The 113,574-nt window shown below is 57.3% G+C and carries 107 protein-coding genes, 2 tRNA genes, 3 rRNA genes and 1 other RNA gene (1 of these 113 only partly in view); 52 read left to right on the forward strand and 61 right to left on the reverse strand.

All coding sequences use genetic code 11. The features are described from left to right. A protein-coding gene (locus tag FE795_RS13195; protein WP_003803115.1) for an EI24 domain-containing protein crosses the window boundary here: on the reverse strand, positions 1–183 show its beginning. 636 nt of this gene lie to the left of the window's left edge; only the first 183 of its 819 coding nucleotides appear in the window; the start codon lies at positions 181–183; its stop codon lies beyond the left edge, outside the window. Positions 184–256: 73 nt separating this feature from the next. Between FE795_RS13195 and FE795_RS13200 the strand changes: the two genes are divergently transcribed. Continuing rightward, positions 257–646: a thioredoxin family protein gene (locus tag FE795_RS13200; protein ID WP_003803113.1), complete on the forward strand. Its 390-nt coding sequence runs from the start codon at positions 257–259 to the stop codon at positions 644–646. Here FE795_RS13200 and FE795_RS13205 read toward each other — a convergent pair. The 3 genes from FE795_RS13205 to FE795_RS13215 all read right to left on the reverse strand — a co-directional run bounded on the left by FE795_RS13205 (position 626) and on the right by FE795_RS13215 (position 3,138). Further along, the gene (locus tag FE795_RS13205; RefSeq protein ID WP_080584990.1) at positions 626–2,002 is read right to left on the reverse strand and encodes a DEAD/DEAH box helicase; all 1,377 of its coding nucleotides are present in this window, start codon (positions 2,000–2,002) and stop codon (positions 626–628) included. The two genes, FE795_RS13200 and FE795_RS13205, sit on opposite strands and share 21 nt — an antisense overlap. Before the next feature lie 114 nt (positions 2,003–2,116). Then, entirely contained in the window at positions 2,117–2,452 is a 336-nt protein-coding gene (locus FE795_RS13210) for an AzlD domain-containing protein (RefSeq protein WP_003803109.1), read from the reverse strand. Further along, positions 2,452–3,138, reverse strand: coding sequence for an AzlC family ABC transporter permease (locus tag FE795_RS13215; protein ID WP_003803107.1), 687 nt, complete (start codon positions 3,136–3,138; stop codon positions 2,452–2,454). Before FE795_RS13215 ends, FE795_RS13210 begins: the two co-directional genes overlap by 1 nt. A 286-nt stretch (positions 3,139–3,424) precedes the next feature. Between FE795_RS13215 and FE795_RS13220 the strand changes: the two genes are divergently transcribed. Then, on the forward strand, positions 3,425–3,637 hold the full coding sequence (locus tag FE795_RS13220; RefSeq protein ID WP_003803104.1) for a zinc-finger domain-containing protein: 213 nt from the start codon (positions 3,425–3,427) through the stop codon (positions 3,635–3,637). 51 nt (positions 3,638–3,688) lie between these two features. Continuing rightward, a complete protein-coding gene (locus FE795_RS13225; protein ID WP_131071848.1) occupies positions 3,689–4,834 on the forward strand; it encodes a YheT family hydrolase in 1,146 nt (381 codons plus the stop codon). A 34-nt stretch (positions 4,835–4,868) separates the two neighbouring features. Here the strand turns inward: FE795_RS13225 and FE795_RS13230 are convergent, their stop codons facing one another. The 4 genes from FE795_RS13230 to FE795_RS13245 form a co-directional block, all read right to left on the reverse strand. Next, the gene (locus FE795_RS13230; protein WP_230406193.1) at positions 4,869–6,362 is read right to left on the reverse strand and encodes a M48 family metalloprotease; all 1,494 of its coding nucleotides are present in this window, start codon (positions 6,360–6,362) and stop codon (positions 4,869–4,871) included. A 17-nt stretch (positions 6,363–6,379) separates the two neighbouring features. Beyond that, the gene (locus FE795_RS13235; protein ID WP_131070836.1) at positions 6,380–7,234 is read right to left on the reverse strand and encodes a cytochrome c oxidase assembly protein; all 855 of its coding nucleotides are present in this window, start codon (positions 7,232–7,234) and stop codon (positions 6,380–6,382) included. Between the two features lie 30 nt (positions 7,235–7,264). Continuing rightward, on the reverse strand, positions 7,265–7,600 hold the full coding sequence (locus FE795_RS13240) for a hypothetical protein (RefSeq protein ID WP_003803097.1): 336 nt from the start codon (positions 7,598–7,600) through the stop codon (positions 7,265–7,267). Positions 7,601–7,941: 341 nt separating this feature from the next. Further along, a complete protein-coding gene (locus FE795_RS13245) occupies positions 7,942–8,427 on the reverse strand; it encodes a hypothetical protein (protein ID WP_003803095.1) in 486 nt (161 codons plus the stop codon). A gap of 89 nt (positions 8,428–8,516) precedes the next feature. Here FE795_RS13245 and FE795_RS13250 point away from each other — a divergent pair, with 89 nt between their 5' ends. The 6 genes from FE795_RS13250 (at position 8,517) to ruvA (ending at position 13,831) form a co-directional block, all read left to right on the forward strand. Continuing rightward, complete coding sequence (locus tag FE795_RS13250) at positions 8,517–9,677, forward strand: FAD-dependent monooxygenase (protein ID WP_003803094.1); 1,161 nt, start codon at positions 8,517–8,519, stop codon at positions 9,675–9,677. A 97-nt stretch (positions 9,678–9,774) separates the two neighbouring features. Further along, positions 9,775–10,770 (forward strand): tRNA dihydrouridine synthase DusB, encoded by a 996-nt coding sequence (gene dusB / locus FE795_RS13255; protein WP_131070837.1) that lies wholly within the window; start codon positions 9,775–9,777, stop codon positions 10,768–10,770. A 55-nt stretch (positions 10,771–10,825) separates the two neighbouring features. Further along, a complete protein-coding gene (locus FE795_RS13260) occupies positions 10,826–11,065 on the forward strand; it encodes a helix-turn-helix domain-containing protein (protein WP_003803089.1) in 240 nt (79 codons plus the stop codon). Between the two features lie 26 nt (positions 11,066–11,091). Further along, complete coding sequence (gene purH, locus FE795_RS13265) at positions 11,092–12,684, forward strand: bifunctional phosphoribosylaminoimidazolecarboxamide formyltransferase/IMP cyclohydrolase (protein ID WP_003803087.1); 1,593 nt, start codon at positions 11,092–11,094, stop codon at positions 12,682–12,684. A 1-nt stretch (position 12,685) separates the two neighbouring features. Beyond that, entirely contained in the window at positions 12,686–13,231 is a 546-nt protein-coding gene (gene ruvC / locus FE795_RS13270) for a crossover junction endodeoxyribonuclease RuvC (protein WP_003803085.1), read from the forward strand. A gap of 18 nt (positions 13,232–13,249) precedes the next feature. Next, positions 13,250–13,831, forward strand: coding sequence for a Holliday junction branch migration protein RuvA (gene ruvA / locus FE795_RS13275; RefSeq protein ID WP_003803083.1), 582 nt, complete (start codon positions 13,250–13,252; stop codon positions 13,829–13,831). Between the two features lie 272 nt (positions 13,832–14,103). Here the strand turns inward: ruvA and FE795_RS13280 are convergent, their stop codons facing one another. Beyond that, entirely contained in the window at positions 14,104–15,063 is a 960-nt protein-coding gene (locus FE795_RS13280; RefSeq protein ID WP_131070838.1) for a threo-3-hydroxy-L-aspartate ammonia-lyase, read from the reverse strand. Between the two features lie 201 nt (positions 15,064–15,264). Between FE795_RS13280 and ruvB the strand changes: the two genes are divergently transcribed. Further along, positions 15,265–16,335: a Holliday junction branch migration DNA helicase RuvB gene (ruvB, locus tag FE795_RS13285; protein ID WP_003803078.1), complete on the forward strand. Its 1,071-nt coding sequence runs from the start codon at positions 15,265–15,267 to the stop codon at positions 16,333–16,335. 4 nt (positions 16,336–16,339) lie between these two features. Here the strand turns inward: ruvB and FE795_RS13290 are convergent, their stop codons facing one another. Next, the gene (locus tag FE795_RS13290; protein ID WP_131070839.1) at positions 16,340–17,092 is read right to left on the reverse strand and encodes a hypothetical protein; all 753 of its coding nucleotides are present in this window, start codon (positions 17,090–17,092) and stop codon (positions 16,340–16,342) included. Between the two features lie 135 nt (positions 17,093–17,227). Beyond that, positions 17,228–18,286, reverse strand: a complete 1,059-nt coding sequence (pyrC, locus tag FE795_RS13295; protein ID WP_003803075.1) for a dihydroorotase — start codon at positions 18,284–18,286, stop codon at positions 17,228–17,230. Positions 18,287–18,605: 319 nt separating this feature from the next. On the opposite strand from pyrC, the gene FE795_RS13300 reads away from it, so the two are divergent. From FE795_RS13300 to FE795_RS13310, 3 genes are all read left to right on the forward strand, one after another. Next, positions 18,606–18,884, forward strand: a complete 279-nt coding sequence (locus FE795_RS13300; protein WP_003803072.1) for an SWIB/MDM2 domain-containing protein — start codon at positions 18,606–18,608, stop codon at positions 18,882–18,884. 106 nt (positions 18,885–18,990) lie between these two features. After that, positions 18,991–20,436, forward strand: a complete 1,446-nt coding sequence (locus tag FE795_RS13305) for a cryptochrome/photolyase family protein (RefSeq protein ID WP_051010453.1) — start codon at positions 18,991–18,993, stop codon at positions 20,434–20,436. An 18-nt stretch (positions 20,437–20,454) separates the two neighbouring features. Further along, positions 20,455–21,033: a hypothetical protein gene (locus FE795_RS13310; protein WP_051010451.1), complete on the forward strand. Its 579-nt coding sequence runs from the start codon at positions 20,455–20,457 to the stop codon at positions 21,031–21,033. A 158-nt stretch (positions 21,034–21,191) separates the two neighbouring features. Here the strand turns inward: FE795_RS13310 and FE795_RS13315 are convergent, their stop codons facing one another. The 6 genes from FE795_RS13315 to FE795_RS13340 all read right to left on the reverse strand — a co-directional run bounded on the left by FE795_RS13315 (position 21,192) and on the right by FE795_RS13340 (position 27,659). Continuing rightward, a complete protein-coding gene (locus FE795_RS13315; protein WP_003803067.1) occupies positions 21,192–21,557 on the reverse strand; it encodes a DUF4870 family protein in 366 nt (121 codons plus the stop codon). Between the two features lie 753 nt (positions 21,558–22,310). Further along, positions 22,311–22,423, reverse strand: a 5S ribosomal RNA gene (gene rrf / locus FE795_RS13320). A 179-nt stretch (positions 22,424–22,602) separates the two neighbouring features. Then, positions 22,603–25,487, reverse strand: a 23S ribosomal RNA gene (locus FE795_RS13325). Positions 25,488–25,865: 378 nt separating this feature from the next. Further along, positions 25,866–25,941 (reverse strand) — tRNA-Ala (locus FE795_RS13330). 11 nt (positions 25,942–25,952) lie between these two features. Beyond that, positions 25,953–26,029 (reverse strand) — tRNA-Ile (locus FE795_RS13335). A 93-nt stretch (positions 26,030–26,122) separates the two neighbouring features. Further along, positions 26,123–27,659, reverse strand: a 16S ribosomal RNA gene (locus FE795_RS13340). Together the 16S, 23S and 5S rRNA genes with 2 tRNA genes alongside form the textbook arrangement of a ribosomal RNA operon. 1,973 nt (positions 27,660–29,632) lie before the next feature. Between FE795_RS13340 and FE795_RS13345 the strand changes: the two genes are divergently transcribed. From FE795_RS13345 to FE795_RS13360, 4 genes are all read left to right on the forward strand, one after another. Further along, a complete protein-coding gene (locus FE795_RS13345) occupies positions 29,633–30,598 on the forward strand; it encodes a sulfurtransferase (RefSeq protein ID WP_059318324.1) in 966 nt (321 codons plus the stop codon). A 17-nt stretch (positions 30,599–30,615) separates the two neighbouring features. Beyond that, positions 30,616–31,722, forward strand: a complete 1,107-nt coding sequence (locus tag FE795_RS13350; protein ID WP_003805567.1) for a YeeE/YedE family protein — start codon at positions 30,616–30,618, stop codon at positions 31,720–31,722. Between the two features lie 11 nt (positions 31,723–31,733). Continuing rightward, positions 31,734–31,898 (forward strand): hypothetical protein, encoded by a 165-nt coding sequence (locus FE795_RS13355; RefSeq protein ID WP_162829370.1) that lies wholly within the window; start codon positions 31,734–31,736, stop codon positions 31,896–31,898. A 251-nt stretch (positions 31,899–32,149) separates the two neighbouring features. Continuing rightward, on the forward strand, positions 32,150–33,130 hold the full coding sequence (locus tag FE795_RS13360; RefSeq protein WP_059318323.1) for a hypothetical protein: 981 nt from the start codon (positions 32,150–32,152) through the stop codon (positions 33,128–33,130). Here FE795_RS13360 and msrA read toward each other — a convergent pair. Further along, positions 33,127–33,657 (reverse strand): peptide-methionine (S)-S-oxide reductase MsrA, encoded by a 531-nt coding sequence (gene msrA / locus FE795_RS13365; protein WP_059318322.1) that lies wholly within the window; start codon positions 33,655–33,657, stop codon positions 33,127–33,129. The genes FE795_RS13360 and msrA overlap by 4 nt on opposite strands. After that, positions 33,654–34,022 carry a c-type cytochrome gene (locus tag FE795_RS13370; protein WP_230406194.1) on the reverse strand — a complete coding sequence of 123 codons (369 nt, stop codon included), beginning with the start codon at positions 34,020–34,022 and terminating at the stop codon, positions 33,654–33,656. The genes msrA and FE795_RS13370 overlap by 4 nt, the downstream gene beginning before the upstream one ends. A gap of 84 nt (positions 34,023–34,106) precedes the next feature. Between FE795_RS13370 and lgt the strand changes: the two genes are divergently transcribed. Beyond that, positions 34,107–34,895, forward strand: a complete 789-nt coding sequence (gene lgt / locus FE795_RS13375) for a prolipoprotein diacylglyceryl transferase (protein WP_039944118.1) — start codon at positions 34,107–34,109, stop codon at positions 34,893–34,895. Positions 34,896–34,962: 67 nt separating this feature from the next. Here lgt and ssrS read toward each other — a convergent pair. The 3 genes from ssrS to FE795_RS13390 all read right to left on the reverse strand — a co-directional run bounded on the left by ssrS (position 34,963) and on the right by FE795_RS13390 (position 35,919). Further along, positions 34,963–35,146, reverse strand: a non-coding RNA gene (gene ssrS / locus FE795_RS13380) — 6S RNA. A gap of 53 nt (positions 35,147–35,199) precedes the next feature. After that, positions 35,200–35,511 carry a cell division protein ZapA gene (locus tag FE795_RS13385; protein WP_059318320.1) on the reverse strand — a complete coding sequence of 104 codons (312 nt, stop codon included), beginning with the start codon at positions 35,509–35,511 and terminating at the stop codon, positions 35,200–35,202. Between the two features lie 3 nt (positions 35,512–35,514). After that, on the reverse strand, positions 35,515–35,919 hold the full coding sequence (locus FE795_RS13390) for a hypothetical protein (RefSeq protein ID WP_003805579.1): 405 nt from the start codon (positions 35,917–35,919) through the stop codon (positions 35,515–35,517). A 342-nt stretch (positions 35,920–36,261) separates the two neighbouring features. Between FE795_RS13390 and FE795_RS13395 the strand changes: the two genes are divergently transcribed. After that, the gene (locus FE795_RS13395; protein WP_003805581.1) at positions 36,262–36,720 is read left to right on the forward strand and encodes a tripartite tricarboxylate transporter TctB family protein; all 459 of its coding nucleotides are present in this window, start codon (positions 36,262–36,264) and stop codon (positions 36,718–36,720) included. Between the two features lie 16 nt (positions 36,721–36,736). Beyond that, on the forward strand, positions 36,737–38,242 hold the full coding sequence (locus FE795_RS13400; RefSeq protein ID WP_219235055.1) for a tripartite tricarboxylate transporter permease: 1,506 nt from the start codon (positions 36,737–36,739) through the stop codon (positions 38,240–38,242). Between the two features lie 553 nt (positions 38,243–38,795). Here the strand turns inward: FE795_RS13400 and FE795_RS13405 are convergent. From FE795_RS13405 to FE795_RS13415, 3 genes are all read right to left on the reverse strand, one after another. Next, positions 38,796–40,481: an ABC transporter permease gene (locus tag FE795_RS13405; RefSeq protein WP_039944120.1), complete on the reverse strand. Its 1,686-nt coding sequence runs from the start codon at positions 40,479–40,481 to the stop codon at positions 38,796–38,798. Positions 40,482–40,493: 12 nt separating this feature from the next. Then, a complete protein-coding gene (locus tag FE795_RS13410; RefSeq protein WP_003805585.1) occupies positions 40,494–41,579 on the reverse strand; it encodes an ABC transporter ATP-binding protein in 1,086 nt (361 codons plus the stop codon). 86 nt (positions 41,580–41,665) lie between these two features. Continuing rightward, positions 41,666–42,703 (reverse strand): ABC transporter substrate-binding protein, encoded by a 1,038-nt coding sequence (locus FE795_RS13415; RefSeq protein ID WP_003805586.1) that lies wholly within the window; start codon positions 42,701–42,703, stop codon positions 41,666–41,668. Between the two features lie 200 nt (positions 42,704–42,903). Between FE795_RS13415 and FE795_RS13420 the strand changes: the two genes are divergently transcribed. Beyond that, positions 42,904–43,851 carry an NAD(P)-dependent oxidoreductase gene (locus tag FE795_RS13420; RefSeq protein WP_407927704.1) on the forward strand — a complete coding sequence of 316 codons (948 nt, stop codon included), beginning with the start codon at positions 42,904–42,906 and terminating at the stop codon, positions 43,849–43,851. Between the two features lie 18 nt (positions 43,852–43,869). Here FE795_RS13420 and FE795_RS13425 read toward each other — a convergent pair whose 3' ends face one another. Genes FE795_RS13425 through FE795_RS13435 form a run of 3 tightly spaced genes read right to left on the reverse strand, consistent with a single transcriptional unit; the run spans position 43,870 to position 46,626 of the window. Continuing rightward, positions 43,870–45,396 (reverse strand): sensor histidine kinase, encoded by a 1,527-nt coding sequence (locus FE795_RS13425; protein WP_059318318.1) that lies wholly within the window; start codon positions 45,394–45,396, stop codon positions 43,870–43,872. Continuing rightward, positions 45,393–46,079, reverse strand: a complete 687-nt coding sequence (locus tag FE795_RS13430) for a response regulator (protein ID WP_003805589.1) — start codon at positions 46,077–46,079, stop codon at positions 45,393–45,395. The genes FE795_RS13425 and FE795_RS13430 overlap by 4 nt, the downstream gene beginning before the upstream one ends. Continuing rightward, complete coding sequence (locus tag FE795_RS13435) at positions 46,060–46,626, reverse strand: RNA pyrophosphohydrolase (RefSeq protein WP_003805590.1); 567 nt, start codon at positions 46,624–46,626, stop codon at positions 46,060–46,062. Before FE795_RS13435 ends, FE795_RS13430 begins: the two co-directional genes overlap by 20 nt. A 64-nt stretch (positions 46,627–46,690) precedes the next feature. Here FE795_RS13435 and FE795_RS13440 point away from each other — a divergent pair, with 64 nt between their 5' ends. From FE795_RS13440 to FE795_RS13480, 9 genes are all read left to right on the forward strand, one after another. Continuing rightward, on the forward strand, positions 46,691–48,427 hold the full coding sequence (locus FE795_RS13440; RefSeq protein WP_059318317.1) for a proline--tRNA ligase: 1,737 nt from the start codon (positions 46,691–46,693) through the stop codon (positions 48,425–48,427). A gap of 65 nt (positions 48,428–48,492) precedes the next feature. After that, positions 48,493–48,918, forward strand: a complete 426-nt coding sequence (gene ybgC, locus FE795_RS13445) for a tol-pal system-associated acyl-CoA thioesterase (protein ID WP_003805592.1) — start codon at positions 48,493–48,495, stop codon at positions 48,916–48,918. Positions 48,919–48,920: 2 nt separating this feature from the next. Next, on the forward strand, positions 48,921–49,595 hold the full coding sequence (tolQ, locus tag FE795_RS13450) for a protein TolQ (protein ID WP_003805594.1): 675 nt from the start codon (positions 48,921–48,923) through the stop codon (positions 49,593–49,595). After that, entirely contained in the window at positions 49,595–50,041 is a 447-nt protein-coding gene (gene tolR / locus FE795_RS13455; RefSeq protein WP_003805597.1) for a protein TolR, read from the forward strand. The genes tolQ and tolR overlap by 1 nt, the downstream gene beginning before the upstream one ends. Before the next feature lie 50 nt (positions 50,042–50,091). Next, positions 50,092–51,216, forward strand: a complete 1,125-nt coding sequence (tolA, locus tag FE795_RS13460) for a cell envelope integrity protein TolA (protein ID WP_219235059.1) — start codon at positions 50,092–50,094, stop codon at positions 51,214–51,216. Positions 51,217–51,231: 15 nt separating this feature from the next. Then, on the forward strand, positions 51,232–52,542 hold the full coding sequence (gene tolB / locus FE795_RS13465) for a Tol-Pal system beta propeller repeat protein TolB (protein ID WP_003802282.1): 1,311 nt from the start codon (positions 51,232–51,234) through the stop codon (positions 52,540–52,542). Between the two features lie 34 nt (positions 52,543–52,576). After that, positions 52,577–53,080, forward strand: coding sequence for a peptidoglycan-associated lipoprotein Pal (gene pal / locus FE795_RS13470; RefSeq protein WP_003802285.1), 504 nt, complete (start codon positions 52,577–52,579; stop codon positions 53,078–53,080). 216 nt (positions 53,081–53,296) lie between these two features. Next, the gene (gene ybgF / locus FE795_RS13475) at positions 53,297–53,986 is read left to right on the forward strand and encodes a tol-pal system protein YbgF (protein WP_003802286.1); all 690 of its coding nucleotides are present in this window, start codon (positions 53,297–53,299) and stop codon (positions 53,984–53,986) included. A gap of 89 nt (positions 53,987–54,075) precedes the next feature. Further along, positions 54,076–54,882: an alpha/beta fold hydrolase gene (locus FE795_RS13480; RefSeq protein ID WP_003802288.1), complete on the forward strand. Its 807-nt coding sequence runs from the start codon at positions 54,076–54,078 to the stop codon at positions 54,880–54,882. 66 nt (positions 54,883–54,948) lie between these two features. Here FE795_RS13480 and FE795_RS13485 read toward each other — a convergent pair whose 3' ends face one another. Beyond that, positions 54,949–55,440, reverse strand: coding sequence for a copper chaperone PCu(A)C (locus tag FE795_RS13485; protein WP_003802290.1), 492 nt, complete (start codon positions 55,438–55,440; stop codon positions 54,949–54,951). Between the two features lie 145 nt (positions 55,441–55,585). Here FE795_RS13485 and FE795_RS13490 point away from each other — a divergent pair, with 145 nt between their 5' ends. Next, on the forward strand, positions 55,586–56,023 hold the full coding sequence (locus tag FE795_RS13490) for a PaaI family thioesterase (RefSeq protein WP_230406195.1): 438 nt from the start codon (positions 55,586–55,588) through the stop codon (positions 56,021–56,023). A 3-nt stretch (positions 56,024–56,026) separates the two neighbouring features. Beyond that, the gene (locus tag FE795_RS13495; protein ID WP_219235061.1) at positions 56,027–57,433 is read left to right on the forward strand and encodes an MATE family efflux transporter; all 1,407 of its coding nucleotides are present in this window, start codon (positions 56,027–56,029) and stop codon (positions 57,431–57,433) included. A 187-nt stretch (positions 57,434–57,620) separates the two neighbouring features. On the opposite strand, the gene FE795_RS13500 is transcribed toward FE795_RS13495, so the two are convergent. The 8 genes from FE795_RS13500 to FE795_RS13535 form a co-directional block, all read right to left on the reverse strand. After that, positions 57,621–58,700: a BMP family ABC transporter substrate-binding protein gene (locus FE795_RS13500; protein WP_003802296.1), complete on the reverse strand. Its 1,080-nt coding sequence runs from the start codon at positions 58,698–58,700 to the stop codon at positions 57,621–57,623. A gap of 24 nt (positions 58,701–58,724) precedes the next feature. Continuing rightward, positions 58,725–59,642, reverse strand: a complete 918-nt coding sequence (locus FE795_RS13505; RefSeq protein ID WP_003802298.1) for an ABC transporter permease — start codon at positions 59,640–59,642, stop codon at positions 58,725–58,727. After that, positions 59,642–60,703 carry an ABC transporter permease gene (locus FE795_RS13510; protein WP_059318314.1) on the reverse strand — a complete coding sequence of 354 codons (1,062 nt, stop codon included), beginning with the start codon at positions 60,701–60,703 and terminating at the stop codon, positions 59,642–59,644. The genes FE795_RS13505 and FE795_RS13510 overlap by 1 nt, the downstream gene beginning before the upstream one ends. After that, positions 60,690–62,228 (reverse strand): ABC transporter ATP-binding protein, encoded by a 1,539-nt coding sequence (locus tag FE795_RS13515; protein ID WP_219236121.1) that lies wholly within the window; start codon positions 62,226–62,228, stop codon positions 60,690–60,692. The genes FE795_RS13510 and FE795_RS13515 overlap by 14 nt, the downstream gene beginning before the upstream one ends. Positions 62,229–62,363: 135 nt before the next feature. Beyond that, complete coding sequence (locus FE795_RS13520; protein WP_003802304.1) at positions 62,364–62,555, reverse strand: YqaE/Pmp3 family membrane protein; 192 nt, start codon at positions 62,553–62,555, stop codon at positions 62,364–62,366. Positions 62,556–62,690: 135 nt separating this feature from the next. Next, complete coding sequence (locus FE795_RS13525) at positions 62,691–63,677, reverse strand: diaminopimelate dehydrogenase (RefSeq protein ID WP_131070847.1); 987 nt, start codon at positions 63,675–63,677, stop codon at positions 62,691–62,693. Between the two features lie 63 nt (positions 63,678–63,740). Next, positions 63,741–64,376, reverse strand: coding sequence for a leucine efflux protein LeuE (gene leuE / locus FE795_RS13530; RefSeq protein WP_003802307.1), 636 nt, complete (start codon positions 64,374–64,376; stop codon positions 63,741–63,743). Between the two features lie 146 nt (positions 64,377–64,522). Then, positions 64,523–66,046: an acetyl-CoA hydrolase/transferase family protein gene (locus tag FE795_RS13535; protein WP_003802309.1), complete on the reverse strand. Its 1,524-nt coding sequence runs from the start codon at positions 66,044–66,046 to the stop codon at positions 64,523–64,525. Positions 66,047–66,308: 262 nt separating this feature from the next. On the opposite strand from FE795_RS13535, the gene FE795_RS13540 reads away from it, so the two are divergent. Further along, a complete protein-coding gene (locus FE795_RS13540) occupies positions 66,309–67,214 on the forward strand; it encodes a LysR family transcriptional regulator (RefSeq protein WP_131070848.1) in 906 nt (301 codons plus the stop codon). Between the two features lie 254 nt (positions 67,215–67,468). Here the strand turns inward: FE795_RS13540 and FE795_RS13545 are convergent, their stop codons facing one another. The 4 genes from FE795_RS13545 to FE795_RS13560 form a co-directional block, all read right to left on the reverse strand. Next, positions 67,469–67,705, reverse strand: coding sequence for a hypothetical protein (locus FE795_RS13545; RefSeq protein ID WP_003802313.1), 237 nt, complete (start codon positions 67,703–67,705; stop codon positions 67,469–67,471). Positions 67,706–68,259: 554 nt separating this feature from the next. Next, complete coding sequence (gene ahpF, locus FE795_RS13550) at positions 68,260–69,852, reverse strand: alkyl hydroperoxide reductase subunit F (protein ID WP_003802315.1); 1,593 nt, start codon at positions 69,850–69,852, stop codon at positions 68,260–68,262. Between the two features lie 116 nt (positions 69,853–69,968). After that, the gene (gene ahpC / locus FE795_RS13555) at positions 69,969–70,532 is read right to left on the reverse strand and encodes an alkyl hydroperoxide reductase subunit C (protein ID WP_003802317.1); all 564 of its coding nucleotides are present in this window, start codon (positions 70,530–70,532) and stop codon (positions 69,969–69,971) included. A 191-nt stretch (positions 70,533–70,723) separates the two neighbouring features. After that, the gene (locus FE795_RS13560) at positions 70,724–72,160 is read right to left on the reverse strand and encodes an aminotransferase-like domain-containing protein (RefSeq protein WP_230406196.1); all 1,437 of its coding nucleotides are present in this window, start codon (positions 72,158–72,160) and stop codon (positions 70,724–70,726) included. A 150-nt stretch (positions 72,161–72,310) separates the two neighbouring features. Here FE795_RS13560 and FE795_RS13565 point away from each other — a divergent pair, with 150 nt between their 5' ends. The 4 genes from FE795_RS13565 (at position 72,311) to FE795_RS13580 (ending at position 76,347) form a co-directional block, all read left to right on the forward strand. Further along, positions 72,311–73,201, forward strand: coding sequence for a DMT family transporter (locus FE795_RS13565; RefSeq protein WP_003802320.1), 891 nt, complete (start codon positions 72,311–72,313; stop codon positions 73,199–73,201). Positions 73,202–73,387: 186 nt separating this feature from the next. Beyond that, entirely contained in the window at positions 73,388–74,125 is a 738-nt protein-coding gene (locus FE795_RS13570; RefSeq protein WP_131070849.1) for a phosphoadenylyl-sulfate reductase, read from the forward strand. Between the two features lie 9 nt (positions 74,126–74,134). Continuing rightward, positions 74,135–75,046, forward strand: coding sequence for a sulfate adenylyltransferase subunit CysD (gene cysD, locus FE795_RS13575; RefSeq protein WP_059318309.1), 912 nt, complete (start codon positions 74,135–74,137; stop codon positions 75,044–75,046). Then, on the forward strand, positions 75,046–76,347 hold the full coding sequence (locus tag FE795_RS13580) for a sulfate adenylyltransferase subunit 1 (protein ID WP_131070850.1): 1,302 nt from the start codon (positions 75,046–75,048) through the stop codon (positions 76,345–76,347). Before cysD ends, FE795_RS13580 begins: the two co-directional genes overlap by 1 nt. A 48-nt stretch (positions 76,348–76,395) precedes the next feature. On the opposite strand, the gene FE795_RS13585 is transcribed toward FE795_RS13580, so the two are convergent. From FE795_RS13585 to hglS, 4 genes are all read right to left on the reverse strand, one after another. Next, positions 76,396–77,799 carry an amino acid permease gene (locus FE795_RS13585; protein ID WP_131070851.1) on the reverse strand — a complete coding sequence of 468 codons (1,404 nt, stop codon included), beginning with the start codon at positions 77,797–77,799 and terminating at the stop codon, positions 76,396–76,398. A 173-nt stretch (positions 77,800–77,972) separates the two neighbouring features. Further along, a complete protein-coding gene (gene amaB / locus FE795_RS13590; RefSeq protein ID WP_131070852.1) occupies positions 77,973–79,502 on the reverse strand; it encodes an L-piperidine-6-carboxylate dehydrogenase in 1,530 nt (509 codons plus the stop codon). A gap of 156 nt (positions 79,503–79,658) precedes the next feature. Beyond that, positions 79,659–80,963: an NAD(P)/FAD-dependent oxidoreductase gene (locus tag FE795_RS13595; protein ID WP_131070853.1), complete on the reverse strand. Its 1,305-nt coding sequence runs from the start codon at positions 80,961–80,963 to the stop codon at positions 79,659–79,661. Then, the gene (hglS, locus tag FE795_RS13600) at positions 80,960–82,348 is read right to left on the reverse strand and encodes a 2-oxoadipate dioxygenase/decarboxylase HglS (RefSeq protein ID WP_131070854.1); all 1,389 of its coding nucleotides are present in this window, start codon (positions 82,346–82,348) and stop codon (positions 80,960–80,962) included. The genes FE795_RS13595 and hglS overlap by 4 nt, the downstream gene beginning before the upstream one ends. Positions 82,349–82,592: 244 nt before the next feature. Between hglS and FE795_RS13605 the strand changes: the two genes are divergently transcribed. Beyond that, the gene (locus FE795_RS13605) at positions 82,593–83,498 is read left to right on the forward strand and encodes a LysR substrate-binding domain-containing protein (RefSeq protein WP_003802334.1); all 906 of its coding nucleotides are present in this window, start codon (positions 82,593–82,595) and stop codon (positions 83,496–83,498) included. Positions 83,499–83,527: 29 nt separating this feature from the next. Here FE795_RS13605 and FE795_RS13610 read toward each other — a convergent pair whose 3' ends face one another. The 4 genes from FE795_RS13610 to FE795_RS13625 all read right to left on the reverse strand — a co-directional run bounded on the left by FE795_RS13610 (position 83,528) and on the right by FE795_RS13625 (position 87,400). Continuing rightward, a complete protein-coding gene (locus FE795_RS13610; protein WP_131070855.1) occupies positions 83,528–84,715 on the reverse strand; it encodes an acetate/propionate family kinase in 1,188 nt (395 codons plus the stop codon). Further along, positions 84,712–85,707 carry a phosphate acetyltransferase gene (locus FE795_RS13615; protein WP_131070856.1) on the reverse strand — a complete coding sequence of 332 codons (996 nt, stop codon included), beginning with the start codon at positions 85,705–85,707 and terminating at the stop codon, positions 84,712–84,714. The genes FE795_RS13610 and FE795_RS13615 overlap by 4 nt, the downstream gene beginning before the upstream one ends. A 246-nt stretch (positions 85,708–85,953) precedes the next feature. Next, on the reverse strand, positions 85,954–86,421 hold the full coding sequence (locus FE795_RS13620; protein ID WP_003802342.1) for a nuclear transport factor 2 family protein: 468 nt from the start codon (positions 86,419–86,421) through the stop codon (positions 85,954–85,956). Between the two features lie 61 nt (positions 86,422–86,482). After that, positions 86,483–87,400, reverse strand: coding sequence for a LysR family transcriptional regulator (locus FE795_RS13625; protein WP_219235063.1), 918 nt, complete (start codon positions 87,398–87,400; stop codon positions 86,483–86,485). Positions 87,401–87,497: 97 nt separating this feature from the next. Here FE795_RS13625 and FE795_RS13630 point away from each other — a divergent pair, with 97 nt between their 5' ends. The 7 genes from FE795_RS13630 (at position 87,498) to pyrF (ending at position 94,866) form a co-directional block, all read left to right on the forward strand. Beyond that, positions 87,498–88,199, forward strand: coding sequence for a pirin family protein (locus tag FE795_RS13630; protein WP_219235065.1), 702 nt, complete (start codon positions 87,498–87,500; stop codon positions 88,197–88,199). A gap of 312 nt (positions 88,200–88,511) precedes the next feature. Beyond that, positions 88,512–89,657 carry a GGDEF domain-containing protein gene (locus FE795_RS13635; RefSeq protein WP_219235067.1) on the forward strand — a complete coding sequence of 382 codons (1,146 nt, stop codon included), beginning with the start codon at positions 88,512–88,514 and terminating at the stop codon, positions 89,655–89,657. 120 nt (positions 89,658–89,777) lie between these two features. After that, on the forward strand, positions 89,778–91,205 hold the full coding sequence (gene iaaH / locus FE795_RS13640; RefSeq protein WP_219235068.1) for an indoleacetamide hydrolase: 1,428 nt from the start codon (positions 89,778–89,780) through the stop codon (positions 91,203–91,205). Between the two features lie 321 nt (positions 91,206–91,526). Beyond that, entirely contained in the window at positions 91,527–91,814 is a 288-nt protein-coding gene (locus FE795_RS13645) for a co-chaperone GroES (RefSeq protein WP_003802352.1), read from the forward strand. A 34-nt stretch (positions 91,815–91,848) separates the two neighbouring features. Continuing rightward, the gene (gene groL, locus FE795_RS13650) at positions 91,849–93,495 is read left to right on the forward strand and encodes a chaperonin GroEL (RefSeq protein WP_003802354.1); all 1,647 of its coding nucleotides are present in this window, start codon (positions 91,849–91,851) and stop codon (positions 93,493–93,495) included. A 154-nt stretch (positions 93,496–93,649) separates the two neighbouring features. Next, positions 93,650–94,033, forward strand: a complete 384-nt coding sequence (locus FE795_RS13655; protein WP_003802355.1) for a diacylglycerol kinase — start codon at positions 93,650–93,652, stop codon at positions 94,031–94,033. A 5-nt stretch (positions 94,034–94,038) separates the two neighbouring features. Continuing rightward, complete coding sequence (pyrF, locus tag FE795_RS13660) at positions 94,039–94,866, forward strand: orotidine-5'-phosphate decarboxylase (protein WP_003802357.1); 828 nt, start codon at positions 94,039–94,041, stop codon at positions 94,864–94,866. 219 nt (positions 94,867–95,085) lie between these two features. On the opposite strand, the gene FE795_RS13665 is transcribed toward pyrF, so the two are convergent. Both FE795_RS13665 and FE795_RS13670 read right to left on the reverse strand, forming a co-directional pair. Further along, entirely contained in the window at positions 95,086–96,348 is a 1,263-nt protein-coding gene (locus tag FE795_RS13665; RefSeq protein ID WP_230406197.1) for a CaiB/BaiF CoA transferase family protein, read from the reverse strand. Between the two features lie 25 nt (positions 96,349–96,373). Then, complete coding sequence (locus FE795_RS13670; RefSeq protein WP_131070861.1) at positions 96,374–97,360, reverse strand: Bug family tripartite tricarboxylate transporter substrate binding protein; 987 nt, start codon at positions 97,358–97,360, stop codon at positions 96,374–96,376. Positions 97,361–97,509: 149 nt separating this feature from the next. On the opposite strand from FE795_RS13670, the gene FE795_RS13675 reads away from it, so the two are divergent. Further along, positions 97,510–98,310: an IclR family transcriptional regulator domain-containing protein gene (locus tag FE795_RS13675; protein ID WP_003802362.1), complete on the forward strand. Its 801-nt coding sequence runs from the start codon at positions 97,510–97,512 to the stop codon at positions 98,308–98,310. An 8-nt stretch (positions 98,311–98,318) separates the two neighbouring features. Here FE795_RS13675 and FE795_RS13680 read toward each other — a convergent pair whose 3' ends face one another. Genes FE795_RS13680 through ribBA form a run of 6 tightly spaced genes read right to left on the reverse strand, consistent with a single transcriptional unit; the run spans position 98,319 to position 102,497 of the window. Then, complete coding sequence (locus tag FE795_RS13680) at positions 98,319–98,825, reverse strand: CinA family protein (RefSeq protein ID WP_003802364.1); 507 nt, start codon at positions 98,823–98,825, stop codon at positions 98,319–98,321. Next, positions 98,822–99,343, reverse strand: a complete 522-nt coding sequence (locus FE795_RS13685; protein ID WP_003802366.1) for a phosphatidylglycerophosphatase A family protein — start codon at positions 99,341–99,343, stop codon at positions 98,822–98,824. The genes FE795_RS13680 and FE795_RS13685 overlap by 4 nt, the downstream gene beginning before the upstream one ends. A gap of 9 nt (positions 99,344–99,352) precedes the next feature. After that, positions 99,353–100,315, reverse strand: a complete 963-nt coding sequence (gene thiL, locus FE795_RS13690; protein WP_131070862.1) for a thiamine-phosphate kinase — start codon at positions 100,313–100,315, stop codon at positions 99,353–99,355. A gap of 13 nt (positions 100,316–100,328) precedes the next feature. Continuing rightward, positions 100,329–100,844 (reverse strand): transcription antitermination factor NusB, encoded by a 516-nt coding sequence (gene nusB, locus FE795_RS13695; RefSeq protein ID WP_051010438.1) that lies wholly within the window; start codon positions 100,842–100,844, stop codon positions 100,329–100,331. After that, positions 100,798–101,316, reverse strand: coding sequence for a 6,7-dimethyl-8-ribityllumazine synthase (gene ribH, locus FE795_RS13700; RefSeq protein WP_003802371.1), 519 nt, complete (start codon positions 101,314–101,316; stop codon positions 100,798–100,800). Before ribH ends, nusB begins: the two co-directional genes overlap by 47 nt. 14 nt (positions 101,317–101,330) lie before the next feature. After that, positions 101,331–102,497, reverse strand: a complete 1,167-nt coding sequence (ribBA, locus tag FE795_RS13705) for a bifunctional 3,4-dihydroxy-2-butanone-4-phosphate synthase/GTP cyclohydrolase II (RefSeq protein WP_003802373.1) — start codon at positions 102,495–102,497, stop codon at positions 101,331–101,333. 115 nt (positions 102,498–102,612) lie between these two features. Between ribBA and FE795_RS13710 the strand changes: the two genes are divergently transcribed. Together FE795_RS13710 and FE795_RS13715 are read left to right on the forward strand one after the other, a co-directional pair. Further along, a complete protein-coding gene (locus FE795_RS13710; RefSeq protein WP_003802374.1) occupies positions 102,613–103,440 on the forward strand; it encodes an IclR family transcriptional regulator in 828 nt (275 codons plus the stop codon). Between the two features lie 120 nt (positions 103,441–103,560). Continuing rightward, on the forward strand, positions 103,561–105,090 hold the full coding sequence (locus FE795_RS13715) for a CYTH and CHAD domain-containing protein (protein WP_059318300.1): 1,530 nt from the start codon (positions 103,561–103,563) through the stop codon (positions 105,088–105,090). A 136-nt stretch (positions 105,091–105,226) separates the two neighbouring features. Here the strand turns inward: FE795_RS13715 and ftsY are convergent, their stop codons facing one another. Continuing rightward, a complete protein-coding gene (gene ftsY / locus FE795_RS13720; RefSeq protein WP_039943507.1) occupies positions 105,227–106,276 on the reverse strand; it encodes a signal recognition particle-docking protein FtsY in 1,050 nt (349 codons plus the stop codon). 448 nt (positions 106,277–106,724) lie between these two features. Between ftsY and rsmD the strand changes: the two genes are divergently transcribed. The 3 genes from rsmD (at position 106,725) to FE795_RS13735 (ending at position 108,224) form a co-directional block, all read left to right on the forward strand. Next, a complete protein-coding gene (gene rsmD / locus FE795_RS13725; protein ID WP_003802377.1) occupies positions 106,725–107,354 on the forward strand; it encodes a 16S rRNA (guanine(966)-N(2))-methyltransferase RsmD in 630 nt (209 codons plus the stop codon). 20 nt (positions 107,355–107,374) lie between these two features. Beyond that, positions 107,375–107,881 carry a pantetheine-phosphate adenylyltransferase gene (coaD, locus tag FE795_RS13730; RefSeq protein ID WP_003802378.1) on the forward strand — a complete coding sequence of 169 codons (507 nt, stop codon included), beginning with the start codon at positions 107,375–107,377 and terminating at the stop codon, positions 107,879–107,881. A gap of 85 nt (positions 107,882–107,966) precedes the next feature. Beyond that, positions 107,967–108,224: a YfhL family 4Fe-4S dicluster ferredoxin gene (locus tag FE795_RS13735; RefSeq protein ID WP_003802379.1), complete on the forward strand. Its 258-nt coding sequence runs from the start codon at positions 107,967–107,969 to the stop codon at positions 108,222–108,224. A 68-nt stretch (positions 108,225–108,292) separates the two neighbouring features. Here FE795_RS13735 and FE795_RS13740 read toward each other — a convergent pair whose 3' ends face one another. Both FE795_RS13740 and FE795_RS13745 read right to left on the reverse strand, forming a co-directional pair. Further along, complete coding sequence (locus tag FE795_RS13740; RefSeq protein ID WP_059318299.1) at positions 108,293–108,691, reverse strand: MOSC N-terminal beta barrel domain-containing protein; 399 nt, start codon at positions 108,689–108,691, stop codon at positions 108,293–108,295. Beyond that, complete coding sequence (locus FE795_RS13745) at positions 108,688–111,384, reverse strand: AsmA family protein (RefSeq protein ID WP_219235071.1); 2,697 nt, start codon at positions 111,382–111,384, stop codon at positions 108,688–108,690. The genes FE795_RS13740 and FE795_RS13745 overlap by 4 nt, the downstream gene beginning before the upstream one ends. Positions 111,385–111,657: 273 nt before the next feature. Here FE795_RS13745 and FE795_RS13750 point away from each other — a divergent pair, with 273 nt between their 5' ends. Then, positions 111,658–112,938 carry a bifunctional O-acetylhomoserine aminocarboxypropyltransferase/cysteine synthase gene (locus FE795_RS13750; RefSeq protein WP_003802382.1) on the forward strand — a complete coding sequence of 427 codons (1,281 nt, stop codon included), beginning with the start codon at positions 111,658–111,660 and terminating at the stop codon, positions 112,936–112,938. A 148-nt stretch (positions 112,939–113,086) separates the two neighbouring features. On the opposite strand, the gene FE795_RS13755 is transcribed toward FE795_RS13750, so the two are convergent. Next, positions 113,087–113,503, reverse strand: coding sequence for a YidB family protein (locus FE795_RS13755; protein ID WP_003802383.1), 417 nt, complete (start codon positions 113,501–113,503; stop codon positions 113,087–113,089). Positions 113,504–113,574 lie beyond the last annotated feature (71 nt).

Below are 113,574 nucleotides of genomic sequence, written 5' to 3' on the forward strand. Positions count from 1 at the left end.
AGGAGTCCATAACAGCCAGCTCAGTAAAATCAGCCCCACGAACATGATCAGAAAGGGCATAAGCAGGGCCATCAGCATGCGTGGCTGAAATTGCGACACCAACGATCGCTTGAAGGCGGTGGAAATGCTGGCCCATCCGCCAGCAGGGCCCGAGCGCGAGGGGGCGGACGATGAAAAGGACATATGGCTCCTGCTAAGCAAATTCAATTACCCGAGTATCATAGACACAGTCACTTCTTTTTGTCTGTATGAAATTATGGCCTTGTTCAACGCCCAACATGATCTGCCCGCCCTGGCGGCCCACCTGCACGCCCAACCCGATGCCCTGTTGATTGCCTGTTTCTGTGCCCAATGGTGTAAGACCTGTCAACAGTATCAGCCCGCCTTTGAAGCCTTGGCTGCGCAGTTTCCCCAGGCCTGTCTGGTCTGGATCGATATCGAAGAGCAACCCGATCTGTTGGGCGATGAAGATATCGAGGACTTCCCCACCATACAGATCCAAAATAAAAATGGGACCGTTTTTTACGGTCCCATGTTGCCTCATATTGAGCATCTGGAGCGTCTGGTGCAAAGCATTTCAGAACGCAGCCCGGTCCTGAATGCCGGGCCTGGAGATTTGCGCGCCTTAGTAGCGGCCGCCGCCTAGCAAAACCCCCACCGAACGCTTGCGCGTGGTGTTGGAGGGCGTTGTCACCGCAGGCTTGGGGGCCGCCGCGCTGGAAGGCTCGTAGGGTTTCAGGAAAAAATCGTCTATGGGTGGCGTGTTCGACTGGTACGAACGACGTTCGCCACGCTCGTGACGGCTGGAACCCGAACGAGACGAGGACGGCGCCGAGGGCAAATCCAGCTTCAGGCGGGGAACCGGGTTCCCGATGAGTTTTTCAATTTCTTGCAGCAAATGCTCTTCGTCCGGCGCCATCAAGGCAATGGCCTCCCCGGACGCCCCCGCACGACCGGTACGGCCAATACGGTGCACATAATCTTCGGCGTTGTATGGCAGATCCACGTTGATCACGCAAGGCATGCCAGCCACATCCAGACCTCGTGCCGCCACATCGGTGGCTACCAGCACGTCCACAGTCCCGCTCTTGAACGCATCGAGTACTTTCATGCGTTCCAGCTGACTCTTGTTGCCGTGAATGGACTCGGCCTTGATACCTTCACGCTCCAGATAGCGGGCCAATTGCCCAGCGCCAATCTTGGTATTGGAGAAAACAATCGTCTGAGTCAGCTTCTTGGTCTTGACCAGATGCACCACGGCACGACGCTTGTCCTCAGCCGACATGGGGTACACCACCTGCGTGACCGTAGAGGCGGTTGCATTGCGTGCGGCCACTTCAATTTCGACAGGATCGTTCAGGAAAGTGCGTGCCAGCTTGCGGATTTCCTTGCTGAAAGTGGCCGAAAACAGCAGGCCCTGACGATTTTTGGGCAGCAAGGAAACAATACGGTCCAGATCAGGCAAAAAGCCCATATCCAGCATGCGGTCTGCCTCGTCCAGCACCAGAATGCTGACCTGGCTTAAATTGATGGTGCGCTGATCAATGTGATCGAGCAAACGGCCCGGGGTGGCAATAACAATTTCCACACCCCGCCGCAGCGCTTCTTTTTGCGGTCCGATATCCACGCCGCCAAACACCACCGTCGAGCGCAGCGGAACCGATTTGCTGTAGAGCGCGATGCTCTCAGCCACCTGATCGGCCAGCTCGCGAGTGGGCGTCAATACCAAGGCCCGCACCGGGTGACGGGCAGGCGACGCGCTGGTCGTGGCATGTGCCATCAGACGATTCAGGATAGGCAAGGAAAAAGCGGCCGTCTTACCTGTACCCGTCTGGGCTGCCCCCATGACATCACGGCCGGCCAGCACCACGGGAATGGCCTCAGCCTGAATAGGCGTAGGCTTGGAATACCCCGCTCCGGTAACGGCGCTTAATATTCCTGGGTGCAGACCGAAATCAGCAAACGTAAGGTCATTGGAGGTCGAAGGAGTTTTATCTGTCATGTACGCAAAAAGTCGGCTTGCCACGAGTGGCAAGCATTTGTAACAATCCTATTTTAACTTATGCCCGCCTGCCTCAACAGCAGTGACGAACAGGTAAGTACTCGCGTCAGGATTTTAGGGCATCAAGGCACGTATCAGCCAGAACGCCACCATCCCGGCCACGATTACCCAAACAGCGTTACGGGTACGGATAAATACCAGCACAGCTACCAGGCTGGCCAGAGCTTTAATATCCAATCGGGGGGTGTCGCCGTAAGCCCAAGGCAAAAGTTCCGGGATGATGATTGCTGCCAGAGCAGCCACCGGAGCAAAGCGCAAGGCGCGCCGCATACGTTCGGTCAGGGGCAGCAGATCACCAAACATGAAATAGCCTGAGCGGGTGAGCAAGCTGCACAACACCAACAGGGCGATTGCACCCAAAACGTACCAATCATACTGCCAATCGCTCATCACCGTGCATCCCTATGCCGTTGCAGTTGTTCTGCCGCCACGCCCGCCAGCACGCCACCCAGCACCGCAGCGACCAGTCCTAAACGCAAGGGCAGCACCTGTCCGACCCACGCAATCACGCTGGCGGTTATCAGACAGGCCCACATGGCGCGGTTGTTGACCAGCGGAATCAACAGCGCCAGCAAAGCCAGAATGGCCGCAAACTCCAGCGACCAGGAAGGCGGCACATAGGCACTGAGCACAATGCCAGACAAGGAGGCAATCTGCCAACTTAACCAGCCAGGCAAAATAATGCCCAGGTAATACCAGAGATGCTCACGCGAGCCGCGTTCTTTGGCATCTCCATACTTGGACATGAACAACACAAACACCATATCGCTGGTGATATAGCCCAGGCCCAGGCGTTTTTTCCAGCTCAGATGACGAAAAAAGGGCTGCAGGGCCGCGCCAAAAATAATGAAGCGAATATTGACGATGAAACCGGCGGTAAAAATCAGCCACAAGGGCGCGTGAGACTCAATCAGGGGCAAGGCAGTGAGCTGGGCCGAGCCGGCATACACAAACAGCGTCATCAAGGTGGCTTCAACACCACTTAACCCCGACTTGACCATGGCCACGCCCGTTACAAACCCCCACACCACCGTGGCAATCAGGGCAGGAATAAAGTCGATAAAACCGGCGCGCATATGCACACGATCCTGTGCACGGGGCAACAAGGCCGATAATCTTGTGATGGCTGACACGCCGTCTCCTGAGATGTGCTGCCCGCAAGCGCTGAACAGCGGTGACAGCTTTACTTATGATTGGCCTTATTCTAGAAGCAAAACTCGGGCACGAACATCTTGCGCAGTCGATAAGGTCAAGAAAAAACAGGCCGTGTCTTGCTACAATCGCAACTCTAGGCACGTAATGTTCGGCACCGCCGCTACGTGTACGGTATGTTTACCCTTGTCATTGTTTATCAGGAACCCTATGAGCGCCGCTATCGAACCTAAAAAAGCAGATCACGAACTGATTATGGTCGGAGCCGACGATCTGCCCGTGCACTGCCCCCGTCCTGGCAGCCCACTGTGGAACATGCACCCTCGCGTGTATATCGATATCAGCAAAACCGGTGAGGCCGCCTGCCCTTACTGTGGTGCCCGCTACCGCCTGAAAGAAGGCGAGAAAGTTCACGGTCATTAATTTCTGAAACTGGCTTCGTTGGACCCTACTGCTTCCCCCTCTGGCAATGCGATGGAACCGGGCTTGGCGCCCGGAGTAGACGCGCAACCCTGGCGTCACGCCGATCCGGTCGCCCGCCTGGATTCCAGCGCCTGTCCCCTGCCGGCCTGGCTGCCTGGCGGACACCTGCAAACCATCCATGGGGCTTTTTTCGCCCGCCATCACCACATCGCCTTTGTTCGTCAAAGAATCGACACACCGGATGGTGACTTCCTGGATCTGGACTGGACCGGGCCCGGTCTGTTTGCCGACAAATTGGCTAGCGGCGCCACAGCTCAACCTGACGCCCACTTGTCGCGCACTGCCGCCCGACGCTGGATGCAAGACCAGGACTGGAACAGCTTGCCGGCGACGGCCGACACGCATGCCCTGGTCCTGTTTCACGGACTGGAAGGCAGCAGTCGCAGCCATTACATTCAGGCGATTGCGCAATATTTCCGCGCTCGCGGCTGGATTGTCGTGGTGGCCCATTTCCGGGGTTGCTCCGGCTTTCCCAATCGCATGGCACGCGCCTACTATTCGGGTGACTCAGAAGAGGTCAGCTTTATTCTGAATACGGTGCGCACGCATCTACCCCATGTGCGCTGGCATGCGGCCGGCACCTCACTGGGTGGCAATGCCATGCTCAAATACCTGGGCGAAGCGGGCGACGAGGTTTCCTGGCTGCAGGCCTGTGCGTCCATTTCGGTTCCGCTGGATCTGGTCGCCTGCGGTCGCTATCTGTCCGAGTCCCGCATGGGGCGCTGGTTCTACTCGCCCTATTTCCTCAAAAGCATGCGCAGCAAACTGCAGGACAAAGCCCATCGATTCCCCGGCATGGTCGATACCGCACGTCTGAATCAAGCGCGTACCTTGCGGGACTTTGACGATATTTATACGGCGCCGATGCATGGTTTCAGCCACGCCCTGGATTATTGGACACGCGCCTCCAGCAAACCCTTGCTGCGCCACATCAAAGTGCCCACACTGGTCCTGAATGCCCTGAACGACCCATTCGTGCCACAAGTCAGCCTGCCCACCATTCAGGATTGCTCGGACGCCATCTTGCTGCACCAGCCCGCACAAGGCGGGCATGTGGGTTTCATCACAGGGAGTATTCCCGGCAATATGGGGTGGTTGCCCGCACGCCTGGCCCGCTTCTTTGAAACCAATAGCTGATACCGACTGAGCTCACCGGCAAGCGGCGCATTGCTCAAGAGCGGAACCGCTCCAGCAAGACGCGCTCGCTTTCCACCCGTTCGCGTAATTGACGAATCTGGGTATCCAGCTCGGACTGCTGATAAAAATCCTGCGTCAAATTACGCGCCTGCTGCAGTTGTTCCACCGCGGTAGGCAAGGCCCCGACCAGTTGATAATACTCAGCCATGGCGCGCCGGGCTTTTACGCCATCCCCGAGGCGATCGTAAGTCTGGGCCAGCAACTGGTGCAGTTGCGGCTCATCGGGCCATTGCTTGATGCGCTCCAGCAAAAATGCCTGGGCCTGATCATTTTGACCCAACTGCTGCAGAACCTGCACATAGGCCAACGCCACTCCTTGGCTCTTGGGCCAACGCTGCCATGCCTGCTTGGCCAGATTCAGCGCGCCTTGTATGTCCCGATCGGCAATCGCAATGCGAATATCCAGGGTATCCAACTCGGGAGCCTGATACTTGCCCTGCGCTCGGGCCTGTGCCAAATGCGCACGCGCCCGCTCATAGTCCTGACGTCCTTGCGCAATATAGGCCAGACCGTACTGGGCTGCCGAACGCTCCACCTCGCTTTGTGACTGATTCGTACTTTGCAGCGCCTGCTCCAATGCTCTCAGGGACTGCCCTCCTCCAGCCTGCAGCACCATCAGCTTGGCCCGGATATACCAGAATGAGGGCGTGTCCTGATACTGTTTGGCCGGCAAGCCCCGCACGCGGTTGCTGATATCCGACTCGCGTTGCTGAGACATGGGGTGCGTACTGGCGTATTCATTGGCAGTGGCCCGCTCGTTCAGGCGCGAGGCGGCAGCCAGGCGCTGAAACATCTGCACCATGCCTTGGGGCTCGTAGCCGGCCTTGAGCAGCATTTCAAAACCCAGCCGGTCGGCCTCCTGCTCAGCCTGACGCGAAAAACCCAGCTGACGATCCACCGCCGCCGCCTGACCAAACGCGGCTGCCCCCATCGCCAGATCGCCACTACCGGCCAAGGCGCCCAGCAAGGCGCCGGCCAGAGCGGCAATCAGCAAATGGTTGCTCTGTGCGCTTTGCGTAATGCCACGCGCCACGTGTCGCTGCGCTACGTGGGCGATTTCGTGAGCCAGCACCGAGGCCAGCTCGGACTCGGACTTCGACGCCGTAAACAACCCGCTATGAATGCCGATGTATCCCCCCGGCAATGCGAAAGCATTAATACTGCTATCGCGCAGGGCAAACACCGTGACGGGTTGTGCCATGGCGGGGCCATACTGGGCCAGCTTGCGACCCATGTCAGTCAGATACTGGTTGATGTCCGGGTCCGACACGTATTCAGGCGAACGCCTGCCCTGCTCCATGATGGCATTGCCCAAGGTACGCTCCAAAGCCGGCGACAGCTCGGCCCCCGAAGCCGCTCCCATGGAGGGAATCCCCACAGGCTGAGCCTGTACCGGCAGCACCGGACCGAAAGCCAGCGACAGGGCCAGACACAAAGACAAGGTGGAACGAGCAGGTCTAAACGACATGGATACTCCCGACAAAATCAATTGGCCCTGACCATCATAGCGCTGCCCGGCTTGCGCGATTCTGGCAAACGGTGACGCGTCGACAAACGCATCAACGTGCCTAAGGCATACAACAGGCCAAATACTTCCACCAAACCAGCCAGCACCCACATAATCAGGCCACCCATAACCTGATCCGCCAGGGCGTCCATACCTGGAATGGCACGACCACAGAGATCAAAAATCGGATAAAGGTCGTATTCGGTGAACGTGATGACGGCGCCCACGATCATTTGCGGCACCATCGTAATGACCGGCGAAAGTATACGCCCGCCCACCGACAAGCGGGCTGGAGGCGAAGGGCGACGATCCAGAATGAGGTTCCAGTACAGGATCCCGCTGATAACCACAGACCAGTTCATCAGACGGTACAGACGCCAGTCCAACATGGAGTAAAACTGCACCGTGGGCAGCATCCAGATCAGAACCAGAAAAACGAACAGGAAGGCAACCAGAATCGGGTTGGTCAAGATAGCCTGAACGCCTCGCCCAACAGGACGGCGCAGCCATTGCGCCAAGGCTCGACGCCCGCTCAGGGGCAGACCGGCACGCAAGGTTTGGCCGGGATAAGCCCCCATCAGGAACAAGGGACCCAGATGATGAAGAATCAAATGTTGGGCCCGATGGATGAAGAACATGCGCTCAGCGTAATAATCCAGGCGCGTGTGCAAGGAAAGGTAGAGAAGAATCAGGCCAATCCAAAAGAAGGACTGGCGCAAAAGATTGGGGCGGTGCACTTGCCGCCCCCGGACGTACAGAATAATGACCAGCAGAAAGGTCAATAGCAGAACAGGAGAGAACTCCCAGGGTGTCAGCCAGTCGAGCAAGGACATAGCAGCGCCATCCGCAAATCCAGTTGCGGTTTAGTTTATAGCAATACGCTCGCGCCCTGCCCACTTCACATTCAACACACCGGGATAATCCCGAATCAGCCGTGCGCGCTGCATCAGCTCGGCACGCAACTCGGGTGGGCAGGTCAACGTCACGCAGGCCGTATCATGCGTGTCGGAATGGTCAACCTGCACATTGGCCACACGGATACCCGCCGTATTCAGGTCTGAATAGATACGACGCCGAATCTGAGCCAGATCGCCACGTGGGCAGACAACCGTCAGGCGAGAGACGGACAAAGGAGCACGGGCACGCAGGGCAGAAGCCTGGATGCCGGCACGGCGCAAAAAGAGATCAAAAATACGCATACATTCCCCCTATTGCACATGAGCGTTGCAACACATCAGGATTCGAAAAAGCCAAGGGCTTTCTAGAGAATGAAATGGCGGGGAATTGAGGGCAGCAGAACAGCTGCCTGAGATACCACGCCCTGAAATTACCAGGACGCGGCAAGCTGTGAAGGAATCAGCGGGCCTGAACGCGCCTGGACATGGTTAGGTCGAACATAGATCGACTAGCACTGTCGCCGGGGTCGGGATTCACCACACAGCTCCTATAAAACGAAAGAACTTGCATTGTAACGTGCCCCTGCTTCCTTCACAAGGGAAGACCTGTGAAAAACCTTTACTTTACAAGGCACTTGATGTGTTTAATACACAGACAGATCCAGCCAGCCCAGGTGGCGGTACACCGCCATGATGATGTGTACCAGCCAGTACAGGCTAATGTTCACAAACGCGACGCTTGCGATAACGGCGGTCAAGACAGAAGGCCAGCCATGTTGATTATGCCGCTCGCTTTGCGGGTTGTAGAGAGCATCAAATTTTTTCGGATTGCGCAGGGCCAAGACCACCGCTTCGATTATCCCGGCGCTGACCGGCAAAATCAGCATGTTCGGGAACACATCGTCCAGCCCCTGCTTCCATGCCACCGTGCCCCCTATGGCCAATGCCGTCACCATCAAAGGGATATACCAGTAGCGACGACCCAGATACCAGCCATGCGCGCCGATCGCCCCCAACAGCAAGGACAGGCAGGCGGCGGTAAGCTGATGACGAAATGGTTTGGTCTGTTCCAATGACAAAGTCGGGTGGGGCATGCGGGGCATCCAGTCCGGGCTTGTGTTGTCAGCCATTGCTCACAGCTGTCACGGGCCTGACGGCAAATTGACAGCCACCTTCCCGTACAATACCCGAATTACTTCCTTGCCGTCATGAGGTTCCCATGAATGCCACTGACTACGACATCGCCATTTGTGGCGCCGGTCCCGTAGGCGCAGCTTTGGCGCTAATGCTGGCTGCCCAGCACCCAAATCCGTCACGTATCGCCGTTCTGGGGAAAAACTTCGACCTGGCCAGCACCGAACATGCACAGGGCGACCCGCGCACCCTGGCTCTCAATCACGGCAGCCGCCGCCTGATTGTGAACCAGCTCCAGGCCTGGCCGGAGCGCGCGGCCCTGATGCGCACCGTGCATGTTTCCCAGAAAGGACGACTGGGCCGCTGCCTGATTCAGGCTGACGAGCTGGGGGTGCCTGATCTGGGCGCCGTCGTCCATTACGACGATTTGCTCTGGGCCTTGCACGCTCGACTGCGAGACAGCGGCGTGACCCTGTTGCCCGCGCAGCAGGCGCAGACCCACAGCGCCCCCGGACAGATTCTGGTCGATCACGATAGCGGGCAGGCCACTGCCTTACTGGCCGTGCAATGCGATGGCGTCCGCCCCAAAGGGGTGCGCCGCGACTATGGTCAGCACGCCTTGCTGACCACCGTGCGCGCCAGTCAGCCTCAAAGCGGCTGGGCTTATGAACGCTTTACGGAAAATGGTCCCTTTGCAGCCCTGCCCCATCCTGATGCGCCGGATCTGTACGCAATCGTCTGGTGCAACAGCCCTGAGCGCAGCCAGTCCCTGGCCGAACTACCTGTTGAGCAGTTCCAGACCGCCATGCTGCACGCCTTTGGCGAGCGTTTGGGACAGCTGGAGCTGGTATCGAAACGCCACATTTTCCCCCTCGCCTTTCATGCCGGCCCCAGCCGCCTGTCCGAACGTCTGCTGGCCGTAGGCAATGCGGCCCAGACCCTTCATCCGGTGGCCGGCCAAGGCCTGAACCTGGGCTTGCGCGATGTCGCGCAATTGTCACAGTGCCTGGCGGCCTGGCAAGCAGATTGTCGGCAAAACCCAGACCCATTTCTGGCTCGTTACGCGCGCCTGCGTCGCCCTGATCGCTGGCTGACGGCGGCCATCACGGACACGCTGCCACGCTTGTTTGCGACCAGAAACCCATTGATCCAGCATGCCTGTGGTCTGGGGCTATTGGCCATGGACACCCTGCCTTTTGCCCGTCAGCCATTTGCCCGGCAACTTCTGCAAGGGATGCGCGCGTAAGCACACTGGCTGCCAAGGCCCCGAATCGGGGCTAACCCTTTTTTCTTCTTGCAAGTCCTTGCGCACGAACCGGTGTCGCAGGGTTAAAATCTTTCCCATGCGTATCGGCCCCTGGACCCTTCCCAACCCTATTTTCATTGCACCCATGGCGGGAGTCACAGATAGACCTTATCGTCGTCTGTGCAAGAGCTTGGGCGCAGGCTATGCCGTCTCGGAAATGGCTGCCAGCAACAAGCGTTTGTGGGACAGCGTGAAAACATCACGGCGCCTCAATCACGAGGGCGAGACCGATCCGGTGGCAGTACAGATTGCCGGTTCCGACCCCGAGATGATGGCCGAGGCAGCGGTGTTCAATATCCGCAAAGGCGCCCGCATCATTGATATCAATATGGGGTGTCCGGCCAAAAAAGTGTGCAATGTCGCCTCCGGTTCCGCCCTGCTGCGCGATGAGCCGCGCATCATCCAGATCCTTGAGCATGTTGTCAAGGCATGTACTCCCTACCAGGTTCCGGTTACACTCAAGACCCGCACCGGCTGGGATGCGCAATCGCGCAATGCTGTTCGTATTGCCCGCTTGGCCGAGGATATCGGCATCGCTGCTTTGACCTTGCATGGCCGCACCCGCTGCGACTTCTACCAGGGCCATGCCGAATACGACACCATACGCGAAGTCAAAAACAGTCTCTCTATTCCGGTCATCGCCAATGGGGATATCGATAGTCCCGAAAAGGCAAAATTCGTACTAGAGTACACCGGAGCGGATGCCGTCATGATAGGCCGAGCCGCGCAAGGACGCCCCTGGATTTTCCGGGAAATCCTGCATTATCTCGAGCATGGCGAACATCGCGCTGCCCCCACCTTTGGCGAGCTGCGCGATTGCATGATCGAACACCTGCAAGACCATTACGCTTTCTACGGGCAGCACACTGGAGTACGTACTGCCCGCAAGCACATAGGCTGGTATCTGTCGGACATGCCTGACGCCCGACACTGGCTGGATCAGATTAATCGTATCGAAAACTGTGCAGATCAATTAGAAGCCATTACTCAATGGTTTCAAGAATGCGACCTGGACCAGCCCTACCTGCAATAAAAGTCAGCCATGTGGCTCTTTTGTATTTAAGTACTTCGTATACCTTCAGAAAAAAATGTCAACGACCAACCCACTAGAACAGTCCGTACGTGAACGCCTCGAGCGCTATTTCGCCGATCTGGGCGAATCCGAGCCACGCGATCTGTTGTCGATGGTCATCTCGTGCGTGGAACGGCCTGTGCTGCAAGTTGCCCTGGAAAAATCCGCAGGCAATCAGTCCAAGGCCGCAGAAATGCTGGGCATCACGCGCAGTACCTTGCGCAAGAAGCTCAGTGCCCACAACCTGCAACCCTGATTCCTAACTCTCACGTCTCACCTTCCATGAAAATCCAGACAGCTCTTCTTTCTGTCTCCGACAAAACCGGTATTGTCGAGTTCGCCCAAGCACTTGCCCAACGTGGCGTGCGTCTCCTTTCCACAGGCGGCACGGCCAAGTTGCTGGCCCAGGCTGGCTTGACCGTCACCGAAGTGGCCCAGCACACTGGTTCGCCAGAAATTCTGGATGGCCGTGTCAAAACACTGCATCCAAAAATTCACGGTGGTCTGCTGGCTCGTCGCGACAGCGCCGAACACTTGAAGACGCTGGAAGAACACGACATTGACCGTATCGATCTGCTGGTCGTCAATCTTTACCCGTTCCGTGAAACCATCGCCAAGCCCGGCTGCACCTTCGCCGATGCGGTGGAAAACATTGATATTGGCGGCCCTGCCATGCTGCGTGCAGCAGCCAAAAATCACGGCACCCCCGAAGGCGGCGCCTGTGTCGTGATTGACCCTGTTGATTACGAACGCGTGCTGGCGGATATGGACGGCCCTGCCGGTCACCCTTCTTACGGCCTGCGTCTGGAACTGGCGGCCAAAGTGTATGCTCACACGGCCGCTTACGACGGCGCGATTGCCGCTTACCTGAGCAGCCTGGCTCAAGCCGAGCCCGCCCAGGACAGCGCCCCCGAAGTGAACACATGGCCCAATGTGCTGACTATTCAGCTCAAACAGGAACAGACCCTGCGTTACGGCGAAAACCCGCACCAAAGCGCTGCCTTTTACACAGACGGCACCATTGGCGACGGTCTGCTGGGCCGCTACAAGCAATTGCAGGGTAAAGAGCTGTCTTACAACAATATTGCAGACGCCGATGCAGCTTGGGAGTGTGTGCGCAGCTTTGATGCCGGCGCTTGCGTCATCGTCAAGCACGCCAACCCTTGCGGCGTGGCGCTGGGCGAAACTGCCCAAGAGTCTTACCGCAAAGCCTTCCAAACCGACCCAACTTCGGCCTTTGGCGGCATTATTGCCTTTAACCGCGAAGTGGACGAAGCCGCTGCCCAAGCGATCAGCAGCCAGTTTGTAGAAGTGCTGCTGGCACCTTCCTACACACAAGGCGCCTTGGACGTATTTGCTGCCAAAAAGAACGTACGCGTACTCAGCATTCAGCCTGGTCAGGCGCACAACGCCTTTGACGTGAAGCGTGTCGGCGGCGGCTGGTTGGTGCAAACACCTGACACGTTCCGCGACAACACCGAAGGCTTCAAGGTTGTGACGCAAGTTCAACCTACGGCTCAGCAAATGCAAGACATGCTGTTTGCCTGGAACGTGGCCAAGTACGTGAAATCGAACGCTATCGTGTTCTGCGGTCAGGGCATGACGCTGGGCGTGGGCGCAGGCCAGATGAGCCGTGTGGACTCCGCCCGCATCGCGTCCATCAAGGCTGAAAACGCTGGTTTGACCCTGCAGGGTTCAGCCGTCGCATCCGACGCCTTCTTCCCCTTCCGCGATGGTCTGGATGTGGTTGCCGAAGCGGGCGCCACCTGCGTGATTCAACCCGGCGGCAGCGTGCGTGATGACGAAGTCATCGCCGCCGCCAACGAGCGTGGTATTGCCATGGTCCTGACCGGCACACGCCACTTCCGTCACTAATATGCGAATCCTGGGCATAGACCCTGGCTTGCGTCGCACTGGTTTCGGAGTGATCGACGCCCAGGGGCCCAGCTTGCGCTATGTGGCCAGCGGGACCATTGTGGTCCCGCCTGATCTGCCTCTGGCAGAGCGGCTAAAGCTGATTCTGACTCACATCACGGAAGTGATTGAGCAAAGCAAGCCCGATACCTCTGCGATCGAAAAAGTCTTTGTCAACAGCAACCCGGCCTCTACCCTTTTGCTGGGGCAAGCTCGGGGTGCCGCCTTGTGTGCGCTGGCTGTAGGTGGACTGGATGTGCATGAGTACACCGCTTTGCAGATCAAGAAAACCGTCACCGGCAGCGGTCATGCTGCCAAAGAACAAATTCAGCTGATGGTACAGCGGCTCCTGCAGCTGAACGGCCTGCCTGCGCCGGACTCGGCCGATGCCCTGGCCTGCGCCATCAGCCATGCTCATCACAGCAGTGTGGTGGGCGGCCTGCAAAAAAGCGGAGCCATCACCACCGGGCCGCGCCGCCGCATTCGTGCTGGCCGGATCTTGGGTTAACTGTCCATAAGGAATGTCATGATAGGTCGCATCCGGGGTACCTTGATCGAAAAACAACCGCCCACCATCTGTGTGGATGTGGGTGGGGTTGGTTATGAAATCGATGTGCCCATGAGTACGCTCTACCAAATGCCGGAACTGGGCGCACAGGTCAATCTGTTCACCCATCTGGCCATTCGTGAAGATGCTCACGTGCTGTTTGGCTTTTCCAGCCTGAACGAGCGCAGCACGTTCAAGGCACTGATCAAAGTCACCGGCATCGGTGCCCGCACGGCCCTGTCCTTGCTCTCGGGCATGAGTGCTGAAGAGCTGGCCGATGCTATTACACGCCAGGAGACTTCCCGTCTGGTGAAGATCCCCGGTATAGGTAAAAAAACTGCCGAGCGTCTGTTACTGGAGTTGCGCGGCAAGCTGGGTGCGGACCTGGGTTCCAGCGGTACAGTCAGCGCAGTGCCCAACAGCCGGGATGACGTATTGCATGCTCTGGAAGCTTTGGGTTATTCCAGCAAGGAGGCCAGTATTGCTGTCAAAGCCTTGCCGGATGATATTGATGTGTCGGAAGGGATCAAGCAGGCACTGAAGTCGCTGTCACGCGCTTGATACCACACTGCCATGTATAAAAAAACCGGGCTGTTCATAGGAACGGCCCGGTTTCTTTGTCTATACAGGGGGCAACTTATCCATCATGACGCTTATTGATGAGATGAGGTACGGGCTAACTGCCCTATTGGCTTACTGTGGTCTGCTCGTTTGCTCGTTTGCTCGTTTGCTCGTTTGCTCGTTTGCTCGTTTGCTCGTTTGCAACTCCAGTTTGACCCGCTTTTTGAAACATGGGCAAGATCAATGCCTGCGTCTGCAACCCATTTAACGCATCAAGCAAGCAGACGCCCCAGGGCGGACACATCCACATTACCGCCACTGATCAGTACGCCCACCTTGCGACCTTGCAAATCTCCCTGCCGCATTACCGCCGCGGCCCCCAAACAGCCTGTAGGCTCCACCACCATCTTCATGCGTTCCGCAAAAAAACGCATGGCCTGAACCAGCTCGGTATCAGGCACCGTCAAAATATCCGTCACCATGCTGCGAATCAACTCAAATGTCATCGGTGCCAACGCTTGGGTCAGTGCCCCATCCGCAATCGATGCAGGCGGCGCAATCTTGACGATCTCCCCACTGCGCAGGGACTGCTGTGCATCATTTCCTGCCTGCGGCTCCACCCCAAAGACTTCACAAGCCGGAGCCATGGCCTTGACCGCCAGCAAGCAGCCCGACAGCAAGCCGCCGCCTCCTAAGGGCGCGTAGAACTGTTGCAAGTCCGGCACGTCCTGCAACAGCTCCAATGCGGCCGTCCCCTGCCCCGCGATGACATCGGGATGTGCAAAGGGGGGAATCAGGGTCAACCCCTCACGATCCACCAACTCTTGTGCAATCTGGGCACGATCCTGGGTCAGGCGGTCATACTCGATCACTTTGGCACCATAGCCACGCGTCGCAGCCAGTTTGGCAGCCGGAGCATCCGAATTCATGATGATGGTGGCCGGTATGCCCAAAAGCTTGGCCGACAAGGCGACCGCCTGCGCATGATTGCCAGAGGAAAAAGCCACGACACCTGCTTTTTTCTGCTGCTCGTTCAACTGCGCCAGCGCATTGAAGCCACCGCGAAACTTGAAAGCACCAATACGCTGAAAGTTCTCGCACTTGAAGTAGACTTCGCCATTCAGGCGCTCGTTCAAGGTGGCAGAAGTCAAGACTGGTGTACGGTGTGCCACAGGCGCCAAGCGTTCAGCGGCGGCTACAACATCAGCAAAAACAGGTAATTCCAGGGACATGGCTAAAATCTCGTTTGAAAACTCCAGTCCACATTATGGAGGATGCCTCGCAACGTGGCCTAGCCCTGAGTGCTTAAAACCGGGTTCCGGCACAAGGTGTGAAGCATGAGAGGTCTACGGCCGCTCATCCCACGCCGGTGACGGTACTCAAGCGGCTTGCGCTTGGTGTACCATACTGTATATTCAATCAGCGTAGTCATCATGGCCATTCATTCCGATTCGCTCTCCAGCCTGCCTTCTGAACAGCGCATCATCACGCCCAAGCCCCTGTCGCCCAACGAAGAGTCCATCGAACGCGCCTTGCGACCCAAGATGCTGGAGGACTATGTCGGGCAAGCCCGGGCCCGCGAACAGCTGGAAATCTTTATCGCGGCTGCTCGCCAGCGCCAGGAAGCGCTAGACCACGTCTTGCTGTTTGGCCCTCCCGGTTTAGGTAAAACCACCCTGGCTCACATCATTGCCCATGAAATGGGGGTGAACCTGCGCCAGACTTCCGGTCCCGTGCTGGAGCGTCCAGGTGATCTGGCCGCCTTGCTGACAAATCTGGAACCCAACGACGTTCTCTTTATTGACGAGATCCATCGCTTGTCCCCCGTCGTGGAGGAAATTCTGTATCCAGCGCTGGAAGACTTTCAAATTGATATCCTGATTGGCGAAGGCCCGGCCGCCCGCAGCGTCAAACTGGATTTGCAGCCCTTTACCCTGGTCGGCGCGACCACTCGCGCCGGCATGTTGACCAATCCCTTGCGCGACCGCTTTGGCATTGTGTCTCGCCTGGAGTTCTATGACGTCAAAGACCTGACGCATATCGTGGCGCGCAGTGCGGGGCTGCTTAATGTCAGCACAACCGATGAAGGCACTTACGAAATTGCCCGCCGTTCACGCGGCACACCACGTATCGCCAACCGGCTCTTGCGCCGGGTGCGCGACTACGCCGAAGTCAAAACCGGCGGCATCATCCATACCGAGTGTGCACAAGCCGCCCTGTCCATGCTGGAAGTGGACCCGCAAGGTCTGGATTTGATGGACAGAAAACTGCTGGAAGCCATCGTGCATAAATTCGACGGTGGCCCAGTGGGCGTAGACAGTCTGGCCGCTGCCATTGGTGAAGAGCGCGACACCATCGAAGATGTGATCGAACCGTATCTGATCCAGCACGGTTTTTTGCAACGCACCCCCAGGGGCCGTATTGCTACCCTGAACACCTGGCGTCACTTGGGGCTAACGCCTCCACGCAACACGCAGGGTCAGGATCTGTTCGACGCAGAATAAGTACTTAATCCCGGCGAGCCCAGGGGCGAAACACCAATAGCAAGGTAATCGCAATCGACACGGCGGCAGCCAGCAACAAGGCTGTCAGCCAGTGCAGATGCGTGAAAGTCAGCGCCAGCGTGGTGCAAAACCCCGCCAGGCTACCTGTCCCCCACAACGCTGAACGCAAGGTCGCTACCAGGCTTGCCGCACCCAAGGTTTGATGAATGGTCACCGCCACCACGGTGTAGCCAATGGGGAAGGCCATAATCAGCCCTGACAAGCTCGGTCCCAGCAGGGAGCTGCTGGTGGTCACGATAGCGACCAAAAGTCCAGCCAAAGCCCCTCTGAATATCAGCAAGCCCCAGCCCGCCTTCGCTTTGCTGCTTCCTTTCATGCCGGCCAGACGGCGCGAAACGCGCAAGCTGAACGCAGTCACAGCAATAAACAAAGCCAGGCCCAGCAAGGGCTGCACAGGCATAAAGGACAGGAGCAAGGCTGCCACCGCCCAACCTGCCACTGCACACAATAAGGTGCGCCAGGGCGACAGGGTGGGAGCACAAAGAATGATGAGCAGCAAGAACAGCTGAGTCGCGCTTAGCGAATACACGGCATAGGTTGCCGCCTGCTGCACATAATCGGCAGGAAACTGCTGGGACAGAAAATAAAAGCCGGGGCCCAATACCATGGGCAAGCCCGCCAGCGCACCACCAATCAAGGGCCCAAATACCCCGACTGACCACGAAACCAGAACAACAACCAAAGCAGTGGCGGCCATGCGAACAGCCAAGGCAGACCACGCTGTATCAAGAAAAGCAGTTTCCACGGAGCTATCTTGCAGTGAAAGCAGATATCAGGAGCTGCCCGACTCAGCGCTATCAAAGACACTGAAATCGGACGGCTTCTTTCACCCTTAGCTCACCACACTCCAGTCCAGAGCCTGGCCGGCAGCCAGAGGAATCAACGGCTCACCCGCCATTTCCACGGACTCGGGTATGGTGAACTGGCTACGTTGCAACGTCATGGTTCCTTCATTGACCGGCAAACCGTAAAAAGCAGGGCCATTCAAGCTGGCAAAGGCTTCCAGGCGGTCCAGACGACCGGCCTTATCAAAAGCCGAAGCGTACAGCTCCATAGCGTGCAGAGCGGTATAACAGCCCGCACAGCCACAGCTTTGTTCTTTGCGGCTACGCGAATGCGGCGCACTGTCTGTGCCCAGGAAGAAACGATTGCTATCGCTGGTGGCGGCATCTACCAAAGCCTGACGGTGCTTCTCGCGCTTCAAGACGGGCAGACAATACCAATGCGGCTGCAGGCCACCCTGGAACAGGGCATTACGGTTATAGAGCAAGTGGTGGGCGGTGATGGTTGCGGCAACCGGGCCTTCGGCCTGGCTCACGTAAGCGGCGCCCTCTGCCGTGGTCAAGTGCTCAAACACCACTTTCAGCTCGGGGAAAGCCTTGCGCATGGGAATCATCACACGCTCGATGAACACGGCCTCGCGGTCGAACAAGTCGATGCTGGGGTCCGTGACCTCACCGTGCATCAGCAACGGCATGCCCGATTCCTGCATCTGGGCCAGCACCTTGGAACAGTTCTTCAGCAAATCTGTCACGCCTGCATCGGAGTTTGTGGTGGCGCCGGCTGGATACAGCTTCACGCCATGCACAAACCCACTTTCCTTGGCGCGAACGATTTCCTCAGGCTGAGTATTGTCCGTCAGGTACAAAGTCATCAAAGGTTCAAACTTGCCGACATACTCGGTTTTGGCCAATGCGCTCAGAATACGCTCGCGATAGGCCAGTGCCTGTGCAGTGGCTGTAACGGGCGGGGTCAGGTTGGGCATGACGATGGCCCGGTCAAATTGTGCCGCCGTATGGCCCAAGACCGATTCCAGCACAGCGCCATCACGCAGGTGCAAATGCCAATCATCAGGACGACGAATGACCAGGGTATCCACAGTAGGGCTCATATCTTTACTCAATCTCAAACAAAGAACCCGCGCTTTGACGCGTTATGCAAGCGACGGGCATCACCATTGCCTTCCAGCAGGCCTAATCCATCATTATGCTACAGCTACCCGTGCCGCGCATGACAGACACGGCAATCCTGAGCCTGGCCGCAGCCTGTCCTGCCCTTGCCCGTAAACACGGGAAAATCTGCTTACAGACCTGCAAAGCGCAGGCTCACAAAGGGCTTGGACGTACAGGGAGTATCACGGTATGCTGACAGACAAGTCGTGCCCTAGCGCATAACCCGCCCCTTCAACTCGTTTCTCAGGAGTTCCGTTCATGGCCAGCACTGAAAAAAAGCCTGCTACCCGCAAACCCAATGCAGCCTTCATGAAACCACTCACTCCTAGCCCAACACTGGCTGCGGTGATTGGCTCCGACGCGCTGCCGCGTACTGAAGTTACGAAGAAAATCTGGGAATACATCAAGAAGCACGATCTCCAAGACCCCAAGAACCGTCGCAACATCAATGCCGACGCCAAACTGCGTCCCTTGTTCGGCAAGGATCAGGTCTCCATGTTTGAACTGACCAAGCTGGTTAGCGCTCACCTGAAATAAGCAAGGGGTGCCCAGGCACCTCTGGCACTATCGGGCCGCGCCGCTGAGCTTTCAGCCGCGGCCCTTTTTCATCCTGCGGCATCCGGCCTTCTGTTTTACCGTCTTCATGTCGATTTCACTGCCTACCCCAACCATCCAAACGCCCCATGTACTGTGCTGGCTGCGTCGTGATTTGCGCCTGCAGGATCACGCTGCCTTGCACCACGCCTTACAAAGCGGACTGCCCGTTGCCTGTGTCTTTGTCTTTGACAGCACCATCCTGGACTCCTTGCCGGCCGATGACGTGCGCGTCGCGTTCATTCTCGACAGTCTGCAATCCCTCCAGGAGCAACTGCGCCAACATGGCAGCGAGCTGATTACCGTTCACGGCGACCCGGTACAGCAAATTCCCTTGCTGGCAAACCATCTGAATGCACAGACTGTTTATGCCAATGAGGACTACGAGCCGGCCGCCTTGACACGGGATCACGCAGTCAGCCAGTCCCTTGCCGCTCAAGGCCGAGTGCTAAAGCTGTTCAAAGACCAGGTAATCTTTGCACGCGATGAGATTCTGACACAGCAAAAGCAGCCTTATACCGTATTCACTCCCTACAAGCGCAACTGGCTGGCGCGTATTCAGCCAAGCGATATACAGGCGTATGACTGCTCACAGGGGCAATGGGCACCACTTCCCGCTCAGGCACTTCCGTGCTTGAAGGAGCTGGGTTTTCACGAGGAAGCTCGCACCAAACTACTCAGCCCTGCGGGCTGGCAAGGTGCACAGACCCTGCTGCAGCAGTTCGAACCAAGAATTCACGCCTATCACGAACGCCGAGACTTCCCAGCCAAACGGGGTGTCTCTTACCTGGCTCCGCACCTGCGCTTCGGCACACTGTCCATCCGTCAGGCAGTAGCACTGGCTTGGCCCAGCGACTCCGAAGGCGCAGCTACCTGGCTGAGCGAGTTGATCTGGCGCGAGTTCTACCAACAATTCCTGTGGCATCACCCCGAAACCGCACAAGAAAGTTTCAAGCCAGCTTATAAGAACCTTCCTTTTCCTAACCGCGACGACTGGTTCCAGGCTTGGAAGGACGGACAAACCGGCTACCCGATTGTTGATGCCGCCATGCGCCAATTGAATCAGTCAGGCTATATGCATAACCGCCTGCGCATGATCAGTGCGTCCTTTCTGGTGAAAGACCTGTTGATAGACTGGCGCTGGGGAGAACAGTATTTTGCCCAAAAACTGCTTGATTACGATATGGCTTCCAACGTGGGGGGCTGGCAATGGGCCGCTTCTACCGGCTGTGATGCCCAACCGTACTTCCGCATCTTTAATCCCATCACCCAATCGCGTAAATTTGACCCAGAGGGACAGTTCATACGACGCTATGTTCCTGAATTGGCGTCCTTGGATAAACAGGCGATTCACGCACCTTGGCAAGCCAAACAACTTCCCTTGGCATTTCGCCTGGGCCAACATTACCCGGCCCCGATTGTGGATCACGATACCCAACGGCATCTTGCTTTGGCGCTATTCAAGCAGGCAGGAGAGCAAGAAGCAGCGGATTAAATACGTTTAAGGATAAGTATGTCAAACAGCTCCAGACCATCACCGCCAGCCAGCACCGCTGTAGTGCTGCAAAATTTGCAAGCCGCCCACCCTCAGGCCCAAGTGGCCGTCCTGGATTTCGCAAGCGACCATGCGGAAATAAGCCTGGCTCATAAAGGCGTGCCTGTTCACACCGAGCATTTTCCAGAACTGAGTGGCACCCAGTTGCTATCCCACTGTTTTACCAACTCTCACTCCCGTGAGGCTCAGTTGGAACATGGTATTGAGCTTGTGGAAGACGCGATCATGCCAGCCAGTCTGGACCTGCGCCAATTCATGGTGTTTGCGACGGGAGAGTACGCCGAAGATCTGGGCGTCTGGCTTAATGAAGCTCAAGGCAGCGAACAGCACATCTTGAGTCGCGACATGATTGATGATCTGTTCACGCTGTATGCCGCCGCCAGCCAAGGAGCCATTAGCCTGAAGATGGTGAATGCAGGCTCCTTGGAAAATATCCATGAGCTGATCAATAATCAGAATCTTGGAATCTATCTTCTGCTACTGCGCGAGTGCATGCACCATATGCATATCGAGCAGGTTCACCTGTTGGCACCCTGATACCGGCTCAGCAGACAAAAGCCTGTCGGACCTGCCTCTGCACACGGGTCAAGCACGCACCAACACCCGCCTACACGTACAAAAAAAGGTGCTCATCAGAGCACCTTTTTTACTTTTCACCCGATCAGGGGCAAATCCTTGGAAAGGATGGTGTCACTTTAATAGTCGTGACCTAAAGCCTGCCCACCCGCCAAGGCTAACCAGCCTTTGATCAGACGGTGAATAATCCAGACCAGAGCCACCAAGGCGGTAACCCAACCGATAAAGATGGATGTCAGCAAGGCGCTCAAAACCATCCACAACAGGCCCCACCAGAACGTCTTGATAAGCCAGTCCAGATGACTGGCATAGATCGTGCCCGATGCGTCACCACGCTTGACGTAGGCCAGAATTACAGCTGCCACAGCCGCTGCACCGAAGATACCTGCACTAATCATAGCCAGAGAAAACAAGCCATAGCAGATGTGCGTGATCTTGCGCAGCGACAAGCCTGGTTCGAGCTCGGGGCTAATGGGCTGAGTCATTCGGTTCTCCTGAAACAAGCATTATCGATAACTATACCGAACTATTTTACCCATACTTTGGCGATTAACCGTATGACAGTGGCTGAGCTACCACCATGACCTTTGCAGAAGCAAACAATCGGCAGTAAACCTGACCGTACCTATATGCTCAAGCAGCATGCCCAAGCGGTGTATATCAGCTTGTTGATGTCCCAAGCTCCAACTTCCAACTGCATCAGGATGTCACTTGTACGATTGTTGATGTGGGTGGGGTGAGCGCAGGGAGGAGTGTACTCAGGGCGGTGGGCCTGGTTAGGGGCGGTCAGCGCGAGCAAGAGGCAGACCCAGGGGAGACGCCTTCGCCCTTGAGGCTTAAGGACACCCGTCGCCTCTGAGGAGTGCCGCGATCACCCGGCAGATAGACAACGGCTTGATGCGAGAGGCTGAGGTTCAGCAAGCCGCTAAGGCTGAACCCGCCCCTCGTAGGGCTGCCATCGTGCAGGTAGCACCCGCAGAGGACTCAACATCAACTCTCAAGCCCAGGAAGCATACGCAATAACTGACCCCATCGGCTTGGGCCAAAAGGCGTAGTCTGCAACAAGCAGGGATAAGCGGTGCCCAGAACGGGCTTGGGGAGGGGGTGGGGTACGCCTGAAGTCGTAGCCCAGGGGCCAGACGATCAGCATCGTTCCGGTGCACCCGTCGCCGATGCGGTGGCGACCCATAAAACAAAACCCCCGCAAGGGATGCTTGCGGGGGTTTTGAGCAATAAGAGCTTGACGATGACCTACTTTCACAGACGTCCGTCCACTATCATCGGCGCAAAGGCGTTTCACAGTCCTGTTCGGGATGGGAAGGTGTGGGACCACCTTGCTATGGTCGTCAAGCGTAACTGGTTGCCAGGCCGTCTTTAGGGGACGTCCCAGCCAATTGGAAGAAGCACACTGCCAGCGATCAGTACGGATCAGCTAGCAGCGGTTACGAAGGTGTCAAGCGCGGGTTGCGCTGCACTTCAATATTACGTTCTGTGGTCAACAACTTAACTCACTACAACCTCAAGGGTTATAGGATCAAGCCACACGGGCAATTAGTACTGGTTAGCTACATGCATTACTGCACTTCCACACCCAGCCTATCAACGTCCTGGTCTCGGACGACCCTACAGGGGGGTCAAGCCCCCGGGATACCTAATCTTCAGACGAGTTTCCCGCTTAGATGCCTTCAGCGGTTATCTCTTCCGTACGTAGCTACTCGGCAATGCCATTGGCATGACAACCGATACACCAGTGGTACGTCCACTCCGGTCCTCTCGTACTAGGAGCAGGCTCCGTCAAGTATCCAACGCCCACGGCAGATAGGGACCAAACTGTCTCACGACGTTTTAAACCCAGCTCACGTACCTCTTTAAATGGCGAACAGCCATACCCTTGGGACCGGCTACAGCCCCAGGATGAGATGAGCCGACATCGAGGTGCCAAACACCGCCGTCGATATGAACTCTTGGGCGGTATCAGCCTGTTATCCCCAGAGTACCTTTTATCCGTTGAGCGATGGCCCTTCCATACAGAACCACCGGATCACTATGTCCTACTTTCGTACCTGTTCGACTTGTCAGTCTCACAGTCAAGCACGCTTATGCCATTGCACTATCAAGACGATTTCCGACCGTCTCTAGCGTACCTTCGAACTCCTCCGTTACACTTTAGGAGGAGACCGCCCCAGTCAAACTGCCCACCATGCACGGTCCCCGATCCCGATAAGGGACCTAGGTTAGAACCGCAAACAGACCAGGGTGGTATTTCAAGGATGACTCCACGCGATCTGGCGACCACGCTTCAACGTCTCCCACCTATCCTACACAGGCCGGTTCACAATCCAATGCAAAGCTACAGTAAAGGTTCATGGGGTCTTTCCGTCTAGCCGCGGGGAGATTGCATCATCACAACCATGTCAACTTCGCTGAGTCTCAGGAGGAGACAGTGTGGCCATCGTTACGCCATTCGTGCAGGTCGGAACTTACCCGACAAGGAATTTCGCTACCTTAGGACCGTTATAGTTACGGCCGCCGTTTACCGGGGCTTCGATCAAGAGCTTGCACCCCATCACTTAACCTTCCGGCACCGGGCAGGCGTCACACCCTATACGTCCACTTTCGTGTTTGCAGAGTGCTGTGTTTTTAGTAAACAGTCGCAGCCACCGATTCACTGCGGCCTCTTCATGCTTTGTGCGCAGGCACATCACACTAATGAGGCATACCTTCTCCCGAAGTTACGGTATTAATTTGCCGAGTTCCTTCTCCTGAGTTCTCTCAAGCGCCTTGGAATATTCATCCCGTCCACCTGTGTCGGTTTGCGGTACGGTCTCGTAGAGCTGAAGCTTAGAGGCTTTTCTTGGAACTGCTTCCAGTTAGTTTAGAGCCGAAGCTCTATCCAGTCACACCCTTGAATTACGCACCCGGATTTGCCTAAGTGCCTTCTATGATGCGCCAACGGGGACATCCAACACCCCGATAACATTCTGCAATCCGTCCCCCCATCGCACTCTACGACGGTGCGGGAATATTAACCCGCTTCCCATCAGCTACGCATCTCTGCCTCGCCTTAGGGGCCGACTCACCCTGCGCCGATGAACGTTGCGCAGGAAACCTTGGACTTACGGCGAGGGGGCTTTTCACCCCCTTTATCGCTACTCATGTCAGCATTCTCACTTCCGATACCTCCAGCATTCCTCACGGAACACCTTCACAGGCTTACGGAACGCTCTCCTACCATGTGTACTAAAAGTACACATCCGCAGCTTCGGTCTATGGCTTAGCCCCGTTACATCTTCCGCGCAGGACGACTCGATCAGTGAGCTATTACGCTTTCTTTAAAGGATGGCTGCTTCTAAGCCAACCTCCTGACTGTCTATGCCTTCCCACTTCGTTTCCCACTTAGCCATAGTTAGGGACCTTAGCTGGCGGTCTGGGTTGTTTCCCTCTTGAGTCCGGACGTTAGCACCCGGTGCTCTGTCTCCCGTACTGTACTTGCCGGTATTCGGAGTTTGCAATGGGTTGGTAAGTCGCTGTGACCCCCTAGCCATAACAGTGCTCTACCCCCGGCAGTAATATACGAGGCACTACCTAAATAGTTTTCGGAGAGAACCAGCTATCTCCAGGCTTGTTTAGCCTTTCACTCCGATCCACAGCTCATCCCCTAATTTTTCAACATTAGTGGGTTCGGTCCTCCAGCACGTGTTACCGTGCCTTCAACCTGGCCATGGATAGATCGCCTGGTTTCGGGTCTACACCCAGCGACTGAATCGCCCTATTCGGACTCGCTTTCGCTACGCCTCCCCTATTCGGTTAAGCTTGCCACTGAATGTAAGTCGCTGACCCATTATACAAAAGGTACGCAGTCACACCACGAGGGTGCTCCTACTGTTTGTATGCATACGATTTCAGGATCTATTTCACTCCCCTTCCGGGGTTCTTTTCGCCTTTCCCTCACGGTACTGGTTCACTATCGGTCGATCACGAGTATTTAGCCTTGGAGGATGGTCCCCCCATATTCAGACAGGATTTCACGTGTCCCGCCCTACTTGTTCGATGCTTAGTTCCACGTACTGAATTTCGCCTACAGGGCTATCACCTGCTACGGCTGGACTTTCCATTCCATTCGACTATTCAATACGCTAAAACATCCAGGCTGGTCCGGTTTCGCTCGCCACTACTTCCGGAATCTCGGTTGATTTCTTTTCCTCGAGTTACTGAGATGGTTCAGTTCACTCGGTTCGCCTCCACATGCCTATGTATTCAGCATGGGATACCGTATTGCTACGGTGGGTTTCCCCATTCGGACATCTACGGATCAAAGCTTGTTTGCCAGCTCCCCGTAGCTTTTCGCAGGCTACCGCGTCCTTCATCGCCTGTGATCGCCAAGGCATCCATCATATGCACTTATTCGCTTGATCCTATAACGCTTGGTGCTGTTATAGGAATATGAGTATACGTTGTTGCCGTTCATCAATCCTTAGCTGTTATCCAATCCGAAGATCAGACAACGTCTATATTTTTGAGAACTTTCGTTGAACATAATTTGTTCTGTTGCAATCACAACCCGTGTATTGTCATCACAAGTCGACTAATCGTCTTGCGTTTATTAGACAACACACCTTCGTTGTGCTTCTTCCTAATTGTTAAAGAGCAATTCGTGGGTTGCATAACCCAACGAGCAGTATTCTTTAAAAAGAACACTCTTCGTTGAATCTAGCGCCAGGCAAACCGTTGTTTGTCTGTGCCCGATACTCTGTCATGGACCTTGCTGTATCGACAACCACCTATAAAAGCGGTGGTGGAGGATGACGGGATCGAACCGACGACCCCCTGCTTGCAAAGCAGGTGCTCTCCCAGCTGAGCTAATCCCCCGAGGTAATCGTTGGTGGGTCAAGTTGGAATCGAACCAACGACCCCCGCCTTATCAAGACGGTGCTCTAACCGACTGAGCTACTGACCCATCTATCACCAGTGGGCGATACCTTCAATGGTCATGACATAAACTAACAGCCAATAAGTGTGGACGCTTTCGCTTTGCGAGCCATTCGCTCTAAAAGGAGGTGATCCAGCCGCACCTTCCGATACGGCTACCTTGTTACGACTTCACCCCAGTCATGAATCCCACCGTGGTAAGCGCCCTCCTTGCGGTTAGGCTACCTACTTCTGGTGAAACCCACTCCCATGGTGTGACGGGCGGTGTGTACAAGACCCGGGAACGTATTCACCGCGACATTCTGATCCGCGATTACTAGCGATTCCGACTTCACGCAGTCGAGTTGCAGACTGCGATCCGGACTACGATCGGGTTTCTGAGATTGGCTCCCCCTCGCGGGTTGGCGACCCTCTGTCCCGACCATTGTATGACGTGTGAAGCCCTACCCATAAGGGCCATGAGGACTTGACGTCATCCCCACCTTCCTCCGGTTTGTCACCGGCAGTCTCATTAGAGTGCTCTTGCGTAGCAACTAATGACAAGGGTTGCGCTCGTTGCGGGACTTAACCCAACATCTCACGACACGAGCTGACGACAGCCATGCAGCACCTGTGTTCCGGTTCTCTTGCGAGCACTGCCAAATCTCTTCGGCATTCCAGACATGTCAAGGGTAGGTAAGGTTTTTCGCGTTGCATCGAATTAATCCACATCATCCACCGCTTGTGCGGGTCCCCGTCAATTCCTTTGAGTTTTAATCTTGCGACCGTACTCCCCAGGCGGTCAACTTCACGCGTTAGCTGCGCTACTAAGGCCTAACGGCCCCAACAGCTAGTTGACATCGTTTAGGGCGTGGACTACCAGGGTATCTAATCCTGTTTGCTCCCCACGCTTTCGTGTCTGAGCGTCAGTATTATCCCAGGGGGCTGCCTTCGCCATCGGTATTCCTCCACATATCTACGCATTTCACTGCTACACGTGGAATTCTACCCCCCTCTGACATACTCTAGCTCGGCAGTTAAAAATGCAGTTCCAAGGTTGAGCCCTGGGATTTCACATCTTTCTTTCCGAACCGCCTACACACGCTTTACGCCCAGTAATTCCGATTAACGCTTGCACCCTACGTATTACCGCGGCTGCTGGCACGTAGTTAGCCGGTGCTTATTCTGCAGATACCGTCAGCAGCATCCCGTATTAGGGGATGCCTTTTCTTCTCTGCCAAAAGTACTTTACAACCCGAAGGCCTTCATCATACACGCGGGATGGCTGGATCAGGGTTTCCCCCATTGTCCAAAATTCCCCACTGCTGCCTCCCGTAGGAGTCTGGGCCGTGTCTCAGTCCCAGTGTGGCTGGTCGTCCTCTCAAACCAGCTACGGATCGTTGCCTTGGTGAGCCTTTACCCCACCAACTAGCTAATCCGATATCGGCCGCTCCAATAGTGAGAGGTCTTGCGATCCCCCCCTTTCCCCCGTAGGGCGTATGCGGTATTAGCCACTCTTTCGAGTAGTTATCCCCCGCTACTGGGCACGTTCCGATATATTACTCACCCGTCCGCCACTCGCCACCAAGAGAGCAAGCTCTCTCGTGCTGCCGTTCGACTTGCATGTGTAAAGCATCCCGCTAGCGTTCAATCTGAGCCAGGATCAAACTCTTCAGTTTAATCTCTGTGGTTGTCCCGTCTTGCGACGAGACCGATTGTGTCTCAAAGAAAAATTCAGAGTTACACAAGGTAATTCTTCATCTTTCGTTTGTGAGCACTTGATACAAACTTGTGGCGATCCCCGAAGGGTTCGACTCGCTCATTCCAAGCGCCCACACTTATCGGCTGTTAATTGTTAAAGAGCAGTGACAGTTGCCTGTCGTTCTACTGACTAACCCGGCTGGCTCGTCGCGCTTGGCGCTTCGTGCCTTGCTGTGTTAGCAGCAGAGAAACGAGATTATGAAGCAGATCAGGCAGTGTGTCAAGCGTTTTTTTTGAAGAAGTTAGAAAGTTTTAAAACCGTCCAACTCGTCCCGCTTAAACCAGAACTTTCGTTCCTAACCACCTAGCGAACAATCAACCGTGAGGCTAACCATTCAACTTCATAAACAAGGGTAAATTTTCAGCGCTGTTTCTAACCGGCTAAAAATTTAACGTTGTGTTCTCTGGAGCAGAACCTAGAACTTTAACACAGAATTTTCTGATTTGTCAAGCTCCGGGTTTTACACCGTGTCAGTTACCTGACTCAGTCAGGCAAGTTTCGTTGCGGGCCTCTTGGCCAAGGCGGTGAATCTTGTCTAACTGCTCTCTGCGGCGCTTTGAGGGAAAACCCTGTGTGTGCTGCAGCGAGAAAAGAACTATAGCACGATGAAATTTGGCTTTGCAAGCTTTCTTTGGCATTTTTCTGGATATTTGAAGAGAGCAAACCCTGCAAAACGAGGTAGCTAATTGATAACTATGAAGAATCACCCTAAAAATAATTTTTAGATTAACTTCCGGTTTTTCCCCTGGTAGCGCGCCAGCCCATCCCTAGACTCAGATCATGGCCTAAGCAGCTATTTCTGTCGTGAAGAATCGCCGGATATTCTTCTGCCTCTCACCACTCTCTCCTCTATATGGAGGGAAAGTACATACCCTCCCCACGATCGTCACCAGTCCTAGTGCTTGCTTGCCTGCTTGCTGGAGGAAATACTGAGAAGGAGAAATATATAGATGGCGGCCCAGCATAGTAACGGTCGCAAGAGCACGGCAGCAGCCCTTCCACTCCAATTAGTAGTATCTCTATATAGATAGAGACTTGAGTGACCTCCAAGACCGAGCACTATTTAGGACTGTTAGCCGCTCGGAGCCCCGAGAAAAGGTGTTGGGTCGAGTCAGACGACTTGCCGCAGTCGGAGTTGCGATCGGGGTTACAAAGTCTGCTGTTTGAGCCCAAGATTTGTGATTGGTCCGGGGGACCAATCGCTGTGCGAGTTCAGACTGCGCCCCGATGGTGACTCGGACAAGGGGACCGGCGCGTTGCGCCGGCAAGTAGTCCGTCCCAACACCCTGCCCCGGGGCTTCGAGTGGCGACCTATGCGGAACCGCTGGAACGATGAAAGTCACCCTCTATATAGATAAGTCGTTCATCATTGCGACTCTACTTCCTATATGCATATAGGAGACGGGCCTCCCCAAGCGGTAATCCAGTCCTTGCCCCCTCTATCCCTCAATGCCCTTCAAAGTCCCTCTGAGTCTCAACCTCTTTGCCTCTAAGTCTCTAAGTCTCTAAGTCTCTAAGTCTCTAAGTCTCCATTCATGAGAACACCAAACACATACCCCCTCTCTTATAAAAACCGCTCTGCCTTCTCTCATCTATAAAGCTGCCTCTCTGTAGACACGCTCTATAAGGAGAGAAAACAAAGGCACACTGACCTGATAGATAGACCCAATCACATAAACACAATCGCCCCCAAGGCGAACTCCAAGCGAAGCCCCCCCTTCCTCTCTACTCTATATAGATAGACCGCCCCCCTTACACCTCCAGCCCCCCTTACACCTCCAAGCAATAAGCTAATCCCCAATTCATTGTTATTTTCTGTCGCTGCGTTCATTACCATTCCTTATGCCTTTAATCCTCTAAGCAGCACCCTGCTTACTCAAGTGAGTAATAATGATCAGACCTCTCCTCATCTCCCTGGCATTTGCCTTCAGCACGGTTCTGACACCGTCTGTGTCCGCAGAACCAAGCGCAGCCGAAGGGGCTTCCAAACCAGCCCCGCTGATTTCAGCTACCGACCTGGCAAACCAGCTGGACCAGAAAAACCTGCGTATTCTAGATATCCGTACAGATAAGGAATACGAAGCGGGCCATGTACCCGGCGCTGTTCACACCCCTTACGGCGCCTATCGCGGCCCAGCCGAAAACGCAGGCGCGCTGCGCCCCGAGGCTGACCTGTCGGCTCTTTTCAGCAAAGCAGGAATCTCCCCAGACAGCTATGTGGTCGTCACGTACGCAGGGGCCAACCCCACAGACTTTGGCGCAGCGGCGCGTGTGTACTGGACCTTGAAAGCTGGAGGCCTGACACAGTTGTCCATTCTGGACGGCGGCCTGCAAGCCTGGGAAGCCGAAGGTAAACCACTCAGCAAAGACACGCCCACCATCACCCCTACCGACTTCAGCTACCACTACAACAAGGACATGGTTGTCAGCACACAGGAAGTGGCCGGCTACATCAAGAACGGCCAAGCCCCAGTCTTGCTGGATGCTCGCCCCAGCGAATTTTTCAACGGTGAGAAGCGTGTTGACGCCGCCGCTCGTTACGGCACTTTGCCGGGCGCACGGGAACTGGATTTCAACAGCTTCTTTCGAAGCGACAAACCTATCCTGAAAGACACCAGCGAAATCGTGGCAATCGTCAAAGAGCAAGGGCTGAATGACAAACCCACTGTCTCGTTCTGCAACACCGGGCACTGGGCGGCCACTAACTGGTTTGTCCTGTCCGAGCTGGCTGGCAACCCGAATGTGAAGCTCTATCCTGAATCGGTTGTGGAATGGAGCCGCAGCAACCTGCCCATGGATAACCAGCCCTCACGCTTTGAGGTCCTGAAACTCGATGCCAAGCGCGCCCTTAATTAACGAGTTGGTATTCGATCATGCTTTATCTGACTAGACTGGGCTTTATCCTGGCCAGCCTGGCCCTGGTTGTCGGGGTCGCACTGGTAGGAGGCCTGCGCCAAGGGCTGCTTGCCTTGTTGGGCATCGGCTTTGGAGCCGTGCTGCAAGGAGCCCGTTTCGGTTTCACGACCGGCTGGCGCAACTATATCGAGCGTCGAGATCCTCAAGGCATCTGGGCACAAATGCTCCTGCTGGTCTTGGCTGCCGCCTTCACCCTGCCCTTGATCGCCGATAGTGGTGGCGAACTGGTCGGCGCGATTGCTCCCTTGACCATTAGCCTGGTGCTGGGCGCTTTTCTATTCGGCGCAGCCATGCAACTGGCTGATGGCTGCGGTTCGGGCACCCTGTATAAAGCAGGTGCTGGCGCACCCATTTCTTTCGCCGTCCTGCCCACCTTTGCCATAGGCAGCTTTCTGGGTGCCTCACACCAGCCGGGCTGGATCGCCTTGGGTGGCTTGCCCGCCATTGACCTGAACACTTCCTTGGGGTGGCCCACGGCCTTGCTCATCACCGTGCTGGGCTGCGCCGCCGTATCCTGGCTGGTCGCTCGAGGCGCACGCCGCCATCAGAACGAGCACAAGAGCCCACCGGCAAAATGGGAAATGCGCTGGTGGATGGGGGCCTTGCTGCTGGCCGTCTTGTACGCCATCCACATGATCGTGGCCGGCCAGCCCTGGGGTATCGTCTACGGTATCGGGCTATGGGGCGCCAAAGTGTTTTCGGCATTGGGCTGGTCCCCTGTCGGCGATGCATTCTGGGGCGTAGCTCCTCATGCACAACGCCTGGCTGAACCCGTCTTGGCTGACGTTACTTCGGTCACCAACTTTGGCTTGATCCTGGGCGCCATGGCTGCCTCTCGCTGGAACCACCCTGCCAACTTCAAATCACCCAATTCCCGCACCCTGTGGGTCGGGGCAATTGCAGGTCTGGTCATGGGCTACAGCGCGCGCATGGCTTTTGGCTGCAATGTGGGCGCCTTTCTGGGAGGCATTGCCTCGGCCAGCATCCATGGCTGGGTCTGGTTTGCCTTGGCCTTTGCCGGGTCTATCTTAGGCGTGCGCATTCGTCGCCGCGTTAATCCTTGAGTCGCGCAAGCATGAGCAAAACTACTTTCCGCCTTATTACCAGTAGCTTCTGGCTGCTCGTCGTCGTTTTAGTTGTAATGGACAGCCTGCAAGACTACCCCTACCGTCCCGAACCCGCCCCCATTGCCTGGGGTAGCGGTCAAGCCGCCAGCGGTGGCCACTGCTCGGGCCGTTAAACAATCCAGCCCACTGGCTTGACACGCCCCCTGATGGGATGAAAAGCAGACAGCCGTAATGCAGGCTGCCACAGCTTTCACCCTTGGGGGCTTTTTATTGTCCACATGACGTTGCGCTTTCCCCATGACGGCATGTAAATAAACAGATCTGCTGCCAGGTGCCATAGTTAAGCAGGCGACACAGCGCGACAGGGCAACCCCGTTGACGTGCTAGCATCAGGCTCGTTCCCGCCCTGACGATGTATCTACTCATGCTGAACTTCCTTCGCACTACCTTTAGCCGCAGCTTGCGCATGTTCTATACCGTCGCCCGAATCATGCTGCCCATCATGATTGTCGTGCGCGTCGCGGCGCAATGGGGCTTGATTGAGCAAGCCGGAAAGCTGATCGGCCCGATCATGGGGCTGGCTGGACTGCCTGCCGAGGCCGGTGTTGTCTGGGCCACGACGGCATTGGCCGGCATTTACGCTGGAATAGGCTCCATGGCCGCCTTGGGCGACAGCTTGAGTCTGAACGCCGCCCAGATCAGCGTCCTGGGCACCATGATGCTGTTTGCGCACAATATGCCCATGGAACAGGCCATTGTGCGCCGCGCCGGGGCCAGCTTCTGGTTCACCGCCGGGCTGCGCATTGCCTGCGCCTTGCTCTATGGCTGTGTCCTGTCCTGGGGCCTGAGCAACGCCGGACTCTTGCAGGAGCCTGTTTCCCTGGCCTGGCTTTATGGCCAATCCAATGCCACACAGGGTGGCTGGCAAGGCTGGATGGACTGGCTGCAAGGAACGGCCAGCTCTCTATTCATGACTTGGCTGATTATTCTCGGCTTGCTTTTGGTACTGTCGATTCTGGAGAAAATCGGCTTTACCCGCTTGCTGACCCGGCTCCTGCTTCCCTTATTACGCTTTTCCGGACTGGAGGAACGCGTCGCTCCCACGACAACGATCGGGGTCTTGCTGGGCCTGAGTTATGGCGGCGCCTTGATTATCGACGAGTCCCGCCAACAGAACTATAGCCCGCGCACCCGTTTGCTCGCGCTCTCGTGGCTATCACTTAGCCACTCCCTGATTGAAGACACCATTCTCATTCTAGCTTTGGGTGCCAATATCTGGATTGCGCTGGTCGGCCGGCTTGTCCTGACTTTGTTGATCATCGGCCTGATGGCACGCCTGACCTTGCCAGGCAGCGCCCTGTACAGGCGCTACCTGGCTCCGACCAGTTCTTGCCCGGATGCTTAACTTTTGACCAGCAGGTCTTGAAAGCGCTGATAAAACTTTTTGAGCTTGGGCGCAATCACCATCTGGCAATAAGCCTGCTCGGGGTTGCGCGCAAAATAGTCGTGATGATAGGCCTCGGCTTCCCAGAACGTGGAGCTGTCCAGAACATGCGTCACGATGGGTGCATCAAACTGGGACTTGATTTCCTCAATGACCTCAAAGGCCTGGCGACGCTGCTCGTCGTTCTGGCAAAAAATGGCAGAGGCATACTGCGGCCCTTGGTCTGCTCCCTGACGATCGGGGGTGGTTGGGTCGTGAGTCAGGAAAAACACTTCCAGCAAGTCCCGGTAGGAAATGACAGAAGGGTCGAACTCAACTTTAACCACTTCAATATGGCCGGTTTGTTTGCCACACACCTGTTCATAGGTGGGATGCTCTACGTGGCCGCCACAGTACCCCGGCACCACAGAATGCACACCCTGCAAGGCTTTAAAGACTCCTTCCGTGCACCAAAAACATCCACCGCCCAATATGGCTGTTTCCTTCATGAACTCTCCTTTGACGTCGTATTGGCTAGACTCAGCAGCCAGACTGCAATAGCTTGCGCTTGGTCGGCGCTGATGCGATTTTGAGCAGGCATGGGAATCGCTCCCCAGTTACCCCGGCTGCCCTGTTGAATCTGTCGCTGCAAATAAGCCAGGGTTTCTTGCCCTGGCCCTGGCGCATAACGTTGGGCAATCTCCCGAAAAGGAGGGCCAACCCGTTTACGATCCATCTGATGACAGGACAAGCACTGCGCCTGCACGAGATCCATCAGCGCTACCGTATCAGCCTTTGCGGGCGGATTAAAGATCAGCAATCCACAAAAAACTACTAATGGTAAACGGCTGGTCCAAGAGGCTGAATGCAGCATGATCCTTCCCTTACAATTTACCCAGCTCATGCCTGAGCTCGCAGTCACGCTATTATCTGATATTCATCTCTGTAATGGGCACGCATGTTAATTCACCCGCAGTTCGATCCCGTCGCCATACAACTTGGCCCCCTTGCCATTCATTGGTATGGCTTGATGTATCTAGTCGGCTTTGGCCTGGTGTGGCTGGCCGGTACGGCGCGCATTCGTGCGGGCTACGCTTTGCTCACCCGAAAAGATCTGGAAGACCTGATTTTTTACTGCGTTCTAGGGGTGGTGCTGGGCGGTCGGCTGGGCTATACGCTGTTTTATCAACCAGCCTATTACCTGTCACACCCTCTTGAAATTTTGTATGTCTGGCAAGGCGGCATGTCCTTTCATGGCGGTCTGATCGGGGTGCTGGTCACGATCGCGCTATTTGCCCGCAATCGTCACCGACGTTTTCTGGAAGTCAGCGACTTTCTGGCCCCTTTGATTCCGCTGGGACTGGCGGTTGGACGTTTGGGCAACTTTATCAACGGGGAGTTGTGGGGTCGCCCCAGCGACGCGCCCTGGGCCATGATCTTTCCCCAAGTGGACACCATCCCGCGCCATCCTTCACAGCTCTATGAAATGGCCCTGGAAGGCATCGCCCTATTTATCCTGCTGTGGTGGTTCACACGCCGCCCACGTGCGGTAGGCCAGACCAGCGCTCTATTTCTGATCGGCTACGGTTTCTTTCGCTTCATGGTGGAATACACCCGCGAGCCTGATGGCTATCTGGGTCTGCTCAGTGCGGGTCTGTCGATGGGGCAATGGTTATCCCTGCCGATGATTGTGGCCGGACTAGCCTTGTACGCCTACGCCAGCAAACGGGGTGCCCAGCAGGGGTAAACCGTAACTAGCCAGGCAGATCCGAGACAAGAAAAAGCCCGTCCAGAATCTGGACGGGCTTTTTTGTAGGTGCCCCACCATTGCCGTCAAGACCGGCATCCTGGAACCGAGGGTCCAAGATCGGCTGTCATCAAGCCAGCTTCGGGTTCGTCGACGAGGACGATCGCTCCTACTGGCTAATCCAACAACCTGTATGCCAAAAGCATTGGTTCAAGGAATGTATGGTCGTGTCACGAACACGGCAGGGACTTACTGGGATGAAACGGCCCGCAAGGGACAACAAGGGACCGTATTCAAATCTGGTTCAACGCGATGTGCCCGAAGGCTCGATAACATCATCAATCATCGCGTGCATATCTTCAATTTTACGCTTGAAATCGCCAAAAGCAACATTAGCCAGCGGACCATCAGGTGCTTTAGCCGATAAAAATTCGCTGGCGATCTGAATAGCGGCCATAACAGCAATACGCTCGCTACCTGAAACACGCCCCGATGCCTTGATGGCCTGCATGCGCTGATCTACCAGTTTAACCGCATCGAGCAAACGGGCTTTTTCAGAGGGTGGGCAGGCCAAAGAGTAATCGCGGCCCAACAGGGAAATATCGACTCGTTCCATGACTTACTCCTGTACGGCCCCGGGTAAACGCATCAGGATCGAACCAATCTGGTCACGGGCCTGTCCTGCTACATCACGCAGCACTCCCATTCCCGCCCGAGCACTGTCCAGCTCGCGACGCAGGGCGAGCACCTGAGCCTGTTCCTGCTCCAGCAATCTTTTCAATTCTGCCTGTTCGGCTTGCGCCTGTTGCTGCACCACATCCAATTGACGTTGATGCGAGGCAACACCGGTGGACAGGGACTCAAACTCGTCTTGCTGACGCCGATTTTGCTGGCGCAGGGCGTCCAGCTCGGCATCCTGAGTTTTCAGACGAGCCAATAATTGAGCGCGTTCAGCGTGTAGCTGACGAGATTGCTCTACCAGTTGACCAATACGGTCAGCGAGAAAGTCGAGATCTTGCAACATGGGCCTTATCGTAAACCATTGCTAGCGTTACTGGGTAGAGGAATTTCATACTAATGATAACCTTTCACCCATCTTTCCATTACCTTTCAAACTTCTTTCAAAGCATGCCAACCCTCTCCCAACACGGTCCCAAAAAACCCTAATTTTCCGGAATTACCGGGAAAACCCTTAAAAACTAGGGTCAAGTCAGGGTTTTCAGTCTGCAAGTGCTCCATTACCATGCGTCACCCCTGTTCAATGCAGTCGGCACCGGCAGGGTTGTGGAGCAGAACTCCATCATAAAGAAGCTGACACAGGAAAAAGGAAAACTTATGCGCAAGGCAGACAAGGAGAATCCACCTTATGCAAATCAAAAATAAACAGGACTTCTGGTCCGGGGTCATGTTCGTGGTCGTGGGCGCCGCTTTCGCGCTGGGGGCCACCAGCTACTCGATGGGAACAGCCGCCCGTATGGGACCCGGCTACTTCCCCTTCTGGCTTGGTGTGTGCCTGAGCTTGTTAGGGGCGGTTGTCACCTTGAACTCCATGTCTCCCAAAGCGGAAAACACGGAGGTAGAGAAGTTTAACTGGAAAGTGGTCGTCGTTATCATCGGCGCCGTTGTCCTGTGCGGACTGACTCTGAACACCTTGGGGGTCTACGCCTCGATTTTCCTGCTTGTTCTGATCAGCAGCTTTGCCAGCCATGAGTTCAGCTGGCCTGTGGCGCTGGGCGCAGCCGTGTTTCTGGTGCTATTTGTCTGGCTGGCATTCATTAAGGGCCTGGGATTGGTATTTCCCTTGTGGCCGAGTTTTCTGGCCTGATTGGGGGTGAACGGAAATGGAATTATTTGACAACCTGATGCTCGGTTTTTCGGTCGCGGTGACGCCCGAAAACCTGGCCTACGCCTTGCTCGGCTGCGTGCTACGCACCCTGATTGGTGTCTTGCCTGGCATCGGCCCTGTGCCAACGATTGCCATGCTGCTGCCCATCACTTATGTCCTGCCGCCCGTGGCTGGCCTGATCATGTTGGCCGGTATTTATTACGGGGCACAATATGGCGGGTCCACCACGGCCATTCTGGTTGCGCTGCCAGGAGAGACATCCGCCGTGGTCACCGTACTGGATGGCCACCAGATGGCACGTAATGGCCGGGCCGGCGCGGCCTTGGCGATTGCGGCCCTGGGCTCGTTCTTTGCCGGTTGCGTGGCGACGGTGCTGCTGGCCGCTTTTGCTCCTCCCCTGGCCGAAGTGGCTTTCAAGTTCGGACCGGCAGAGTATTTCTCATTAATGGTCCTCGGCCTGGTAGGAGCGGTCGTGCTGGCCTCCGGCTCCCTGCCCAAAGCTATCTGCATGATCCTGCTGGGCCTGCTGCTGGGCATGGTTGGTACCGATGTGAACTCCGGTGTAGCTCGTTACGACTTTGGTATTCCTGAGTTGCAAGACGGTATCGACTTTGCCGTGGTGGCCATGGGTGTGTTTGGTTTCTCAGAAATCATGAACAACCTGGAGCTGGGCGACCAACGTGTCGAAATCACGGGCAAGGTAGGCAGCCTGTACCCCAATAAACAAGAGTTCAAAGAGTGCTGGCCTGCCGTGATTCGCGGGACTGCGATGGGCTCGTGTCTGGGCATCTTGCCCGGTGGCGGTGCGGTTCTGTCCTCCTTTGCGTCCTACACGCTGGAGAAGAAAATCTCCAAAAATCCGGAGCGCTTTGGCAAGGGTCACCCTGCCGGTCTGGCCGGTCCCGAGTCGGCCAACAACGCCGCTGCTCAAACCTCCTTCATCCCACTGCTCACACTGGGTATTCCCGGTAACGCCGTGACGGCTCTGATGATCGGCGCAATGACCATTCACAACATTCAGCCTGGTCCACAAGTGATGTCCAATCACCCTGAGCTGTTCTGGGGCCTGATCGCTTCCATGTGGATTGGCAACCTGATGCTGGTCATTCTGAACCTGCCTCTGGTTGGTCTGTGGGTGAAACTGCTCAAAGTGCCCTACCGTCTGTTGTTCCCTGCCATTCTGGTATTTTGTACGGTGGGAGTGTATTCGCTGAACTACAACGTGTTCGACATCCTGGTCACCGCCGCCTTCGGCTTCGTGGGCTATGTCTGGTCCAAGCTGCGCTGCGAGGGAGCCCCGTTGCTGCTGGGTCTGGTGCTGGGACCGATGATGGAGGAAAATTTCCGTCGCGCCCTGCTGCTGTCGCGCGGTGATTACACCACCTTCGTGACGCGTCCCCTGTCCCTGTCCCTGCTGGTTCTGGCGATCTTCCTGGTTATTGTGGTTGCCCTGCCATCCGTGAAGAAAAAACGCGAAGAAACCTTCGTGGAAGAAGACTAAACAACAGGCAATACCCGCTCTGTGTGAACACGTTTCCGTGCTCACACAGGGCAAGAAAAAAACCAAGGCCCGATTCCCTCTCTCCACGGAATCAGGCCTTTTTTCTTGCCCGTCAGCTTTTCTCCAAGGCGCCCAACAAGAGGGAAAAATATCTGGACCAGAGTGAGCCCGCCCTCTCGCCAAGGAGCAAGGCAGGCGAGCTGTCATGCCGCCGTCTCTCTTGCCGCAGCTTGTCATCCGTGCCTGGGGCCGGAGAAGTAGCAAGGCTCGCGCCGAGCGCTCTGCCCGGCACTTGAACAATCCAACCCCCTTCAATTCGCTGCCAGACGAGCAACACCGCCTGCACGCGTGCACCGCCTAAGCGCCCCCCCTACGCGCACCGCGCAACAACATACCGAGGGCAGACCGGAATCATCCAGAGACGCCAGACAACACCCCTCTCACAACAAGCATAGCGCCACAGAAAGACAAAAAAAGACTGCCTGGCTCCAAACAACAATGGCCTGAGTCCCTCTCGAAACCCAGGCCATTAGATAAACCACCCGCGTAAGGCTTACATGGTGCCTTGACGGCGCTTGTAGAAATTACCGATGTACATGGCCAACAGCACCAGCACGGTGGAGATCAAAATCATGATGATCCCCAACGCCGAGAGCTTGCCCCACAAACCGTCCTCGGCATAGCTCAGCACTTGCACAGCCAGTACTTCCGTGCCCGGGCGGGACAGCACCACCGATACCGTCAACTCACGGATAAACATGGTTGCCATCAAGATCCAGGCAGAGACCACACCGGGAATCAGCAAAGGAATGATGATTCGACGCATGGTGGTCCAGGAGCTGGCTCCGGCCACGGCTGAAGACTCTTCCAGGTGCGCATGCACCTGTACAAAGGCGGCTGATAAAGGCCGGATACCGTAAGGCAGATAAGCGGCGATATATGCCAGCAGCAAGGCGGTCAGCGTGGCGTACAAGGGCGTCTGCACAAAGAACCACATAAAGCCAATACCGATCACAATCCCCGGAAAAGAAAACGACAGGAAGCTCAGGGTATCCAGCAGTGCTGCGGCTCGGGTTCGCAACTTGACCACCACGTAGGCCACAAAAAGCGACAGCAGCACACCCAGACTGGCGCCGACCACCGCCAGGAACAGACTGTTTTTCATCGCCACCTTGGAGATCGGGTCCTGAATGACATCAATCCAGTTCGCCCAGCTCATCAGGGAGAAGGCTCGCGCACTCGGCACCATGGAGTAAGGAATCATGGAGGTATAGAGCAGAACCGTCACTGGCAAAACCACCATCAGCAGGCTGATAATGCCCACAATGATGAACAGGGGGATTTTGGCGCGACGCAGCTCCAGCTGAGTCGGCTTGAAACCGCGACTGGAAATGGTCACATACTTGCTGCTTTCTGCCGTCATGTAGCGGTACAGCGCAATCAGGGCAATCGAGGCCGACAGCACGCTCATGCCCAAGGCGGCCGCCTTGCCGTAATCCGGCGCGAAGCCCGTCGAGATCATCTCGAACAGATAGGTCGCCAGCACATCTACCCGACCTGGCGTACCCAGCACTCGGGGCACCGCATAAGAAGCCAGAGCGCGCACAATCGCCAAAATGAATGCAGCCATGATGGCTGGACGCAGAATCGGCAAGGTAATGCGCACCAGAGTACGCCACAGACCGCCCCCGAAGACGCGTGAGGATTCCTCCATGGACACGTCAAAAGAGGCCATGGCAGGGGCAATAATCAGATAGGCCACCGGCATGTTCAACAGGCCTTCGACCAGAATCATTCCCCACAACGAATAGATGTTCAGTGGCGCCTCCTGCAAGCCCAGTGTGTCTTGCAGGAACATATTGATCAAACCGTTGGACGGATTGAGCAACAGTGCCCAGCTTACCGAGAACAAGAGGTGCGGAATCATCATGGGCACGATGGACAGCACGGTGAACACCCCTTTCATGGGCATGTTGGTACGGGTGTTCAGATAAGCCAGAAAAACCGCCAACGCGGTAGAAAACAGCGAGGACCCCAGGACAAAGACCACCGTATTGAAGGTGACTTCCAGCAAGAAGGGATCGGTATAAGCGGCCACATACTTGGCCGTGGTGAAAGAACCAAAGGCGGTCAGCCCCTGAGAGAAACTGCCCAGCAGCAACATCAGAACCGGGCACAGCGTCAAAAAGCCGACAATGAGGATAAGCGACCAACTCAATGGTCTGCGCGTGTTATTCATGATGACCCGACCTTATGCCGACAACAGCATGCAGTGTTCAGGGCGCAGGTTAAAGCGCACGGTGTCGCCCTCCTTCACCTTGACATCCGGGTCGATGCATACCAGCAACTGTTCCTTGCCCACCCGAACCTCGGCCTCGTAGGACTCGCCAACAAACTCCAGCGCCTGAACCTGGCCATGGAACAAGTTTTGTCCCATCTCGCTGGACTGGCTGCTGACACGAATGAATTCAGGACGAATACACAGGGTGACGTCAGTGCCCACTGGCAAATCACGTTTCTTGCAATGCAGTTGCCCCAGCTCGCATCCCACGATAGTGGCATCAACGCGCTGCTCCAGCACCTTGGCACTGATCTGATTGGCTCGACCAATAAAGTCCGCCACAAACCGGTGGTCGGCATCGAAATAGATTTTTTCTGGCGTACCGATTTCCAGAATCTTGCCGCCACGCATCACCGCAATGGAGTTGGACAAGGCCAGGGCCTCTACACGGTCGTGCGTCACATACACAGCCGTAATGTCCAGACGGCTCAGGAACTCGCGCAGTTCCTTGCGCGTTTCTTCGCGCAGCTTGGCATCCAGGTTACTGAGCGGCTCGTCAAATAGAATGACTTTAGGCTCGGCCACCAGGGCTCGCGCCAGGGCCACGCGCTGTTGCTGCCCGCCCGACAGCCGCGTGGCGGAACGCTGGTCCACCCCTTCCAGCTGCACAAACTTCAGGATATTCGCCACTTTTTCCCGAATCACCTCTTTGCGTTCGCCACGCACTTGCAGCGGATAAGCAATATTGTCGAACACCGTCATGTGGGGCCAGATGGCATAAGTCTGGAACACCATGCCCAGACCGCGCTTTTCCACCGGTACAGCAATATTTTTGGCGCTGGACCAGACGATCTCGTCGCCAATGCGGATTTCACCCTCGTCGGGTGTTTCCAGGCCGACAATGCACCGCAGCAGCGTGGTTTTACCGCAGCCGCTCGGTCCTAACAGTGTGAAAAACTCATTAGCGGGAATCGTCAGGTTGATATTGTCCAAAGCTTTGAAGGTTTTGCCCTCTGAGACATAGGTCTTGCTCAGGCCGGTAATTTCAATTTGCATAATGAGTCAATGTTTTCTATAAAAATGAGGCGAGGCGCCGAGGCGCCCCGTTTTTTCTGATGAATCAGTCGTTCTCGTGCTGTCGATTAGCGAACGGCAAAGATGCGGCTGAATTCGCGGCCCCAACGGACCAGTTCTTCGTCACTCAGGTCGCGAATCGGCTCGACCTTGGCTTTATCAATACCCGCTACCGGCGGATGCACCCCAGGAGCCAGCACGTACTCACCGACCTTGTTGGCCAAAATACCCATGGCTTCATTGCCCAGCCAGAAATCCAGGAAAACGCGGGCGGCATCAGGATGCGGTGCGTTCTTGGTCAAGGCGATAGCACGGGGCGAACCCAACAGAGGTTGACCCGACATGGGGCCCCAGGCCAAGGGCGCAGGTGATTTGGTCACGATGTACTTGGGCATGGAAATGGCGACCAACTTCTCACCACTTTCAATCGGCGCAGGCGTAGGCCCAAATGAGGCCACGAACATGGGCTTGTTGGCCGCCAGGCCTTTGAGAAAGTCCAGCCATTGCTCTTCGCTGCTAAACACCTTTTCTTTCAAGCCAATCAGCCAGCCGATCGTGGAGGGGTGATTGGAGGGGTTAGCCATCACAATCTTGTCTTTCCATTTGGGATCGGCCAGATCTTCGTAGCGCTGCGGAGCGTCCTCGGCTTTGAGGTGGTCCGTATTATAGATATAAGACACATATTCGATGCCAAACTGGATAATCGAATCGTCTTGTATTGCCCATTCGGGATAGCCTTGTACGGCTTCGGACTGATGCGGGATCAGCACGCCCTGCTCTTTGAGCAGTTGCAGCATGGGCAGGGGAGCCTGGACCACGTCGGCCATCAGCTTGCCAGCGTTGAACTCGGTCAGGATCGTGGGAATGAATTTGGAACTGGCAATACGGGTGTACTTGCCTTCAATGCCCTGCGACTGCTGCAGCGCCTTCATGATGGGCTCTACCGCCGTGATATTGGCGTAAAAAACAGCTTCGCCCTGGGCCTTCGCTTTTTCCAGTACGGCGGCGTCTGCCGCCCACGCCGCCCATGGCAAAGAGGTACCCATAGACGCCAGTCCAGTAGCACCAGCCAGCTTCAAGAAACGACGACGATCGAAAGTGGTCATAAGGTTCACATTCCGGTTAATTAGCTAGGAAATAATGTGGGCCCATCATAATTCAGAAAGGCCAATCCCATTTATTACAGATCTATGACTGGTTTAGAACATGAGGGGGCTGACGGCGTCAAGCGCCAAACGCGTTGCCGGGTATTTGCCGGTACAACGATCTGGTCCGAAAAGCTGCGTTAAGCTCTCCGTCTGACAGAATGATTCTTAAGGAGATCGACACGGTGAGTTACGCCATTGAAGCTAAACACTATGACAGCGTCACCCCGCAAAAAGTGGCTTTCATCGGTCTGGGTGTCATGGGTTACCCGATGGCGGGACATCTGGCCCAAGCGGGACATCAGGTGACGGTGTACAACCGCAATCAGGCCAGGGCGCAACAGTGGAGCACGCAGTTCCAGCAAGAATGGGCCTGTACCCCTGCACAGGCAGCAGCTCAAGCGCAGGTGGTGATGGCCTGCGTGGGCAACGATGATGACTTGCGCGCTGTCTTTCTGGGCCCCGATGGTGCGCTGGCCGGCATGAAAGCAGGCAGTCTGTTCATAGACCACACGACGGCCTCCGCCCAGGTGGCCCGGGAACTCAGCGCGATAGCCGCCGACCAGCATGTCTCGTTTATCGATGCCCCCATTTCGGGCGGGCAGGCGGGCGCTCAAAAAGGCATGCTCAGTATCATGTGTGGTGGGCAGGAAAAGGATATGGAGCGAGCCCGCCCCTTGATGATGAGCTACGCCCAGGCCTGCACCCTGATGGGGCCTACAGGCTCGGGACAGTTGTGCAAGATGGTGAACCAGATTGCGGTGGTCGGCCTGCTGCAAGGACTGGCCGAAGCCATGGCGTTTGGTGAACAGGCCGGGCTGGATATGGAACGGGCGCTGTCCGTCCTGAGCAAGGGCGCCGCCGGGAGCTGGCAAATGGACACCAAGGGACCAACCATGCTGGCCCGAGACTTTCAACCCGGCTTTACCGTGAACTGGATGTTGAAGGACCTGGACCTGGTTGCGCAGGAGGCGCTGCGCAATGGTGCCCAGTTGCCTGCTACCCGATTGATTCAGGAGCAGTTTGCCAAGATTGCAGCACAAGGCCATCAGAATCTGGACATTTCGGCCCTGTTCACTTTGCTGGCCCACTCTCGTGATGCGGGGTAATCCTGCGCTTTGGGGAAATCAGGTGCTTGATCCTGGCACAGGGGAGTTCGGTGGCAGCAAAGGCAGGCGAAGTGTTGCCTTCAACCCATAGCCGCCCATATCGTTGGGCTCGCCATCGGTCAGCACGATCGTACCGCCATTGCGCTCGGCATAGGCAAGCGCAATGGCCAGCCCCAGGCCGGAACCTGAGCCGCGCCCACCCTTGCGTGCCGGGCCGCCCCGATCAAAGCGAACAAACACGCTTTCACGCAGGCTGGCGGCCAAGCCCATGCCATTGTCAGTCACACTGATCCACGCCAGTTTGTCGTCATGTCCGGCTGATACGGTAATGGCGCTGCCACTGCCGGCATGATTGATGGCGTTATGAATCAGATTGGAGACGGATTCATGAATCTCGGCATCGCTGGCATAGACCCACAACGGCGCCTGTTCGCCTTCCTCACCCGGCCCGATCCACCCCAGATCCTGACGGTGCTCGCGCGCCAGAGGCAGATATTGCAGCACCACTTCACGCCCCAGGCTGGCCAGATCAACCGGCCCCTGGCTCATGCTGGTCGTGTGGCTGGCATGAGCCAGAGCCAATAATTGCTCGGTAAGACGAGTGGCCTGCCCCAGCTGTTTGATAATCGCCCCCAAGGACTCACGCACTCGTTCAATGTCCGGTTCACGGCGGGCATACTGCGCCTGAGTATGAATAATCGCCAGGGGAGTGCGTAACTGGTGTGAGGCGTCCGCCAGAAACTGGGCCTGCCTATCCAGCACGGAACGGTACAACTCGATATGGTGATTGACCGAGCGGACCAAAGGAACAACCTCTCGCGGCACGTCTCGCTCATCCAGAGGCTGCAAATCGTCCACACTGCGATTGCGCACCTCCTGACGCAGAGCCTGTAAGGGGCGCAGGGCCCAAGCTACCGCGAACCACACCAGCAGCACGGCAAACAGCAACATGCGCAGATTGCGGAAAATGCCCTCTCGCCAGGCCTCCTGCTGGGTACGCAAACGCAAATCCATGCTCTCGCCCACCATCACCAGCACTTGCCGGTGTTGGCCCTTATAGTGCAAGTCGCGCCACAAGGCCACCATACGCACGGTGTCATTACGAAAGTAGGAATCGTAGAAAACAGGCACACCTTCGTGATCGGCCAGATACGATGGCCGGGGCAAGCCCTCCATCCCCAGCAAGGTACGCCCTTTTAACTGCGTGGCATCCGCGCCACCCAGATTACGCACCAGGGGAATCACTTCCTCCACCCGAAAGTATTTGCGATTGCCCGGCCGGGACTCCAGCATGACCTGGGCATAAAAAGGCGGGTCAATGCGCAAACTGCCATCTGCATTAAATTCCACGCTGGTCTCAAGGACCTTGGCCGGCTCCAGCAAGGCGCTGTCGTAGACATTTTCCGTGACGGCGTTCATGGCCCGATAATCTTCCCAGCTGTCGTACAACAACAGGGCCACCACCCCTGGTATGAGCAATACCAGCAGCCAAAAGCGCAAACTGCCTTGCCAGACAGTGGCGGGGGGCGAGGAAGGGGCCGTCATGAAACGCCGGATTCCGCCTCGAGTACTTCCAGCATATAGCCCAGGCCGCGCACGGTGACAATATGCACATCGCTATTGGCCAGCTTCTTGCGCAAGCGGTGCAGCACAACTTCGATGGCGTCCGGACTGGCGTCGCTGTCATGCTCGAACACCCGGGCGAACAGCTGAGATTTCTCAACCGGCATGCCCGAGCGGCTGATCAGCACCAGCAAGGCCGCGTGTTCACGCGGCGTCAAATGCACAATGGCGTTGTCCAGCAGGAAGGCCCGACTTTCCGGGTTGTATTCCAGCGAACCGCAACTGAGCACCGGAGCCACGCGCCCCCGGCTGCGTCGCACCAAAGCGGCCAGCCGGGCTTCAAGCTCTTCCAGGGCAAAGGGCTTGGTAAGAAAATCGTCTGCGCCCAGATTCAGGCCGCGGACACGGTCCTGCAAGGCGCCCTGAGCGGTCAGGATCAACACAGGCGTGTGATCGCCGCGCTCGCGCATCTCGCGCAAGAGCACCAAGCCATGTTTATCAGGCAGGCGCAAGTCCATGACCACGGCATCGTAGTCATGGGCGGCCAACAGTACTTCTGCCGAGCGGGCATCGTGAGCGGGATCGGGCAAAAAACCACTTTGCGCTAAGGCCCGCTCCAGCCATGCGGCCATTTCCCGCTCATCTTCAACCAATAATATGCGCATGATCCCTGCTATCTACGGTATCGGCATCCACTGCGCTTTGTGGGCGCTGACGTAAATAACGATTCTCCTGACGCCGACGGAACAAAATATCCGACAGCTCGTTCAGCGCTTGCTGATAGACTTCCCGCTTGAACTCAATGACTGAATCAAGTGGCACCCAATACTGACTCCAACGCCATGCATCAAACTCCGGCGTCGAAGAGGAACGCAGGCAGACATCACTGTCTCGCCCGACCAGCCGCAACAAGAACCAGATTTGTTTCTGGCCCTTGTAGTGGCCACGCGCCTCCCGACGTACAAAATGATTGGGCACGTTGTAGCGAAGCCAATCTCGCGTCCGGCCTAATATACGGATATGCTCAGGCAGCAAGCCCACTTCTTCGTGCAGTTCGCGGTACATCGCCTGTACGGGTGTTTCACCGTATTTGATACCGCCTTGCGGGAACTGCCAGGCATGTTCCCGAATACGCTTGCCCCAAAAAACCTCGTTCTTGCGATTAACGAGGATAATTCCGACATTAGGACGGTAGCCTTCACGATCTAACATAGGCCACCTCTAACGAATTCAATACAATTAGATCTGATTATACGTACCTGACGAGTTCCCTACCATGCATGCTAGCCAGTATCACATTAATACCCTGAAAGAAGCGCCTACCGAGGCCGAAGTTGCCAGCCACCAGCTCATGACGCGCGCCGGCATGATCCGCAAAGCGGCCGGCGGCATCTACACCTATATGCCCATGGGCCTGCGCGTCTTGCGCAAGATTGAAAACATCATCCGTCAGGAAATGGACCGCTCCGGCGCCATTGAGCTGCTGATGCCTGTGGTCCAGCCTGCCGAGCTCTGGGTAGAGTCGGGCCGATGGGAGAAATATGGTGACGAACTGCTGCGCATCAAGGATCGTCATCAGCGCGATTTCGTGCTGCAGCCCACCTCCGAAGAAGTCATCACCGACATTGCGCGCAACGAGATTCACAGCTGGCGCCAGTTGCCCGTCAATTTCTACCACATTCAAACCAAGTTCCGTGACGAGCGTCGTCCCCGCTTTGGCTTGATGCGCGGCCGCGAATTCACCATGAAGGACGCCTACTCCTTTGACCGCAACGCCGAGGACGCGCAGGCAAGCTACGACAATATGTACGCAACCTACATGCGCATTTTCGGTCGTCTGGGCCTGAATTTCCGTGCTGTGGCCGCTGACACGGGCTCCATTGGCGGCTCGCGCAGCCATGAATTCCAGGTTATTGCTGACACGGGCGAGGACTTGCTGGTCTACAACCCCGACACGGACTACGCTGCCAATATCGAACTGGCCCCTGCTCCTTGCCTGCTGGCCGAACGCGCCGCACCTGGACAGGCGCTGGTCAAGACAGCCACCCCCGACGCGCCCAAATGCGAGCTGGTTGCCCAGCAACTGGGGCTGGATCTGACCGCCACCGTCAAGTCCGTGGTGCTGGCCACAGAGGTCGAAGAGGACGGACAGACCAAAACAACAGTCCACCTGCTGCTGGTTCGCGGCGACCATGAAGTCAACGATATCAAGGTCTCCAAGCTGGCTGGCTTTGAAAAAGGTCACCGTCTGGCAACGGAAGAGGAAATTGTGTCCACTTTTGGCTGCAAGCCTGGCTATCTGGGCCCCATCGGCACGCGCCAGCCTGTGCAAGTGATCGCCGACCTGACCGTCGCCAACATGAGCGACTTTGTGTGTGGCGCTAACGAAGAAGGCTTTCACTACACGGGTGTGAACTGGGGACGCGATCTGCCCGAACCCATCACGGCGGACCTGCGCAACGTGGTGCACGGCGACCCTGCCCCCGAAGGCGGCAAGCTGGCCATCCAGCGCGGTATTGAAGTGGGCCACGTTTTCTTCCTGGGTGATGTGTACTCCAAGAAGCTGAACGCCACCTTTTTGGAAACGGATGGTAAACCGGCTGTCATGCAAATGGGCTGTTATGGCATTGGCGTCAGCCGCATTGCCGCCGCTGCCATCGAGCAAAACCATGATGAACGCGGCATGATCTGGCCTCGCGCCCTGGCCCCCTTTGAAGTGGTGATCTGCCCGATTGGCTTTACCAAGAGCGATGCCGTGCGCCAGACCGCTACCGACCTGTACAAGCAGCTCAGGGAACAGGGCGTGGATGTCATTCTGGACGACCGCGATGCCCGCCCCGGCATCATGTTTGCCGACTGGGAGCTGATTGGCGTGCCCTTGCGCATTACCATCGGCGAGCGGGGCCTGAAAGAAGGCGTGGTTGAAATGCAGGCACGCCGTGACGCCAGCAGCACCCACGTCCCGGTCGAGCAGATTGCTCAGGTCAGCGTGGAGCGTCTGGCAACACTGTAAGGACTTCCAGCAGGGCAGGCACGCAGCCTGCCCTGCCCGTCAACATAAATTCTTTTACGAACGACATGCTTAATGACAAGTGGGACACCCAGGCTCGGCTTGATATTCGCGTATATTACGAGGACACCGATGCCGGCGGGATTGTGTATTACGCCAATTACCTGAAGTTCTTCGAGCGTGCGCGCACGGAGTGGCTCAGAAACCTGGGAGTAAACCAATCGGATGTGGCCGAGCAGAATCAACGCCTGTTCGTAGTCAAGAAGGTTGAAATACAATATCTCAAACCTGCCCGGCTCGATGATTTGATCTCGGTGCGCAGCCGCATTACCCAGCTGGGTTCGGCTACCATCCATTTCGAACAAGGTGCCCTGCGAGGTGGGGAACTGTTATGCCAAAGCACCATCCAAATTGTTTGCGTTGACGCCAACACGCTTCGTCCAAGCAAGCTGGACTCTGATTTACGTACCCTCTTGGAAAAGGTTCAGGACTGACCATGCAAGCTACTAGCGACCTGTCGCTGATTTCGCTACTTCTCGATGCCAGTATTCCCGTTCAGCTTGTCATGCTGATCCTGCTGGGAATTTCGATTCTCTCGTGGGCCTATATTTTCAGCAAAAGGGCTGCACTTAAACGCACGCTGGAACAGACCCGCCGTTTCGAGGACGACTTCTGGGCCGGTGGCGATCTGGCCGTGCTTCAGCAATCCATTTCCTCGCGACGTGCCGAACATGGCGCCCTGGCTCGTATTTTTGAAGCCGGCATGACCGAATTCATCAAGGCGCGTCGCAGCCACAGCTCAGGCCCGGCGCTGCTGGACGGACCACGTCGTGCCATGCGCGCCAGCTACCAGCGCGAAATGGATACGCTGGAGACACACCTTAACTTTCTGGCCTCTGCCGGCTCGGTCAGCCCCTACATTGGCTTGCTGGGCACCGTCTGGGGGATCATGCACGCTTTTATCGGTCTGTCGGGCATGCAGCAGGCCACGCTGGCCTCGGTGGCACCCGGTATTGCCGAAGCGCTGATCGCCACAGCGATTGGCCTGTTTGCTGCCATCCCTGCCGTGGTGGCCTACAACCGCTTTACCAATGAGCTCGATCGTATCTCGATCCGCTTTGACAGCTTTATCGACGAATTCCTGAACATCTTGCAGCGGCAGGTGAACTGATGCCATCGATGCGTGGAAGCACCGGCCGTCATGGCCGTCGCATGAAAAACGAAATCAACGTCGTCCCTTATATCGACGTGATGCTGGTGCTGCTGGTGATCTTCATGGTTACCGCTCCCATGATTACCCCCGGCCTGGTAGAGCTACCCTCGGTTGGCCAAGCCTCCGAAGTGCCTGCCAAACCCGTGGAGATTCAGGTTGATAAGGACGGCAAGCTGGCCATACGCTTGCGCGATGCGGGCTCCGAGTTCATGAACATCGAAAAGTCCACATTGCTCAGTGAAGTGCGCTCGCGCATGCAAGCCGACAGCCCGGTTGTCATTGCCGCCGACGGCAAGGTTCCCTACGAGACCGTCATGGGCTTGATGGATGAACTGCGCTCCAATGGCATCAACCGCCTTGGTCTGATCGTCGATCGCAACAGCGATCCTGACGCTCGCAAATAATCTCTGGCCGGATAGCGTGTTCGCCATCCGGCGCGAAAAACCTGAACTGAATGAAGCACAGAACACGCAATACCCGCAATCAGGCGCTGCGCTCGCCTGAGCAAAAGGAAGATCGGCGCGGCCTGCTCATCGCCCTGGGTCTGCACGGGCTGTTGCTGCTCGCCATTTTTGCCGGCGCCTTTTTTTCTGCGCCCAAAACACCCAATGCGGTCCAGGTCGAATTGTGGATGGACGGTGTTGCGCCTGATGCAGCCGTCAATGCCGACCCGCAAGCTCCTGAGGCCGAAGCCGAGCCGCCGCCCGAACCCGAGCCTGAGCCAGCGCCTGAACCCGAACCCACGCCCGAGCCAAAACCCGAGCCGCCTCCGGCGCCCAAACCACCTCCCGAGCCTGCCAAGGTCACTCCTCCTGCCGAACCCGAAGTAGATCCTGAGATCGCTTTGGAACAGGCTCGCAAGGAGCGCGAGAAAAAAGAGCGTGAGGAAAAACTGGAGCAGGAGCGACAGGAAAAGCAACGCCAGGAAAAGCTGGCAGCGGAACGTCGTGAGCGCGAGCAGAAGGAAAAGCAGGAGCAGGAACGCAAGGAAAAAGCGGAAGCTGAGGCCAAAGCCAAGGCTGAGGCCGAGCGCAAGGCCAAAGCAGAAGCCGAGACTAAAGCCAAGGCCGAAGCCGAGCGTAAAGCCAAAGCAGAAGCCGAGGCCAAGGCCAAGGCAGACGCTGAAGCCAAAGCCAAAGCCGAGGCTGAACGCAAGGCCCGTGCGCAGGCTGCTGCCAAAGCCAAGGCAGATGCTGAACGCAAGGCCAAGGAAGAAGCCTTCCGTCGCGCCATGCGCGAAGGCGCTCCTGGCCGCCCCGGTGGTACCGCAGACCGCAATCAGGCCGGTGGCGGCGGTGGTGATGGTGGCTACGCTGCCAAGGTGCGCGCCTGCGTGCAGCCTGGCGTGGTCTACAGCACCCCGCCCCGCTCTGAAGTACGTGGCAACCCCGCACTGCTGTATCGCGTGGACCTGAACGCCGATGGCACGCCCAATCGCGTTCAAATCAAACGATCGTCCGGCATCGCGCAGTTCGATGATGCCGTATCCAAGGGTCTTGCCCGGTGCAGCCCTTTCCCCAAACCGCCTAGCGGGCAGTATCCATCGTATATTGATGGCGAATACCGCATGTTCGATTAATCAGGAGATTGCATAATGACCGCCGCTACCCCTGCCCTGGCGACCTTAGGTCGTCATTGGCGCGCCACGGCCACTGGAGCGTTTGCCCTGGCTGCTGGCATGTTCGCCAGCCAACCGGCCCAGGCCCAACTGCGGGTTGATATATCGGGTGTGGGTGCTACCCAGTACCCCATCGCGATCGCCGATTTTGCTGACAACCCTGCCAGTCAATCCCTGGCCGAAGTGATCCGCGCCGACCTGACTCGTTCGGGTCAATTCCAATTGATCAATGCCACCGGTGCTGCCTTGAATGCGGAAAGCACCATTGCTTACGACGAGTGGCGCAATCGTGGTGCCGACTATCTGGCCTATGGCTCGGTCACTCAAGCCGGCGGCCAATATTCCGTCAGCTATCGCCTGGTGGACTCGGTCCGCCAGACCCAGCTCGATGGTGTGGCGTTTGCGGGCAGCGAGAAAGAACTGCGCCGCATTTCCCATCAAATTGCAGACCGGATCTATGAAAAAATTACGGGCGTACGGGGCGTTTTTTCGACCCGCCTCGCCTATGTGTTGCAAACAGGCAACAATTACGAGTTACAAATTGCTGACGCTGACGGCCAAAATCCGCAGGTAATGTTGCGTTCTCGACACTCAATCATCTCTCCCGCCTGGTCTCCAGACGGGAAAAAACTGGCTTATGTGAGCTTCGAGAACGACAAACCTGTTGTATATGTGCAAACCTTGGCCACCGGTCATCGTGAGCCACTGGCTAATTTCAAGGGGAATAACAGTAGCCCTGCCTGGTCGCCAAACGGCAATCAGCTTGCTGTTGTGCTCTCCAGAGACGGTATTTCGCAGATTTACACGATAAATGCAGACGGTTCGGGCTTGCGTCGCGTGATGCGTTCACCTCTGATCGATACTGAACCGAGTTTTACGCCCGATGGCAACTCCCTTGTGTTTGTGAGCGATCGTGGTGGCGCTCCGAACATTTACAAAGTGAGTCTGGGTGGTGACGATGCGCAACGCATAACCTTCAACGGGAGTTACAATATTTCACCGGAGGTCTCTGCAGACGGTACTAGGCTTGTATACGTCACACGCAGAAACGGTGCTTTCCGAATTGCCATTCAAGATATGGCATCAGGAGCAGAGCAACTGCTGACGACAGGTCCCGACGATCAGTCTCCGAGTTTCGCCCCTAATGGGATGCAGATCTTATATAGTTCTGTTCAGGGGGGCCGCAGTGTCCTAGCTGTGACATCCGTGGACGGTCGCGTTCGTCAGACCCTCTCGTCTTTGAATGGCAAAGTACGCGAACCCACCTGGGGACCATTTACCAACTGACATCCTGTGTGACTCTTTTTCAAAAGGAATTCAAATGAGCTCGCGCATTCTTAAAAGTCTTTCCCTCGCCGTTATGGCTGCTGCCCTTGCTGCTTGCAGCTCGGTTCCTCTGGATCAATCTGGCTCCGGTTCAACCGGCGGTACTGGATCGGACTCTGCCAGCGCAGGCCAGATCATGGACCCATTCAACCCTCAAAGCCCACTGGCACAACAGCGCTCGGTGTACTTTGATTACGACAGCTACGTCGTTAACGAGCAGTACCGTAGCCTGGTGGAAATGCACGCTTCGTACCTGAGCAGCCATCCTCAGCAAACCGTGCGCATCGAAGGTAATACCGACGAGCGTGGCGGTGCCGAGTACAACTTGGCTCTGGGTCAGCGTCGTTCCGACGCCGTTGCACGCATGCTGGGTCTGCTGGGCGTGAGCAACAGCCAGATCGAAGCAGTGAGCTTTGGTAAAGAGCGTCCAAAAGCCTTGGGTAACACCGAAGCTGATTACGCTGAAAACCGTCGCGCAGACATCGTTTACCAACGATAATTTCTGCATCGACCAAGTGGTTCCGACGCCGTGGCGGTAGTTAACGCCGCGGCGTTTTTTTATCGGCAGCATGCCCGAGCCACTGAAAATTCGTTATGCTGGACACCGGGCTCGCCAGGCCGGCGCAAAGCCCCAGGATGACAGCCCCCACAGAGGGGAGCCCTGCAGGCAGGGAGCCTGCGCACTGCGGATGCACATTTTTTAACGGACTTCACTATGCACGCTTATAAAAAGCCTTTTCGTCTCGCGACCGTCGCTCTGCTGGCGACGGCCGCCCTGTTTGCCAGCCTGCCGGCCAAGGCCTTTGCCGATGACGAGGCCCGACGCGCCATTTTGGAGCTGCGGCAGCAAATTCGTCAGATGAACGAGCAAAACACCCAGGCTCGTCTGCAATTGGCCGATCAAATTGATATGCTGCGCTCCGAGGTAGTGACTCTGCGCGGTCAGGTCGAGAAACTGAGCTGGCAAGCCAGCACCCAGGGTCAGAACACTACTGCCGCTCCGGGCCCCCAAAGCCCGCAAGCCGCTGACCCACAAGAACAAGCCGTATTCGATAGCGCCATGGATGCCTACCGGGCAGGTCAATACAAACCTGCCGCGGATGCCTTTGCCAGCTTTCTCGCCGCCTACCCCACCAGCGTTCTGGCAGACGAGGTTCGCTTTTACGAAGGCAGCAGCCTGTACGCCATCAAGAGCTTTAAAACCTCCATCCAGAAGCTGCAGGCTTTTGTGAAGGCTTCGCCCCAAAGCCCCCGCGCTGCCGATGCTCTGATGGTCACGGCCTCCAGTCAGATTGAGCTGAACGACCTGAGCGGCGCCAAGACCACGTTACAGCGCATTGTGAAAGACTATCCACAATCGGAAGCAGCCGAGACGGCCCGCAGCCGCCTGAAGCTGCTGGAATAGTCCTCCCAGCGCGTAAAGCCATACGGACCGGGTTCAGACCCGGTCTGTTTTTTTCAGGCATTAGCCCTGCCTGCTAACGATTGCTTGCCATGACAGACCCTTTTGCCGATTTCTCCACGCTTGAACTGACCGTCCAAGGCTATCGCCACACTTTCGTCGATCAGGGCCAGGGTGCGCCCGTTTTGCTCATTCACGGTTCCCTGTGCGATTGGCGCTACTGGCGCTGGCAGATTCCCGCTTTTGCCGCTCAGCGCCGGGTTCTGGCTCCCAGTCTGCGCTCTTATTGGCCGGGTGTGCCCAGCCCCGGCAACTTCAGCACGGCGCGACACGCCCAGGACCTGCAGGCCCTGCTGGATCAGCATATTCCTGATGAGAAAGTGCATATCGTGGGGCACTCTCGCGGGGGGCATGTAGCCCTGCTGCTGGCTCAAAGGATGCCCGAGCAAGTGGCCAGCCTGACCTTGGCCGACCCCGGCTTTCCGACTCCTGGTGCGTATTCGTACGCTCCCTTGTTCCAGCAAGTGGCCGAACGCCTGGAACAGGGCGACCGTGATGGCGCCATGGCTCTGTTTGTGGATACGGTTAATGGCTCAGGGACCTGGAAGCAAATGACGCGCTGGTTCCGCGAGATGATTCAGGACAACGCCCACACCATGCTGGATCAGCAGCAAGAGCCCCATCAAGGTCCGGACCTGGAATGGCTCAAGCAAATGGATGCGCCCCTGAGCTTCATCACGGGCGAAAATAGCCCCACGCGCTACCACCATTGTATGGACATCATTCGTCAGCACCGACGCGAAGACCAGATGCACCGCATCCCGCTGGCCGCCCACGGCATGAATCTGGCTAATCCCAAAGCCTTCAACCAAGCGGTGCTGGACGCGCTGCAGGCCTGAAGCCCAATGGAAAACTGGCCGCATGCCGCGACCAGCTCCCGGTTTCCAGCCAAACGTTCAATGCGTTCAATACTCCTGTGTCTTGGCAGGACGCAACTCGCACTCGGCCTGAACCTGAGTATCGTCCGACAAATGCAGACTCAAGATGATGCGCTCGCCCAAGGCCAAATCCTCTTTGGCCTGACCCAGCATCACATGGAAAGCCCCCGGCTTCAGGCTCAATGTTCCGCCCGCCGGGATCTGCACCTCGGAGACATGAGACATGCGCGCCATGCCCTGGTTCTCGCTAGTTTGATGCAGCATCACATGCCCAAAGGACAGTGAGCTGGCTCCTGTCACGGCGACGGACTGCTCACCCTTGTTCTCCAACTCCAGATAGGCGGCCGAAGGGGTGGGCTTGGGCAGCAGGCGCACCCAACATTGGCTGGCATGTACCTGAGTGCTTAAAGCGCGTACCGGTTCAGGCTTGCCATGACCGTGCCCGTCGTGCCCTTGCGCCATCACCGTGCCGGTCGATGCCAGCAAACCCAAGGCCAGAACAACAATGCTGCGTTTCATGATGCTCCTCGCTTCTTTGTGATTGTTTGGAATTGGTCCTGCTCTATTGGCACAGGTGTCGAACTACCCCGATACGCAGGACGATCTGATACAGTACCAGCCAGTATGCCTTTCTTACAACGGCCCTCTTTTCAGTGACGACGTCATGACCCGCACACATTCTGCACCCGAGCCTAAAATCGATATTGTCCAGTTTCGTGATCTTCTAGAGCGTCTCCATCCTTTTGCCGCCGTTCTGGGAATTGATGTGGTGCATATTGGTCATGACAATGCCTGTTTGCGTTTGCCTGAGCGCAACGCCCACCAACGCATGGGAGGCATGGTGGCAGGCCCTATGCTGATGGGGCTGGCGGACCTGGCTTTGTATGCCGCTGTGGTGGGCGCGACCGGCAATCCAGATGCCGTTACCTCCAGCCTGACCATCAACTTCCTGCGCAAGGCCCCACCGGGCGACATTCTGGCTCATGCCCGAATTCATAAGACAGGCCGCACCTGTGCGGGCGATGTGCTGCTGGAGCCGGCCAACGGTGGCCCGGCAGTAGCCCAAGTGATCAGCACCTGGTCTTTGCCGCGCATCCAATAAACCATGCTTGCACAAACCCACACCCCCGGCCCGAGCCAGCTCTGGCTGGCGGAGTTGCAATCGTCCCTGCGTCTGGGCGGGCCATTGATTCTGACCAATCTGGCTCAGGTCAGTCTGTTGGCCACCAACCTGATCTACATGGGCCGACTGGGCCCCGATGAACTGGCTGCCGGCTCCTTGTCGGCCAGTCTGTATCAAGCCTTCATGATTTTCAGCATGGGACTGGTATCCGCCGTGGTTCCCATGCTGGCAACCACGCTGGGGCGGCGGCTGCGTGATGTCCGAGAGTCGCAACAGATCATTCGTCACGGCTTTTTGACGGCCCTGCTCATCACCCTGCCCGCCTGGATGGTGCTGTGGAACGCCGAGCACATCCTGGTGATGATGGGCCAGGACCCCGTCGTGGCGGCACGCGCCGTATCCTATATGCACACCTTGCAATGGGCCCTGCTGCCTTATCTGGGATACATCGTGCTGCGCTCTTTTTTGGCGGCCATGGAAAAACCAGGATGGACCCTGGCGGTAGCGATTATCGCGATTGGCATCAATGCCCTGCTGGGCTGGCTGCTGGTATTTGGCAATCTGGGCCTGCCGGCCATGGGGCTGGCCGGGGCCGGACTGGCCACGACCGCATCGAGCATCTTCATGTTCGCGGCATTGAGCTGGATCGTGTTGCGTGACCCGCGCTTTCGACGCTACTACCTATTCAATGAGGCCTGGCAATGGAGCGCGAAACGGCTGTGGAAAATGTGGTCACTGGGCATCCCTATCGCCATTACCTTCACGCTGGAAACCCTGGTCTTTTACGCGGCCGTCATGATGATGGGGGTGCTGGGTCAATCCGATCTGGCCGCCCATGCGATTGCCATGCAGATCTGCTCCGTGTCCTACATGATTCCTTTGGGCTTTAGCCAGGTGGCCACCATACGTGTAGGACTGGCCGCCGGCCGGGTCGACCCCTTGGGCGCCCGTCGTGCTGGCTGGATTTCCTACATCCTGGGGGTGGGTTTTATGGGTCTGGCGGCCTTGGTGTTCTGGTTCGCCCCCCTGACCCTGATTGGCCTGTTCCTGGATCTGGATGTGGCCGAGAACCAGGCTGTTATTCAGCTAGCTATCACTTTTCTGGCACTGGCAGCGCTGTTCCAGATCAGTGATGGAGCCCAAGCCGTTGCGGCGGGGATGCTACGCGGTCTGCATGATACGCGCATACCCATGGTGCTGGCCTTGCTGGGCTATTGGGTTCTGGGTGTTCCTACAGGCTCTTTGCTGGCCTTTCAATTCAATATGGGCGGCGTGGGCATCTGGATCGGACTGGTCACCGGCCTGTCTGTTGTGGCAATACTGATGACACTGCGCTGGATGCGGGCTTCACGACGTCTGGGACGCAAGCGCCCTGCACAATCAGCCTAGCCTTGAGATCGTCACACCCTATCTAGCTCATTGGAAACAAGGCCCATAGCCACGCCACAACCCCAGCATGCCTGGCCACAACGTGAGCAAATGCCGACACGGCCGCCCCTAGCGGTATCCATAAACAAAGCCCCTTGGCGGAAAATCCGCCAAGGGGCTGTCGTGACGTTACAGTCGGCGATGCGAATTACTGCTTGGGCAGTTTGCTGGCCACGCCTTCCACGTAGTAATCCATGCGGTTCAACGCATCGTCATCCAGGAAACCGGATTCCAGACGCACTTTGCCGTCGTTGTCCTTGATAGGAGCAGCAAAAGGCTGCAGCGTGCCTGCCTCGATCTCGGCCTGCTTGGCCAGAACGAACTCTTTCACGTCAGCGGGCACTTCGGGACCAAAGCCTTCCAAAGCGGCCATGCCGGACTTCAGGCCACCCCAGGTGCTGTCATTCTGCCATTTACCATCCAGCACTTCCGTGGCTTTGCGCGTAAAGTAGTCGCCCCAGTGGTGAGTGACCGCAGCCAGTTGGGCTTTAGGACCGAACTTGCTCATATCAGAGTGGTAGGCAATCGCATACTTGCCGGCTTCCTCGGCCGCTTGTACGGTTGCCGTGGAGTCGGTGTGGTGCGTCACCACGTCCGCGCCCTGCCCCAGCAAAGTGACTGCTGCGTCGCGTTCTTTACCTGGGTCGTACCAGCTATTGGCCCATACCACGCGCACCTGTGCTTCCGGATTCACGCTCTTCAAGCCGATGGCGAAAGCATTAATACCCTGCAGCACTTCGGGAATGGGGTGAGCACCCACGTAACCGACCACATTGGATTTGGTCATCTTGCCAGCCAGCACGCCAGCCAGGTAACGGGACTCGTAAAAACGGGCATTGGTGGTTGCCACGTTAGGAGCTGTCTTGTAGCCAGTGGAGTGAACGAATTTCACATCCGGAAACTGCTTGGCCACTTTCTGCGTCTGGTTCATGTAGCCAAACGAGGTTGTGAAGATCAGCTTGTTGCCTTGCTGGGCCAGATCGCGAATCACACGCTCAGCGTCGGCGCCTTCTGGCACGTTTTCCACATACTGAGTGACCACGCGGCCTTTCAGGGCCTCTTCCATTTGGCGACGGCCAATATCCTGCTGCCAGGTCCAACCGGCTTCACCGATAGGGCTGACATATACAAAACCGATTTTCAGGGGTTCTTGATCGTTTGCCTGAGCGGACACAGGCAAGGCGGCCAGGGGGGAAGCGATGGCAGCGGCCAAAAGAGCCTTGCGCATAAAGTTTCCAGTCATGTCAGTCCTCTAGTTGTTGGGATTGAAGTTTTTGCCAAGCGATGCAGGCATATTCAACCTGATCCAGTTAGCGTTTCGAGAAATTAATACCAGCACAATAATCGTGGCCAGATACGGCATCATGGCCAGCAATTGCGAGGCTACCGGAACACCCAGAGCCTGCGCATGATAGGTCAGGATCGTGACCCCACCAAACAAGTAAGCGCCCAGCATCACGCGCCAGGGACGCCAGGTGGCAAACGTGGTCAGCGCCAACGCGATCCAGCCACGCCCAGCGACCATATTCTCGACCCACATGGGTGTATAGACCAGACAGATGAAGGCACCGGCCAGACCGCAGCAGGCGCCGCCAAACATCAAGGCGCCCAGACGAATGTAGCGCACGTTGTAGCCCAGCGAGTGCGCCGAGGCGGGCGATTCACCCACCGCACGCAGTACCAGACCGGAACGGGTACGAGTCAGGAACCAGGCCACGGCAATGCACAGCACCCAGGACACATAGACCATGTAATGCTGCTGGAAGAAGGCGGGGCCGATCAGGGGAATATCTTTCAGCACGGGAATGGACAACTTGGTCACAACCAGGGAGTTACCGGTAAAAGGCAGGCCGATATAAGCCGAGGCCCCGACCCCGAACAAGGACAGGGCCAGGCCACACGCGACCTGGTTCGCACCCAGCCACACCGTCAGCCAGGCAAAGGCCGCCGCCATCACCATGCCAACAAGTGCGCCCAGCACAAAGCCCAGAGCAGGGCTGCCGGTTTGCACGGCCACGGCAAAGCCTACAATGGCCGCCATCAGCATCATGCCTTCCGAACCTAGATTAATCACGCCCGATTTTTCATTGATCAGCAAACCCAGGGCTGCCAACAGCAAAGGGGTTCCGGCGTTGATGGTTGCGGCCAGCAAAGGGGCAATCGCGTCCATTACTTTCTCCAGACCAAACGCTTGGTGATGAACACGTCACAAGCCAACAAGGAAAACAAGAGGATGCCCTGAAAAATGCCGGTGATCGCATTGGGCAAGCCCAAACGGCTTTGGGCCAATTCCCCACCGATATACAGCAAGGACATCACAAAGGAAGAGAAGATCAGCCCCAGCGGGTGCAGTCGTCCCACAAAGGCCACGATAATGGCTGCAAAACCATAGCCGGGAGAAATAGAGGGCGTAAGCTGCCCGACCGGGCCCATCACCTCTGCTGCGCCGGCCAGTCCGGCCAGTGCGCCCGAAATGAGCAGAGAGCTCCACAGCGCCCTGCGGGATGAAAAACCGGCATAACGAGCTGCCAGCGGGGCCATGCCCCCCACCCGCAAACGAAAACCAGCCATGCTGCGCGTCAGGAACAGCCAGGCTGCCACCGAGGCGATCAAGGCCAGAACAATACCGGTATGCAAGCGAGTCGCCGGCAAGACAGCGGGCAAGAGAAACCCGTCAGAAAACAGACTGGACTGCGGAAAACCGAAACCCTCAGGATCGCGCAAGGCACCGTGCACCAGATAGCTGAGCAGGTGCTGAGCCACATAAACCAACATCAGGGAAACCAGAATCTCGTTGGCATTGAAACGGTCTTTCAGAAAGGCCACGATCGCAGCCCAGGCCATGCCGCCCATCATGCCGCAGGCCAGCGCCACGCCAATCAGGAAAAAACCACCGTTGTCGCCATCGTCCACATGCAGTATGAACGCCCCGGCGGCCAAGGCTCCCATCACCAACTGCCCTTCCGCCCCAATATTGAAGATGTTGGCCCGGAAACAAATAGCCAGACCGACCGAGATCAGCAGCAGGGGAATCAGCTTGACGCCCACCTCGGCCCAGCCATTCAGGTCACGCAAGGGTTCCAGAAAAAAGACATTCAAGCCCGCCAGGGGATTTTTACCCAGGGACCAGAACAAGGTTCCGGCGACCACCATGGTCAGCAACACGGCCAGCAAGGGGGAACACCAGGCCATCAAGGTTGAGGGCGTGGCGCGAGTCTCAAGCCTGAACATGCTTGTCCTCCGTCCACAAACCGCTCATCCATTGCCCGATCTGATCAACACTGGCTTGCGCCACGGGAATAGAGGGAGACATACGACCTTTGGAGATAACAATCAGACGATCGGCGATCGCAAACAATTCATCCAGTTCTTCAGAGATCACCAGCAAGGCACAGCCGGCATCGCGCAGGGCCAGCAGTTCAGCATGAATCTGGGCAGCCGCCCCAACGTCCACGCCCCAGGTCGGCTGGGCAATCACCAGAATCCGGGGCTGACGGGTCACTTCACGGCCGATAATGTACTTTTGCAGATTCCCCCCAGACAGACTGTTGGCTGCGGCCTGCTCATTAGAGGTTTTGACTCGGAAGCGCTTGATAATCCCGCCCGCCAGACGACGAATGCTGGAAAAGCGCAAAAAACCGCGTTTGACCGTCTCTTGATTCTGATGGGACAGCAGCAGGTTTTGTGCCAGCGACAATTCCGGCACCGCGCCCCGCCCCAGGCGCTCCTCAGGCACAAAGCCCATGCCCTGGTCACGGCGCCAGGCCGCGTCACGCTGGGCAATAGGCTGACCATCCAGCAAGATCATGTCAGCCTGTGCCCGGGTATCCTCACCCGACAAGGCGGCCAGCAACTCCTGCTGTCCATTGCCCGAAATCCCGGCCACACCCAGGATTTCGCCCTGGTGCAGATCAAAGCTGACATCCTGCAACTCGCAGGCAAAGGGGTGCGATTTGCTCAGCTGCAAGTGACGGACCTGCAAAAGCGTGCCCCCCTGCCGTGCACGGCGCTCGCCCAAGGACTGGGGTTCGGCGCCAATCATCAGGCGCGACAAACTGGCCGTGGTCTCCTGGCGCGGATCGCAGTAGCCCGTGACCTTGCCCATGCGCATGACCGTACAGGCATTGCACAGCTCACGGATCTCATCGAGCTTATGACTGATATAAACAATGCTGCAGCCTTCGGCAGCCAGCTGACGCAACGTGCCAAACAGGCGGCGCACCGCTTGGGGCGTGAGCACCGAGGTGGGCTCATCCAGAATCAGCAGCTTGGGCTTGCCCAGCAAAGCACGCACGATCTCTACCCGCTGACATTCGCCTACCGACAAGGTATGAATGTGACGCTGCGGGTCCAGGTCCAGCCCGTATTGACTGGCGGTCTCGCGGATGCGCCCCGCCAGCTCCTTCATATTGGTGGAAGCGGGCAGACCCAGGGCAATGTTTTCCGTAACGGTCAGGGTGTCAAACAGCGAAAAATGCTGAAACACCATTCCGATACCCAGTTGCCGTGCCGCTGCCGGGCTGCTGATCTGAACCGCTTGGCCGTCCCACAGAATCTCGCCCTGATCGGGCTTGATCACCCCATAAATGATTTTCATCAGGGTGGACTTGCCGGCGCCATTTTCCCCCAACACAGCGTGAATCTGCCCCGGCAGGATAGACAGGGAGACATGGTCATTGGCGACCACGGCCGGGTAGGCCTTGGTGATCTGGCGAAGCTCCAGGCGTGGTACCGCCTGGGGGTCTACGGACACCATTTGCTCACCGGACTCAGGAGAATGGCCCACGGGAGACGAGAGGGTCATGGCTGTATCAGCAAAAAAAGATAAAACGTCTGAGCAAGCACGTCAGGGCCCGCTCAGACGTAGAGAAAGAGAAGAAAAAGCCGGGGTTTAACGCTTGCCCAGGGCTTGTTCGATTTTCTTGTCGGTCTTGTATTGGCTAAGTGCATATACCGCCCAAATCGCGGCGGGAATCCATCCAATCAGGGTCAACTGCAAGATCAGGCAAATAATGCCCGCCACAGGCCGGCCAATCGTGAAAAAACCCAACCAGGGCAACAGGAGTGCGATCAGTAAGCGCATGGAAACACCCAACATTAGTAAGAAGTGGGCGCTATTTTACCCTTTATTGGCGCACCGAATCATTCAGGCGGAATCAAACCGGAATCGGGGTCCGGTTCTGCCAGGCAGAACCGGGTTGCGACGATGTCACTGAATTTACAGCAGCTCTTTGCGCAACTGCGCGGGTGACTTGGGCGAGAGCAGCCCAGGCGGCACATCCAGCACAGTCTGAGCACCGATCTGACCATTCTTGTTCATGCGGTAGGCGGCACGAGCGTAGGCCACCAGAACGCTGGACGTGAATTCCGGGTTGCTGCCCAGCTTCAATCCGTATTCCACCACTTGCTGCGAGCCCGCCGCAGACTGACCACTGCGAATGACAAAGCCACCGTGAGGCATGGCGGCATGATCTCGCGCCAGGGTCTGGGCGTCGATGAAATTCACTTCGGTGTCATAGTCAGCGAAATAGTCGGGCATGGTCACAATGGCTTCTCGCACAGCATCGGCATCCGCACCCTGCTCCAGCACGACAAAACACTGGCGCTTGTGCTTTTCACGGGTGCTCAGCTCCGGCTGTTCGCCATTACGCACGCGCTGGACCGCTGCTTCGACGGGCAAGGTATATTGCACGCCCCCGGCGACCCCGGCCACCCGACGGATGGCATCCGAGTGTCCCTGGCTCAGACCCTTGCCCCAGAAGGTGTAGGTCTGCCCCACTGGAAGCACACATTCCCCATACAGGCGGTTCAGGGAAAACAGGCCGGGGTCCCAACCCACGGCAATCAAGGCCGTCGTGCCAGCGCCTTGCGCTGCTGCATCCACCGCCGCGTAATACTCAGGAACACGGGCATGGGTATCAAAGCTGTCCACCGTCGTGAACCAGCGCGCCAGAGCCGGGCCTTGCTCGGGCAGATCATTTTTAGAGCCACTACAGAGAATCAGCACGTCAATATCATTACGGTAGTGCTCAATCTGGTCCAGGGCGCGTACGGGCACACCGGCACTTTGCAGTTGCAGGGAAGCGGGATCGCGACGGGTAAAAACGCCGACCAGCTCCATGTCCGGGTTTTGTGCCAGGGACAGCTCTACGCCTCGCCCCAAATTGCCGTAACCTGCAATACCGACACGGATTTTGCTACTCATGGTGTTTTCCTTAAATCTGATAAATAAGTGCTGTCAGAACGGCTGCGCTCTGAGACGGCCGGTTCAGTCGCCGATCATGCGGGCGGCAAAGCCCATGAACAGCAGCCCCACCGAGCCATTGCCCATGCGGGACAAACGCTGATGACGTCGAAACATTCCTGCCAGGCGGTCACCGCCAAAAATCAGCAAAGACAAATAGCAAATGCTGATGATCTCCACCACCAGGCCCAGCACCATAAAGGCCAAGCCCGTGTGACCTTTGGAGGGGTCCACAAACTGCACAAAAAAGGACAGGAAAAACAGGATGGCCTTGGGGTTTAACAAGCTCAGCAGCAAGGCTTTGCGGAAACGGGTTTCGTGACGCAGGCGCGTGTCCACGGACTGCACTGGCCCCCCTTGCCGAAAGGCCGACTGCAAGAGCCGCAAACCCAGATACAGCAAATAAGCGGCACCGAGCCACCGTATGCCCGTATACAACATCGGCAGTGTCTTGAGCAGCGAGGCAGCGCCCAAGGCGGTCAGCGTCATTAAAATACCATCGCCCACCACCACGCCCAAGGCCGCTTTATAGCCTTCGCGCACACCGTGACCGGCGCCACTGGCCAACACGTACAAAGAATTGGGGCCAGGCAAAAGCACGATGACCACCGTGCCCACAACAAACGCCCAGAAATTGACTACACCGATTTGCTCAAGCACGCCAGCCTCGCTAAACGCAGCACAATCTGCAATTTTAGCGCTAAAAAAATGCCCCTGGCACGGGTGGAATGCCAGGGGCGATCAGGTCAGCTTGTAAGGTCTGCGTCGCCGGACTGACTCGGCCACGCATTACCCGACCTGATGGACTACACGGCAAGGAGCTCCTGCGTGTGGAACTGCTCCTGTTTCATGGTGCCCTCTTGCTGAAAACGAACATGCCAGGACAACGCTTCTTCCAGGATATGGGGCGTATGGCCGCCACGCTGACTGGCGCGTTCAAGATAATCCAGCAAAGCAGGACGATAGTCTGGGTGAGCACATTTTTCGATGATGACGCGGGCCCGCTCCCGAGGCGCCAAACCGCGCAAATCCGCCAGGCCCCATTCAGACACCAGTACCGCCACGTCATGCTCGCAGTGGTCTACATGCGAGACCATGGGCACGACACTGGAGATGGCGCCGTCTTTGGCCACGGACTTGCTGACAAAAATGGACAAATGCGCATTACGGGCAAAGTCACCGGAGCCGCCAATGCCATTCATCATGTGCGTGCCGCAAACGTGGGTGGAGTTCACATTGCCGTAGATATCAAACTCCAGGGCCGTGTTGATCGCGATAATACCCAGGCGGCGAACCAGCTCTGGGTGATTGCTGATTTCCTGTGGACGCAAGACCAGCTTGTCGCGATAGTTTTCCAATCCCTCCAGAAACTGGGCCATCTTGGGAGCCGACAAGGTCAAGGAAGAGGCAGAGGCAAAGCTCAACTGGCCCGAATCCAGCATGGCAATTGCGCTGTCTTGCAGCACCTCCGAGTACATCTGCATGTCCGTGAAAGGCGAATCCAGCAAACCATAGGTCACGGCGTTGGCAATCGTCCCGATACCGACCTGCAAAGGCAGCAGGGAATGACTCATACGACCCGCATCGACCTCTGCTTTCAGAAATTCGATAATGTGACCGGCGATGGCCTGGGTTTCCTGGTCAGGGGGCAGCACGCTGGAGGGACTGTCCAAAGCGTCGGTCACTACGATACCCACAATACGGGCAGGATCAACCTCAATCGCGGTGGTGCCAATACGTTGGTCCACATCGGTCAACTCAATAGGCTGACGATGGGGGCGGGCCTGGGGTACATAAATATCGTGCAGACCTTCCATTTCCACCGGCATGCTCAGGTTCAGCTCGACAATGATCTGACTGGCCTGCTGGGCGAAACTGGCCGAGTTGCCAACCGAAGTGGTGGGCACAATCGCGCCAGTCTCGGTAATGGCAACGGCCTCAATCACCGCGATATCAATCGCAGGCAGATTGCCCGAACGCATGTGCTCGACGGTCAAGGACAAGTGCTGATCCGTAAACAGGACCTTGCCTTCATTGATGTGACGGCGCAACACTGAATCTACTTGAAACGGCGAACGACGGGCGAGCACACCTGCTTGCGCCATCAAACCATCGCTATCATTCCCCAGCGAGGCGCCGGTTACCACATTCAGTTTTAATGGCTCGGTGCGGGCGCGCTCGGCCAAAGCTCGAGGCATGACCTTACAGTCCCCGGCACGGGTAAAGCCGCTCATCCCGACATTCATCCCGTCCTTGAAGAAGGCGACGGCCTCCTGAGCGGTCATGACTTTGCCTTCCAACCCGGGGAAACGAATGCGATCCTTGAACATCGTGTGCTCCTGTCTCTGTGTCATTGATCTACCTGCTGTTGCTTTCGGAAGGGGCCGGGGCCGAAAGCGCCAGGCGAGATCTTCACGCAACAGAACGACATCACGCTTTAAAAGTGGTGGCGGTAAGAGCCGGAAATAAAAAGCCGAAATCGCCCTGACAACAGGCGTTTATGTTTTTTGAACAAAGCCAGCATAGCATCGCCATAATGAATAAAATAACTGCACAAAAGTCGTAAAATTCATAGAAAAAAGGACATTGAACATGGACATCCGGTCCTTAAGATACTTCATTGAAACCGTTAAACATCAAAGCTTTACACAGGCAGCGCAGAGCCTGAACGTGACGCAGTCAACCATCAGCAAGATGGTGAGACAACTGGAAGATGAGCTGGGGGAACCCTTGCTGATCCGCGATCACCGGCACCTGCAGCTGACCGATTGCGGCAAAGTGGTGCTGGAGCGCGGGCAGGAGGTATTGCAGAGCATGCAGGGACTGCTGCGAGAGGTGCACGAAGTGCAGGCTTTGCAGCGTGGCCGTCTGGATCTGGGCATTCCGCCCATGATTAATGTGCTGTTTACAGAAGTGCTCAAGACGTTCAAGAATCGGCACCCACGCATCGAGCTTATTTTGCACGAGGAGACCGGCATGGGAATTGAGCGCATGGTTGCCGCGGGCACAGTCGAAATGGGGTTGAGCATTTTGCCCCTGGGACCCGAGTTAAATGTGTCGGCTACACCGGTGGCCAAGCATGCGGTCTGGGCGATTGGCCATAAAGACACGCTGCCCGCTGGACAAAAAACCATCAAACTGCGGGAGCTGGAAAAGCATCCTTTGATTTTTCTGGGCGAAGACTACGCCCTGACCCGCATGCTGCGGCGCGCCTTTGCCCACGCGGGCTTGCAAATCAATATCGCTGCGCAGAGCAATCAATGGGATTGGGTCGCGTCCATGGCGCAAGCGGGCATGGGAGTGGCCTTGTTACCCCAGCCATTCCTGTCCCGGCTGGAACCGGGCGATTGGCTTGCCAAAGAGGTTGTGGAGCCTGGACTGAACTGGGAAGTGGCTCTGCTCTGGAATGGGCGCTATCTGTCGCAGGCGGCCAGGGCCTGGCTGCAAGTTTGCAGCGATGTGCTGGGTGGAAACTGGCCGGAGCTGGAGGGTGATTAATCATTAGAAAGGGGGATCGCCCCCCTCCTCGATTGCCGAGACAGCGCTTTACCTGTCTGCTCGTCATCGACGGTGTACCCGGGTCGCAACACAGACGACGTTGAGCGTGAATGCTCCGCTCCGTACCAGACAGCCAGTCTCAGCAAGCCACGGGGCGGAGCCGGCGCTTACGCAAGGTTTGGAAAGACTCATGCCCTTAGCAGACCGGGTAAGCGCAGCCTTGCGCAGACGCTTACCGTCAGCGTCAATCGACTCTATTTCACATAGTGCTCAATGGGTGAATGATCGTCCAGTCTCAACACCCGACCATCGATCAATAAGGACGGCAGCCGGGTGACACCAGCAGCAAGTGCATCCGCAACACACTCCTTCTGCTCCGAGAGATTGAACGCCTGATAGTGATGGGCAGGCGTGGAAAAGATCTGGCTCAGCAGCGTATTAATATCCAAGCAAATATTACAGCCATCATGAAAGAGTGTGACCTTGATCATTGAACGTCCTTTATGTGTAAGAGTCTCGATGCATGGGAAAACTCGCCGTCGTACCGGCCTGACCCGCTAAGCCTTAAGCCGGAACACCACGTCCCAGGGATCAGGGCTCAGGCCCACTCCCCGAGTCAAGGCCTCAGAAGGGAACCAAGCAAACCTCGATTATGTCCTGTGACAGAAAAGCATCATAGCAAAAATAAACCAATGGCAAGCTGCCCGTTCGTCTCAAATCGCTATCCGAGACTCCACATCATTCGGGCCGACCCGTGCTCCCGCAGCAAACCATCTGACGAGCGTTCCCACACACGTCCCTGGGCTTGCATGCTGAGAAACCTTACCGCCTCACACAGGGCCAGCCTGGACTTTCAGGCAGGCTTTGCAAGAGGGGCACAATCGCCTCTCATTCGACCCGCTTTGCACATGTCCACGCCAATACAAGCCATAGCGATGCAAAGCGCCTACCCAAGAGCAGGCGTTGCCAAAAGAACTGCATAAAAAAAGGGCCGCCCCAAACAGGGCGACCCTCTTGCACCAGCCAGTCCAATAATCAGAAAGACTTAAGCCGTTGCGTTTTCTACCACTGGCGCTTCAAGCTCGGCCGAACTGCGGATCAGGTAATCAAAAGCGCTCAAAGCCGCTTTGGCACCCTCACCGGCAGCAATCACGATCTGTTTGTACGGCACTGTTGTCACGTCCCCGGCGGCAAATACGCCCGCCAATGACGTGGCACCGCGTACATCGACCTCGATCTCGCCGTGGCGCGACAAGGCCACATCGCTACCTTTGAGCCATTCCGTGTTGGGCACCAGGCCAATCTGAACAAACACGCCATCCAGCTTCAGGCTCTTGGCTTGCTGAGTCGCACGATCCAGGTAGTTCAAACCGACCACCTTGGTGCCATCACCCAGCACTTCCGTAGTCTGAGCCTGCATGATGATGGTTACGTTAGGCAGGCTGCGCAACTTGTTCTGCAAGACCTGGTCAGCGCGCAAGGCATCGCCAAACTCGATCAGGGTGACATGCTTGACCAGACCGGCCAGGTCAATCGCAGCTTCAACGCCGGAATTACCGCCGCCCACCACTGCCACATCCTTGCCCTTGAACAAAGGACCATCACAGTGCGGGCAGTACGCCACGCCACGGTTACGGTAATCCTGTTCACCAGGCACGTTCAGTTCACGCCAGCGCGCACCTGTCGCCAAAATGACAGACTTGGCCTTGAGTTGAGCGCCGCCATCGACATCCACCACAATCTGCTTGCCTTCACGACGAATGCCCTGGGCACGGTGCAGATTCATGATGTCCACGTCGTACGTTTTAACGTGTTGCTCCAGCGCGGTCGCAAATGCAGGGCCATTGGTTTCGACAACCGAGATGTAGTTCTCGATCGACATGGTATCGAGCACCTGACCGCCAAAACGCTCGGCCAGCACACCCGTGCGGATTCCCTTGCGAGCGGCATACACGGCAGCGGCTGCACCGGCGGGTCCACCACCCACAATCAGCACATCAAATTCGTCCTTGGCATTCAAGGCTTCGGCACGAGCCGAGTTATCACCCGTATCCAGCTTGGCCAGCAATTCCTCGGCACTGGCACGCCCCTGGTGGAACATTTCACCATTCAGGAACACGGCCGGAACCGACATGATGTTGCGCTGTTGGACTTCGTCCTGGAACAGGGCGCCATCAATTGCCACGTGCTTGATACGTGGGTTGATCACGGACATGGCGTTCAGAGCCTGAACCACGTCAGGACAGTTCTGGCACGACAGCGAGAAATAGGTTTCAAACACAAAGTCGCCGGGCAGATTACGGATCTGCTCAATCACAGCGGCATCCAGTTTGATCTCGTGACCACCGACTTGCAGCAGGGCCAGGATCAAAGAGGTAAATTCGTGTCCCATCGGAATACCCGCAAAGCTCACGCTAATGTCGGTACCGGGACGGTTGATCTGGAAGGAAGGCTTGCGCTCTTGCGCATCCGCATCTTCACGATAGCTGGTCTTGTCGGACAGACCATCAATTTCTTGCAACAGTTCGCGCAGCTCGACGGACTTGGCGCCAGTATCCAGCGACGCAACGATCTCGATCGGTTGCGTGATCTTCTCGAGGTATGCCTTCAATTGAGTTTTGATGTTTGCATCTAACATGTGATACGCCCTTTATCCTGTACTGAACGAAACAACATAGGGTGCCTGAACCGGTCAGGCACCGGGGTGGCGGCGCAGCGCGCCGACCACCACTCAAGACTCGTGTTTAAACAGTCTTAGATCTTGCCAACCAGGTCCAGGGAAGGAGTCAGCGTCTTGGCGCCTTCTTCCCACTTGGCTGGGCAAACTTCACCGGGGTGAGCGGCGATGTACTGAGCAGCTTTCACTTTGCGCAGCAGCTCGGAAGCCACACGGCCGATACCGTTGTCGTGGATTTCCAGAACCTTGATTTCGCCTTCTGGGTTCACCACGAACGTGCCACGCAGAGCAATACCTTCTTCCTCAATCAGCACGCCAAAGTTGCGCGACAGTTGATGAGTGGGGTCACCAATCATGGGGTAGTTCACTTTGCCGATGGCTTCGGAGGTGTCGTGCCATGCTTTGTGAGCAAAGTGGGTGTCGGTGGACACGGAGTAGACCTCTACGCCCATTTTTTGGAATTCGGCGTAATGATCGGCCAGATCTTCCAGTTCGGTTGGGCAAACAAAGGTAAAGTCGGCTGGGTAGAAAACAAAAACAGCCCACTTACCGGCAACGGTTTCGTTGCTGACTTCGATAAATTTGCCGTTGTGAAAAGCGGTTGCTTTAAAAGGTTTGATGACGGTGTTGATCAAAGACATATTTGCTCCGGTGAGTGATTAATCATTGACAGTAAAGCCATTATAGGAAGCCCCTGTCGATTAGTAAAATTGATTAATGCAATAACGCTCATTGCTATTAGCTATCGCACGTCGCATAAAAATTTCTTTCTATGCAGCGCACAGACTTATGCTAACAGAGACAGATGACAGTGCAACTATCAGCACTCAAGCTATAAGGCTTCTGCGTTCGGCACGCTCGTCGCGATCCGCCTTGCCGTGGCCAAACAACTGGCAAAATCGCTCCAAAAAGGGGCATCGTCGCCCAAGGAGACGTTGATGCGCATATAAGTAGATGGTTGCTGCTGCGGAGAAAACAAGGCCCCGGGAACGAGCAAGTGACCGGGGCGCCCCAACGCGCGCACCAGGCTTTCCGTATCCACCCCTGTATTCACCCAGACAAACATGCCCGCCTGCGCGGGAGCATCCGGTGTCAGGCCCAACTGAGCCAATTGTTCAAGCGTGCGCTGCCGGTCAGCGTCGGCATAACGACGCAGCCGGTCCAGATGTTTACGATAGGGCCCGTCTACCAACACCCGGTGGATCACGCGCTCACTCAATTCGGGCGAGGTCAGACCCGCCAGCATCTTCAGATTCACCAGCGACCGCAGCAACTCGGGGGCGGCCGCCATATAGGCCACCCGCAACCCTGCGGCCATGACCTTGGAATACCCTCCTACCAAGGTGACCCGCTTGAGCTGATCGAGCTGAGCCAGACGGCACGCGGGGTGGGCGTGCAACTCGCTATAGGTATCGTCCTCAATGATGTGAAAATCCCAGGTCTGCGCCAAGGTCAAAATACCGTGCGCAACCGCCGGGCTCAGGCTAAAGCCGGTAGGGTTGTGCACGACGGTATTCAAAATAACCAGCCGGGGGCGATGGTCGTGCGCCAATTGTTCCAGTACAGCCAGATCAGGGCCGTCCGCCCGGCGCGGCACACTGAGCACGCGCACATCCACGACTGCCAGACGGGCAAAGAGCAAATACCAGGCAGGGTCCTCGACCACCACGGCATCGCCAGGTCGCAGCCAATGACGCAATAGCAGGTCCAATGCCTGCGTCACACCACTGCACAATAAAAGCTGCGTGTCGGGGTCTGCCGGTATGCCACTGTCTTCGAGCTGCCCCGCGATATGCTGCCGCAAGGGCCGGTAGCCGTGAGAATGGCCATACCCCAGCAAACTGGAACCCGCACTGCGACTGACTTGCCGCAAGGCTGCCAGGATCATGTCGTTATCGAGCCACTGGCGCGGAATGCCCGCGTTGTCGCTATTGCCCATAAAGCTGTTGAGCATCCAGTTGACATCGATTTTGCACGGCTCTTTTTTCTGTACCTGCAAGGACTCCGAGCGCAAGCGCCGTGGACTGAGCACCCGTACAAAAAAGCCAGAACCGGGCCGCGACTCCACCAAACCCAAAGCCATCAACTTCTCGTAGGCCGCCACCACAGTGTGAGGACTGACCCCGGTGGACTGCGCCAGTCGGCGCACCGAGGGTAGACGGCTACCGCCCCGATATCGCAAATGTAAGGCCTGCTGCACCCACGCAACCAATTGATCGCTGAGCGTGACATCCGAACCGCGTACGGGCTCCCAATCCATCCATTCCATCGTGCCGACCTTTCGAAAGAGTGCTGACTGTAACGCCTGCCTGAGCAGTACAGTCTAGTTACCGATCGCCAAACTGTACCGCCACTGTATTGGCTGTTTATTTTAAGCTCAATGTTGTGATAAACCTATTTCCTGACCGTGGTGATATTCATGAACCGCAGCACCAGCCTTCCCATGCCCACTGCCGCTCCCGCCTTGCTGACCTACCTCTACGCCTTTATCGGCGTTACCGTCTTTGCCTTTACCTTGCCCATGACGCGGCTGGCTGTGCAAAGCTTTGATCCCTGGCTGATCGGAATGGCACGAGCCAGTATCGCCGGGGTGTTTGCGGCCATCATTTTGCTGGCCACCCGCAGCCGTCGCCCCACTGCGTCGGAATGGCGCGGCATCGCCCTGTCCTGTACCGGTGTGATCGTAGGCTGGCCCGTGTTTTCCTCGATTGCCATGCAGACAGTGCCGTCTTCGCACGGAGCCGTGTTAAGCGGGCTGATTCCTTTGGCGACCGCCATTGTTGCCTCTGCCCGCAGCGGAGACCCCTTGAGCCGCCGCTTCTGGATGTTGAGCCTGCTGGGTGCCGTACTGGTTCTACTCTATGCTTTCTATATTGGTGAAGGCGCCCTGCAAACCGGCGATATCTGGCTGGCCCTGGCCGTCTTCATGTCTGGCGTGGGCTATGCCGAAGGTGGCCGTGTGGCTCGAACCCTGGGTGGCTGGCGCACTATTTGCTGGTGCCTGGCGGCCAGCCTGCCGCTCACCATTCCTGCCACCCTGTGGCTGGCCTTTCCCATGGCAGAGATGCCTTCTTCCCACTCTGTCCTGGCCCTGCTCTATCTGGCCCTGTTTTCATCCTTGCTGGGGTTTTTCCCCTGGTACAAGGCCATGGCCCTGGGTGGGGTCGCTCGTATTGGACAGGTGCAACTGGCCCAGCCTTTTCTGACTGTGCTCATCTCGGCCGTATGGTTGAGCGAACGTGTGGATCTGCTGACCTGGCTCTCGTGCATCGTCATCATCGCCATTATTGCCGCCAGCCGCCGCGCCTGAAAACACCATGACAAGGCGGCTAAATACAGCAGGGGCATATTCACCTAACTAATACTTCGTTCCCAGCGTGGACTCGCGCAAGCACACTGGCTCATCATCCCATGAACCATGTAAGGCAATAGCGCGGCCCACGTGACTCCGTTTTGAGCCGGGCCGGCACTGGTATTGCCACAAGGACAGTCGATCATGCCCGCCCAAGCCCCTGCCGCGCTTGCCCTGAGCGCCCGGCCCCTGATGCTGTGGAAACAACTGCGCGACGATCTGCAAGTCATCGCGCACGAACATGCTGATGCCGTTCTGGCCAGTTCCCTGGCCGCGGAAGACATGGTGTTGTTTCATGCCATGTCCATCTACACCCCCGAGCTGGAAACCGTTACCCTGGATACCGGTCGTCTGCACGCAGAGACCTTGCAGTTGGGGCGCGACATCCAGCAACACTACGAGCGCCCTATCCTGTTTTTTCACCCTGACCCGGACCGGGTGCAGGAACACGTCGCCACGCATGGCACACACGCTTTTTACGAAAGCGTGGAACTGCGCAAAGAATGCTGCGCGATCCGCAAAGTGGAACCGCTGCGCCGTGCCTTGCAAGGCCGATCGGCCTGGATCACCGGCCAGCGTCGCGAACAGACCGCCAGCCGCACCGAGCTGTCCCGCAAGGAATACGACAGCGTCTTCGGGCTGCAGAAATTCAACCCCTTGATCGAATGGACGCAGGACGATGTCTGGGCCGTGATCCGCGGACTGAGCATCCCTTACAACCCACTGCACGACCAGGGCTACCCCTCCATAGGCTGCGAGCCCTGTACGCGCGCCATTCGTCCCGGTGAAGACGTGCGCGCCGGGCGCTGGTGGTGGGAACAGCGCGACAGCCTGGAATGCGGCCTGCACGCCAGCAATCTGAATACCCGTGTCAGCACCTGAAGGAACCCCATGGGCGAACCACTCTCTACCCGTACTCACCTGGACTGGCTGGAAGCCGAAGCCATTTTCATTCTGCGCGAAATCGCAGCTGAAGCTGAAAAACCCGTGCTGCTGTTCTCCGGCGGCAAGGACTCGGCCGTTCTGCTGCAACTGGCCCAGAAAGCCTTTGCGCCCGGCCCACTGCCGTTTCCCTTGTTGCACGTGGACACCGGCCACAACTATCCGGAAGTCATCGAATTTCGAGATCGCCGCGCCGCTGAACTGAACGCCGAACTGATTGTGCGCAGCGTGGAAGAGTCCATCGCGCGTGGCACCGTGGTGCTGCGCAACGAAACCGCCAGCCGCAACGGTGCCCAAGCCGTCACCTTGCTGGAAGCCATTGCCGAATTTGGCTTTGATGCCTGTTTCGGTGGTGCCCGCCGTGACGAAGAAAAAGCGCGCGCCAAAGAGCGCATCGTGTCCTTTCGCGACGAATTCGGCCAATGGGACCCCAAAGCGCAACGCCCCGAGCTGTGGCACCTGTTCAACACCCGCATCCACAAAGGCGAGAACCTGCGCGTTTTCCCGATTTCCAACTGGACCGAGCTGGATGTGTGGCAATACATCCAGCGTGAGGCGATTGATCTGCCATCCATCTACTACACCCACTCCCGTGAGGTGGTGGAGCGCCAGGGCCTGATCGTTCCCATCACCCCGCTGACTCCCTTGCTGGAGGGTGAGACCTCCGCATGGCGCGACGTGCGTTTTCGCACCGTAGGCGATATTTCCTGCACCTGCCCCGTACTCTCTACCGCCGCGTCCGTGCAGGACATTATTGCTGAAACCGCCTTGGCCACCATTACCGAGCGCGGTGCCACCCGCATGGATGACCAGACTTCCGAAGCCTCCATGGAACACCGCAAGAAACAAGGATATTTCTAATGAACACCGTCAATGACGCCTGGCTGCAGGCTGCCGATCAGGGCGTGCTGCGCCTGATTACCGCTGGCTCCGTGGACGACGGCAAATCCACCCTGATTGGCCGTCTGCTGGTTGACAGCCAGGGCGTATTTGCCGACCAGATTGCGGCTATTCAGCGCTCCAAGTACAAGCGCGGCGACGATGCCGAACCCGATCTGGCCTTGCTGACTGACGGCCTGGAGGCCGAGCGCGAACAAGGTATTACCATTGATGTGGCCTATCGCTACTTTGCCACGCCCAAACGCAAGTTCATCGTGGCCGACACGCCGGGACACGAGCAATACACCCGTAACATGATTACGGGTGCCTCCACCGCCCAGGCGGCCATCATCCTGATTGATGCGCACCGCGCCAAAGACGGAGAGTTACTGACCCAGACCAAGCGCCACAGCACCGTTGCCAAACTGCTGGGCCTGCGTCATATCGTGGTGGCGGTGAACAAGATGGACCTGGTCGATTGGGACCAAGCCGTGTTCGAGCGCATCCATCAAGCCTACCGCCAGTTGGCCACGCAGCTGGGTATCGAACACTTCCATATCATTCCGCTCTCGGCCCTGAAAGGCGAGAACATCACCCAGGCATCGCCGCACACACCTTGGTATCAAGGCTTGCCCCTGCTGCCTTTGCTCGAATCGCTGGATCTGCGCGAGAACATTCAGCGCCCTGCCCGTTTGTTTGTGCAATGGGTGGCGCGTCATGGTGGCAGCAGCGCCGATGGCTTTCGGGGCTATGCTGGTCAGCTCAGCGGTGGCCGCCTGCAGGTGGGTGATAGCGTTCAGGTATGGCCCAGCGCCAAAACCGCACTTATCACCCAGCTCTTTCGCGCGGGCCAGGAGCAGATCCAGGTCAGCGACGGAGACGCCGTCACTGTGGTGCTGGATCGAGAACTGGATATTTCGCGCGGCGATTTATTCACATTGGCCCACGATCCCGTTAGCACCAGCAAACGATTTGATGCACAGCTATGTTGGCTGGACGAGCAGGCTCTCAACACCTCCCGTTCCTACTGGCTCAAACAGGGAACACGGCTGACGCAGGCCAAGGTGCAGGCGGTACATGCCTTGCGCGACGTACACAGCCTGCAAGAGCAGCAGGCAGCCGACACCCTGTCCTTGAATGATATTGGCCGCGTCAGTCTGGTCAGTCGGGACCCGCTGGTGCTGGACGACTATCAGGATCATTCCAGCACGGGCTCTTTCATCTTGATCGACCCCAGCACCAACCAGACCGTCGCTGCCGGACTCGTTCAAAAGGCTGCATGACATCCGCTGTGCGGCAGGACCTGTGCCTGCCGCATTGCGTGCCTGAGGTTACAAGGACCATCCCTGCCGCATCTGCCCAGCCTGGCGGGCACCACGTCGAAGCCTGATAAACGCCGCCAGCACAATGCAGGCGCTGACCCCTAAAGTCATGGCCAACTGGTAACGGTAGGCCTCCACCATCGCCATATACACCAGCACCGCCAGGATCAGGATGATGGACAAATAGGTCAGCCAGGGAAAAAGCCACATCTTGAAGGGCAGGTCTATGCCTTTTTTTTCCGCTTCGCGCCGCGACAATAGCTGGGACACTGCAATCACCAGATAGACCAGCAAGGCGATGGCCCCGGTGGTCGAGAGCAAGAAGGAAAATACCTGGCCGGGCAAGAGGTAGTTCACCAAACACCCTGCAAAGCCGGCCAAGGTCGAGACAAGCACCGCGTTATAAGGGACACCTTTGGGCGAAACCCGGGCAATACAAGCCGGAGCGTCGCCACGGACGGACAGGGAATAGATCATTCGAGAGGCCGTATACAGGCCGGAATTCATGCAGGAGGTCACGGCGATCAAGACCACCACATCCACCAGCAATTTGGCCTGGGGCAGTTGCAACACTTCCAAGGTACGCTGAAATGAACCCACCTGCGGGAGCCTGGGATCGTCATACCCCACAATCAAGACAATCAAGGAAATCGACAGCACATAAAACAAGGAGATTCGGTAGACCACCAGGTTAGTCGCCTTACGTATTTTTTCCTGAGGCTTATCCGTTTCGGCTGCGGCAATCGTCACAATTTCCGCCCCAAAAAATGAAAACATCGTAATCAAAATACCTGCCAGCACCGCCCCCATGCCCTGCGGCGCGAAGTTGCTGAACACGGGAACCATGGGTACCTTGCCCCCCTCGACCCACGGCCAAAAACCGGTCAGGGCGCACAGGCAAGCCACAATAAACACAATGATTGCCAACACCTTGATCAAGGCGAACCAGAATTCAAACTCGCCAAAATTCTTGACGCTAAACAGATTGGTCGCCGACAAGGCAACCATAATGACAATCGAAAACACCCACGAGGGTATATCCGGCATCCATTGATGCAGGATGTCGGCACCGGCAATGGCCTCGACCGGAATAATCAACCCCCAGAACCACCAGTACAACCAGCCAATGGAAAAGCCCGCCCACGGCCCGATCGCCCGCGCGGCATAGGTGGAGAATGAACCGCTGTCCGGGTTGGCCACGGCCATCTCGCCCAGCATGCGCATCACTAGCAGCACCAGGGCTCCCGTCAATATGTAAGACAATACCGCCGCGGGTCCGGTTTTCGCGATGGCATTGGCGGAGCCAATAAAAAGTCCAGCGCCGATAATCCCCGCAATCGAAATCATGGACATCTGTCTTGAGTTCAGGCCGTGCGCGAGCGCGCCCCGACCTGCCTGATCAGGCATAGTCATTCTTGTCTCCTCGCTTTTTTATTTCATGGCGGCACCAGCCGAGCCCGCCTGAGATGCCCTTGCGATAGGCTTGGCCGATCAGGGGCACCTCTTATCCATGAGCACCACCCTGTGCGGGTCGCAGGCCCTGCCGATCAGCGGTCAGGGCCGTCTTTCTGAGCACTCGAACAGGGTCAGAGGTCGAACTTCACGCCTTGCGCCAACGGCAGTTCCCGTGAATAGTTGATGGTGTTGGTCGCCCGGCGCATGTAAGCGCGCCAGGCATCGGAGCCGGACTCACGGCCCCCGCCGGTTTCCTTGTCACCGCCAAAAGCACCACCAATCTCGGCTCCCGAAGTCCCGATATTGACGTTGGCAATACCACAGTCAGAACCACTGGCCGAGAGAAACGCCTCGGTTTCACGCAAGTCATTACTGAAAATCGCGGACGACAAACCTTGTGGCACATCGTTTTGCAGGGCCAGCGCCTCGGACAGCTCCTCATAGCGCAGCACATACAAAATGGGCGCAAAGGTTTCCTGCCGGACCGTGTCGGTCTGCCTATCCATTTCCACGATGGCAGGCCTGACGTAATACGCTGAGGGAAACTCGTCCTGCAACACTCGCTCCCCACCCGTAACCCGCCCGCCCTGTGCGCGGGCTGCCTCCAAGGCCGCCTGCATCGCCTCAAAAGCGGCCTGATCGACCAGCGGTCCCAGCAGCGTTCCCTCCTGCAAGGGATTACCGATCCGGAGCCGGCCATAGACCTGTTTGAGGCGTTCGACCAGTTGATCACTGATACTGCGATGCACAATCAAACGTCGTGTACTGGTACAGCGTTGCCCTGCCGTACCCACAGCCGCAAAAACAATGCCTCGCACCGCCAGATCCAGATCCGCATTAGGCGTGACGATAACCGCGTTATTGCCACCCAGCTCCAGCAGAACGCGACCGAAACGACGCGCCACACGAGGGCCCACCTCCCGTCCCATGCGTGTGCTACCGGTGGCCGACACCAGCGCCACCCGAGCATCATCCACCAGGATCTCACCCGGCTCGCGCCCACCGATCAGTACCTGGCTCAGGTGCGCGGGCCCGTCTTGAAAACGCGCCATGGCTCGCTCAAAGACTGCCTGACAAGCCAAAGCGGACAACGGTGTTTTCTCCGAGGGTTTCCAAACGACGGCATCCCCACACACCAGTGCCAAAGCGGTATTCCAGGCCCACACCGCCATCGGAAAATTGAAGGCCGTAATCACACCGACCACGCCCAGGGGATGCCAGGTTTCCATCATGCGGTGACCGGGCCGTTCAGAAGCAATGGTCAAACCATAGAGCTGTCGGGACAGTCCCACGGCAAAATCGCAGATATCAATCATTTCCTGGACTTCACCCAGACCCTCACTCGTGATTTTTCCGGCCTCCAGAGAAATCAACTGTCCCAAGGCGTGTTTTTCGGCCCGCAGCTCCTGACCCAGCAGGCGGACCAGCTCCCCTCGTACTGGAGCCGGGACAGTACGCCAGGTCTGCCAGGCCTGATGGGCACGGGCAATGGCCTCTTTGACCTCCTCGCTGCCGTGAGGTCGCAGTTGGGCCAATTGGCTGCCATCAATAGGCGAGCGCACCGACATGCCCTGCTGGAAATCGAGAGCGGTCGTCACGCCCAGTCGGGCCAAAATGGAATGCGCGAGTTCGCTGGTATGCGCCGTGGCTGTGTAAGTCATGCTTGTACCCCCTAAAAAAGTGCGGAAGATCGGCCTGCAAAAGCCCTCCCCTTCCTGAACATAAAGCGTCAGCCTTCGGGACAGGCAGGTCTGCCGCTATCGCCAGCAGGCCACTGCGTAACCCAAGGTTTGTCATCGGCTGAACGATCGACAATCTCAAGATCGGCGCTGTCCCGACAGGCTGCGGGCACCGACAAAATGCGCCAACTGCGCCCCGTATTCATAGCCCGCCTCCTTCAAGGGTTTGCATGAAACCGGTTTGAGCGCAGACACAGGCAGGGGCAAGTCCTGCACCTTGCTCCGCCCCACGATCAAATTCGCCAGCTCGCGCCCAAAGACCGTGCCGGGGGCAATGCCTCGCCCGTTATAGCCGCTAAAGGACCAGACCTGCCGCCCCAACTGGTGCAGACGCGGCACGGCATCCGACGTCATGCCTATCCACCCATACCACTCATAATCAAACTGCACCTGCTTCAGGGCCGGAAACAGCTGCCGCAAGGCACGTTGTGCCCAGGCCTTGTGCACTGAGCGCCCACGGTCGCGCAATGCCCCCACACTGCCAAAAACCAGGCGTCCGGCCTGATCGAAACGGTAGGAAGAAAGAACCGAACGCGTATCCCAGACCCCCTGCTTTCCCGGCAGAATCTGGGCGCGCAGCGCGGCATCCAGGGGTTGCGTGGCCACATTGAAATACGGCAGACGCACCAATTCTGCAGGCAAGGCGGGCCAGACATCACTGGTGTAAGCATTGGTCGCCACAATCACCCACGGCGCCAGCACCTGGCCATCCTCGGTCTGCAGCACCCAGTGCGTGCGGCCGTCCTCAACCCGTCTGACCGCAGTTTGCTCATAGATGCGGGCCCCTGCTCGCATCGCGGCCCGCGCCAGACCCCGAACATAGGCCAAAGGTTGAATCGTGCCAGCACGCCGATCCAGCAAGGCCCCCGCATAGGCGGTGGTTCCCGTTGCCTCAGCCACCTGTATTTGATCGAGCAACTCGACTGGCGCCCCAAGCTGCTGCCATTGGCGCCAACGCTCACGGATATTGCGTAGACCACCCGCCCCTACCGCACAATGCAAGGTACCGGCCTGCACGGCCTGACAATCCATCCGGTGCTGGGCCACCAGCTCATACACCGCCGCCGGTGCCCCACTTAACAAATGCAGCAGGCGATCTCCGTAAGGCGAGCCCACTGTCTTGAGCAGCGTTTCCGGTTCAAGCCACAGGCCCGCATTGACCAGACCCACGTTTCGTCCCGATCCCCCAAAACCGATCTGCGCCCCTTCCAGCACGACGACCCGAACCCCGGCCTGCGCCAGATGCAAAGCAGCAGACAAACCGGTAAAGCCCGCACCCATAATGGCGACATCGGCCTTAACGGAGCCTTGTAAGCGCTCACACGCCGGCGCGGGCGGCGCGGAAGCCTGCCACAGGCCGTGACTGCGCTCGTGCGCATTCATGCTTTTGACTCCGCAAGAAAACGTTGCTGCAACGCCTGCTCGGAGCGCGTCTGAGCAGCCTGGTACAGATCAATCTCATCAAGCACAGGACTGCCCAGGTTGCGTTCAAATTCCGCGCGAGCCGCCTGCGAGACATAGTTTTTTTGCTCCGCATCACCCAGGTTGGACTGAAAAATCCCCGCTGCGCTGACCGGCAGAAAATCTTCGTACGTAATCGGGCTTAGTGCGACCACCCCGCGCTTGACCAGATCAGGCAGGTCCCAGGGCCGGCCAGCGGCCACTTCTTGCTGCCAGACAACCGGGTCCCGTGGCTCAAACCGGAAAAAAGCCAGTCCACGTTCATACAGCTCATGCTCGTCATCCGGGAACTGAGCAAAGACATGCTGGAGACGCTCGGTGTACGTCTGCGTAGACCTTGCTTGCGACCCGAGTTCTCTGGCCTGCATCAGCAAAGAGTCGTAAAGTGCGCGGCCTGCCCGCGTCAAGGCCACACCACGTTGCTCGATCTCGCCAAAGCGCGCGGTATGGGAACCGGCCCGCGTCTGGCCGACAAACTCAATCTCCTCTTCCAAGGCCTTGAAGCTGGTCTGACGCAGCAGGATGGGGTTGCGCCGTCGCGGCGGGCCTTCGATCAACTCTTTGGCGGGAATGCCCCGTTGAGGCATCGCCTCTTGTACGGCGTCAATGTCCAGAGTTCTGGGCGTAAGGTGATTGATGTGCGGCCCCTTGAAGCACACAATATCGGCCAGCAGACGGTGCGCTGCATGGAACTTGCGATAGGTGTCCTGATCAACAGTGGCTTGGCGATGCCAGCGAAAAACCTCCGTGGCCGCCGTTACAAACTCCTTGGCCTGCGGCTCGGTCAGTCCCCCTGCCGCCTGGGCTTGCGCGGCCAGCTCCAACAGCCCGGGTGGAAAAATCGATCGCTGCGACAAGATGGCGGCCGCCTGTTGGCGCAGGCTCACATCTTCGATCAGTTCCAGCCTGAGCAAAGAGGTAAATACCCGAAAAGGGTTGATCTGCAGTGCGTGCTCATCCACAGGGCGAAACGCGGTGGAATGAACCGGCACCCCCGCCACGGACAGATCGTAATAAGCCACGGGATACATGCCCATGACCGCAAAAATCTGGGCAATCCCTTTGAGCTCCGCTGCTGTTCCGACCCGAATCGCACCATGACGCTCCACCTCCAGGCGGGTCAGCTCCGAGTGCTGCCGCAAGTCGCGCTCCAGCGTCGGCTCCCGCTCGAGCACGGCGGCGTTGATCTCACGCACCAAGCTCAACAAGGCACCGTACTGCGGCACCTCTTGCTGATACATGGCCGACATGGCACGCGAGAACCGGGAACGGATTTCGTCCTTGGATATAAAAACAGAGGTGTCCATAAAACCACCAGCAAGTTGCCTGACCTGACGACACAGCAAGGTCAGTCCATGAGTGAATCACTCCCGCTTACCGGCATGCGCTATTTCACATCGCAGTCCGCGGCAGCCCATAATCCTATAAGCCTGAAATAGTCGGCTATCTTGCACATCATTCTGTGAGCGGGGACAAGAGGGGTCAAACGATAATTCCAACTCAAGTCATTCCTGAATAGAATGACTCAACGTTTTCCCTTAGCTAGCCGGTATGTCCATTCCCAAGCGCTTTCTTCCCCCCATGCACGTCCTGGTGGCCTTTGAGGCTGCTGCACGCCTGGGCAGTTTCACAGCCGCGGCAGGCGAGCTGAGTCTGACCCAAAGCGCGGTCAGCCGGCAGATCCGGCTACTGGAGGAAATACTGGGCGCGGACCTTTTCATCAGAGAACGCCAAACCGTTCGTCTGACCCAGGCTGGCAGTACCTACGCCCAGGAACTAAGCGATGCACTGCGGCGTATTGCCAATGCCACCTTGGGATTCAAAGCCAATCCCCACGGCGGAACACTGAATCTGGCGATCTTGCCAACGTTCGGCACACGCTGGCTTGCCCCCCGATTGCCAGCGTTTCTTGCCACGCACCCGGGCATCACCATCAATCTGCTCACGCGCCTGCAGCCCTTTGACTTTCAAATGGAACATGTGGATGCCGCCATCCATTACGGCCTGCCCGACTGGCCGGGAGCCCATCTGGATTTTCTGATGTCAGAAACGGTGGTGCCGGCCTGTAGCGTCGGCATGCGCGAGCACTATCGGTTTGAGACGGCCGCGGATTTGCTCAAGGCCCCCTTGCTGCATCTGGTTTCGCGGCCAGATGCGTGGGAGCGCTGGTTCGGCGCCAACGGCGTGGAAAACGTGCGTATTCACGGCATGTTGCTTGACCAGTTTGCACTGATTACGCAAGCCGCCATTTCCGGCCTTGGGATTGCGCTGCTGCCCACCTTCCTGTTCAAGCAGGAGCTGGAGCGGGGTGATCTGGTTCTGGCGCTGGACTCGCCCTGCACGAATACGGAAGCCTATTACCTGGCATGTCCAGCGGGACGCGGTGACTATCCCCCCCTGCTCGCGTTTCGGCAGTGGCTGCAGGAAGAAATCGGTCGTGAACGCGCCCCGGCCTGACGCCGGGGCCTCAGGCGGCCCCTGCGATGTTAGGGGCTTGCCCGCACCAGAGCGAGAGACTGCTCGGCAATAACCCGTTCCTCATTGGTAGGAATGACCAGAACCCTGACCGGGCTGTCGTCTGTGGAAATGACGGTTTGCCCCTTCTGGTTACGTATCGGATCAATTTCCACTCCCAGCCATTCCAGGTGCTGCGCAATGCCTGCACGTATGGACGGGCTGTGCTCGCCAATACCTGCTGTAAACACCAAGGTATCGAGCCCCTTCAGGGCCACGCATAAGCCAGCCAGGTTCTCGGCCGTGTGGTAACAAAAGTATTGCACGGCCAGTTTGGCTCGCGGATCATCGGACGCCTCCAGTGCCCGCATATCAGCCTGTTCGCCCGACAGGCCTTTCAGACCGGATTGGGTGTAGAGCACGGACTGAATCTCGTCGTGATCCATGCCCTGCTCCAGCATCCACAAGACCACGCCGGCGTCCAGACGTCCAGGCCGTGTGCCCATCGGCAAACCATCGAGTGCGGTAAACCCCATGGTGGTATGCACGCTGCGCCCTTCTTTCAGGGCACAGGCCGAAGCGCCCGAGCCCAGATGAGCCACGACCACCCGCCCATCGGCCAGCTCGGGAAACTCCTGTCGCAGGTGCTGTGAAATATAGTGGTAGGACAGGCCGTGAAACCCGTAGCGGCGCACACCCTGCTCAAAGAAACGTTCCGGCAAGGCGAAATGCTGCAAATAAGGTACATGCCCCTGATGGAACGCCGTGTCCAGACAGGCCACCTGAAAAATTTCCGGATAGTGCTCGAAAATCACTCGCACTGGAGCCAGATTGTTCTGCTGATGCAAGGGAGCCAAGGGTGAAAGACTGTCCAGATAGGCCAGAACCTGCGGCGTCAGGGGCACGCTTTTGTCGTAACGCGCACCGCCATGCACGATACGGTGACCCACCGCAATGGGCCGACCCTCCACATGCTCCAGTAACCAGCGTGCCACCAGCGCTTGGGCTGTGTGCAAATCTCTGGCCTGCTCAGCGGCCAGATCCTGCTTGATCAGGGACTGCCCTTGCGCATTCTTGACCTTGAAAGCGGGCTGGGTACTGCCAATGCCCGAGACCTGGCCGCCAAACTCAAAGTCAAGCTGGTCGCCCGGCTGAACCTGGTACATATGAAACTTCAGGCTGGAGCTGCCCGCATTAACAACCAGAATCTGCTCGCTCATGAATGCTTGGCCTCCAAGGCAACTTTACGCTCCAGATAGCCGGCATAAATACTGGCCACCGCGCACGAGGCCAAACGGGTCTGTGCACTGTCGGCGCGACTGGTCAGAATAATGGGCACACGCGCGCCCATCACAATACCGGCTGCCTGCGCACCGGATAGAAAAGTCAAATTCTTGGCCAGCATATTGCCCGCTTCCAGATCGGGGGCCACCAGAATCTGCGCCTTGCCCGCCACTGGCGACACAATACATTTGATGCGTGCCGCCTCGGGGCTGATGGCATTGTCCAGCGCCAAGGGGCCGTCCAACACCGCCCCGGTAATCTGGCCGCGGTCGGCCATCTTGCACAAGGCGGCGGCTTCCAGCGTGGTCGGGATTTTTTCCGTCACCTGCTCGACGGCAGACAGGATGGCCACCAGCGGTGTACCCAGCCCCAGTCCATGGTGCAGATCAATGGCGTTTTGCACAATGTCCGCCTTGGTGCTCAAGTCCGGAAAAATATTGATGGCGCCATCGGTCACGAACAAAGGCTCGGGGTAACGGGGCACGTCCATAATAAAAACATGGCTCAGACGGCGTCCCGTGCGCAAACCCTTGCCCCCGGTACACAGCACGGCCTGAATCAGCTCATCGGTATGCAGGCTGCCCTTCATCAGCAGTTGCGCCCGTCCGGCCAGCACCTCTTGCACCGCCCGCTCGGCCGAGGCATGGCTGTGAGGCGTATCAATCAAGGTGATTCCTTCCAGACTCAAACCATGTTGCGCCGCCACGGCATGCAAACGAGCCTGCGGTCCCACCAATACGATATCGAACAGACCTTGTGCCCGAGCCTGCAAGGCTGCCCCCAAAGACACGTCGTCGCAGGGATGAGCCACCACACAAATCCGCTTGGGCTCTTTGCGAGCTTGCTCGATCAATCGGGAATAGTGACTGGACGGCGCGGTGCAATCCGCCGCCTCTGCGGTCGCACTCAAGCCAGCAGGGTGATTCATGATAGAGGACTCCTTGAAGTTAAAGGAAGGCTAACTCAACACTAAACCATTTATTCGCCCGTCTGTCTTTGACGGCGAACAGGGAAACTTCAATATTTTTACCTCTATTCATTTCAGGCCAGTACGGCTGAGACATCGAGATTACAGATTTAAAAAATCCGGTTTGGCGTTGACCAGACCGGATTTGTATTGCGTGGGGAGGTATCCACGGACCTTGTCCCGTTTCCAAGAACTCAGGACTTGAAATTACAGACCTAATTCACTCAAACCGGGATGATCGTCGGGGCGACGCCCCAAAGGCCAATGGAACTTGCGCTCGGACTGGGCAATAGCCACATCGTTAATACTGGCATGCCGTACCGCCATGTAGCCATGCTCATCAAATTCCCAATTTTCATTTCCATAACTGCGCCACCATTGCCCGTATTCATCCTGCCATTCATACGCAAAGCGCACCGCGATTCTGTTTTCATGCCAGGCCCATATTTCTTTGATCAAACGATATTCACGCTCTTTTTGCCATTTACGTTCTAAAAAAGATTGGACCTGATCGCGTCCCTGCGGAAATTCGCTGCGATTGCGCCAGCGCGTATCCACGGTATAAGCCTGCGAAACCTTGACCGGGTCACGGCTATTCCAGGCATCCTCTGCTGCGCGTACTTTCTGACGGGCGCTGTCCAGATCGAAGGGAGGCAAGGGAGGACGTTTATCCATGGTGATCTCCTAGAAAACAAGGGTGTAGCGGACAGTCTAACGGCAAAACGTAAGCGGTCTTTTACGGACTATCCTCTGCCCCGGGCGCACGCTCAAAACTGGCCACCAGAAAATCGATAAAGGCCTGCACCCGAGCCGGGCGCGAGCGGCCAGGCGGAGTGAGCAAATGCAAAGTCAGGCTGGGCAGATCCCATTGCGGCAAGACCACCTCCAGCAAACCTTGCTCGACCAGGTCACCGAGCAGAAACTGCGGCAGCACGGCCAAGCCCAGCCCCTGCAGCAACGGCGCCATCAAGGCCTGGGCATTATTGACCTGCAAGCGGCAAGGCACCGTTTGCGAGTAGTGCTCGGCCCCTTGCTGAAAGCGCCAGACGCTGCCTCGTCGCTCGTAGGCATAGCGCAGACTGCTGTGCCGGGCCAAATCGCTGGGGTGCGCCGGCCTGCCATAGTTGGCCAGATAGGCAGGGGCCGCGACCAAACGCAAACGCAGATTGCACAATCGACGCACTAAAAGACTGGAATCGTCCATCGTGGAGATGCGCAAGGCCATGTCAAAGCCCTGCTCGACAATATTGACCTGGGCATCATTAAAGTGCAGATCCAGCAACACCGCGGGGTGCTGCTTCATAAAGGCTGGCAGCAAAGGCGCCAGATGCTCGAGCCCAAAAGACATGGGCGCCGCAATCTTTATCCGCCCTTGCAGGCTTTCCCGCTGATCGCGCGCCAGCGCTTCAGCACCTTGCCCAGCGGCCAACACGGTTTGCGCCTGCTCCAGGCTGGCCAGACCGGTCTCTGTCAGAGATAGACGCCGAGACGTGCGGTGAAACAAAGAAATATTCAGCTGCTTTTCCAGCCGGGCGATGGCCTTGGAGACAGTGGGCTGCGACAGGCCCAACACCTCGGCTGCCTGGGCAAATGAGCCGGTTTCAGCGACAGTGGCAAAAATCGCCCAGGCCTGAAGATCGGGGAGCGTTTTCATGTAATTTTTGGAATAAATACTATGCTATTGATTCTATTTTATTACGCCCACAAGCGGCCTAGAATGTTTTTCAATACGCAAAATCAAGGAGCGCATCATGATTGAACGTCGGCCTTTTAATGAACTGGGCGGCGCCAACCACGGCTGGCTGGACGCCAAGCACCATTTTTCCTTTGCCAATTATTACGATCCCGCCCGGATGGGCTGGGGGACGCTGCGTGTCTGGAACGATGACACCATCGCCTCCAATACCGGTTTTCCCCCTCACGATCATGCTGACATGGAAATCATCACGTATGTGCGTGAAGGGGCCATCAGCCACCAGGATAGCCTGGGCAACAAAGGGCGCACCGAAGCAGGCGATGTGCAGGTCATGAGTGCCGGCACCGGTATCCGGCATGCCGAGTACAACCTGGAAAGTGTCACAACCCAGATTTTCCAGATCTGGATTCAGCCAGCGCGTCGTGGCCTGCCTCCCGCATGGGGTGCCAAACCTTTTCCCAAAGCGGAGCGCTCGGGTCAGTTTGTGGCCTTGGCCAGCGGTTTTGACAGTGACACGGAAGCCTTGCCCATTCGTGCCCAAGCCCGGGTACTGGGAGCGACCCTGCAAAAAGGTCAGCGCACCAGCGTATCGCTGCCAGCCGGCCATCTGGCCTATCTGGTGCCTGCCAAAGGACGGGTTTTGGTCAATGGACTCGAATTAAATGCCCGTGACGGGGCCGCGATCCGCCAGGAAACGTCCCTGGATATTCAGGCGCTGGACGATGCAGAGCTGGTATTGGTTGAAACAGCACCATAAAAAAAGTGGTCGCAGCCTGCCAAGGGGGGGCCACGACGGCTCCCCCCTTCTTTATTGACACGAGGGACACCGTTAGCGGCAGGACTGGTTCTGCTTTGGGGTTTAAAGCGGGCTGATACTTCCCCGCAGTCTGTTCCTGCAAGCGCCTAATTACCTGCCCAGTCTCGAAAAAGATGCATAAAGCAGATCAAAACGTCCTCTTTTGCACGATTAAAGTGTTTGTTCTCAAGCATCAAACGTTTGTCACACGGCAATATCGTTACAATTGTTGTAACGCCGGTTTTTAACCTTTTTTATTGCACGTCACTTACCGTGTCCTCACCCAATCAGTATTTCGTTCTGATCGTCCCTGCCTGTGCGGCTTTGCTGGGCATCGCCATGATCTACTGCTGGAGCCGCCTGCGCGATCACCGTTATCTGCTTTGGATTGCCAGCGGTTATATCGCCACCGCCATTCCCATGGGCATTCACAGCCTGATGCCCACCGAGCTGCTGGCCCGCTGGACCCTGCCCTTATCTTCCATGTATCTGCTGGGGGTATGGGCAATGGCCCAAGGGGTGGCCTTACGCTTTGGAGGGCGCAGTCATGTCGGCGGGGCCTGCCTGATCATGGCCACGACCTTGGGCCTGCTCTTTTATTTTTCCCGCGTCGATGATCAACTGTGGCTGCGTTTGCTGATCCTGAATTCGGGCCTGGCCTTGCTGGTTGCCTTGCCGGCCAAAACCATCCTGTATGGACACGCACCCACTCTGCCCCTTCGTACCTTGCTGCGGGCCTCCTACCTGATCGTACTGATCTATGCCTTTATCCGCGTTGCCATTTTGGCGACCGTCATTCCCCATGATGGGCAATTGGAACTGACTCGCTCGGGCTTTTGGCTGCTCATGCTGGCAACCAATATGTTCATCAGCATCTGGCTGGCGCTAGCCATCCTGACCAGCACGGCCATGTCCATTGTTCAGACGCTGGACCATGAACGCAGCCGGGACCCGCTGACGCGTCTGCTCAACCGCCGTGCTTTTTTTGAACAGGTCAAAAAACGCCTGGAACTGTATGGTCACAACGGCTGGGCCGTGCTGACCTGCGATCTGGACCATTTCAAGTCACTCAATGACACCTGGGGACATGCCGCTGGTGACCGGGCCCTGAGGGAATTCGGAGCCTTGCTGGCTCGGACGGTCCGACAAGACGATCTGGCAGCCCGCTTCGGCGGCGAAGAGTTTGTCATGCTGATACGCAGCACCAGCCTGCATACGGCCGTCCTGGTGGCCGAGCGCCTGCGCAGCAGTGTGATGAATCTGCCCATTGCCGCTACCGCCCATACGCTGACAGCCAGCTTCGGAGTCGTGCAGCTCAACAGCAATGGCGACATCAACCAGGCGATTGAACAGGCAGACCGGCTTTTATACGAGGCCAAACATGCTGGCCGCAACAAGGTCATTTGGCGAGCAAGCTAAGCCCAGTCCTGTGCTTGCTGATACCCTTAACGTCTCTTTTTATTCAAGACAGCCCTTATAGAGGCTGATTGATTTCACGATCACAGGCAGGGGCCAGTACCGGCCCCCAGGAGAGACTCCATGGCATTGACCGAACTTAGCGCCAGCGAACTGCTGGCAGGGCTGGAAAAGCAGCAATTTAGCGCCCGCGAAATTGCAGAAGAGCTGCTGCAGCAATCCCAGAAAATGGCCCATCTGGGCGGTCTGGCGCACCTGGACCCGGCGCTGTTTTATCAGCAGGCCGATCAATCCGACGCACGCCGCGCCCGTGGCCAGGCTCTCGCCCTGGACGGCGTACCACTGGTGTTGAAAGACAACCTGAACACCACCGACATGCCCACCACCTCCAGCACGGGCGCGCTACAAGGCCGTTTTCCTCTCCAGGATGCGCAGATTGTCAGCCAATTGCGTCAGGCTGGTGCCGTCCTGCCGGCCAAAGCCGTGATGCATGAGCTGGCCTTTGGCATTACCACCAACAATGCCACCACAGGTCCGAGCCGCAACCCGTATGATCCCAACCGCATTCCCGGTGGTTCGTCTGGCGGTACGGCTACCGCCGTTGCTGCCCGTCAGTTTCCCGCTGGCCTGGGCACCGATACCGGCGCCTCGGTCCGTTTGCCTGCCTCCCTGTGTGGCTTGTACGGCTTTCGTCCCACGGTAGGCCGATACTCGGGCCAGGGCATTGTGCCCCTGTCTCCCACCCGCGATACGGCAGGCCCCATGACGCGCAGCCTGGCGGACATCAGTTTGCTGGACTCCGTTCTGTGCCAGAAAGCCCCCTCCCTCATTGCCACGCCGTCCTTGAAAGAACTGCGTCTGGGCGTGCCGCGTGATAGTTTCTGGAAAAATCTGGATGCGGGCGTGGCTAAGGTCACCCTGGCATTCCTGGATGATCTGCAAAAAGCCGGGGTGACCTTGGTAGAGGTCGACCTGTCGCCACTATTGGCCCGGAATGCCCGTGTAGGCATGCCGATTGTGCTGTACGAGACCTTGCAGACCTTGCCTTTATACCTGGCTGAAAACAAGTACGGCATTGGGCTTGACGAGCTGATTGCGGGCATCAACAGCCCCGACGTGAAGGAAATCTTTGATGCCATAACGGGCGACTACACCATCAGCCAAGAGGCTTATGAAGAAGCTCTGAACCTTGACCGCCCCCTGATGCAGCAAGCTTACACCGACCTTCTGCGCAGCTCCGACATCAGCGGCCTGATCTTCCCGACGACTCCTCTGACAGCCTGCCCGATCGGCGACGATGAAACCACCCTGCTCAACGGCAAGGCGGTGCCTACCTTCAATACCTATATTTCCCGCACGGATCTGGGCTCCAACCTGGGCGCACCGGGCATCTCTTTGCCTGTCGGCCTGTCGACAGGTTTGCCGGTAGGCATATTGGTCGAGGCCGATATTGGCGCGGACGATCACTTGCTGGCCCTGTGCCGGGCTATCGATCCGTTGTTGCCAGCGACACCCGCGCCAGATTTGAGCGCAGGCGCAAGCACGGTCTGAACCTGTGGGGAGCGACGCCTGTAGCCTGGCAGGACGTTGAAGCAAATTGAAAGAGGCCCCGCCCGATCTGCCCTGACATGAATAAACGCGTATGCTGAAGGGGGACGAACCGCAAAGCAGGATGCTGACGCTTGCCGTCGCCAGGCCTTTGTGTCCCCTGAAGCTCCACGCCCCAGGACAAATATGTAACAACACGACCCGGGTGCTCTTGAAATTAGAAAAGTCGTCCCTATAATTAGCACTCGAAGGGGCAGAGTGCTAAAACGCCTCGCCCCCAAAATCGGACCAACAACTAAAGTCATCTTAAACAGGAGTTTCTCCATGGCACTGCGTCCTTTGAACGATCGCGTGATCGTCAAGCGTCTGGACAACGAACGCACCACCGCTTCCGGTATCGTTATCCCCGAGAGCGCGACTGAAAAGCCCGATCAAGGCGAAATCCTGGCCGTTGGCCCCGGCAAGAAAACCGAGGACGGCAAGGTTCTGGCGCTGGACCTGAAGGTCGGCGACAAAGTTCTGTTTGGCAAGTACTCCGGCCAATCCGTCAAGATCGACGGCGAAGAGCTGCTGGTGATCCGCGAAGAAGAAATCTTCGCCGTGATCGAATAAGTACCGCCAACGAAAATTCAATAGGATTCAAACCATGACTGCAAAACAAGTTTACTTCGGCGACGACGCACGCACCCGCATCGTACGCGGCGTCAATGTTCTGGCTAACGCTGTTAAGACCACCATGGGCCCCAAAGGCCGCAACGTTGTTCTGGACCGCTCCTTTGGCGCTCCTACCGTGACGAAAGACGGGGTGTCCGTTGCCAAGGAAATCGAACTGAAAGACAAGTTCGAGAACATCGGTGCTCAACTGGTTAAAGAAGTTGCTTCCAAAACCTCCGACAACGCCGGTGACGGTACCACGACCGCTACGGTTCTGGCCCAGGCCATCGTTGAAGAAGGCCTGAAGTTTGTTGCCGCCGGCATCAACCCAATGGACCTGAAGCGCGGTATCGACAAGGCTGTCAGCGTGGTGGTTGACGAACTGCGTCAACTGTCCCGTCCTTGCACCACCAGCAAGGAAATCGCTCAGGTCGGCTCCATCTCCGCCAACAGCGACCACTCCATTGGTGAAATCATCGCCAATGCCATGGACAAAGTGGGCAAGGAAGGCGTGATTACCGTTGAAGACGGCAAATCCCTGGAAAACGAGCTGGACGTAGTCGAAGGCATGCAGTTTGACCGCGGCTACCTGTCCCCTTACTTCATCAACAACGCTGACAAGCAAGTTGCTGTTCTGGACGATCCGTTTGTTCTGATTTTCGACAAGAAAATCTCCAACATTCGTGACCTGCTGCCCGTACTGGAGCAAGTTGCCAAGACCAGCCGTCCTTTGCTGATCGTTGCTGAAGACGTGGAAGGCGAAGCTCTGGCAACTCTGGTTGTGAACAACATCCGCGGCATCCTGAAGACAACCGCTGTCAAGGCTCCTGGCTTTGGCGATCGTCGCAAGGCCATGCTGGAAGACATCGCTATCCTGACTGGCGGTACCGTGATCTCTGAAGAAACCGGTATGTCCCTGGAAAAAGCGACGCTGGACGACCTGGGTCAGGCCAAGCGCATTGAAGTGGCCAAAGAAAACACCACGATCATCGACGGCGCTGGCAACGGCACCGACATCGAAGCACGCGTGAAACAGATCCGCGTCCAGATCGAAGAGTCCACCTCCGACTACGACCGTGAAAAACTGCAAGAGCGCGTGGCCAAGCTGGCTGGCGGTGTTGCCGTGATTCGCGTGGGCGCTGCCACCGAAGTCGAAATGAAAGAGAAGAAAGCCCGCGTTGAAGACGCCCTGCACGCAACTCGCGCAGCCGTCGAAGAAGGTATCGTTCCTGGTGGTGGCGTTGCACTGATCCGTGCTCGCGCTGCTGTTGCCGAACTGAAGGGCGACAACACCGATCAGGACGCCGGCATCAAGCTGATCCTGCGTGCTATCGAAGCTCCTTTGCGCACCATTGTGACCAACGCCGGCGAAGAAGCCAGCGTGGTTGTGAACCAAGTGGCCAGCGGCACCGGCACCTACGGCTACAACGCCGCTACCGGCGAGTACGGTGACCTGGTCGAGCAAGGCGTCCTGGACCCCACCAAGGTAACTCGCACTGCCCTGCAAAACGCAGCGTCGATCGCCAGCCTGTTGCTGACTACCGAAGTGGCTGTTACTGAAATCGTGGAAGACAAGCCTGCTGCAGCCATGCCTGACATGGGCGGCATGGGCGGCATGGGTGGCATGGGCGGCTTCTAAGCCATCTATCCGTACCCCGGTCCGGGCAGAAATTGATCACTTCTGCCCTGATCGCTACGCTTTTAGTTCAAAAACCGGATGGATTTTTCCATCCGGTTTTTTTTCGTTCAAGCAAACCCCTATAATCAGGGCACTTCAATCTGCAGCTTCCTTCATGTCAGACTCTCCGTTCAAAAGCAAAGGTGGTTTGGGCCGCCTATTCAATGCCTTGCGCTACTCCGGCCAAGGTCTGGCTGCCGCCCTGCGCCATGAGGCTGCCTTTCGTCAGGAACTGGCGCTGGCCGTCATCCTGACACCGCTGGCATTCTGGCTGGGAGAAAGTCCCGTGCAGATTCTGGTCCTGCTGGCCACACTGGTCTTTGTGCTGGTGGTCGAACTGTTGAACTCGGCTCTGGAGGCATTGGCCGACTCCATTACCCTGGAGCATCACCCCTTGATCGGACGGGCCAAGGACCTGGCCAGCGCCGCCGTCCTGCTATCCCTTATTTTTGCTGGCGCCGTCTGGCTCAGCTTTTTATATAGCCGTTTACTTTCCTGATTCCCATGACATTCATAGAAAAACTGAACCGTGCCTGGACGGACAACCAATCCATGTTGATGGTGGGTCTGGACCCGGACCCTGCCCGTCTGCCTTTGGAGCTGGCCGGCAAACCCGGAGCGATTTACGAATTTTGCAAGGCGATTGTGGATGTTACCGCCGACTACACCTGTGGCATCAAACCGCAGATCGCCTACTTTGCCGCCCAGGGCGCCGAGGATCAGCTGCAAGACCTGTGCGACTACATCCGCAACCGCTACCCCCATCTGCCCATCGTGCTCGATGCCAAGCGCGGAGACGTAGGCTCAACGGCAGAGCAGTATGCTCGCGAAGCCTTTGAGCGCTATCGCGCAGACGCCGTCACAGTCAGTCCTTATATGGGTTTTGATTCCGTCGAGCCTTATCTGGAACACCAGGACAAGGGCGTAATCGTGCTGTGCCGTACCTCCAACCCCGGTGGTTCTGACCTGCAATTCATGGAAATGGCTGACGGCACTCCCTTGTATCTGCATGTAGCCAGCCTGGTCGCAGAGAAGTGGAACACGAATGGTCAATGTGCTCTGGTGGTTGGCGCCACCTTCCCTGAAGAAATTGGCAAAGTACGTGCCCGGATTGGTGATATGCCATTGCTGGTACCTGGCATCGGCGCGCAAGGAGGGGATGTAGTCGCCACCGTGGCCGCTGGCATGGACTCACAAGGCAACGGCATGATGATCAATTCCTCGCGTGCCGTCCTTTACGCCAGCCGCAGTGATGACTGGCGGGACGCCGCACAGGCCGCCGCCATTGCCACACGCAATGCCATTAACGATGCCCGCAATAAACAACGCTGAACCCTGTATCTCGCCACTTGTTAAAGCAACAGGCAGCCGGTGCCTCAGCCCAGGCACCGGACCGCAGCGACAATCGCGAAAATAAGGACAGAAATGATGGGGACTGTGGTGGCGACCGAGACAAGGACAGGAATCGCGCCAGCCACCCTCTATCAATAAAAAAGCCCTGTTCATCGAGATACCATCTCGATGAACAGGGCTTTTCACCAGGCGCTCGATTCAGCCAAGCGAAGGCTGCTGTTTTTCACGCCACTGTTTCAGCTCAGGACTCTGAGCGCCCAGCAGACTCTCCAACGCCTGATCGGTATGCTCCCCCAGCTGGGGCGGAGCCATGCGATAAGAGACCGGGCTATCCGAAAAACGCATGGGGCTGGCTGTCATGCTGACTTTTCCCGCCTGACTATGGCCCAGCTCAATACGCATCTTGCGGGCCTGCACCTGCGGGTGCGAGAACACCCCATGCAGGTCATTGATCGGCCCGGCTGGCACGCCAATCTTGTCCAGAGCTTCCAGCCAATAAGCACTAGGATGCTTCTGCATTGCGGCGCTCAGGATTTGCTCCAGCTCATCACGGTGCTTGACCCGCTGACTGTTAATGTTGAAACGCGAATCCTCAACAATCTCCGGGTGACCAATCGCTTCGCAGTAAGCCGCGAACTGACGGTTATTACCGATGGCCACAATGATGTGACCATCTTCTGTCGGAAACACCTGATACGGCACCAGATTCTGGTGGGCGTTGCCTGCCCGCCTGGGTGCCTGCCCGCTGACTAGATAGTTCATATTCTGGTTTGCCAGCATGGCAACCTGACAATCCAGCAGGGCTATATCAATATGCTGCCCCAGGCCGCTGCGCGTGCGCTCGAACAAGGCAGCCAGAATGCTGCTGGTGGCATACATGCCCGTCATCAGGTCCGCCACGGCAACCCCCGCCTTCTGGGGGCCACCACCGGGCTTGTCATCACGCTCGCCCGTCAGGCTCATCATGCCACCCATGGCCTGGATCATGAAGTCATAACCCGGACGCTCGGCATACGGACCTGTCTGGCCAAACCCGGTAATCGAGCAATAAATCAGGCGAGGGTTGATTGCTTTCAAGCTGGCGTAGTCCAGCCCGTATTTAGCAAGGCCACCCACCTTGAAGTTCTCCACCAAAATGTCGCATTCCCGTGCCATGGCACGCACCACGTCTGCCCCTTCCCGGCTGGCAATGTCCAGACTGATCGACTGCTTGTTACGGTTGGCCGACAAGTAATAGGCCGCCTCAGCCGTATCTTCCCGATCGGGGGTCTGCAAAAAGGGAGGGCCCCAGGCGCGCGTGTCATCACCCGTTTCGGGACGCTCGATCTTATATACATTGGCCCCCAGGTCCGCCAGGTTCTGCGTACACCAGGGACCGGCCAGAATCCGGGTCAGGTCCAGAACCCGGATTCCCTCCAAGGGGGCGGGACGCCTAGCATCACAGGGCTGCTGATCGCTCACGTTACAGTGCTCCATTTAACAACCATTAGTCCAGCGTGATATTGGCTTGCTTGATCAGACTGCCCAGCTTCTCGTTCTCCTGTTGCAGAAACGCGGCGTACTCGGCAGGAGTGGACGACTTGATCTCCACGCCTTGGCGGCGAAACGTTTCCACAAACTCGGCATTCTGGCTGACGACTTTCATGGACTGGCTCAAACGCTCCACAATTTGGGCCGGGGTGCCGCTGCTGACATGAAAACCAAACCAGGCCGTCACGTTATAGCCCTGGTCCAGACCCAGTTCCGCAAACGTGGGGACCTCTGGCAACAACGAGGAACGCTCGGGCCCGGACACGGCCAAGGGACGCACCGTATTGGCGTTGATATGCGTGATCGCCGTTCCCATGCTGTCGAACATGAAAGAGATGTGACCACCGAGCAGATCTGTCATCGCAGGCGCACTGCCTCGGTAGGGAGCGTGAATCACATCAATATCCGCCATCGTGGTGAAAGCCGCTGCCGACAGGTGCGAGGAGGAACCGTTGCCAAAGGAAGCGTAGGTCAATTCTTCAGGATGGGCGCGAGCATACTGAATAAGCTCTTGACCGGACTTGAAGGGGCTTTGCTGAGCGTTCACCACCAACACGTTCTGACCTTCCGCCACCAAGGACACCGCCGTTAAATCCTGCTCAGGCTTGTAAGGCAATTTCTTATAGAGATGGTTATTGACGACGGCCTGACCCACTGCCGCGAGCAGCACGGTGTAGCCGTCGGGCGCGGATTTGGCAACAAAGTCCGTGGCAATAATTCCACTTGCGCCAGGCTTGTTTTCCACGATGATGATCTGACCCAGGTCCTCGGACATTTGCTGTGCGACACCGCGCGCAATCACATCAGTGACCCCACCCGGCGTAAAAGGCACAACCAAACGAATGGGCTTGTCGGGGTACGCCGCCTGAGCACTCAGCGCTGTGAGCAAAACACCTACTCCGGCTAGAAACGGAACCCATTTATGGGTCAGAACATTCTTCATGTATCACTCCAAACTTATTTTGTTCGATAATCGAACTTGATTATTAAATTGCTAAGTCTTGTTTTTTTTACAATTTATCATCGATAATTCTCGACAATCCCAACAAGTTCGTTAATCGAACAAAACAAATTTGGCCCCTTCATCTCGCCATGACAAAAACCAAAGAAAGCGCCCCCGCCACCATCAACTACAAAGGCGATCCAGACTATATGCAGTCACTGGCCCGTGGCCTGCAGGTTATTACCGCTTTCTCTGACCGCAGGCGACCCTTGCGCGCCGCTGAAATTGCCTTGAAGACCGGCTTGGCACGGGCCGTGGTACAGCGCTGTCTCTATACCTTGCAGGCGCTGGGCTATGCCGAACAGGATGGGCCGTTCTGGAAGCTGCGCCCGGCCATTTTGCAACTGGGCCATGCCTATTTTTCGTCAACCTCAATCGTCAGTCTGGCCCAGCCCATACTGGACGATTTGAGTGACAGGGTCGGGGAAACCTGCGCCTTGGCGTTGCTGGACGGGGACGAAATTCTGTATCTGGCGCGCGCCCAGCGGCAACGCGTGCTGACGGTCTCTCTGGGCCTGGGAAGTCGTCTGCCCGCGCATTGCACCTCGATCGGACGCATGATGCTGTCCCAGCTGCCACAAAGCAGGTTGGAGGCATATCTGGAACTGGCGCCGTTCAAAATCATGACGCAATACACCGCCCATACGCGCGAAGCCTTGCTACGCGAATTAAAGCAGGTTCAGGAGAAAGACTATTCCCTGATCAAGGAGGAGCTTGAACTGGGTTTGACGGCCATAGGCGTTCCCGTACGCAGCGCCAGCGGACGCGTCGTAGCGGGAATGAGCATCAGCATCAAGGACTGGCAGGACTCGGAAGAAAAGCTGATCGAACGCTGCCTGCCAGAACTTCGTTCGAGCGCCCGGCAGCTGGGTTTGATGCTGCCGGCCTGACGCAGAAATCAGGCGGGATTGAGCATGGTCAGCGCACTGGTCAGCGCATATTCCACGGCCTGCTGACGGATTTGCGCCCGGTCGCCGTTAAAGATGCGGGCAGAAGCACGGGTCACAATCCCATCGCCACGGCGCTGGGCAAAGCCAAAGCACACCAGTCCGACCGGTTTGCCGGGGGTCGCGCCATCCGGGCCGGCAATGCCGGTTGTCGAAATCGCCAGTTCTGCATCCGCGCTGGCTTCGAGCGCACCGGCTGCCATTTCCATGGCGGTCTCTTCGCTGACAGCCCCGAAACGATCGAGGGTTTCCTGGTTGACGCCCAGCTCCTGCACCTTGGCCTTGTTGCTGTAGGTCACCAGGCCGCGTTCAAACCAGGCGCTGGAACCGGGCAAGTCTGTCAGGGCTGCGGCCAGCAGGCCGCCCGTGCAGGATTCGGCACAGGCCACCATCCAGCCACGATCGTTAAGGGCTCGCCCCAAGGCCAGGGCGGCGTTGCCGTGCTCGTGTTCGCTCATGAGAAAACTCCAAAACGTACCAGAACCGCCATCACCAACAAGGTGTACGCTGCGGCCAGCAAATCATCCCACATCACGCCAAAGCCGTTATGCAAACGGCGATCAAAATAGCGGATAGGCGCAGGCTTGAGAATATCAAAGAAACGAAATAACGCGAATGCAATTGCCTGCGCCAGCCAGGTCTGCGGGATCAGCCACAACACCAGCCAGAACGCCACCATCTCATCCCAATTCATGCCACTGTGGTCAGACACGCCCAGATCGTAGCCGGTACGGTGACAGGCCCAGCAGCCCAGAAAAAAGGAAACGGACAGAAAAAGGGCCATATGGGTATCAGTCAGCACGTGCAGACCCAGAACCCACAAAACCCAGGCCAGCACTGTGCCCCAGGTGCCCGGCCCCGGGCGCAATACCCCCGTGCCACCGCCAAAGGCGATCAGACGCCAGGGTTTTTTCACGACCCAATCCAGGGTGGGACGTTGAATAGGATTCAATGAAGGGTCCGGAAAGGTGCTCATGACACAGCCTCAGCCACCAAAATGATCAAAACCGCCCTGGGCAGGAGCAGGATGCAAGCCCTGTTGATCACGCACATACACCCCGCTGCCACGCTGCATGGTGCCCACGCGGCTTAGCGGCACACCCTCGCGCTGGGCCAGTGCCATGACGGACTCTCTTTGCTCGGGCGCTGCCGTAAAACAAAGTTGAAACACATCACCCCCCACCAGTGCCGCTTCGCGTTGCAAGGAGGCAGGCAGTCCCAGCAAGGCGCGGTCCAGCGGCAAGGCATCCCAATCCAGATGAGCGGCGCATTGGCTGGCTGTGGCGATATGCCCCAGATCCTGAACCAGACCGTCGGAAACATCAATGGCGGCGTGAGCCACGCCTGCCAGAGCATGCCCCAGACGATAGGGCGGCCAGGGCTGCTCCAAGGCTGCGCGGCTGGCAGCCAGACGCGCAGGGTCTGCCGCCAAACGTCCTTGCAGCAGACGCAAGGCAATGTCTGCTGCCCCCAAGGTACCCGTCAGCCAGATATCGTCACCTGGCCGGGCCGCGCTGCGCCGCAACGCCTGCCCCGCTGGGACTTCGCCCAGTACCGTAATGCTGATCACGACCCCTTGCCGGCTGCGCGTGGTATCGCCACCTATCAAAGGGCATTGCGCCTGATCGGCCAGTTGGAATAAACCAGCGGAAAAGGCCTCTAACCATGGGGGACGGACGTCAGGCATGGACAAGGCCAGCAGGCACGCCCGTGGCTTAGCTCCCATGGCACCCAGATCCGACAGATTCACCGCCAGCGCTTTGTGGCCGAGCAAGAAAGGGTCGACGTCGGCAAAGAAATGCTGACCTTCGATCAGAAGGTCCACGCTGCTGGCCAGTTGCCAGCCCGGCGTCGGTGTAAAGAGGGCGCAGTCATCGCCCACTCCCAAATAGCCTTCGGGAGCGGGACGATTGAAATACTGCTGGATAAGACCGAACTCGTTCAGCACGGCGCGCCCTGCTTTAGCGGCGGGCCTGCTTGGCGACTTCAGGGGCGCGTACGTCGGCAGCCAGTTTGTCCAGCACGCCGTTCACGAATTTGAAGCCATCGGTACCGCCAAAGGATTTGGCCAGTTCAACCGCTTCATTAATGGCAACACGGTAAGGCACTTCAACGTGATGCACCAGTTCGTAGCTGCCAATCAGCAAGATGCCGTGTTCAATGGGAGAGAGCTCTTCCAAAGGACGGTCCACGTACGGCAAAAAGCGCTCGCGCAGCACGGGGGCCTCGCGCATGACGCCAAACAGCAGGGTTTTGAACCAGGCTGCATCGGCTTCGCCAAACTCCTCGTCACCGCGGATATGGGCGTCGATGGAGGTGGCTTCCTGCAGGCCATCAGCGCCTCGCAACAGCCAGGAGTAGATGCCCTGCAGGGCAAATTCGCGCGAACGGCGGCGCGCGGATCGTCCGTTGGCCTTGGCGGCCGGGACTTTATTTGTCGTCGTCAAGATCTTCGTCCTCGTAATCTTCGTCCTCATCGTCGTCCAGCTCAGGCTCGAGGACGGCGATAAGATTGCCCAGTTCGACCGCTGTACGGGCGCACTCGCGACCTTTTTCAGCAGCGCGAACTTCGGCTTGTTCATCTGTGTTGGTGGTCAGTACCCCGTTGGCAACCGGGATGCCGGTGGCCAGGGAGACCTGGGTAATGGCCGACGCACTTTCGTTGCTGACCACTTCAAAGTGGTAGGTGTCGCCACGAATAACCGCGCCCAGCGCGATCAGGGCATCAAACTCGCCGGTTTCAGCCATCTGGCCCAGCGTGATGCCCAGTTCCAGCGCGCCCGGAACGGACAGAACCGTTACATCACGCTCGTCCACGCCCAAGGCTTCCAGCTCTTTCAGGCAGGCTTCCAACTCGGTCAGGCCGATGGATTCGTTGAAACGCGCACGCACAATACCGATGTGCAGACCTTCCCCATTCAGGTCAGGGGTAACAATGTAAGGATTCATGTTGGAAGCTCCGCTTAGGATTGAGAATCTGGTTCGCTATGGTAACCCGTCACGGTCAATGCAAACCCGGCCATGCTTGGCATTTTACGTGGTCGCGACATTAAACGGGCCTTGCCAACATTGAGGTCACGCAAAATCTGTGCACCAATCCCGTAGGTGCGCAGATCGTTGCGGCTGGAGCGGCCTCGTGGCGCCTGGGCCGGACTGTTCTCGCCCCAGGCCTGGATCTGCTCAAAACCATGTTCCTCGGAGCTTTGGCAGTTCATCAACAGCACCACCCCGCTGTCCGATTGGGCAACCGTACGCAGCGCCACGGGCAAGGTCCAGCTATGCCCCACATCCCCTTCGATCAGTACATCCAGAACCGTAGTCGGTTCATGCACGCGCACCAAGGTTTCCACCTCTGGCGTAATCTGGCCGTGTACCAGGGCCAGATGCAGGCCCCCGGAGGACAGGTCGCGATATGCGTGACACTCGAACTCGCCATACGGTGTCTTGACGGGCTTTTTGTGCAGGCGCTCGATCATGGATTCGTGCTCGCTGCGATATTGGATCAAGTCCGCAATCGTCCCCACCTTGATGCCGTGTTCACGAGCAAAGACCAGCAGGTCCGGCAGGCGGGCCATGGTTCCGTCCGGATTGAGCACTTCGCAAATGACAGCAGCCGGGGTCAGACCCGCCATGGCCGTCAGGTCGCAGCCCGCCTCGGTATGCCCGGCGCGCACGAGCACGCCACCCTTGGCCGCCTTCAGGGGAAAGATATGACCGGGCTGCACCAGATCCGCAGGACGCGCATCACGCGCGACGGCGGCCTGGACGGTACGGGCGCGGTCAGCGGCGGAAATACCGGTTTCCACGCCTTCCGCCGCCTCGATGGAGACGGTGAAATTGGTGCCAAAGCGCGTGCCGTTGCGCGTTGCCATCAAGGGCAGGTCCAGTTGGCGGCAACGCTCTTCAGTCAGGGTCAGGCAAACCAGACCACGGCCATGCGTCACCATGAAGTTGATCGCCTCGGCATTGACGAACTCGGCGGCCATCACCAGATCGCCTTCGTTCTCGCGGTCCTCTTCATCAACCAGAATGACCATGCGACCTGCGCGCAGTTCCTCAACAATCTCTGGAACGGGAGCGATTGGACTGGTACCCAGGTGACCAGCGTCGGACTGAATTTCTTGATTCATCGTGCTCTTTGCTCAGACAGATAATAATTAAGGCCATTTTACGACACCCGGGCCCCCGCGGGCAGCTTGATTAGTCGGTACACTTAAAGACCGTGTCAATCCGCTCCAAACCTCTATGACCGAACCCATTTTGCCTGCTCTGGACGAAAAACGTCGTCGCATCCAATCCATTGAAACAGGCTTTGGCCTGTTGAAAGTGCTGGTGGACAGTGGTCAGCCCATGATGTTGCGCGATCTGGCCACTCGGGCAGGCATGAGCTCGGCCAAGGCCCACCCTTATCTGGTCAGCTTTACCAATGTAGGACTGGTACAACAGGCGCCGGCTACCGGACTGTACGAGCTGGGGCCTTTTGCCTTGCAGATGGGGCTGGTCAGCCTGCAAAGTCAGAACCCGCTCAAGATCGCCCTGCCTGTGGTGCAGGCCTGGGCTTCGCGCATCGGGCATACCTTGGGCGTGGCGGTGCTGGGTTCGCATGGCCCCACCATGGTTCACATCAGCGAGGCCAGCTACCCCGTGCATGTGAACATGCGTTGTGGAACCGTGATGTCCATGTTGCACACGGCCACCGGCCATGTCTTTGCCGCCTGGTTGCCCCCGGAAGTGGCCCGCCACTATATCGAGCGCGAGGCGGGCGACAGCGCCGTTGTCACCAGTATCAGCCCTTTGCGCCCCGCCCCCAAAGCACTGACAGCCATGTTGGAAAAAATCCGTGAGCAAGGGGTGGCTCAGGCGTTGGGCAACCCCCTACCGGGTATTGATGCCTTGTCCGTTCCCGTGTTCGATCACTCCGGTCATATTGTGCTGGCTCTGACCAGCCTGGGCCCGAGCACCTTGTTTGATGCCAGCCTGGACAGTCCTATCCTGGCTCAGTTGCGACAGTGTGCCAGCAGCATCTCTCATCAGCTCGGTTGGCGTGACCCTTTGGACAGACCCTCTTTGTAAGCGCAGACACGCCTGCAAACATTTATACGGGGTGTCCGCACTTCAAGTTTGTTGGCTTTACATGCAAAATAAGCGTTTTATCCGCCCACCTCTTGTGGGTGACACCTCGAGTGCGATGCTGTGCTAGAACAAGAACTGAAATTTTTTGTACCCGAGAGTGCCCGTCCCGGTTTATTAGCCGCTTTTGACGCGGTACGAACGGGTAGCATTACCTTGAACGCCATCTACTTTGATACCCCCGAGCGCGAACTGGCGCTATCGGGTATCGCTCTGCGACTGCGCAAGGAAGGTGAGCAATGGGTTCAAACCGTCAAGCTGCCCGGTCCCGATACCCTGTCCCGAATTGAGATCAATCATCCTCGACCAGGTCCCGAACTGGACCTGAGCCTGTATCAGAACACCCCTGCACAGGCCGCCCTGGCCCGGCACACCGGGCAGATTCAGGCCCGCTACCAGACGCGGATACAACGTGAGCTGGCCCGAGTCAGGCAAGGACAGTCTGAACTGGAGCTGGCCTACGATGTGGGCCATATCGAATCCCAGGGCCTCAAGCTCTTGGTCAACGAACTGGAAATCGAGCTCATCAGCGGTGAAAGCCTTGCCATGTTCGAGCTCGGGCAGCGCTGGCTGTACAAGCACGGCCTGATCCTGGAAATGCGCAGCAAGTCTGAACGAGGCGATGCACTGGCCAGTCTGGTGGATCGGCGCCGAGCCAAATCCGAGAGCCTGGACTTGTCTCCCTCACAAGTGGCCGCTGCCTTGACGCGCAAGGCGTACGACCTGCCCAAACCCCATGTTGTCGACGCCAAGGACCTGGAGCAGTTCTACTGTCTGAGCGCCACCATGAGCCTGGAGCAGGTCATTCGTAATGCGGCCCTGCTGGCAGGCGTGGATGGCATCCGCCCGGACTTCGCCCGCCAGGCTGATTATCTGGCCTTGATGCGTGTGGGCCTGCGCCGTCTGCGCTCCTGCCGCAAGCTGTTCAAGATGTGGCTGTCGGCCAGTGAAGGCTATGCCAACACCCGGTTGACCCATTATTTCGGCTTGTTTGGCAAGGCACGCGATCATGATCTGGTGCATCTGGAGATCACTCCCTTGTTACTGAAAGCAGGCATGCCAGGCCCCGCTCCGCAGCCCCAACCTGCCCACCTGGAACACGACCCCGTTCAACTGGCCAGTGCCGCCGAATTCCAGTCTTTGCTGCTGAGTAATCTGCAAAGTCTGATCTGCGGCCCCACGCTGGAACTCAATGGCGTGCCGGAGCCGCAAAACCTGATCGAGGCACGCATCAGCCGCTGGTTTCAGACGATTCAGTTGCGCAGCCAGCGCTTTGCACAGATCAGCCAGGACAAACAGCATCGCCTGCGTAACCGAATCAAAAGCCTGCGTTATTGCCTGGAGTTTTTACCCAGCGCGGCCGACAAGCAAGGGTTGCACAAGGTCTTGCGCGAGTGTCAGGCCCTGATCGGAGCCGTAACGGATGTCGATGTTGCGCTGGACTGGTATGCACAACATGCCGCCAATCCCGAGCAGGCGCAGTTCGCACGTCAGTGGCTGACCCATGCTCGCCAGGGTCGTGCGGCCCATGCCCAGCATGCCCTCAATGCCTTGGATCAGCATCAGCCGCACACTGAGCTGCTGCGACGCTAAGGGCCCCGTGAGGGAAGAAACAATCCTGCAGCAGTAGCGTGCTGGGTAGCTACACGGTGAGCACGGGCGAATAGCGCAAAAAAAAACCGGCGATTCCCTTAAAAGGATATCGCCGGTTTTTTTATCAGGCGTGGACTTAGGCGTTCATACCCAGCAAGGCCGAAGCAAACTCGCGCGCCACAAACGCTTGCAGATCCTGCATACCCTCGCCCACCCCGATCCAGTACACGGGAATGGGTCGAACGCCCTGAGCACAGGCGGCAACCGCCGCCAGCGTCCCGCCTTTGGCCGTGCCGTCCAGCTTGGTGACCACCAGACCCGTCAGACCCAAGGCGGCATCAAAGGCACGAATCTGGGAGATCGCATTCTGTCCGGTATTGCCGTCCACAACCAGGAGTATTTCGTGTGGCGCCTGGCCGTCCGCCTTGCCGATGACGCGCTTGATCTTTTTGAGCTCTTCCATCAGGTGCAGTTGAGTCGGCAAGCGGCCCGCGGTATCCACCATGACCACCCCCATATCTCGGGCACGGCCCGCGTGTACCGCATCAAACGCCACGGCGGCGGGATCTCCCCCGTCCTGGGCAATCACACTGACGTTATTGCGCGCCCCCCATTCAATCAGTTGCTCACGCGCCGCCGCACGAAAGGTATCGCCCGCCGCCAGCAGGACTTTTGCGCCCTGCTCCTGAAAGGTGTGCGCCAGCTTGCCAATGGACGTGGTTTTACCCGCACCGTTAACACCGGCAATCATGACCACCAGGGGTTTGCCCGAACCGAGTGGAAAGGACTTCTCCAAGGGCTTCAAATGATCGGTCAGGATGTCACACAGAATTTGCTTGACCTGGGCTGCATCGCTGACTTTTTCCTTGCGTACACGCGCACGCAAGGCGGTAATCAGCTTTTCCGTTGCCTCCACGCCGGCATCGGCCATCAATAAGGCATCTTCCAGCTCCTCAAACAAGGTTTCATCAACCTTGGCACCGACAAACAGACTGCTCAGACTTTGACCGGTGCGCGACAAGCCCTGTTTCAACCGGGACATCCAGGAGGTTTTCACCACAGGGGCGGCGGCTTCTGGTTCTGGGGTCGGAGCTGGTTCAGGCTGTGGCGCGGGGGCCGGTGCGGGAACAGGAGCAATCTCTGGCTCTGGTTCTGGCTTTGGCTCCGGTTCAGGGATCGGTTGCACCTCGGGCTCAGGAGTCCGATCTGGCTCCGGCACAGATTGCACCTCCGGCTCAGGGGTACGAACGGGTTCAGGTACAGGCTGTACTTGCGGTTCGTAGACACGCGCAGGCTCGGGTGTCGGAACACTGGCAGGGGTCGGTTGTGGCACCTCTGGCTGCGTGGGCGTAGACTGCGAGGCAGCGCGATGTTCAGCCTGACTGGCTGCCTGGCGATCCAAAGCCACAGCAGGCGGGACTGCCGGCGTTTGAACTGGCGTGCTTTGCTCCTGCGCTACCGCAGGGGATGCGTCTGCCGCGTCAGCCTCGGGCTGGGCAGGAGAAAGCGGCTCGGTCAGCTCCGTTTGAGTGACTTGTGGCTCTGGCTTGGCCTTCTTTCTTTTAAAAAAACTGAACATACGATTTACACTAGAAAATTCTGTTGAATGACCACATTATCCGATCAAAGCGCTAATGAGAAAACATGCTGTCCGTATTGTAGGTGGGGATTATCGCCGCACACCCATTTCAGTGGTCGACGCCCCCGGTTTGCGGCCCACTCCGGATCGTGTGCGCGAGACGCTATTTAACTGGCTCAACCACTTCTGGGGCGGACAATTCAGCGACAAAAACGTGCTGGACCTGTTCGCCGGCAGTGGCGCCCTGGGGTTTGAAGCCGCCTCGCGCGGTGTCGCCTTTGTGCAAATGGTGGAGCGTCACGGGCCGGCTGTGGCCAATTTACGCGCTTTGCGCACCAAGCTGAAAGCCGAACACGTCCGCATTCATGCCGGTGACGCCCTCCATATTCTGGAGCGCAGTCAGATGCGCTACGATCTGGTCTTTGTGGACCCGCCCTTTGCACGCGACTGGATGGAACGTATCTGGCCCTTGCTGCCCAATGTGCTGGCGCCGGACGCACTGGTTTACATTGAGTCCGAAACCCCTATACAAGCCCCGGCTCAATACGGGATACTACGACAGGATAAGGCAGGGCAGGTACATTATCATTTGCTGCGATTTGCTGCGATGCAAAAAACAGTCAATAATGCCGAATTTTCCGGGACGCCTGCGCCGCTCTCCCCGGACTCCGACCTGCCAACTTGAACCCCTTACGCGGATGCACCATGATCACAGCTGTTTACCCCGGCACCTTCGACCCCCTGACCCGAGGCCATGAAGACTTGGTCAGGCGAGCCGCCAACCTTTTCGATCACGTCGTGGTCGGTGTGGCCTCCAGCCAGAACAAACGCCCCTTCTTCACGGTAGAAGAGCGTGTGGAAATTGCCTCCGAAGTGCTCAGCCACTACCCGAACGTGGAAGTAAAAAGCTTTTCGGGCCTGCTCAAGGATTTTGTGCGTGAACAAAATGGTCGCGTCATCGTACGTGGACTGCGCGCCGTCTCCGACTTTGAATACGAATTTCAAATGGCGGGCATGAACCGCCACCTGCTGCCCGAAGTCGAGACCATGTTCATGACCCCTTCGGACCAATACCAGTTCATCTCCGGTACCATTGTGCGCGAAATTGCCATCTTGGGCGGCGACGTAGGTAAATTTGTGTTCCCGTCCGTAGAGCGTTGGCTGCAAACCAAAGCCAAAGAACGCAATCAGCAAGCGGTTTCGGCGACCTGAACTCGCCCTGCACAGCGGTCCGTACTACACTGTAGGGTGACCGACGGGTCAATTCCAAAGACCACGCTTATCAGGACACTGCGCTATGGCACTGCACATTACAGAAGAATGCATCAACTGCGACGTATGTGAGCCGCAGTGCCCCAATCTGGCCATTTACATGGGCGAGGAGATCTACGAGATCAATCCCAACCTATGTACCGAGTGTGTCGGCCACTTTGATGAACCGCAGTGCGTGGTGGTGTGTCCGGTCGAATGCATTGAGGTTCACCCTCAGCACCAGGAAAGCCAGGAAACCCTGCTCGCCCGCTACCATCGACTGCAAGCCGAGTCCACTTCCTGATGGAACAGCCATAAAAAAACCCTGCTTCTGGCAGGGTTTTTTTGACTGAACGCCGCCACAGGGGGCATTTACGGGGAGGTAGCCAGACGCTTTAACAAACGTACTGGCTGGCCGATATAACGACTGAACCACTGCGCCGGCAAATCGCCCTCGTCGATCAATTGCACTGGCTGGCCGTTTTCCTGCCACATGGAAAACGAGTCAGGATCGTCTTCAATGACGTCTACCGCTATATCCAGACGCAACATGCCGGGAGCACGCAGCACCAACTGCCCAAAGCGCAGCTCCATGCTCAGTTCAGCGAGGACAGACAAGGCCTGCGCGCCCAGAACCTGCCCCTGTTCATCGCCCAGAACCCAACGCTCCTGGCATGCCAGCGCCTTGCTATCGCTGAGCGCTGGCCCCCCTTGCAAAAGACAGACCGTGTCCAGTGGCTGGCCCGCATTCAGGCTGGTGTCCTGACTCATTGCTTGAACCATTGCTTCATGGCCTCACCCAGAGTTGGGGGCACTTTGGCTGCCAACTCGTCCTGAATGGCCTGTTTGACCTCAGCCTTCACCTCTGTCGTGGTTTCTGCCTTGGCCTGCGAGGCCTGTTGACTCAACAAGTCCAGCAACCCGTCCTGCAAGGCTTTTTTAATCGTGTCGCTGGCGATGTCCTTCCACTGAATCTGGTAGGACAATGCAGCCCAAGGCCCGGAGATGTGAATGGGGATCGACACATTACGCAGATCCTGCAAAGACTTGCGTTCATCAGCGGACAGACTGTTAGGGTTGAGGCGTGCCTGCAACGTCACCTCAGCCTGCTGAGTCACTAAGTCCAGCTTGGACCCCTTGGCGGCCGTGACATTCAAGAGGGGGGTCACGGCCCGGAAATTGCGGAACGTGGCCTGCCCTTTCTTGATATCCAAGCTGCCTTGCAGGCGTTTTAACACCGTACGACGCAAGAGATCGGACTCGGGCAGCAACAAGGGAATCTGGCCGCTGAAGGCATTACGCACCGCCTCGTTGATATCCCGTACGCTTTGATCCAGATCGACACTACGCCAGCTGCCGTCGAGCAGATCCAGGCTCAGGCCCCCTTCCAGTGCATTCAGGCGCTCTTGCTGCGTGGCCCCCTGGGTCTTCAGATTCAGATCGACATTGCCTTTGCCGGCCAGATAATCATTGCCGAAAGCGTCCAGCAGCAGCGAGCCCAGTTGCATTTGCTGCAACTTCAGACCCAACTCCAGGCGTTTGCCCGGCTCTACCTTGGCCTTGGCCTGGAGCTGTCCTTCGTAGGCTTGCGCGGTGAACTGCGACAGATTAATCAGTTGTCCCTGATTCTTGACTTGAGCCTTGACCTGATCCATGACCATGCCCAGGCTGCGAAGCTTCTCAATTTCAACACGCAGGTCGAAACTCATGGCATCCAGCCAGGCATAGGAAGCGGGTTGCGCATCCTCCTGTTCGGCCGCTACTGGCGGTTGGGCGGGGTCCGCGGGCTGTTCCTGCCCGGCTTCCTGCTCCTCGGCCTGTCCGGTCGCTGGCTCTGACTCATCAACCGCCTCCGCGGGGGGGACCACCTCTGGGGCGGTTAGCCAGAAAATCGAGCGCAGCTCATCCAGATCGAGCTTGTCTGCCTTTAGCACAGCGGCCAGCAAGGGGCCTTTGCCTTTATCCTGAACACTGATATCCAGCTTGCCTTGAGCCTGCTCGATGTTGCTGCTTAGCTGCGCCTGGTATTGCTGCTTGCCTTTGTTCAGATCCGCCTGTCCGCTCAACGGCATCTCGAAACGGCTGCCCGCATCGGCCTCGTCCTCGACGCGAATGCTGGCCTGAATTTCGGGCAGACGCAGCCATTCATTCGACGGCTGCCATTGCATGGGCGAACTGGCCTTTAGTTGAGCGACACGACTGCCTTGCTTGACCGCCCCATCGAGCTTGGCCTGCTCAAACAAAAGCGCCTGGCTGTTGCCGGACAAGCCCTGCAGCGTCAAGCCCAGGCCCCAGACCTTGGGACCGCTTACTTTCAGGCTGGCCACCACGGGTGCGCCTTCGGCCTGGGCAGGAGAGACCTGAATGCGGGGAACGTCCAAGGCCAGATCCAGGTTCTGATCCTCGTTTTTGCCGCGGATACGCAAGGCCAGTTTCTCGAACGACACCAGATCACTGTCGCTGTCGATCTGCATCTTGGGCGTGTTCAAGGACGCATTCAGATCGCTGACCGGATACGAGCCCAACCATTGGCCTTGCAGTTGAGTATCCAGATTGGTGGCGTTGAACTGACGCTGCCCAGCCTTGTACGCCACATTGCCTTTGAGTGTCAGGCTTTGCGCCCGCAACTCGTCCAGATCGCCTACAAAGCTCAGGTTCAGCTTCTGCGCTGCGTATGATTGCGAGGCGGGGTCCAAACTGAGCTGGCCTTGCCCCTCCAGCGACCCTTCGGCCACTGGATAGTCGCCCGACAGCCGGCTTTTGAAGGCCACATCAAAAGGCTGGCCGAACGTCATGCGCCCCGTATTTACTTCCAGCTGCAGCAAGCGACCAATCACATTGCTGCGCTTGCTGAAATAGTGAATTTCGCCCCCTTTCAAGCTCAGACCCGCAATGTCGATCTGAAAATCCGTCTCGCTGCCCGAACGCTTGGCAATCAGCTCGGGCACTGGCGAGGACTCGGGGGACGGCTCAACAGATTTGTCCTGTGGAGCCTCGGCCGCCTGCGCAGCAGGCAACAAGGACACCCCAGCACGGGCAACGGGCAGTTGAGGACCGACGGGCGGCGCTTGCAACAGGTCATCAAAGTTGAATGCACCCTGCTCATCACGCACAATCCAGGCCTTAAAGCCCGTAACAGCGACGTGGTCCACAACCAGACGGTTGTTGATCAAAGGCCAGAGGGCGACCGCAAACCGGGCACTTTCAAAGGACGCGAAGGGATCTTCCGAATTACGGTCGGACAGGGACAGGCCCTGCACGGACAGGCCAATGCGGGGAAATAAAGAAAGTTCGATGTCACCGTCAATCTTGAGCGTACGCTGATACTTTTGCTGGACGATGTCGGCCAGCTTCTGTTTGTACGAATTGGGATTGAAGGTCAGCAGGAAAATTGCCCCGCCAACCACTGTGACAATAGCCAAAACGACGAGGCTGAATAAGCCCCGCTTAAACCATACTTTCATGTAAGCCTCTAGGACCTCGGGGAAGGATGCAACATGCCATCTGCCCGGATACGAAATGCTACCCTATGTCGGGGCATTGCGAAGTAACGAAAATAAGAAATATCCACCTGCTCTTTAAAAAGCGGTGTCGTCTGTCAGCAATCCCTTATTATTACCTTAAGAAATAAAGGCATAGTATTAATGTCTTCGCCCTTAGATGCATTTGCGCACATACAAGGGTTATGCTTGCTCTGTCTTATATAAGCCACTTGATAATCAATTCCAGAATAAGCCATGAAACTAGAGACTCTTGCCATTCATGCTGGCTACCAGCCAGACCCGACCACAAAAGCTGTTGCTGTCCCGATTTATCAGACCACTTCCTACGCTTTCGACAATACGCAACACGGCGCGGATCTGTTTGACCTGAAGGTTCCCGGCAATATCTACACCCGCATCATGAACCCGACCAATGCCGTGCTCGAAGAGCGTGTAGCGGCACTGGAAGGCGGGATTGCAGGTTTGGCAGTCGCCTCTGGCATGGCAGCCATCACGTATGCTATCCAAACGATTGCCGAGGCCGGCGACAACATTGTGTCCGTCAGTAAACTGTATGGTGGCACCTACAACCTGTTCGCACACTCCTTCCCGCGTCAGGGTATTACGGTCAAGTTTGCCCCGCCCAATGACATCGAAGCGCTGGAAGCCCTGATTGATGATCGCACCCGTGCCGTTTTCTGCGAAACCATCGGCAACCCGGCCGGCAATATCATCGATATCCGCGCCCTGGCCGATGCTGCGCACCGCCATGGCGTGCCACTGATTGTAGACAACACCGTCGCGTCTCCTGCACTGTGCCGCCCTATCGAACACGGCGCTGACATTGTGGTGCATTCGCTGACCAAATACATGGGTGGTCACGGCACCACCATCGCTGGCATGGTGGTGGATTCGGGCAAGTTTCCCTGGGCCGAACATAAAGACCGCTTTGCCATTCTCAATACCCCCGACCCTTCCTACCATGGCGTGGTCTACACCGAGGCCTTCGGTCCGGCTGCCTTCATTGGCCGTTGCCGCGTGGCTCCGCTGCGCAACACTGGCGCAGCCCTGGCTCCCTTGAGCGCCTTCCAGATTCTGCAAGGCATCGAAACGCTGCCTTTGCGGATGGAACGCCACACGGAAAATGCCCTGAAAGTGGCCGAGTACCTGAACAAGCACCCTCAAGTGTCCTGGGTCAAGTATGCAGGTCTGCCCGACCATCCCGACCACGAGCTAGCCAAGCGCTACATGGGCGGCAAACCCGCTGCCATTCTGTCCTTTGGCATCAAGGGCGGCATTGAAGCGGGCACTCGCTTTATCGACGCGCTGAATCTGGTGCTGCGCCTGGTCAATATTGGCGATGCCAAATCCCTGGCCTGCCACCCGGCCAGCACCACACACCGTCAGCTCAATGCGCAAGAACTGGCGGCAGTGGGAGTCAGCGAAGATATGGTGCGTCTGTCCATTGGTCTGGAGCACATCGACGACATTCTGGCCGATCTGGAACAAGCGCTGGCTGCTGCAGCACGCGGCTAAGACAAAAAAAATCGGTACTGGCCGTCGCGCTCATACCGATTTGTCTGGCTCACATCAAAAAGCCTGGAATCGGTACGACACCCATTCCAGGCTTTTTCATTTTTTTCCTTCCACGGCCCGCGGCGGGCCGCGCTCACGGCATCAATTCTCAGGGTTTGCGAAACAACTGCGTCAAGCCACCCAGCAAACTGCTGGCATCGGTAATATGGGATGGGTCAAACTGGCCATTGGGACTGGCCTGATTGATCAGGGAAGGCAACATGATTCTCAGGTTCTCCAACACGCTTTGCTGGGTCAAGCCCGACAAGTTCACCAACTGCGTAATCGCGGGCTGCCCCATCACTCCCAACAGGTCTTGCTGAGCAATGTCCTGGTTGCTGCCCTGCGAAATCCAGGACGACACCACTTCCCCAAAACCACCGGCGCGAAAACGCTCAATCAGACCACTCAGGCCCCCCGGATAGCTGCTGATTACTTGAATCAGGGCAGGCAAGAGCGCGCCCTGCTCCTTGGATTTGGCATCTGCCGACGACAAGGCCGACACAACAGAATTAAGCAAACTCATTATTTTTCTCCCCAATGCACGGCACCATGCGGGCCGGTGCTGATATCAGGCCTCATTATGCCGTGCTCACC

This window comes from Alcaligenes ammonioxydans, assembly GCF_019343455.1.
Classification (GTDB): domain Bacteria; phylum Pseudomonadota; class Gammaproteobacteria; order Burkholderiales; family Burkholderiaceae_B; genus Alcaligenes; species Alcaligenes ammonioxydans.

What these genes read in the sequence shown, in the direction of transcription:
- FE795_RS13200 (WP_003803113.1), top strand. Translation starts at nt 257, where the DNA reads ATGGCCTTGTTCAACGCCCAACATGATCTGCCCGCCCTGGCGGCCCAC.
- FE795_RS13205 (WP_080584990.1), bottom strand. Translation starts at nt 2,002, where the DNA reads ATGACAGATAAAACTCCTTCGACCTCCAATGACCTTACGTTTGCTGAT.
- FE795_RS13210 (WP_003803109.1), bottom strand. Translation starts at nt 2,452, where the DNA reads ATGAGCGATTGGCAGTATGATTGGTACGTTTTGGGTGCAATCGCCCTG.
- FE795_RS13215 (WP_003803107.1), bottom strand. Translation starts at nt 3,138, where the DNA reads ATGCGCGCCGGTTTTATCGACTTTATTCCTGCCCTGATTGCCACGGTG.
- FE795_RS13220 (WP_003803104.1), top strand. Translation starts at nt 3,425, where the DNA reads ATGAGCGCCGCTATCGAACCTAAAAAAGCAGATCACGAACTGATTATG.
- FE795_RS13225 (WP_131071848.1), top strand. Translation starts at nt 3,689, where the DNA reads ATGGAACCGGGCTTGGCGCCCGGAGTAGACGCGCAACCCTGGCGTCAC.
- FE795_RS13230 (WP_230406193.1), bottom strand. Translation starts at nt 6,362, where the DNA reads ATGTCGTTTAGACCTGCTCGTTCCACCTTGTCTTTGTGTCTGGCCCTG.
- FE795_RS13235 (WP_131070836.1), bottom strand. Translation starts at nt 7,234, where the DNA reads ATGTCCTTGCTCGACTGGCTGACACCCTGGGAGTTCTCTCCTGTTCTG.
- FE795_RS13240 (WP_003803097.1), bottom strand. Translation starts at nt 7,600, where the DNA reads ATGCGTATTTTTGATCTCTTTTTGCGCCGTGCCGGCATCCAGGCTTCT.
- FE795_RS13245 (WP_003803095.1), bottom strand. Translation starts at nt 8,427, where the DNA reads ATGGCTGACAACACAAGCCCGGACTGGATGCCCCGCATGCCCCACCCG.
- FE795_RS13250 (WP_003803094.1), top strand. Translation starts at nt 8,517, where the DNA reads ATGAATGCCACTGACTACGACATCGCCATTTGTGGCGCCGGTCCCGTA.
- dusB (WP_131070837.1), top strand. Translation starts at nt 9,775, where the DNA reads ATGCGTATCGGCCCCTGGACCCTTCCCAACCCTATTTTCATTGCACCC.
- FE795_RS13260 (WP_003803089.1), top strand. Translation starts at nt 10,826, where the DNA reads ATGTCAACGACCAACCCACTAGAACAGTCCGTACGTGAACGCCTCGAG.
- purH (WP_003803087.1), top strand. Translation starts at nt 11,092, where the DNA reads ATGAAAATCCAGACAGCTCTTCTTTCTGTCTCCGACAAAACCGGTATT.
- ruvC (WP_003803085.1), top strand. Translation starts at nt 12,686, where the DNA reads ATGCGAATCCTGGGCATAGACCCTGGCTTGCGTCGCACTGGTTTCGGA.
- ruvA (WP_003803083.1), top strand. Translation starts at nt 13,250, where the DNA reads ATGATAGGTCGCATCCGGGGTACCTTGATCGAAAAACAACCGCCCACC.
- FE795_RS13280 (WP_131070838.1), bottom strand. Translation starts at nt 15,063, where the DNA reads ATGTCCCTGGAATTACCTGTTTTTGCTGATGTTGTAGCCGCCGCTGAA.
- ruvB (WP_003803078.1), top strand. Translation starts at nt 15,265, where the DNA reads ATGGCCATTCATTCCGATTCGCTCTCCAGCCTGCCTTCTGAACAGCGC.
- FE795_RS13290 (WP_131070839.1), bottom strand. Translation starts at nt 17,092, where the DNA reads ATGGCCGCCACTGCTTTGGTTGTTGTTCTGGTTTCGTGGTCAGTCGGG.
- pyrC (WP_003803075.1), bottom strand. Translation starts at nt 18,286, where the DNA reads ATGAGCCCTACTGTGGATACCCTGGTCATTCGTCGTCCTGATGATTGG.
- FE795_RS13300 (WP_003803072.1), top strand. Translation starts at nt 18,606, where the DNA reads ATGGCCAGCACTGAAAAAAAGCCTGCTACCCGCAAACCCAATGCAGCC.
- FE795_RS13305 (WP_051010453.1), top strand. Translation starts at nt 18,991, where the DNA reads ATGTCGATTTCACTGCCTACCCCAACCATCCAAACGCCCCATGTACTG.
- FE795_RS13310 (WP_051010451.1), top strand. Translation starts at nt 20,455, where the DNA reads ATGTCAAACAGCTCCAGACCATCACCGCCAGCCAGCACCGCTGTAGTG.
- FE795_RS13315 (WP_003803067.1), bottom strand. Translation starts at nt 21,557, where the DNA reads ATGACTCAGCCCATTAGCCCCGAGCTCGAACCAGGCTTGTCGCTGCGC.
- FE795_RS13345 (WP_059318324.1), top strand. Translation starts at nt 29,633, where the DNA reads ATGATCAGACCTCTCCTCATCTCCCTGGCATTTGCCTTCAGCACGGTT.
- FE795_RS13350 (WP_003805567.1), top strand. Translation starts at nt 30,616, where the DNA reads ATGCTTTATCTGACTAGACTGGGCTTTATCCTGGCCAGCCTGGCCCTG.
- FE795_RS13355 (WP_162829370.1), top strand. Translation starts at nt 31,734, where the DNA reads ATGAGCAAAACTACTTTCCGCCTTATTACCAGTAGCTTCTGGCTGCTC.
- FE795_RS13360 (WP_059318323.1), top strand. Translation starts at nt 32,150, where the DNA reads ATGCTGAACTTCCTTCGCACTACCTTTAGCCGCAGCTTGCGCATGTTC.
- msrA (WP_059318322.1), bottom strand. Translation starts at nt 33,657, where the DNA reads ATGAAGGAAACAGCCATATTGGGCGGTGGATGTTTTTGGTGCACGGAA.
- FE795_RS13370 (WP_230406194.1), bottom strand. Translation starts at nt 34,022, where the DNA reads ATGCTGCATTCAGCCTCTTGGACCAGCCGTTTACCATTAGTAGTTTTT.
- lgt (WP_039944118.1), top strand. Translation starts at nt 34,107, where the DNA reads ATGTTAATTCACCCGCAGTTCGATCCCGTCGCCATACAACTTGGCCCC.
- FE795_RS13385 (WP_059318320.1), bottom strand. Translation starts at nt 35,511, where the DNA reads ATGGAACGAGTCGATATTTCCCTGTTGGGCCGCGATTACTCTTTGGCC.
- FE795_RS13390 (WP_003805579.1), bottom strand. Translation starts at nt 35,919, where the DNA reads ATGTTGCAAGATCTCGACTTTCTCGCTGACCGTATTGGTCAACTGGTA.
- FE795_RS13395 (WP_003805581.1), top strand. Translation starts at nt 36,262, where the DNA reads ATGCAAATCAAAAATAAACAGGACTTCTGGTCCGGGGTCATGTTCGTG.
- FE795_RS13400 (WP_219235055.1), top strand. Translation starts at nt 36,737, where the DNA reads ATGGAATTATTTGACAACCTGATGCTCGGTTTTTCGGTCGCGGTGACG.
- FE795_RS13405 (WP_039944120.1), bottom strand. Translation starts at nt 40,481, where the DNA reads ATGAATAACACGCGCAGACCATTGAGTTGGTCGCTTATCCTCATTGTC.
- FE795_RS13410 (WP_003805585.1), bottom strand. Translation starts at nt 41,579, where the DNA reads ATGCAAATTGAAATTACCGGCCTGAGCAAGACCTATGTCTCAGAGGGC.
- FE795_RS13415 (WP_003805586.1), bottom strand. Translation starts at nt 42,703, where the DNA reads ATGACCACTTTCGATCGTCGTCGTTTCTTGAAGCTGGCTGGTGCTACT.
- FE795_RS13420 (WP_407927704.1), top strand. Translation starts at nt 42,904, where the DNA reads ATGATTCTTAAGGAGATCGACACGGTGAGTTACGCCATTGAAGCTAAA.
- FE795_RS13425 (WP_059318318.1), bottom strand. Translation starts at nt 45,396, where the DNA reads ATGACGGCCCCTTCCTCGCCCCCCGCCACTGTCTGGCAAGGCAGTTTG.
- FE795_RS13430 (WP_003805589.1), bottom strand. Translation starts at nt 46,079, where the DNA reads ATGCGCATATTATTGGTTGAAGATGAGCGGGAAATGGCCGCATGGCTG.
- FE795_RS13435 (WP_003805590.1), bottom strand. Translation starts at nt 46,626, where the DNA reads ATGTTAGATCGTGAAGGCTACCGTCCTAATGTCGGAATTATCCTCGTT.
- FE795_RS13440 (WP_059318317.1), top strand. Translation starts at nt 46,691, where the DNA reads ATGCATGCTAGCCAGTATCACATTAATACCCTGAAAGAAGCGCCTACC.
- ybgC (WP_003805592.1), top strand. Translation starts at nt 48,493, where the DNA reads ATGCTTAATGACAAGTGGGACACCCAGGCTCGGCTTGATATTCGCGTA.
- tolQ (WP_003805594.1), top strand. Translation starts at nt 48,921, where the DNA reads ATGCAAGCTACTAGCGACCTGTCGCTGATTTCGCTACTTCTCGATGCC.
- tolR (WP_003805597.1), top strand. Translation starts at nt 49,595, where the DNA reads ATGCCATCGATGCGTGGAAGCACCGGCCGTCATGGCCGTCGCATGAAA.
- tolA (WP_219235059.1), top strand. Translation starts at nt 50,092, where the DNA reads ATGAAGCACAGAACACGCAATACCCGCAATCAGGCGCTGCGCTCGCCT.
- tolB (WP_003802282.1), top strand. Translation starts at nt 51,232, where the DNA reads ATGACCGCCGCTACCCCTGCCCTGGCGACCTTAGGTCGTCATTGGCGC.
- pal (WP_003802285.1), top strand. Translation starts at nt 52,577, where the DNA reads ATGAGCTCGCGCATTCTTAAAAGTCTTTCCCTCGCCGTTATGGCTGCT.
- ybgF (WP_003802286.1), top strand. Translation starts at nt 53,297, where the DNA reads ATGCACGCTTATAAAAAGCCTTTTCGTCTCGCGACCGTCGCTCTGCTG.
- FE795_RS13480 (WP_003802288.1), top strand. Translation starts at nt 54,076, where the DNA reads ATGACAGACCCTTTTGCCGATTTCTCCACGCTTGAACTGACCGTCCAA.
- FE795_RS13485 (WP_003802290.1), bottom strand. Translation starts at nt 55,440, where the DNA reads ATGAAACGCAGCATTGTTGTTCTGGCCTTGGGTTTGCTGGCATCGACC.
- FE795_RS13490 (WP_230406195.1), top strand. Translation starts at nt 55,586, where the DNA reads ATGACCCGCACACATTCTGCACCCGAGCCTAAAATCGATATTGTCCAG.
- FE795_RS13495 (WP_219235061.1), top strand. Translation starts at nt 56,027, where the DNA reads ATGCTTGCACAAACCCACACCCCCGGCCCGAGCCAGCTCTGGCTGGCG.
- FE795_RS13500 (WP_003802296.1), bottom strand. Translation starts at nt 58,700, where the DNA reads ATGCGCAAGGCTCTTTTGGCCGCTGCCATCGCTTCCCCCCTGGCCGCC.
- FE795_RS13505 (WP_003802298.1), bottom strand. Translation starts at nt 59,642, where the DNA reads ATGGACGCGATTGCCCCTTTGCTGGCCGCAACCATCAACGCCGGAACC.
- FE795_RS13510 (WP_059318314.1), bottom strand. Translation starts at nt 60,703, where the DNA reads ATGTTCAGGCTTGAGACTCGCGCCACGCCCTCAACCTTGATGGCCTGG.
- FE795_RS13515 (WP_219236121.1), bottom strand. Translation starts at nt 62,228, where the DNA reads ATGGTGTCCGTAGACCCCCAGGCGGTACCACGCCTGGAGCTTCGCCAG.
- FE795_RS13520 (WP_003802304.1), bottom strand. Translation starts at nt 62,555, where the DNA reads ATGCGCTTACTGATCGCACTCCTGTTGCCCTGGTTGGGTTTTTTCACG.
- FE795_RS13525 (WP_131070847.1), bottom strand. Translation starts at nt 63,677, where the DNA reads ATGAGTAGCAAAATCCGTGTCGGTATTGCAGGTTACGGCAATTTGGGG.
- FE795_RS13535 (WP_003802309.1), bottom strand. Translation starts at nt 66,046, where the DNA reads ATGTTCAAGGATCGCATTCGTTTCCCCGGGTTGGAAGGCAAAGTCATG.
- FE795_RS13540 (WP_131070848.1), top strand. Translation starts at nt 66,309, where the DNA reads ATGGACATCCGGTCCTTAAGATACTTCATTGAAACCGTTAAACATCAA.
- FE795_RS13545 (WP_003802313.1), bottom strand. Translation starts at nt 67,705, where the DNA reads ATGATCAAGGTCACACTCTTTCATGATGGCTGTAATATTTGCTTGGAT.
- ahpF (WP_003802315.1), bottom strand. Translation starts at nt 69,852, where the DNA reads ATGTTAGATGCAAACATCAAAACTCAATTGAAGGCATACCTCGAGAAG.
- ahpC (WP_003802317.1), bottom strand. Translation starts at nt 70,532, where the DNA reads ATGTCTTTGATCAACACCGTCATCAAACCTTTTAAAGCAACCGCTTTT.
- FE795_RS13560 (WP_230406196.1), bottom strand. Translation starts at nt 72,160, where the DNA reads ATGGAATGGATGGATTGGGAGCCCGTACGCGGTTCGGATGTCACGCTC.
- FE795_RS13565 (WP_003802320.1), top strand. Translation starts at nt 72,311, where the DNA reads ATGAACCGCAGCACCAGCCTTCCCATGCCCACTGCCGCTCCCGCCTTG.
- FE795_RS13570 (WP_131070849.1), top strand. Translation starts at nt 73,388, where the DNA reads ATGCCCGCCCAAGCCCCTGCCGCGCTTGCCCTGAGCGCCCGGCCCCTG.
- cysD (WP_059318309.1), top strand. Translation starts at nt 74,135, where the DNA reads ATGGGCGAACCACTCTCTACCCGTACTCACCTGGACTGGCTGGAAGCC.
- FE795_RS13580 (WP_131070850.1), top strand. Translation starts at nt 75,046, where the DNA reads ATGAACACCGTCAATGACGCCTGGCTGCAGGCTGCCGATCAGGGCGTG.
- FE795_RS13585 (WP_131070851.1), bottom strand. Translation starts at nt 77,799, where the DNA reads ATGACTATGCCTGATCAGGCAGGTCGGGGCGCGCTCGCGCACGGCCTG.
- amaB (WP_131070852.1), bottom strand. Translation starts at nt 79,502, where the DNA reads ATGACTTACACAGCCACGGCGCATACCAGCGAACTCGCGCATTCCATT.
- FE795_RS13595 (WP_131070853.1), bottom strand. Translation starts at nt 80,963, where the DNA reads ATGAATGCGCACGAGCGCAGTCACGGCCTGTGGCAGGCTTCCGCGCCG.
- hglS (WP_131070854.1), bottom strand. Translation starts at nt 82,348, where the DNA reads ATGGACACCTCTGTTTTTATATCCAAGGACGAAATCCGTTCCCGGTTC.
- FE795_RS13605 (WP_003802334.1), top strand. Translation starts at nt 82,593, where the DNA reads ATGTCCATTCCCAAGCGCTTTCTTCCCCCCATGCACGTCCTGGTGGCC.
- FE795_RS13610 (WP_131070855.1), bottom strand. Translation starts at nt 84,715, where the DNA reads ATGAGCGAGCAGATTCTGGTTGTTAATGCGGGCAGCTCCAGCCTGAAG.
- FE795_RS13615 (WP_131070856.1), bottom strand. Translation starts at nt 85,707, where the DNA reads ATGAATCACCCTGCTGGCTTGAGTGCGACCGCAGAGGCGGCGGATTGC.
- FE795_RS13620 (WP_003802342.1), bottom strand. Translation starts at nt 86,421, where the DNA reads ATGGATAAACGTCCTCCCTTGCCTCCCTTCGATCTGGACAGCGCCCGT.
- FE795_RS13625 (WP_219235063.1), bottom strand. Translation starts at nt 87,400, where the DNA reads ATGAAAACGCTCCCCGATCTTCAGGCCTGGGCGATTTTTGCCACTGTC.
- FE795_RS13630 (WP_219235065.1), top strand. Translation starts at nt 87,498, where the DNA reads ATGATTGAACGTCGGCCTTTTAATGAACTGGGCGGCGCCAACCACGGC.
- iaaH (WP_219235068.1), top strand. Translation starts at nt 89,778, where the DNA reads ATGGCATTGACCGAACTTAGCGCCAGCGAACTGCTGGCAGGGCTGGAA.
- FE795_RS13645 (WP_003802352.1), top strand. Translation starts at nt 91,527, where the DNA reads ATGGCACTGCGTCCTTTGAACGATCGCGTGATCGTCAAGCGTCTGGAC.
- groL (WP_003802354.1), top strand. Translation starts at nt 91,849, where the DNA reads ATGACTGCAAAACAAGTTTACTTCGGCGACGACGCACGCACCCGCATC.
- FE795_RS13655 (WP_003802355.1), top strand. Translation starts at nt 93,650, where the DNA reads ATGTCAGACTCTCCGTTCAAAAGCAAAGGTGGTTTGGGCCGCCTATTC.
- pyrF (WP_003802357.1), top strand. Translation starts at nt 94,039, where the DNA reads ATGACATTCATAGAAAAACTGAACCGTGCCTGGACGGACAACCAATCC.
- FE795_RS13670 (WP_131070861.1), bottom strand. Translation starts at nt 97,360, where the DNA reads ATGAAGAATGTTCTGACCCATAAATGGGTTCCGTTTCTAGCCGGAGTA.
- FE795_RS13675 (WP_003802362.1), top strand. Translation starts at nt 97,510, where the DNA reads ATGACAAAAACCAAAGAAAGCGCCCCCGCCACCATCAACTACAAAGGC.
- FE795_RS13680 (WP_003802364.1), bottom strand. Translation starts at nt 98,825, where the DNA reads ATGAGCGAACACGAGCACGGCAACGCCGCCCTGGCCTTGGGGCGAGCC.
- FE795_RS13685 (WP_003802366.1), bottom strand. Translation starts at nt 99,343, where the DNA reads ATGAGCACCTTTCCGGACCCTTCATTGAATCCTATTCAACGTCCCACC.
- nusB (WP_051010438.1), bottom strand. Translation starts at nt 100,844, where the DNA reads ATGAGGACGAAGATTACGAGGACGAAGATCTTGACGACGACAAATAAA.
- ribH (WP_003802371.1), bottom strand. Translation starts at nt 101,316, where the DNA reads ATGAATCCTTACATTGTTACCCCTGACCTGAATGGGGAAGGTCTGCAC.
- ribBA (WP_003802373.1), bottom strand. Translation starts at nt 102,497, where the DNA reads ATGAATCAAGAAATTCAGTCCGACGCTGGTCACCTGGGTACCAGTCCA.
- FE795_RS13710 (WP_003802374.1), top strand. Translation starts at nt 102,613, where the DNA reads ATGACCGAACCCATTTTGCCTGCTCTGGACGAAAAACGTCGTCGCATC.
- rsmD (WP_003802377.1), top strand. Translation starts at nt 106,725, where the DNA reads ATGAGAAAACATGCTGTCCGTATTGTAGGTGGGGATTATCGCCGCACA.
- coaD (WP_003802378.1), top strand. Translation starts at nt 107,375, where the DNA reads ATGATCACAGCTGTTTACCCCGGCACCTTCGACCCCCTGACCCGAGGC.
- FE795_RS13735 (WP_003802379.1), top strand. Translation starts at nt 107,967, where the DNA reads ATGGCACTGCACATTACAGAAGAATGCATCAACTGCGACGTATGTGAG.
- FE795_RS13740 (WP_059318299.1), bottom strand. Translation starts at nt 108,691, where the DNA reads ATGAGTCAGGACACCAGCCTGAATGCGGGCCAGCCACTGGACACGGTC.
- FE795_RS13745 (WP_219235071.1), bottom strand. Translation starts at nt 111,384, where the DNA reads ATGAAAGTATGGTTTAAGCGGGGCTTATTCAGCCTCGTCGTTTTGGCT.
- FE795_RS13750 (WP_003802382.1), top strand. Translation starts at nt 111,658, where the DNA reads ATGAAACTAGAGACTCTTGCCATTCATGCTGGCTACCAGCCAGACCCG.
- FE795_RS13755 (WP_003802383.1), bottom strand. Translation starts at nt 113,503, where the DNA reads ATGAGTTTGCTTAATTCTGTTGTGTCGGCCTTGTCGTCGGCAGATGCC.